The 115343-nt window shown below is 35.0% G+C and carries 98 protein-coding genes and 3 tRNA genes (2 of these 101 running past the window's edge); 54 read left to right on the forward strand and 47 right to left on the reverse strand.

The window, feature by feature from the left end; all coding sequences use genetic code 11:
- Both FFWV33_RS00805 and FFWV33_RS00810 read left to right on the forward strand, forming a co-directional pair.
- On the forward strand, window positions 1–1906 hold the 3' portion of the coding sequence (locus FFWV33_RS00805; protein ID WP_108739130.1) for a hypothetical protein. Its footprint begins 449 nt before the window's first position; the window shows 1906 of its 2355 coding nt (coding positions 450–2355); its start codon lies off the left edge, out of view; its stop codon occupies window positions 1904–1906.
- 190 nt (window positions 1907–2096) lie between these two features.
- Window positions 2097–3791, forward strand: a complete 1695-nt coding sequence (locus tag FFWV33_RS00810; RefSeq protein WP_108739131.1) for an alkaline phosphatase D family protein — start codon at window positions 2097–2099, stop codon at window positions 3789–3791.
- An 89-nt stretch (window positions 3792–3880) separates the two neighbouring features.
- Here the strand turns inward: FFWV33_RS00810 and FFWV33_RS00815 are convergent, their stop codons facing one another.
- From FFWV33_RS00815 to FFWV33_RS00825, 3 genes are all read right to left on the reverse strand, one after another.
- Window positions 3881–4561: a DedA family protein gene (locus FFWV33_RS00815; protein WP_108739132.1), complete on the reverse strand. Its 681-nt coding sequence runs from the start codon at window positions 4559–4561 to the stop codon at window positions 3881–3883.
- Window positions 4562–4687: 126 nt separating this feature from the next.
- Entirely contained in the window at window positions 4688–5557 is an 870-nt protein-coding gene (locus tag FFWV33_RS00820; protein ID WP_108739133.1) for a transglutaminase family protein, read from the reverse strand.
- Window positions 5547–8129: a circularly permuted type 2 ATP-grasp protein gene (locus tag FFWV33_RS00825; protein WP_108739134.1), complete on the reverse strand. Its 2583-nt coding sequence runs from the start codon at window positions 8127–8129 to the stop codon at window positions 5547–5549. The genes FFWV33_RS00820 and FFWV33_RS00825 overlap by 11 nt, the downstream gene beginning before the upstream one ends.
- An 84-nt stretch (window positions 8130–8213) precedes the next feature.
- On the opposite strand from FFWV33_RS00825, the gene FFWV33_RS00830 reads away from it, so the two are divergent.
- The gene (locus FFWV33_RS00830; protein WP_108739135.1) at window positions 8214–9056 is read left to right on the forward strand and encodes a transglutaminase-like domain-containing protein; all 843 of its coding nucleotides are present in this window, start codon (window positions 8214–8216) and stop codon (window positions 9054–9056) included.
- 146 nt (window positions 9057–9202) lie between these two features.
- Window positions 9203–12622 (forward strand): transglutaminase family protein, encoded by a 3420-nt coding sequence (locus FFWV33_RS00835; RefSeq protein ID WP_108739136.1) that lies wholly within the window; start codon window positions 9203–9205, stop codon window positions 12620–12622.
- A 239-nt stretch (window positions 12623–12861) separates the two neighbouring features.
- On the opposite strand, the gene FFWV33_RS00840 is transcribed toward FFWV33_RS00835, so the two are convergent.
- Both FFWV33_RS00840 and xrtF read right to left on the reverse strand, forming a co-directional pair.
- Window positions 12862–13308: an exosortase F system-associated membrane protein gene (locus FFWV33_RS00840; protein ID WP_108739137.1), complete on the reverse strand. Its 447-nt coding sequence runs from the start codon at window positions 13306–13308 to the stop codon at window positions 12862–12864.
- The gene (gene xrtF / locus FFWV33_RS00845) at window positions 13283–13834 is read right to left on the reverse strand and encodes an exosortase family protein XrtF (RefSeq protein ID WP_108739138.1); all 552 of its coding nucleotides are present in this window, start codon (window positions 13832–13834) and stop codon (window positions 13283–13285) included. The genes FFWV33_RS00840 and xrtF overlap by 26 nt, the downstream gene beginning before the upstream one ends.
- A 73-nt stretch (window positions 13835–13907) precedes the next feature.
- Between xrtF and FFWV33_RS00850 the strand changes: the two genes are divergently transcribed.
- The 9 genes from FFWV33_RS00850 to FFWV33_RS19270 all read left to right on the forward strand — a co-directional run bounded on the left by FFWV33_RS00850 (window position 13908) and on the right by FFWV33_RS19270 (window position 20537).
- Complete coding sequence (locus FFWV33_RS00850) at window positions 13908–14366, forward strand: GAF domain-containing protein (protein WP_108739139.1); 459 nt, start codon at window positions 13908–13910, stop codon at window positions 14364–14366.
- A gap of 23 nt (window positions 14367–14389) precedes the next feature.
- Complete coding sequence (locus FFWV33_RS00855) at window positions 14390–15325, forward strand: energy transducer TonB (RefSeq protein WP_108739140.1); 936 nt, start codon at window positions 14390–14392, stop codon at window positions 15323–15325.
- Between the two features lie 123 nt (window positions 15326–15448).
- Window positions 15449–15715 carry a 30S ribosomal protein S15 gene (rpsO, locus tag FFWV33_RS00860; RefSeq protein ID WP_108739141.1) on the forward strand — a complete coding sequence of 89 codons (267 nt, stop codon included), beginning with the start codon at window positions 15449–15451 and terminating at the stop codon, window positions 15713–15715.
- A gap of 186 nt (window positions 15716–15901) precedes the next feature.
- A complete protein-coding gene (locus FFWV33_RS00865) occupies window positions 15902–18043 on the forward strand; it encodes a polyribonucleotide nucleotidyltransferase (protein ID WP_108739142.1) in 2142 nt (713 codons plus the stop codon).
- Between the two features lie 473 nt (window positions 18044–18516).
- Complete coding sequence (locus tag FFWV33_RS00870; protein WP_108739143.1) at window positions 18517–18762, forward strand: type II toxin-antitoxin system ParD family antitoxin; 246 nt, start codon at window positions 18517–18519, stop codon at window positions 18760–18762.
- Window positions 18763–18933: 171 nt separating this feature from the next.
- Window positions 18934–19326, forward strand: a complete 393-nt coding sequence (locus FFWV33_RS00880) for a helix-turn-helix domain-containing protein (protein WP_108739144.1) — start codon at window positions 18934–18936, stop codon at window positions 19324–19326.
- Window positions 19327–19348: 22 nt separating this feature from the next.
- A complete protein-coding gene (locus FFWV33_RS00885; protein ID WP_159085952.1) occupies window positions 19349–19924 on the forward strand; it encodes an IS630 family transposase in 576 nt (191 codons plus the stop codon).
- A gap of 54 nt (window positions 19925–19978) precedes the next feature.
- Window positions 19979–20131 (forward strand): type II toxin-antitoxin system RelE/ParE family toxin, encoded by a 153-nt coding sequence (locus tag FFWV33_RS00890; protein ID WP_108739146.1) that lies wholly within the window; start codon window positions 19979–19981, stop codon window positions 20129–20131.
- Between the two features lie 235 nt (window positions 20132–20366).
- The gene (locus FFWV33_RS19270; RefSeq protein ID WP_159085953.1) at window positions 20367–20537 is read left to right on the forward strand and encodes a hypothetical protein; all 171 of its coding nucleotides are present in this window, start codon (window positions 20367–20369) and stop codon (window positions 20535–20537) included.
- Window positions 20538–21320: 783 nt separating this feature from the next.
- On the opposite strand, the gene FFWV33_RS00900 is transcribed toward FFWV33_RS19270, so the two are convergent.
- Genes FFWV33_RS00900 through FFWV33_RS00915 form a run of 4 tightly spaced genes read right to left on the reverse strand, consistent with a single transcriptional unit; the run spans window position 21321 to window position 23975 of the window.
- The gene (locus tag FFWV33_RS00900; RefSeq protein ID WP_108739148.1) at window positions 21321–22148 is read right to left on the reverse strand and encodes a mechanosensitive ion channel family protein; all 828 of its coding nucleotides are present in this window, start codon (window positions 22146–22148) and stop codon (window positions 21321–21323) included.
- Between the two features lie 4 nt (window positions 22149–22152).
- Window positions 22153–22353 (reverse strand): hypothetical protein, encoded by a 201-nt coding sequence (locus FFWV33_RS00905; RefSeq protein ID WP_108739149.1) that lies wholly within the window; start codon window positions 22351–22353, stop codon window positions 22153–22155.
- Complete coding sequence (locus FFWV33_RS00910; protein ID WP_108739150.1) at window positions 22353–22919, reverse strand: RNA polymerase sigma factor; 567 nt, start codon at window positions 22917–22919, stop codon at window positions 22353–22355. The genes FFWV33_RS00905 and FFWV33_RS00910 overlap by 1 nt, the downstream gene beginning before the upstream one ends.
- A 57-nt stretch (window positions 22920–22976) precedes the next feature.
- Window positions 22977–23975: an OmpA family protein gene (locus FFWV33_RS00915; RefSeq protein WP_159085954.1), complete on the reverse strand. Its 999-nt coding sequence runs from the start codon at window positions 23973–23975 to the stop codon at window positions 22977–22979.
- Between the two features lie 432 nt (window positions 23976–24407).
- On the opposite strand from FFWV33_RS00915, the gene FFWV33_RS00920 reads away from it, so the two are divergent.
- The 12 genes from FFWV33_RS00920 to FFWV33_RS00975 all read left to right on the forward strand — a co-directional run bounded on the left by FFWV33_RS00920 (window position 24408) and on the right by FFWV33_RS00975 (window position 38378).
- A complete protein-coding gene (locus tag FFWV33_RS00920; RefSeq protein WP_108739152.1) occupies window positions 24408–25331 on the forward strand; it encodes a hypothetical protein in 924 nt (307 codons plus the stop codon).
- A gap of 119 nt (window positions 25332–25450) precedes the next feature.
- On the forward strand, window positions 25451–25777 hold the full coding sequence (locus FFWV33_RS00925) for a hypothetical protein (protein WP_108739153.1): 327 nt from the start codon (window positions 25451–25453) through the stop codon (window positions 25775–25777).
- 68 nt (window positions 25778–25845) lie between these two features.
- Entirely contained in the window at window positions 25846–27732 is a 1887-nt protein-coding gene (locus tag FFWV33_RS00930) for a hypothetical protein (RefSeq protein WP_159085955.1), read from the forward strand.
- Window positions 27733–27824: 92 nt separating this feature from the next.
- Entirely contained in the window at window positions 27825–28478 is a 654-nt protein-coding gene (locus FFWV33_RS00935) for a hypothetical protein (protein WP_108739155.1), read from the forward strand.
- A 346-nt stretch (window positions 28479–28824) separates the two neighbouring features.
- Window positions 28825–29688, forward strand: a complete 864-nt coding sequence (locus tag FFWV33_RS00940) for a sigma-70 family RNA polymerase sigma factor (RefSeq protein WP_026707723.1) — start codon at window positions 28825–28827, stop codon at window positions 29686–29688.
- Between the two features lie 153 nt (window positions 29689–29841).
- The gene (locus tag FFWV33_RS00945; RefSeq protein WP_108739156.1) at window positions 29842–30459 is read left to right on the forward strand and encodes a hypothetical protein; all 618 of its coding nucleotides are present in this window, start codon (window positions 29842–29844) and stop codon (window positions 30457–30459) included.
- A 149-nt stretch (window positions 30460–30608) separates the two neighbouring features.
- On the forward strand, window positions 30609–31271 hold the full coding sequence (rpe, locus tag FFWV33_RS00950) for a ribulose-phosphate 3-epimerase (protein WP_108739157.1): 663 nt from the start codon (window positions 30609–30611) through the stop codon (window positions 31269–31271).
- A gap of 105 nt (window positions 31272–31376) precedes the next feature.
- The gene (locus tag FFWV33_RS00955; protein ID WP_159085956.1) at window positions 31377–31823 is read left to right on the forward strand and encodes a hypothetical protein; all 447 of its coding nucleotides are present in this window, start codon (window positions 31377–31379) and stop codon (window positions 31821–31823) included.
- A gap of 40 nt (window positions 31824–31863) precedes the next feature.
- A complete protein-coding gene (locus FFWV33_RS00960) occupies window positions 31864–34977 on the forward strand; it encodes a SusC/RagA family TonB-linked outer membrane protein (RefSeq protein WP_108739159.1) in 3114 nt (1037 codons plus the stop codon).
- Between the two features lie 29 nt (window positions 34978–35006).
- Window positions 35007–36476 carry a RagB/SusD family nutrient uptake outer membrane protein gene (locus tag FFWV33_RS00965; RefSeq protein WP_108739160.1) on the forward strand — a complete coding sequence of 490 codons (1470 nt, stop codon included), beginning with the start codon at window positions 35007–35009 and terminating at the stop codon, window positions 36474–36476.
- A gap of 16 nt (window positions 36477–36492) precedes the next feature.
- Window positions 36493–37452, forward strand: a complete 960-nt coding sequence (locus tag FFWV33_RS00970; RefSeq protein WP_159085957.1) for a PKD domain-containing protein — start codon at window positions 36493–36495, stop codon at window positions 37450–37452.
- Between the two features lie 5 nt (window positions 37453–37457).
- Window positions 37458–38378, forward strand: a complete 921-nt coding sequence (locus FFWV33_RS00975) for a polysaccharide lyase family 7 protein (protein ID WP_108739162.1) — start codon at window positions 37458–37460, stop codon at window positions 38376–38378.
- A 165-nt stretch (window positions 38379–38543) separates the two neighbouring features.
- Here FFWV33_RS00975 and FFWV33_RS00980 read toward each other — a convergent pair whose 3' ends face one another.
- Window positions 38544–38969 (reverse strand): CBS domain-containing protein, encoded by a 426-nt coding sequence (locus FFWV33_RS00980; RefSeq protein WP_108739163.1) that lies wholly within the window; start codon window positions 38967–38969, stop codon window positions 38544–38546.
- A gap of 217 nt (window positions 38970–39186) precedes the next feature.
- Between FFWV33_RS00980 and FFWV33_RS00985 the strand changes: the two genes are divergently transcribed.
- Complete coding sequence (locus FFWV33_RS00985) at window positions 39187–42501, forward strand: T9SS type A sorting domain-containing protein (RefSeq protein ID WP_108739164.1); 3315 nt, start codon at window positions 39187–39189, stop codon at window positions 42499–42501.
- Between the two features lie 404 nt (window positions 42502–42905).
- Here FFWV33_RS00985 and FFWV33_RS00990 read toward each other — a convergent pair whose 3' ends face one another.
- Entirely contained in the window at window positions 42906–43724 is an 819-nt protein-coding gene (locus FFWV33_RS00990) for an SDR family NAD(P)-dependent oxidoreductase (protein WP_108739165.1), read from the reverse strand.
- Between the two features lie 272 nt (window positions 43725–43996).
- Between FFWV33_RS00990 and FFWV33_RS00995 the strand changes: the two genes are divergently transcribed.
- The 8 genes from FFWV33_RS00995 to FFWV33_RS01030 all read left to right on the forward strand — a co-directional run bounded on the left by FFWV33_RS00995 (window position 43997) and on the right by FFWV33_RS01030 (window position 51602).
- Complete coding sequence (locus tag FFWV33_RS00995) at window positions 43997–44752, forward strand: alpha/beta fold hydrolase (protein ID WP_108739166.1); 756 nt, start codon at window positions 43997–43999, stop codon at window positions 44750–44752.
- A gap of 266 nt (window positions 44753–45018) precedes the next feature.
- Window positions 45019–46377, forward strand: a complete 1359-nt coding sequence (locus tag FFWV33_RS01000) for a tyrosine-type recombinase/integrase (protein WP_108739167.1) — start codon at window positions 45019–45021, stop codon at window positions 46375–46377.
- Window positions 46374–47117, forward strand: coding sequence for a hypothetical protein (locus FFWV33_RS01005; RefSeq protein ID WP_108739168.1), 744 nt, complete (start codon window positions 46374–46376; stop codon window positions 47115–47117). Before FFWV33_RS01000 ends, FFWV33_RS01005 begins: the two co-directional genes overlap by 4 nt.
- A gap of 56 nt (window positions 47118–47173) precedes the next feature.
- Window positions 47174–47443 (forward strand): helix-turn-helix domain-containing protein, encoded by a 270-nt coding sequence (locus FFWV33_RS01010; protein WP_108739169.1) that lies wholly within the window; start codon window positions 47174–47176, stop codon window positions 47441–47443.
- Between the two features lie 4 nt (window positions 47444–47447).
- Window positions 47448–47777 carry a hypothetical protein gene (locus tag FFWV33_RS01015; RefSeq protein WP_108739170.1) on the forward strand — a complete coding sequence of 110 codons (330 nt, stop codon included), beginning with the start codon at window positions 47448–47450 and terminating at the stop codon, window positions 47775–47777.
- 3 nt (window positions 47778–47780) lie between these two features.
- Entirely contained in the window at window positions 47781–50183 is a 2403-nt protein-coding gene (locus FFWV33_RS01020; RefSeq protein WP_108739171.1) for a hypothetical protein, read from the forward strand.
- Between the two features lie 80 nt (window positions 50184–50263).
- Window positions 50264–50830 carry a DUF4468 domain-containing protein gene (locus tag FFWV33_RS01025; protein ID WP_108739172.1) on the forward strand — a complete coding sequence of 189 codons (567 nt, stop codon included), beginning with the start codon at window positions 50264–50266 and terminating at the stop codon, window positions 50828–50830.
- A gap of 190 nt (window positions 50831–51020) precedes the next feature.
- Window positions 51021–51602 carry a hypothetical protein gene (locus FFWV33_RS01030; RefSeq protein ID WP_108739173.1) on the forward strand — a complete coding sequence of 194 codons (582 nt, stop codon included), beginning with the start codon at window positions 51021–51023 and terminating at the stop codon, window positions 51600–51602.
- Between the two features lie 731 nt (window positions 51603–52333).
- On the opposite strand, the gene FFWV33_RS01040 is transcribed toward FFWV33_RS01030, so the two are convergent.
- From FFWV33_RS01040 to mraZ, 15 genes are all read right to left on the reverse strand, one after another.
- Window positions 52334–52407 (reverse strand) — tRNA-Arg (locus FFWV33_RS01040).
- An 80-nt stretch (window positions 52408–52487) separates the two neighbouring features.
- Window positions 52488–52937, reverse strand: coding sequence for a GatB/YqeY domain-containing protein (locus tag FFWV33_RS01045; RefSeq protein WP_108739175.1), 450 nt, complete (start codon window positions 52935–52937; stop codon window positions 52488–52490).
- A gap of 288 nt (window positions 52938–53225) precedes the next feature.
- Complete coding sequence (gene ftsZ, locus FFWV33_RS01055) at window positions 53226–55184, reverse strand: cell division protein FtsZ (protein ID WP_108739177.1); 1959 nt, start codon at window positions 55182–55184, stop codon at window positions 53226–53228.
- A 58-nt stretch (window positions 55185–55242) separates the two neighbouring features.
- The gene (gene ftsA, locus FFWV33_RS01060) at window positions 55243–56637 is read right to left on the reverse strand and encodes a cell division protein FtsA (protein WP_108739178.1); all 1395 of its coding nucleotides are present in this window, start codon (window positions 56635–56637) and stop codon (window positions 55243–55245) included.
- A 7-nt stretch (window positions 56638–56644) separates the two neighbouring features.
- Entirely contained in the window at window positions 56645–57370 is a 726-nt protein-coding gene (locus FFWV33_RS01065) for a cell division protein FtsQ/DivIB (RefSeq protein WP_170111531.1), read from the reverse strand.
- Complete coding sequence (murC, locus tag FFWV33_RS01070; RefSeq protein ID WP_108739179.1) at window positions 57354–58706, reverse strand: UDP-N-acetylmuramate--L-alanine ligase; 1353 nt, start codon at window positions 58704–58706, stop codon at window positions 57354–57356. Before murC ends, FFWV33_RS01065 begins: the two co-directional genes overlap by 17 nt.
- Window positions 58707–58800: 94 nt before the next feature.
- A complete protein-coding gene (murG, locus tag FFWV33_RS01075) occupies window positions 58801–59889 on the reverse strand; it encodes an undecaprenyldiphospho-muramoylpentapeptide beta-N-acetylglucosaminyltransferase (RefSeq protein WP_108739180.1) in 1089 nt (362 codons plus the stop codon).
- A 17-nt stretch (window positions 59890–59906) separates the two neighbouring features.
- A complete protein-coding gene (locus FFWV33_RS01080; protein ID WP_108739181.1) occupies window positions 59907–61199 on the reverse strand; it encodes an FtsW/RodA/SpoVE family cell cycle protein in 1293 nt (430 codons plus the stop codon).
- 47 nt (window positions 61200–61246) lie between these two features.
- A complete protein-coding gene (murD, locus tag FFWV33_RS01085; protein WP_108739182.1) occupies window positions 61247–62578 on the reverse strand; it encodes a UDP-N-acetylmuramoyl-L-alanine--D-glutamate ligase in 1332 nt (443 codons plus the stop codon).
- 1 nt (window position 62579) lies between these two features.
- Window positions 62580–63809 carry a phospho-N-acetylmuramoyl-pentapeptide-transferase gene (mraY, locus tag FFWV33_RS01090; protein WP_108739183.1) on the reverse strand — a complete coding sequence of 410 codons (1230 nt, stop codon included), beginning with the start codon at window positions 63807–63809 and terminating at the stop codon, window positions 62580–62582.
- A gap of 33 nt (window positions 63810–63842) precedes the next feature.
- Window positions 63843–65309, reverse strand: a complete 1467-nt coding sequence (locus tag FFWV33_RS01095) for a UDP-N-acetylmuramoyl-L-alanyl-D-glutamate--2,6-diaminopimelate ligase (RefSeq protein WP_108739184.1) — start codon at window positions 65307–65309, stop codon at window positions 63843–63845.
- 42 nt (window positions 65310–65351) lie between these two features.
- Window positions 65352–67355: a penicillin-binding protein gene (locus FFWV33_RS01100; RefSeq protein ID WP_108739185.1), complete on the reverse strand. Its 2004-nt coding sequence runs from the start codon at window positions 67353–67355 to the stop codon at window positions 65352–65354.
- Window positions 67346–67693, reverse strand: a complete 348-nt coding sequence (locus tag FFWV33_RS01105) for an FtsL-like putative cell division protein (RefSeq protein ID WP_108739186.1) — start codon at window positions 67691–67693, stop codon at window positions 67346–67348. Before FFWV33_RS01105 ends, FFWV33_RS01100 begins: the two co-directional genes overlap by 10 nt.
- Window positions 67694–67701: 8 nt before the next feature.
- Window positions 67702–68610 (reverse strand): 16S rRNA (cytosine(1402)-N(4))-methyltransferase RsmH, encoded by a 909-nt coding sequence (rsmH, locus tag FFWV33_RS01110; protein WP_211316282.1) that lies wholly within the window; start codon window positions 68608–68610, stop codon window positions 67702–67704.
- Window positions 68585–69058 carry a division/cell wall cluster transcriptional repressor MraZ gene (gene mraZ / locus FFWV33_RS01115; RefSeq protein WP_108739188.1) on the reverse strand — a complete coding sequence of 158 codons (474 nt, stop codon included), beginning with the start codon at window positions 69056–69058 and terminating at the stop codon, window positions 68585–68587. The genes rsmH and mraZ overlap by 26 nt, the downstream gene beginning before the upstream one ends.
- Before the next feature lie 377 nt (window positions 69059–69435).
- Between mraZ and FFWV33_RS01120 the strand changes: the two genes are divergently transcribed.
- On the forward strand, window positions 69436–70200 hold the full coding sequence (locus FFWV33_RS01120) for an alpha/beta fold hydrolase (RefSeq protein ID WP_108739189.1): 765 nt from the start codon (window positions 69436–69438) through the stop codon (window positions 70198–70200).
- Between the two features lie 44 nt (window positions 70201–70244).
- Window positions 70245–70865, forward strand: coding sequence for a ribosome biogenesis GTP-binding protein YihA/YsxC (gene yihA, locus FFWV33_RS01125; RefSeq protein WP_108739190.1), 621 nt, complete (start codon window positions 70245–70247; stop codon window positions 70863–70865).
- A 79-nt stretch (window positions 70866–70944) separates the two neighbouring features.
- Here the strand turns inward: yihA and FFWV33_RS01130 are convergent, their stop codons facing one another.
- From FFWV33_RS01130 to gldB, 5 genes are all read right to left on the reverse strand, one after another.
- Complete coding sequence (locus FFWV33_RS01130) at window positions 70945–71313, reverse strand: hypothetical protein (RefSeq protein ID WP_108739191.1); 369 nt, start codon at window positions 71311–71313, stop codon at window positions 70945–70947.
- Between the two features lie 496 nt (window positions 71314–71809).
- Entirely contained in the window at window positions 71810–72487 is a 678-nt protein-coding gene (locus tag FFWV33_RS01135; protein ID WP_108739192.1) for a peptidoglycan DD-metalloendopeptidase family protein, read from the reverse strand.
- Window positions 72488–72648: 161 nt separating this feature from the next.
- Window positions 72649–72942, reverse strand: a complete 294-nt coding sequence (locus tag FFWV33_RS01140; RefSeq protein ID WP_108739193.1) for a putative quinol monooxygenase — start codon at window positions 72940–72942, stop codon at window positions 72649–72651.
- A 493-nt stretch (window positions 72943–73435) separates the two neighbouring features.
- Window positions 73436–73777 (reverse strand): gliding motility protein GldC, encoded by a 342-nt coding sequence (gene gldC, locus FFWV33_RS01145; RefSeq protein ID WP_108739194.1) that lies wholly within the window; start codon window positions 73775–73777, stop codon window positions 73436–73438.
- A complete protein-coding gene (gldB, locus tag FFWV33_RS01150; protein ID WP_108739195.1) occupies window positions 73777–74733 on the reverse strand; it encodes a gliding motility lipoprotein GldB in 957 nt (318 codons plus the stop codon). The genes gldC and gldB overlap by 1 nt, the downstream gene beginning before the upstream one ends.
- 100 nt (window positions 74734–74833) lie before the next feature.
- Here gldB and nadE point away from each other — a divergent pair, with 100 nt between their 5' ends.
- Both nadE and FFWV33_RS01160 read left to right on the forward strand, forming a co-directional pair.
- Window positions 74834–75634, forward strand: a complete 801-nt coding sequence (nadE, locus tag FFWV33_RS01155) for an NAD(+) synthase (protein WP_108739196.1) — start codon at window positions 74834–74836, stop codon at window positions 75632–75634.
- 122 nt (window positions 75635–75756) lie between these two features.
- Complete coding sequence (locus tag FFWV33_RS01160; RefSeq protein ID WP_108739197.1) at window positions 75757–76386, forward strand: response regulator transcription factor; 630 nt, start codon at window positions 75757–75759, stop codon at window positions 76384–76386.
- 1 nt (window position 76387) lies between these two features.
- On the opposite strand, the gene dnaG is transcribed toward FFWV33_RS01160, so the two are convergent.
- The 6 genes from dnaG to rlmN form a co-directional block, all read right to left on the reverse strand.
- The gene (gene dnaG, locus FFWV33_RS01165; RefSeq protein ID WP_108739198.1) at window positions 76388–78358 is read right to left on the reverse strand and encodes a DNA primase; all 1971 of its coding nucleotides are present in this window, start codon (window positions 78356–78358) and stop codon (window positions 76388–76390) included.
- Window positions 78359–78468: 110 nt separating this feature from the next.
- Window positions 78469–80058 carry a porin family protein gene (locus FFWV33_RS01170; RefSeq protein ID WP_245891610.1) on the reverse strand — a complete coding sequence of 530 codons (1590 nt, stop codon included), beginning with the start codon at window positions 80056–80058 and terminating at the stop codon, window positions 78469–78471.
- A 35-nt stretch (window positions 80059–80093) separates the two neighbouring features.
- On the reverse strand, window positions 80094–80801 hold the full coding sequence (locus FFWV33_RS01175) for a hypothetical protein (RefSeq protein WP_108739199.1): 708 nt from the start codon (window positions 80799–80801) through the stop codon (window positions 80094–80096).
- Window positions 80788–81348, reverse strand: coding sequence for an RNA polymerase sigma factor (locus FFWV33_RS01180; RefSeq protein WP_108739200.1), 561 nt, complete (start codon window positions 81346–81348; stop codon window positions 80788–80790). The genes FFWV33_RS01175 and FFWV33_RS01180 overlap by 14 nt, the downstream gene beginning before the upstream one ends.
- A gap of 126 nt (window positions 81349–81474) precedes the next feature.
- Window positions 81475–82452, reverse strand: coding sequence for a polyprenyl synthetase family protein (locus tag FFWV33_RS01185; RefSeq protein ID WP_108739201.1), 978 nt, complete (start codon window positions 82450–82452; stop codon window positions 81475–81477).
- A 178-nt stretch (window positions 82453–82630) separates the two neighbouring features.
- On the reverse strand, window positions 82631–83674 hold the full coding sequence (gene rlmN, locus FFWV33_RS01190; protein ID WP_108739202.1) for a dual-specificity RNA methyltransferase RlmN: 1044 nt from the start codon (window positions 83672–83674) through the stop codon (window positions 82631–82633).
- A 70-nt stretch (window positions 83675–83744) separates the two neighbouring features.
- Here rlmN and FFWV33_RS01195 point away from each other — a divergent pair, with 70 nt between their 5' ends.
- On the forward strand, window positions 83745–84386 hold the full coding sequence (locus tag FFWV33_RS01195) for an O-methyltransferase (protein ID WP_108739203.1): 642 nt from the start codon (window positions 83745–83747) through the stop codon (window positions 84384–84386).
- A 211-nt stretch (window positions 84387–84597) separates the two neighbouring features.
- On the opposite strand, the gene FFWV33_RS01200 is transcribed toward FFWV33_RS01195, so the two are convergent.
- The 6 genes from FFWV33_RS01200 to FFWV33_RS01225 all read right to left on the reverse strand — a co-directional run bounded on the left by FFWV33_RS01200 (window position 84598) and on the right by FFWV33_RS01225 (window position 89982).
- Window positions 84598–85164, reverse strand: a complete 567-nt coding sequence (locus FFWV33_RS01200) for a phosphatase PAP2 family protein (RefSeq protein WP_108739204.1) — start codon at window positions 85162–85164, stop codon at window positions 84598–84600.
- A complete protein-coding gene (locus FFWV33_RS01205) occupies window positions 85164–85490 on the reverse strand; it encodes a Sec-independent protein translocase subunit TatA/TatB (RefSeq protein WP_108739205.1) in 327 nt (108 codons plus the stop codon). The genes FFWV33_RS01200 and FFWV33_RS01205 overlap by 1 nt, the downstream gene beginning before the upstream one ends.
- Window positions 85491–85600: 110 nt before the next feature.
- A complete protein-coding gene (locus FFWV33_RS01210) occupies window positions 85601–87841 on the reverse strand; it encodes a M1 family metallopeptidase (RefSeq protein WP_108739206.1) in 2241 nt (746 codons plus the stop codon).
- A gap of 64 nt (window positions 87842–87905) precedes the next feature.
- The gene (locus FFWV33_RS01215) at window positions 87906–88409 is read right to left on the reverse strand and encodes a DUF6702 family protein (protein WP_108739207.1); all 504 of its coding nucleotides are present in this window, start codon (window positions 88407–88409) and stop codon (window positions 87906–87908) included.
- Window positions 88406–89164 carry a BamP family beta-barrel-assembly machinery protein gene (bamP, locus tag FFWV33_RS01220; protein ID WP_108739208.1) on the reverse strand — a complete coding sequence of 253 codons (759 nt, stop codon included), beginning with the start codon at window positions 89162–89164 and terminating at the stop codon, window positions 88406–88408. The genes FFWV33_RS01215 and bamP overlap by 4 nt, the downstream gene beginning before the upstream one ends.
- 74 nt (window positions 89165–89238) lie before the next feature.
- Window positions 89239–89982 carry a peptidase associated/transthyretin-like domain-containing protein gene (locus FFWV33_RS01225; RefSeq protein ID WP_108739209.1) on the reverse strand — a complete coding sequence of 248 codons (744 nt, stop codon included), beginning with the start codon at window positions 89980–89982 and terminating at the stop codon, window positions 89239–89241.
- Between the two features lie 136 nt (window positions 89983–90118).
- On the opposite strand from FFWV33_RS01225, the gene pepE reads away from it, so the two are divergent.
- Window positions 90119–90826, forward strand: a complete 708-nt coding sequence (gene pepE, locus FFWV33_RS01230) for a dipeptidase PepE (protein ID WP_108739210.1) — start codon at window positions 90119–90121, stop codon at window positions 90824–90826.
- Between the two features lie 35 nt (window positions 90827–90861).
- On the opposite strand, the gene FFWV33_RS01235 is transcribed toward pepE, so the two are convergent.
- From FFWV33_RS01235 to FFWV33_RS01245, 3 genes are all read right to left on the reverse strand, one after another.
- Window positions 90862–90934: transfer RNA gene (locus FFWV33_RS01235), tRNA-Gly, on the reverse strand.
- Window positions 90935–90975: 41 nt separating this feature from the next.
- Window positions 90976–91048: transfer RNA gene (locus tag FFWV33_RS01240), tRNA-Gly, on the reverse strand.
- Between the two features lie 201 nt (window positions 91049–91249).
- The gene (locus tag FFWV33_RS01245; RefSeq protein ID WP_245891612.1) at window positions 91250–91927 is read right to left on the reverse strand and encodes a murein L,D-transpeptidase catalytic domain family protein; all 678 of its coding nucleotides are present in this window, start codon (window positions 91925–91927) and stop codon (window positions 91250–91252) included.
- A 254-nt stretch (window positions 91928–92181) separates the two neighbouring features.
- Between FFWV33_RS01245 and FFWV33_RS01250 the strand changes: the two genes are divergently transcribed.
- The 11 genes from FFWV33_RS01250 to FFWV33_RS01300 all read left to right on the forward strand — a co-directional run bounded on the left by FFWV33_RS01250 (window position 92182) and on the right by FFWV33_RS01300 (window position 108756).
- On the forward strand, window positions 92182–94593 hold the full coding sequence (locus FFWV33_RS01250; RefSeq protein WP_108739212.1) for a DUF5916 domain-containing protein: 2412 nt from the start codon (window positions 92182–92184) through the stop codon (window positions 94591–94593).
- 184 nt (window positions 94594–94777) lie between these two features.
- On the forward strand, window positions 94778–96295 hold the full coding sequence (gpmI, locus tag FFWV33_RS01255) for a 2,3-bisphosphoglycerate-independent phosphoglycerate mutase (protein ID WP_108739213.1): 1518 nt from the start codon (window positions 94778–94780) through the stop codon (window positions 96293–96295).
- Between the two features lie 152 nt (window positions 96296–96447).
- Window positions 96448–97896 (forward strand): IS1182 family transposase, encoded by a 1449-nt coding sequence (locus FFWV33_RS01260; RefSeq protein WP_108739214.1) that lies wholly within the window; start codon window positions 96448–96450, stop codon window positions 97894–97896.
- A gap of 283 nt (window positions 97897–98179) precedes the next feature.
- Complete coding sequence (locus FFWV33_RS01265; protein ID WP_108739215.1) at window positions 98180–98857, forward strand: TetR/AcrR family transcriptional regulator; 678 nt, start codon at window positions 98180–98182, stop codon at window positions 98855–98857.
- Window positions 98858–98867: 10 nt separating this feature from the next.
- The gene (locus FFWV33_RS01270) at window positions 98868–100526 is read left to right on the forward strand and encodes a peptidase domain-containing ABC transporter (protein ID WP_108739216.1); all 1659 of its coding nucleotides are present in this window, start codon (window positions 98868–98870) and stop codon (window positions 100524–100526) included.
- A gap of 4 nt (window positions 100527–100530) precedes the next feature.
- Window positions 100531–101886, forward strand: a complete 1356-nt coding sequence (locus tag FFWV33_RS01275; protein ID WP_108739217.1) for an HlyD family secretion protein — start codon at window positions 100531–100533, stop codon at window positions 101884–101886.
- Window positions 101886–103292: a TolC family protein gene (locus FFWV33_RS01280; protein ID WP_108739218.1), complete on the forward strand. Its 1407-nt coding sequence runs from the start codon at window positions 101886–101888 to the stop codon at window positions 103290–103292. The genes FFWV33_RS01275 and FFWV33_RS01280 overlap by 1 nt, the downstream gene beginning before the upstream one ends.
- 42 nt (window positions 103293–103334) lie before the next feature.
- On the forward strand, window positions 103335–104153 hold the full coding sequence (gene map, locus FFWV33_RS01285; protein WP_108739219.1) for a type I methionyl aminopeptidase: 819 nt from the start codon (window positions 103335–103337) through the stop codon (window positions 104151–104153).
- 358 nt (window positions 104154–104511) lie between these two features.
- Complete coding sequence (locus FFWV33_RS01290) at window positions 104512–104886, forward strand: GxxExxY protein (protein WP_108739220.1); 375 nt, start codon at window positions 104512–104514, stop codon at window positions 104884–104886.
- A gap of 74 nt (window positions 104887–104960) precedes the next feature.
- Window positions 104961–105725, forward strand: coding sequence for a class I SAM-dependent methyltransferase (locus FFWV33_RS01295; protein ID WP_108739221.1), 765 nt, complete (start codon window positions 104961–104963; stop codon window positions 105723–105725).
- Window positions 105726–105849: 124 nt separating this feature from the next.
- Window positions 105850–108756 carry a DEAD/DEAH box helicase gene (locus FFWV33_RS01300; protein ID WP_108739222.1) on the forward strand — a complete coding sequence of 969 codons (2907 nt, stop codon included), beginning with the start codon at window positions 105850–105852 and terminating at the stop codon, window positions 108754–108756.
- A 166-nt stretch (window positions 108757–108922) separates the two neighbouring features.
- Here the strand turns inward: FFWV33_RS01300 and FFWV33_RS01305 are convergent, their stop codons facing one another.
- Window positions 108923–111736 (reverse strand): M16 family metallopeptidase, encoded by a 2814-nt coding sequence (locus tag FFWV33_RS01305; RefSeq protein WP_108739223.1) that lies wholly within the window; start codon window positions 111734–111736, stop codon window positions 108923–108925.
- A 170-nt stretch (window positions 111737–111906) separates the two neighbouring features.
- Here FFWV33_RS01305 and FFWV33_RS01310 point away from each other — a divergent pair, with 170 nt between their 5' ends.
- From FFWV33_RS01310 to pruA, 3 genes are all read left to right on the forward strand, one after another.
- Window positions 111907–113157 (forward strand): type IX secretion system plug protein, encoded by a 1251-nt coding sequence (locus FFWV33_RS01310; protein ID WP_108739224.1) that lies wholly within the window; start codon window positions 111907–111909, stop codon window positions 113155–113157.
- Window positions 113158–113238: 81 nt separating this feature from the next.
- Window positions 113239–113625 carry a Co2+/Mg2+ efflux protein ApaG gene (gene apaG / locus FFWV33_RS01315; protein ID WP_108739225.1) on the forward strand — a complete coding sequence of 129 codons (387 nt, stop codon included), beginning with the start codon at window positions 113239–113241 and terminating at the stop codon, window positions 113623–113625.
- 148 nt (window positions 113626–113773) lie between these two features.
- On the forward strand, window positions 113774–115343 hold the 5' portion of the coding sequence (gene pruA / locus FFWV33_RS01320; protein ID WP_108739226.1) for an L-glutamate gamma-semialdehyde dehydrogenase. 59 nt of this gene lie beyond the right edge of the window; 1570 of the gene's 1629 nt are visible here — the first part of the coding sequence; its start codon is at window positions 113774–113776; its stop codon lies beyond the right edge, outside the window.

Raw genomic sequence — 115343 nt, forward strand, 5'->3', positions numbered from 1 at the left:
ACAAAGTACCGATCCGAATTATAAAACTGCCCAGGTAACTTTTTTTCCTGAAAGTGGAATAATTCTAGACGACATCAATAATAGAGTCGGCGTACAACTAACCGACTGCAATAAAAAAGGTATTCAAACAGATGGTATACAAATTTTAGATTCTAAAGGGAATGAGATTACAACTTTCAATACCAACACAGTAGGAAACGGAAGCTTTTACTTTATACCTAGCATTGTGGAAACCTACACTTTAAAAATTAAAAACGACAAATTATCTGTTTCGCAACCCCTTCCAAAAATTACAGAAACGGGCTTAGCACTAAGTTATAATAATAATTTACCTAAAAATATTTTAGCTATAGCCTTAAAAACTAATTCAAAAGGACTAGAAATATACAAGGGAAAAAAATATACGATTTTGATCCACCAAGATGGAAATTCGATTCAGAAAGAGCTAACTTTCACAGGCGATGAAACTGAGCAAGTAGTATTATTTGACAAAAAGTTTATTTCGAATGGAGTGAACAGCATCCGTTTATTAGATGAAAATCTAAATGAAATTGCTGAAAGGTTACTGTATGAATACCGTACAGACAAAGCAGTGACAACCCTTGAAGCCAAAAACATTGCCAATGATAGTATATTACTTCTAGGGAAAACAGATACTAAAAATGCAAGTGTAAGCATCAGTATTTTACCCAAAGACAATGTACATTTTGAACAAAATAAATCTATTGCAGGAAGCTTCTTCCTCAATGCTTATCTGGAACATCCAGAAAACAACAACTACCTCTATTTCGATCAAAATAATCCAACCCAAAAGCAGGATATGGACGTATTGATGCTCAATCAACCTAGAAGCAAATTCCTATGGGAGAATATCAAAAATAATCCACCAAAGACAGGCTATACCTTCAACAAGGGGGTAACTATTAGCGGGGCGGTTGAGAAGAACACTACAGGAAACACAAATTATAGAATTTCTCTTATTTCTTTAAAAAACAGCGTCTTTGAAGAAACACCGATCGACAAGAATAGCAACTTCAAGTTTGAGCACTTTTTTGCTCAGGATTCAACCGTGTTTTTACTTCAAATGATAAATGAAAAAAGCGTGGTGAAATTCACCAAAATGGAAGCTCGAGTAACATCAGACGAGCAGAATTTCCACCTTCCTATCCCTTTCGAAAAAAATAATTGTCCTGTAGAAAAAAAGCCTGAAAATGCCTTTACATTTTCTAAATCTGCCTTTGATGATGGAGCGGTTGATTTGGCTGGAGTTACCGTTCAAAATAACTTTAAGAAAGAGATATTTGCTCACAAAGGCGATATGAGTTTGAATGCTACCGCGTTTAAAATGGATGAAACCGATTTTGGAAATGTTCTAGACTTTATAGGCAGAAATGGTTTTAGAACCGGAATCGACCCCGAAGAAAACACGGCATACATACGCAATACGCGCGATGCTTTTTCTGATAATCCGCCTGCAGTTTATATTGACAATGTGCAGCAAACCGATTTCAATTTACTCTACAGTTTAGACTTAACTGATGTGGACGAAATCTACATTGACAAGTCAGGTGCGTCGGATACAGCGGCAAGTGTTTCCGGAACTATAAAAATATTCCTCAAAGTAGGCGCTGACAAAAATGACTATTTTAGAGCCAAATACACTTCGTTACTTGTAACCACAGGGTTTGCAAAAAACATCAATTTTAAAAATGCCACTTTCGAATCACAAAAAGAATATTTTTACTTTGGAACATTAAATTGGACTCCTACAATCGAAATAAAAGATAACCCTAATTATGAACTTCGTTTCCCAAAAACGGGCCAAACAGAAATTAAGGTCCTTGTAGAAGGAATTGCAGAAGACGGTCAAGTAATCTCAGAGATACAAACTATTCCTGTAAAATAATCAGAATAAAAATTAAGTCCCGATGCAACCAAAGTTGTTATCGGGATTTTTTTTCATCTAATTACCCTACTTTCGAACAAGATAAAAAAGGGGAACATTACCATAAACCATTCGTTGATGTTATGGTAAAACTATAGTAACTTTCGGCTGTGCTTAATTATGCAATTTTGAAAAAAATCTAGACAGCAAAATGGAAACACCAAAAAATAGCAGAAGACAATTTCTCCAAAATACCTTTTGGGCAGCAGGAGCGCTTATTATTGCACCCAATTTTATAAGTTGCACAGACAACAATGAGAAGAAAGGAAGCTCAATTATAGCTACAGATTACACCCCTATAAATTTTGATCAAGGCGTAGCAAGTTTTGACCCTACAAAATCAAAAGTGATCATTTGGACGCGTTACAATAGCGCAAATAAATCAATCCTTTGGGAAGTATCCAAAAAAAGTACATTTGAAACCATTTTAAGAAGTGGGACCATAACTACCTCAGCAAGCAGAGACAATACTATTGCTATCGAATTAACAGATTTGGAAGCCAATCAAAAATTGTACTATCGTTTTAGTAACAAAGATGACAAAGCAATCTCGGTGATTGGTGAAACCATTACTTTTCCAGAAAACGCATCAACAGTAAAACTAGCCGTTTGCTCCTGCTCCAATTATCAAGCAGGACTGTTCAATGTTTACAACGCCATGGCAAAGTCAGAGGCCGATGTGATTATTCATCTTGGTGACTATTTTTATGAATATGGTGCTGGTGGTTATGGGGCAAATGCTGCAAATGCGTCTCTAAACCGAGCACATCAACCTGCGCATGAAATTATCACACTTGATGATTACAGAACAAGATACAAACAATATAGATCTGATAAAGACCTTCAGTTGGCACATCAAAAAAAGCCTTTTATTTGCGTTTGGGACGATCACGAAGTAGCCAACGACTCCTATAAAGATGGTGCTCAAAACCACACACCCGATGAAGGATCATATGAAACTAGAAAACAAAATGCTCTGCAAGCGTATAGTGAATTTCTACCTTTCTCTAGATTAGAACCAAATAACCAAACGCTAATCTACAGAAACTTCAACTTAGGAAACCTTGTGAACCTGACAATGCTAGACACCCGCATTATTGGTAGAGACAAACAATTGGAAATTGGTAATTACATCACAGCAACTGGTTTTGATGGCGCTAAGTACCAAAAAGACATCACTAATCCAGATCGAGCATTGCTTGGGACTACACAGCGCAATTGGCTTACTCAAATTGTAAATGCAAACACAGCCAAGTGGCAAGTATTGGGGCAGCAGGTTTTGATGGCTAGAATGTATGTTCCTGCCGAAATGCTTACTGCTTTTGGTTCTCCAAATTTCAATAAAACCTTAGCTGAACTGGTAACATTAAAGGTTCGATATAAGCAAAACGACCCTACTTTGACGGCACAAGAAAAAGCGAGAGTCACCACTGTCCTACCTTATAATCTAGATGCTTGGGATGGCTATCCTATAGATCGCGAAGCAATGTACACTGCCTTTGGTAACAAAAAAATTATTACACTCGCAGGTGACACACACAATGCATGGAGTAGCAAACTGACCAAACAAGATAAAACTGAAATCGGAATCGAATTGGCTACATCAGGCATTAGCTCTCCTGGATTTGAAGAATACTTGGGTAATCCGTCCAAAGAGACTTTAACTGCTTTTGAAGGTGCTTTGACTACCTTGATTGATGACCTGAACTATTTTGATGCTTCGAGAAAAGGTTATATTCTAACTACCTTTACTAGCAGCACAGTCAAAGCAGAATGGATTTTTGTTGATACACTTTTGTCAAGTACCTACACTACAACAATAGGCCATACGGTAGTGTATTCATAACAAAAACTATACATAACAAAAAAGGAAAGCCAAATAGCTTTCCTTTTTTTATTATTATCTGAATCTAAAAATATTTTAGATTTAATGTATTATTCTACTGTTGGTGATTTTTTGGCAAACTTGATCAAAACTGGAGATAATGTTACCACAACCAATCCTATAATAATCATTTCGATGTGATTTTTTAAATCAATTTGATAGTTATCAAGCAAGAAACCATACAAATAATGCCCTGCAAAAATCAAAGCAAACGACCATAAAAAAGAACTTACGACATTAAAATACATAAATTTCTTTTTTTCCATCGAAACAATTCCTGCTACGATAGGTGCAAAAGTTCTGAAAATTGGTAAAAATCGAGCAAAAATAATCGCTCTACCACCATGTTTCTCAAAGAAATCTTTAGACTGAATCAAGTATTTCTTTTTGAACCAAAAACTATCTTCTTTGTTATATAAGTAGTAACCGCTTTTGGATCCAAACCAATATCCAATTATATTACCCAAAATTCCGGCAATGGCTACGAAAGTTGACAATAAAAAAACATTCAAAAAATCGCTCTCAATTAGTAAGATATTCTCAATCAATTCTCGATTATAGATTCCAGCCAAAAAAAGCAAACTATCACCCGGCAGAAAGAAACCAGCAAACAATCCAGTCTCAGCAAAAATGATAAAGAGCACAATAAACAAGCCTACTTTTATCCCACTAACTTCAAAATGTATGTAAAAAAGTGGGTCAATTAAATTTTTCCAATCAAAGCTACTCATAATCTATTATTTGTTTGCATCTATATATGCCGTGAAAGTAGGTATAAAATACTTTATCAACAATTTATTCTTAATTTTTAGAACTTTATTAACTTAAAATATCCCTTATTTTATCGTTAATAAAACTTAGGCTATTGGTATCACATCAACCTCAACTTTGACTTTGTGTTGACCAGAACTAAATATGATTCCTTTCAATGGTGAAATATCAGCATAATCACGACCATAAGCCGTAACAATATGGCGTTCTCCAGGAATAATATTGTTGGTAGGATCAAACTCGCACCAGCCCATATCAGGCACATATACAGACACCCATGCATGTGAGGCGTCTGAACCTTGTAATTTTACTTTACCCTTAGGAGGTAAGGTTTCCAAATAACCACTTACATAGCGCGCAGCAAAGCCTAAACTCCTCAAACTAGCAATCATCAAATGGGTAAAATCTTGGCATACTCCCTTGCGTTCTTTCAAGACCGTTTTCAAAGGCGTATTCAAATTGGTAGCTCCTGATTTGAATTCGAAATCAGTGAAAATTTTTGCTGACAATTTGGTTACAGCTTCATAGAACGGCTCTTTGGATACAAAACAAGTTTCGGCAAATGCTTTAATATCATCATCCCAAAAAATAAATGGACTCGGTAGTTGGTATTGCAACAATTCGTTTTTAAAATTTAATTTTGTTCGAAATAATTGCAGCACTTCATCACAAGTAAGCGCACTTACAAACAATAATTCGGAAGGAAGCACTTCTACGATACTTGTGGATATAACTTGCAAAACCTTATGCGGATTAAGAATCGAAAAATAATATTTGGTATTCCCAAAATAGTCCTTTCTAGGATATAAATTTTGGGGTTTGGGCTCAATCGTTAGTTTATAATCTTCACATATTTGCGAAGCTGAATTCACCGGATGCAAACATAAGATACACTGGTAATTGTGCACTGCATTTACATAGGTATAGGTTGTTTTATGTACTAATTTATACTTCATCAGAGTCAATTTTTTCTGTGTCTAAAAATGAAATTTGCATCACAGAATGGTTAAAATACAAACTAGAAAGTCCGCTTGTTACAGACGAGATCAAAGTAGAGACCTTTTTGATTGTCTCATCCAATGCCTCTCTGTAATTGGATTCATCAGCTTGAACAAGCTCTTCGGGATCAATCAATTTAATAATTGTACTTGCTTCAAGCACATTTTTTTCTGCAACAGATAATTGATTCAATTCAGATTTCTTTGGCAATTGCGCAATATTATAGGATAAGGTATCCAATATAAAGGCCAAAGTATAAGGTGATTTTTTTTCTAAAAACAACATATTAATCACTGTTACCAAATTAATTTGGGATTTATACATGCTTCTGTACTGCGCCAACAAATTATGATTCTCTAATACTGACTCTAGTAAAAGCTGTTCTACCTCTTCGCTACGTTTAAAGCAAAACAAGGTTTGAATCACCGAAATGAGGGACAAAAATCGCTCTATATTTTTACCTGATTCGAAAAGGAAAAACCCATTCTCTCTAGGAAATGTTTCGTACGTATTTCCGTAAAAAGCCATTAATCGTATGTACAATTTTTGCAAATTGTGTGTTGTTCGATTAATATTTTTGGCATCTACTGCTTTTAAGCTCGTTAAACTATCTTCTATCAAACTAATAATTCGTTTGGTATCGTAGTTCCATTTTTCGCTAATATGATTTACAGAATACAATAATGACTGCACATTATAAGTAACTGACCCTTCCTTCTTGACATCTTTAATTAGGGATAACAATTCTGCCAACGGTTTTTCGAACACCGTTTCATCTTCTTCACCATCTTCGCCCACAAAACCGGGATACGATTGTGTCAAATGCGTCAGTGCTTTTAACAATACAATCAAAAATTCAGGTTGTTTTTTTCCACGCGCACTTACGTTTTCATTTAAACGGCTAAAAATTATTTTTAAGAAACCAGTCAATACCATTGTTCTTTCAGACAAACGTCCTACCCAAAACAAATTTTCAGCATTACGACTTGTTAACGCTATATTTCTAGAAACATGACTCGCCTTTTTGACTTCAATTACTTGGTCTTGCAACTCAACAACTTCTTGTACTTCTTTGACTTCATCACTAATGATCCATGTATCCTTTGAAATTCCACCAAATTGATTTGAAATTTGAAACTTATCTTCAATCACAGACCCACGCGTCAAACCACCTTGCATGACTGTATATTCTTTTCCGTCAGAGACCAAAAAAGCTCTAATTACAGCCAGTCTAGGTACAATTTCGCCATCTACAAAAGAAGGTGTTGTAGACAAGCTCACCTCTTCTTGCGCCACATATTCTTTTGGATTCTTGATGATGGTCGCTTTAAGGGCTGCTAATTCTTTTTCGTTTAACTTTCGACCATATATAGATTTTACTCCTAGGTTTCGGTTTGTTTTTTTGATAATTAATTTTGGTAAATTATTCAAAACATAATTTAGTTCTTTCGTTTGTCCACACCACCAAGTAGCGGTAGAGTTCATAATCAATGGTTCCTTCAACAAAAATTTAGAGGCATTTTGTATAAAAGCCATCAAACCATGATTTTCTAGAACAGCAAGTCCTGGAGGATTAATAACCGTCACATTACCCAAACGCATCACCTGCAACAATCCCGGAATTCCGAGTAACGAGTTGCTATTAAGTTCTAATGGATCACACCACACATCATCAACTCGTTTAATGATGACATCAACACGTTCCAATTGATCAATCGTTTTCAACCACACATAGCCTTCACGCACAAGCAAGTCACTACCTTCTACAAGTGTATAACCCAAATAGGACGACAAATAAACGTGCTCAAAATAGGTTTCATTCCCTTCTCCAGGAGATAAAAACACAACGTTTGGATTTTCAGAATTACTACCAAATTTACCAACTGTTTTTTGCAACTCATTAAAAAAGGGTGCTAGTTTACTGCGGTGGATATTTTTATTTAGCTTAGGAAAAATGTTTGCCATCACTATTCTATTCTCCAAAGCGTATCCTGTACCCGATGGCGATTGTACCCTATTGTCTAGCAACCACATTTTCCCGTCGGGACCACGTGCAATGTCACAAGCTAAAATAGTAAGTTGATGAAAATCTTTTTGACTGATATCAAAACAAGGCCTAAGAAAACCCGTGTTATCAAATACTAGGTCGGCAGGAATGATATTATTTTTAATCAATAACTGCTCTCCGTAGATATCTTTGTAAATTAAATCGAGTAATTTTGCGCGCTGAATTAGTCCTTTTTCAATTGTTTTCCATTCAGATTGGTGCAATACAAACGGAATAGGGTCTAATTTCCAAGGACGTACCAATCCATTTTCAGAATCGTATACATTATAGGTAACTCCATTTTCCTTTAACTTATCTACAATTTCTTTTTTTCGAATGGTTAACTCCTCCATCCCTACCTCTTCCAAGGTTTTGAAAAGTGTTTCCCAATAAGGTCTTACTTGTCCGGCTTTGTCAATAACTTCATCATAGGACTTTATTGTTTTTTTGTAGGAATCTAAAAAAGATGGTGCTGTGCTCATTCTGGGAATTTAAAATAGCAACAAATCTACATTTTTTTTATAGAAAACAGGCCCGATTATCCTCAATATTAGTACTTTTACTTTATGGAATTCACACTTAAATCAACAATTCATTACGATGTATATAGCCCCACGACCTTCATATTTAATATTCAAGTATTAAATGAAAGTCAAAACCAATCCATACTTTCAGAATCGTTGCAAATAACACCTGCTCTACCCTACAAAGAATTTAGTTTAAAGGGGTCGAAAACGCGTTTTATCAAATTACAAGCCAACGCTTTCCAACCTTTCAAAATCGAATATCAAGCCCATGTTGCAATGCAGCACACTCTTATTCCCAAGAAAAAAGTATCCAAAAACACCTCAATATTTACTTTAAAAAACGAAATAATTCCGTTTCTAACTCCTACTCGTAATTGTCCGTCGGATAAATTAATGGAATTTGCTTTTCATCTTTTCGGCGATCTTACTACCGATTTAGAAAAAGTGACTGCAATAAACGAATGGATTTATAACAGCATTGAATATGTTGGTGGTTCTTCCAATGCCAATACAACTGCTTATGACACCTTGAACCGCAAGCAAGGTGTTTGCAAAGATTTTGCGCATTTGGGCATTGCGCTTTGCCGTGCTTTGAACATACCTGCTCGCTATTTCACCTGTTATGCTAGTAATTTATTTCCGCCTGACATACATGCTTGTTTCGAGGCATATTTGGGCAAAACATGGATTGTCTTTGACCCTACCAAACTCGCAGAATTGAACCAATTGGTCAAAATAGCAGATGGAAAAGATGGCTCAGAAATTGCTGTAGCTACCCTGTTTGGTAATGCATATTGCACCAACATGACCATCGAATGTCATCAAATAGATACACATAAAGAAATTATTGGATTGGGAACAGATTTTTTCATATCGTATTGAAGCCGAAACAAATTTATATTATAAACAACTTTGAGTACAATAAATTATCATTTTGATATTTATTATTTTCATAACTGTTTTTTCTTTGTCTTACAACATTAAAACCGTATTTTTAATAAAATTTAGAAACCAAAAACACTTTATTTATGGCTGTTAAAATTGCTATTTCACATAAAACAACCTATACATTTGACCGTAGTGTCAAATTATTTCCACATGTTTTTCGGCTTCGACCAGCTGCACATTCAAGAACACAAATAGAAGGTTACACCTTTAAAATAAGTCCCGAAAACCACTTTATCAATTGGCAACAAGATCCTTTTGGAAACTACCAAGCGAGAGTTGTTTTTCCAGATCCTGTGCAAGAATTAAAGGTAGAGGTTGAAGTCATCGCAAAATTGCAAGTCATCAATCCGTTTGATTTTTTTGTTGAAGAATATGCCGAGCAGTTTCCGTTTACTTATGACAAAACATTAGAACAAGAACTTACTGCATACAGACAATTGTCTGAGGAGAGTCCGATATTCTTGAAGTTCATGGAAGAATTGAAGACCAACAAATCAATGCCAACCAACGACTTTTTGGTTGCAATAAACCAAGCCGTATACAAAGAGCTTACTTATAATTTACGAATGGAAGTTGGAGTGCAAACTCCCGAAGAAACACTACGTAAAAAGAGTGGATCCTGTCGTGACTTTGCATGGTTACTTATACATGTGTTACGCCATTTTGGCCTTGCCGCACGTTTTGTATCTGGTTATATAGTTCAACTAGCACCCGACCAAAAATCACTTGACGGCCCATCTGGTCCCGAAACTGATTTTACCGATTTACATGCTTGGGTAGAAGTTTACTTACCTGGAGCCGGATGGATTGGACTAGATCCTACCTCTGGACTTTTTGCCAGTGAAGGTCATATTCCGTTGTGTTGCACACCTCATTATGAGAGCGCAGCGCCAGTAACAGGTGCGACCGGAAAATGCGAAGTAACGTTTGATTTTGAAAATAAAGTTACGCGCATACACGAAGATCCTAGAGTTACAAAACCATATTCTGACAGTCAATGGAATGACATCATGGAAGTCGGAAACGTTGTAGAAAAAGACTTAATCGAAGGCGATGTTCGACTAACAATGGGAGGCGAACCTACCTTTGTATCTATTGATGATTACGAAGCTGATGAGTGGAATACTGCCGCTGACGGCCCATTAAAAAGAAAGTTAGCTTATGATTTGGCACTACGTCTAAAACATCGTTTTGCCTTTGGTGGCTTACTCCATTTTGGACAAGGAAAATGGTATCCAGGAGAACTTTTTCCACGTTGGCAATACGGATTGTACTGGAGAAAAGACGGATTACCTTTATGGAACAATGATGCTTTGGTTGCCAAAGAAGGTGAATCTAATCACACTTTTCACGATGCCGAAAAATTCGCTACTGAACTAACAAAATACTTAGGAATTGACCCTCAAAACATCACTCCTACTTATGAAGATCCAATTTACTGGGCGCTTGAAGAAGGTAAATTACCAATCAACTTGGACCCGTTAAAAGTTGATCTAAAAGATTCAATTCAACGACACAATCTAGCTAAAACTCTTGAAAAAGGCTTAAATAATCCTTCTGGATTTGTATTGCCTTTGCGTAAAGATCATGTTGCAGATAACTGGGAAAGTTGTGCATGGGAATTCAGACGTGGGAATTGCTTTTTGATTCCCGGAAACTCACCAATTGGTTTACGACTACCCTTAGACTCCTTACCTCAAACATCCAAAAATGTTAGAGAAGCAGTAGTTGACAGAAGTCCGTTTGAAGATTTAGCGCCATTAGGTGACTACAATGAAAAAGTTAAAAAAAGGTACGGAACTATCATTAAGATGTTTCAAAATGCTAAATTAATTTTAACTAAAAAAGAAACCAAAGAGAAAGAAAAAGAAAAAAGTCCTCCTGCAATTGAGGTAAACACTTTTATCACTGCGATTTGTATCGAAGAGCGTGACGGAATTATTTACATCTTCCTTCCGCCAACAGACTACCTAGAAGATTATGTAGATTTAATCACGTCGATTGAAAATACAGCAGAAAAATTACAGATGCCTGTTCGAATAGAAGGGTACCAACCAAAATCAGATTACCGCATGGAAAAAATGATGGTAACTCCAGATCCTGGTGTAATTGAAGTCAACGTGCACCCTGCAAAAACATGGCAAGAAATTGTAGACAATACAACAGCTTTGTATGAAGAAGCCTTTTTGTCTCGTTTGGGTACCGACAAATTCATGGTAGACGGTCGCCATACCGGTACTGGTGGAGGAAACCACGTGACCTTGGGTGCAGAAAGACCCGAAGACAGTCCGCTATTGCGTAGACCTGATTTGCTACGAAGTTTAATCACCTACTGGCAGCACCATCCTGTATTGAGTTATTTATTTGCTGGACCTTTTATTGGGCCAACAAGTCAAGCGCCTCGTATTGATGAAGGCCGTGATGAGAAATTGTACGAAATGGAAATCGCATTCGAACAAATTCCGAAAGGACAAGATGTTCCTTATTGGATGGTAGATCGAATATTCCGAAACTTACTAACTGATATAACAGGAAACACACACAGAACTGAGTTTTGTATAGACAAATTATATTCGCCAGATTCCTCTACAGGACGATTGGGGATTTTGGAGCTTCGTGCCTTTGACATGCCACCGCACAAGCACATGAATTTGGTACAAAATTTATTAGTCCGTGCCTTGGTAGCTAAATTTTGGAAACAACCTTACGAGAAAAAACTAATACGTTGGGGAACTGAATTGCATGACAAATTCTTATTACCGCATTTTGCGTACTTGGATATGATTGATGTGGTTAACGACCTAAAAGATTCTGGATATAATTTTGACATTTCGTGGTTTGATCCATTTTTCGAATTCAGATACCCGCACCATGGAACCGTAACTATTGACAATATTCAATTGGAAATACGCCTCGGAATCGAACCTTGGCATGTATTAGGAGAAGAACTATCAAGTTCTGGAACCTCCCGTTTTGTAGATTCATCATTGGAAAGGCTGCAAGTAAAAGTATCAGGTATTGTACCCGAACGACATATTTTGTTATGTAAAGGATGTAGAATTCCGTTGAGAAGTACGGGGACAAAAGGAGAATATGTTGCCGGAATACGTTATAAATCATGGAATCCGCCATCTGCTTTACATCCAAATATAGGCATCGACGTTCCACTGGTTTTTGACCTTGTTGACACTTGGAATAATAAAGTGATTGGTGGTTGTACCTATTTTGTAACACATCCTGGTGGTCGTAGTTTTGACACTTTGCCTGTAAACAGTTTTGAAGCAGAGTCTAGAAAAATGAGTCGTTTTTGGGATTTTGGACACACACCTCCAGCATCTATGCAAGACAAAGATTTTGAAACGCCTGCCAACAGCACTGCAACTTCAAGATTTTTGGTCGAATCAAAATCAGACTTAAAACATGATACTCCAATTGAGTTAATTAATCCTGAGTATCCTTATACTTTAGATTTAAGACATTTTTGGACGGCAAAAAACTAATTATACGCTGGGCCGTTTTGCGTGAGGGATAGTCCCGAAGCGTCGGGAGAAAAGCCCACAAACAAGTGTAGCGATAGCGGAACTTGTTGAGGACTTGCAACGTCCCGAAGCGTCGGGAGCCCGACCCGCTTTTTTCTGCGGGTCACGCCCAAATAATAAAAGAATTGGTTTTCTTTTTAAAACTGAGATACTATTTGAAATCACTTTTCGATGAGAAGTTGTTTTAAATAGTATCTTTTTTATTTTACAGAAAGTCGCTGGTAGTAAAATGCGGGGATAAACAGCAAAACAAAAATGGGCTGTATTAAAAATCTACGAATGTAAAAAAGTGTAAAATTATCATCCGTTTCATAAAAATGTAAAACTGCACTCATACTAATCATGAGAACTAGAAAAAAAACAGCGTACAATACTAATGCAAATTTGATCATAGTGCACTCCTTAAAAACGATATAGATAAGCAGTAAAGAAAAAACACTATTGAGCACGTACCTAAACGTGAGACTAAGGAACAACGAAAAAGAATCGTAAGTTGGTAATGGAATCCTATTGAACTCCAACTCAAAATAGTGTAGAAAGGGATCATAAAACAAAACCCTCTCAAAGACACGAATCAAGATTAGCGCAAAAACAGCTAGACCACCCAAAAGGATTCTATATTTATACTGGCGTATTTTTTTTAGCATATTTTGAAAAATTAGAAATCCACAGTATCCATAGTAGAAACACAAACCCGTATATAAAAAGCGGAAAAAAAATGCGATGTAAAAAGGCTTCTTGCTCCGGGAAATAAAACAGCAACACACAGAGTACCGCAATACGTACTGCATTTAGAATATAAATAAGTGCAACACCGCCAAAGAGAAATAAAAGCGTTGCTTTTAATGTACCCGAAAATGACACTACAAAAGAAACGAAAAGAATAAGAACACTCACACTATTGCAACCTTCAATAATTCGGGCCACATATTTTCCATCATAAAACAGCCTCAAATAGGATTCGTTTTCATTTTTATCGAATGAAAAAGGAGCTCCAAAAAGATCCAGAAGTTGCTTTGTGTTGCGCCCAACAGCCTGCGTAATGCCATCAATTTTATCAAACCCAAAACTATTTAAATAGCCTTGATACAAGAAGGTTAAAATTCCGTAGGTCAAAAAAAACTTCAATAAGAACAATAGGAAGGGCTTATATTGTAGGAGATAATATTTCAAAGCTGATTTTTTAACAAATTTATGTAATTTATAATATGGAGTTTAAATACTTTTGTATAAAAAACATAAAAATATGACATTTCAGGAATTAGAACCTAAAGTAATCGCTATTACGACAGATGCTACACATACAAGAGACGAAAAACTTTTGGCTATTTGCACACTTTTAAATGAGAATATTGATTACTACAACTGGGTTGGGTTTTATTTTGCAAATCACGAGACCAAAACTTTGCACCTAGGCCCGTATATAGGAGCAGAAACAGATCATACGGTTATTCCGTTTGGAAAAGGGATTTGCGGACAGGTAGCAGAATCAAATGCAAACTTCGTTGTTCCAGACGTCGCAGCTCAAGACAATTACATCGCTTGCAGTTTTACAGTAAAGTCAGAAATTGTAGTTCCATTATTTGTAGACGGAAAAAACATAGGACAAATTGATATTGACAGCCACGTAATTGATCCTTTTACCGCTGATGATGAACGTTTTTTGGAATTTGTAAACGTACAGGTAGCCCAACTTTTCGCTTAAAACCCCACCTATATTCCTTCTATATGAAAAAATTATTACTTGCACTTCTGTTTATTCCTACGCTCTTTTTTGCCCAAGATAAATTTGAAAACAAAATCTACTTGGACTCACTTTGGCATGAATCTACCGAAAGCAATTATAAATACTATAGAATTGTAGCAGATTATGATGCTTCAACGGAATTATACCTTATCAAAGACTATTACAAATCTGGCGTTTTACAGATGGAAGGACATTCGAAAACTAAAAATAATGGTAGCAAAGAAGGCGAATTCACCTTTTACTATGAAAACGGTCAAAAAAAAACCGTTAATAACTTCCTTAAATCTAGAAAAACAGGAAAAGAAATCCAATGGCATGAGAATGGTCAAAAAAAATCAGAAGGAGAATATGCTGATTCTAAAAAAGGTTTCAGTAATCAATTTCGAATGAACCAATATTGGGACGTAGATGGTAATCACCTAATAATTGACGGAACGGGACTATACGAAAACAAAGGAGAGAACTTTTTTGACAAAGGCTGGTACAAAAACGGAATGAAGGATGGAGAATGGACCGGTCAATATAACAAAGATAAAACGTATACGGAAACATACAAAAAAGGCGAATTAGTATCCGGTGTTAGTAAGGACAAAAATGGGACAGCGTATCATTATACCGAACTCGAAAGTAGACCATTACCCCTGAGAGGAATAAACGACTTTTACAAACACATTGGAAAAAACTTCCATATTACAAAAGAATACGAATCATTAAACGGAAAAATATTCACCACCTTTATTGTAGATAAGGACGGCCAAATTGTAGAACCAAAAACTATAAAATCATTAAATGAAACATTGGATGCAGAAGCTATTCGGGTAATTAGTAGTTATGAGCGATGGATTCCGGCCAAACAAAGGGGGCAATATGTGCGAGTCTTATACTCAATACCCATTACATTAATGGGAAGAAAGTAAAAAACAGCAAACCCATAAAATAAATTGTATTTTTTACTTCAAATTATAAAATTATTATTTACTTTTGCACCCGTCTTACAATACATGTAACGGCATACATAATAATCATTAAATAATATTGGAATGTATTTAACTAAAGAAGTAAAAGAAGAAATCTTCGCACAACACGGAGGAAAAACAAACACTGGAAAAGCAGAAGCACAAATCGCTTTGTTTACTTTCAGAATCTCTCACTTAACTGAGCACTTGAAAAAAAATCGTCATGATTATAACACAGAGCGTTCATTAGTATTACTAGTAGGTAAAAGAAGATCTTTACTAGATTACTTGAAAAAGAAAGAGATCAACAGATATCGTGAGATTATCAAAGTATTGGGTATCAGAAAATAATCAATATAAAAAAGAGGTGCGCAAGTACCTCTTTTTGTTTTTTTGGTCCGTACCGACGTACGATACCAACGTATAGTAGAATAAAAAAAGTTTTGGTTTTTCATTGGATTTTACGCATTAACTACGCGCAGCAACTACAACACAACTAGTTATCCATTTTTTTAATAACCAAAGAAAAAAAAATTTATGATTCCACAATTATTTGTAGAAAACATCGATTTAGGTGATGGAAGAAACATCACAATCGAGACAGGTCGATTGGCTAAACAAGCTGACGGATCTGTAGTAATTAGAATTGGTAAAACTGTAATCTTAGGAACAGTAGTATCATCAAGAAAAGCAAGTCCTGGTATTGACTTTTTACCATTAACGGTAGATTACCGCGAAAAATTTGCTGCCGCTGGACGTTTCCCTGGAGGTTTCTTCAAGAGAGAAGCTAGACCAAGCGACAACGAAGTATTAACAATGAGACTAGTTGACCGTGTATTGCGTCCACTTTTCCCATCAGATTACCATGCAGAAGTTCAAGTTATGATTCAGTTAATGTCTTATGACGAAGATGTTATGCCAGATGCACTTGCAGGTCTTGCAGCATCAGCAGCATTAGCTTTATCTGACATTCCTTTTGAAACACTAATCTCTGAAGCTAGAGTTGGTCGTATCGACGGACAATTCATCATCAACCCAAGCCGTGCACAATTAGAATTATCAGACATCGATATGATGATTGGTGCTTCTATGGATTCTATCGCAATGGTAGAAGGAGAGATGAAAGAAATCTCAGAAGCTGAAATGGTTGAAGCAATTAAATTTGCTCACGGACATATCAAAAATCAAATTTCTGCTCAACTACGTTTACAAGCTGCTTTTGGTAAAAAAGAAGTTCGTACGTACGAGGGAGAAAGAGAAGATGAAGCAATTTACGCAAAAGTAAAAGCAGCATCTTACGATAAAATCTATGCAATTGCAAGCAAAGGTTCTTCTAAACAAGAACGTACAGCAGCATTTGACGAGGTAAAAGAAGAAGTTAAAGCTTTGTTTACAGAAGAAGAATTGGCTGTAGACGGAGAATTAGTATCTAAATACTTCAAGAAAACAAACAAAGAAGCAGTTCGTAACGTAACCCTAGATTTAGGAACACGTTTGGACGGTAGAAAAACTAACGAAATCAGACCAATCTGGTGTGAAGTAGATTATTTACCATCTGTACACGGATCTGCATTGTTTACACGTGGAGAAACTCAAGCTTTGGCAACTGCAACTTTAGGAACTTCTAGAGAAGCAAACCAAATCGATTCTCCATCACAACAAGGTGAAGAGAAATTCTACTTGCACTATAACTTCCCTCCTTTCTCTACAGGTGAAGCTCGTCCGTTGAGAGGAACTTCAAGAAGAGAAGTTGGTCACGGAAACTTAGCGCAAAGAGCATTAAAAAATATGATTCCTAGCGACTGTCCTTATACAATTCGTGTGGTTTCTGAAGTATTAGAATCGAATGGTTCTTCTTCTATGGCAACTGTTTGTGCTGGAACGCTATCTTTAATGGACGCTGGTATCCAAATGATTCGTCCAGTTTCTGGAATCGCTATGGGATTAATCACTGATGGTGACCGTTACGCTGTATTGTCTGATATTCTTGGTGATGAAGATCACTTAGGAGACATGGACTTTAAAGTTACTGGAACATCTGTAGGTATTACAGCTTGTCAAATGGACATCAAAATTGACGGTTTGAAATACGAGATTATGGAAGCAGCTTTGGCTCAAGCTAGAGACGGACGTTTACATATCCTTGGAAAACTAATCGAAACTTTGGCAACTCCAAAAGAAGATGTTAAAGCTTACGCTCCAAAAATTATTACAAGAAGAATTCCTAATGCCTTTATTGGTGCATTGATCGGACCTGGTGGAAAAGTGATTCAAGAATTACAAAAAGCTACTGGAACTACAATTGTAATCAACGAAGACCCTACTACAGAAGAAGGAGTTATCGAAATTCTAGGAACAGACCCTGCTGGAATTGAAGCAGTATTGGCTAAAATTAAGTCAATCACTTTCAAACCACAAATGAACGAGTCATACGAAGTGAAAGTAATCAAAATGCTAGATTTTGGTGCAGTTGTAGAATATACATCAGCTCCAGGAAACGAAGTTTTATTACACGTATCTGAATTGGCTTGGGAACGCACAGAAAATGTTTCTGATGTTGTGAACATGGGTGACGTTTTTGAAGTGAAATACTTAGGTATGGATCCAAAAACTAGAAAAGAAAAAGTGTCAAGAAAAGCACTTTTACCAAGACCTCCACGTGAGGAAAGAAAAGAGTAATCACATCTTAGTTTACTACAGGTTTAATTATATAAAATCCCGTTTCATTAATTTGAAACGGGATTTTTGCATTATTAGGGTATGCCGCCACCAAAGTACAAGGGGCTCACTTTCATAAGCGCTACAAGCCCTTTATCCTTGCTGCCGTCGGGCTTTGATATTTCGAGCGCACTACTTCAGTAGTTAGCTCCAAACGCAGTTTACTGAACACCTATAAAAAATAAAAGCTAGACGAAGTAATCCCTCATGTGGACATGAGACAACCCAAAAACCACACAAAACCACTAACCACAAAGTTTGTAATACTAATTTATCTCAGAATTAATACTGGCCGCTACAACGATTGACTCTACTCTTGAGAATGAGAGAAAAGATCTTGACTTTCCGAAACCATTCTGTTAGCAGTAACCGTGTACAAAAAACCAAAAAGTTGATTTAAATACCAATTTTTGGTATCTTTGATAAAAAAAATTATGGCACGAAATACATCCATATTGTTAGGCGATTATTTTGAAAATTTTATCAATGATCAAATTGCTACGGGAAAATATAGCTCCGTAAGTGAAGTTGTTAGAACTGCTTTACGAATGTTCGAGCAGGAAGAATCTAAAACTAAATCTCTAATCAATGAATTAAAAATTGGTGAAAAGAGTCCTAAAATCAGAAACATTGATCGAAATAAAAATCTAGAAATGTTAAAAGCCAATATTCAAAAATAATGTCAGAGTATATTATTAACGAAAAGGCATTAGAAGACATTAATAACATTTGGATTTATACAGCAGAAAATTGGTCCATTGAACAAGCAGATAGGTATTATAAGTAATAAGAATAAAATAATGTCGTATTTTGTTGTTAATATATGAAAAATTTACTATATTTATCTCATTATGAGATATGTAACACTAAAAGAAGAAGAGGTTTTGGTACTAGAGCACCTTTACCAAAATAGCCCTAATAATACTGTTAGGAAACGTAGTCAATGCCTTGTTTTATCACATCAAAGACACAAGATTAAAGACTTGGCTTCTATTTTTAAAGTCAGTCGCAGAACGATTGAACGTTGGTTTGATAGTTGGGCTAGTATTGGGGTTGATTCTCTTGCTATATCAGAAGGAAGAGGAGCAAAAACTCTTTTAAAAGACTATACGGAAGAAGTTTCCAAGCAATTAGAACTTCACAATAGAAATTTAAAAAATGTATTAATTTACTTTGAGGAGCAACACAATATTGTCATCTGCAAAAAGACTTTGCAGAATTTTTTAAAAGTTACTGGGCTATAAGTGGAAAAGAGCTAGACTCTCTTTGAAAGGCAAACGCAACGAAGAACAATTTAGATTTAAACAAGAGCAGATAGAAACATTAAAGAGTTTGGAAGATAGCGGTTATATTGATTTATATTTTGGAGACCAAAGTCATTTTGGACTCTCTCCTAATGTGCCTTATGCTTGGCAAACAAAGGATAATCCAATTTTGTTACCCGCTGCTAAAGGTAAATATCAGAATGTAGTTGGATTAATGACCCGTAAAAATAAACTCTATTTCGAAACACTTGAAACAACCTTTAATTCAGATAGAATCATCAGTTTTATGAATCGATTTGTGGAACAAACCATTAAAAAAACCATTGTAATTCTTGACAATTCTCCCATACACAAATCAAAGAAGTTTATGGCTAAAATAGAACAATGGAAAGAAAAAGATGTTTTAATTTACTTTTTGCCACCTTATTCTCCAGAGTTAAACCTGATTGAAATTCTATGGCGGAGAATAAAATATCAATGGTTAGATTTTGATGCTTATAAATCATTCGAAAACCTCAAAGAAAAATTAAATTTTGTCCTGACTAATTTTGGAATAAAATACGACATTAAATTTTAACCATTACTTAACTTAATTTATGACGAAATTGAATATATCGTTAGAAATTTTGAAATGGCTCATGATTTTGGAAAAATTCGAAAATCATATAGATACTCAAAAGTAAAATCACATCTAATATTCTTCAAAAAAGATAAAAATAACGAAATTGAAGTTGTTAGAGTTTTACACGAAAGAATGGATATTGAAAACAGATTAGCTGAATAAATAAAAAAGCTACTACTACAAGACATTTGCATTTTAGACTGAATTCAAAGATTATTTTGTACTTGGAAAACTTGTGCATCATAGAAAAATCTCGCCTCTTTAACCGCAAACATGTTGTACCGTCAAGACGCTCAAAAAAATCAGGCAAAAGCTACCGTTCCCTATTCCCCACTAACATACAGTTATATATTGGTAAAAATTAACCTATATTTGGCATTTATAAAAATGTAAAATAATGGCTATACTTATATTTCTGATCATTGTCGTTGTTCTTTATTTATTCTTAGAATTAAATGGTTTAAAGAATGAGGCTAGAGAAACAAACTCTTTAGTACAAGACATTCAAATTGAAAATAGCAAACTCAAAAAAGACCTAATAATCAAGGCATACCGCCAGCAAACATAAGGGTTTCACTTTTATGAGCGCTATGACGCCCTTATCTTTGCTGCCGTTGAAGCCTAACGCTTCCGGGCGCACTACTCCGGTAGCTAGCTCCAAACGCAGGGCACTGAATACTTATAAAAAATAAAAGCTAGGTAAAGTAATCACTCATACGAGCTCGTAGTTCCTAAAACGCATTCTAATTCTCACCATAGCTTGTCATGCTGAAAGCATCTCACACAAGCCAAGAACTTTCTATTTGCTACTCTTAAAGGTGCCAACACTATTTTTAAAAGAATCCAAATGGTTAATTCGAGCGGAGTCGGGAACCACTATTGCTCCTCTACCGCGCTCGAGGCGACAAAAATTAGGTTACATTTCCAACTTTACTACAGATAAAATAATCACTTCTGGAGTAACTCTAAAAGACCCCAAGATGGCTGTGCAAATTTACTGAGATGCTTTCAGCGTAACAAACTGTTTCGAGTATTAGTCGCCAAAAACCATGGCTAACAAAATAGGTTAGAAACAAAAAACCCAGAGCAAAGTCTGGGTTCATGTATTTTTTAGTTCAAAACTAAAAATCAAATATCGTTTTCTAAATCAATTTTTAATCCTTTGATTAATTTGGAGTTTTCCATTTTTGACTGCAGATGCAATTTTTAATCTCAAAACCGCATTAGGGATAGAAGCGGTATCCTTTGATGAAATGAAATGGAATCAAAGATATAGCGGATAGCCCGACCGTAGGGAATGCCCAAATCATACAACTTCAAAATTCGGCAAGCCTCAACTAAAATGATCTACTTATTCTATAACCTCAACCGTGCTTTCTACGATTTGCAAGATCGGAATAATGACTTTTCCTGTTGCAGTTTTCAAGCTGAGGCTAATGTTGTCAATTGCAACTATTTCGCCTTCTTGACCATTGACCTTAATGTATTCACCAACGGTATAGTTTTTTCTAGCATAAAATGTAAGGAGCAAATTGGTGATTACATCTTTTGATCCTAGTCCAAAAGCCAAGACAAAAGTGAGTAAAAAAGCACCCAAAATAATAGTCACATTATTAGTTATGATGGTCGTGTCAACGCCTGCTTGATTGAGCGCAGTGATGGTCACCAAAATTGCAATACCATAAAAAGCCATGCTACTGATCACTTTTCCTCCGCTCATGCTGAGTGAAGTAAACAAGCCAGAAATTGCTTTTCGAACAAAATTGGCAATATAAACGCCGATCATAAACAAGGCCAACGCACTAAATAATTTTGGTAAGTAACGCAATAGATTACTGATTTCGACAGAGATTATTGTCCATTGCATGACATCGGCAGCGATAATCATGAACACCAAAATTAAAATCCAGCGCACAAAACCAATAATTATTTCGGAAATATTGATCTTATACTCTGATTTTCCGAACAAATCAGATTCGTTTATTTTTTCGCCTACTTTATCAATACTCGATACATCAAGGGCTTTTCTTAGAATAAAAATTACTCCTTTTGAAATTGCCCAACCTATTACCAATACAAGAATGGCATAAATAAAGCTAATCAATCCCTCGCCAATTTTAAAGAAGAGCGTATTAATTGTGTTTAACGTATCGGATTGTAATTGATCTAAAACCTCCATATTCTTATTGTTTGGTATCGTTGTTAATTTTTGATTTTGTTTTAAACATACTCTCAATGGTTGAAGCGTAGTTTGACGAAAACAAGCTAGTAACTTCTAAAATGAATTTAACGGTATTTACGTCGTCCATCACTTTTTTCTTCAAGTCCTCCGGTACTTCTTGCTGCGGAAGGCCAATTTTTTTGAAAGGATTTTCGTTTTCCATTATACATCTATTTTATTATACAATTCGGCTATTTTTGTTTTGGCTCTCGAGAGGCGCATTTTCACGGCGCTTTCTGATAGTTCCAACACCTCTTGAAGTTCTTTGATCGAAGCTTCGTCTTGGTATTTCATTTGCAATATCATCCGGTCCTCGGGCGCAATTAATGTCAATGCTTTTTCAAGTTTATCCACTTGCATTTGCGACAGGCTGTAATCACTAACTTCGATAGCGAGATCATATTGCTCTTCTATTTGGTTCGAATGAGAGGCCATTTGTCGTTCTTTATCGCGACTCAAATAATTGACACAAAAATTATAGGTAACAGAATACAACCAAGTAGAAAATTTAGAATTCCCTTTGAAGGTGCCAATTTTGACAAAGACATGCAAAAACACATCTTGAGTCAAATCTTTGGCTTCATCAACAGATCGCACAAAGCCATAACATTTATTATATACCAAATGTTCGTATCGATCGTACAGCACTCCAAATAGTACGGTATCATTTGTTCTTCCTATTTTTGAAGCTAATTCTTCATCAAGAATGCCATCGTAATTTTTGACCATACACCTTCTTTACATCTTTTAACCAAAAAAGCACTTTTACCATACTAAATAAAGGTTTTAGTCTCGTACGTCAAAGCTCACTTCTACTCTACGTGCTGCTGCAGCGTCAAGGCTTGTAGCATCTACACCGTGATATTCAGACGAAATTCTATTTGCAGGAACTCCTTCTTGTATCAAATATTGTTTGACAGCATCGTTTCGTAACATAGATAATTTGGTATTGTAGGCTACATTACCCGATTTACTAGCATAACCATCAAGAAAAACTTGTAAACTTGGGTTCAAAGTCAAATCATCTAATAGTTGGTGCAAGCGAAGTGCATCTGTACCACTAATTTTGGCAGAATTATTATCGAAATAAACTCTGGCTTGTATTTTGGCAAATTTTTCTTTTAGCAATTGCGCAGCGGTAACAGTTGTGATTTCTGGTGTAATAACTATGCTTGTTGTTGGTGCTGCCGGTGTATCAGTAAGGACAACCAAACTTTCTACAGGCGCTACAGTGACAACCTCTTTTGGTTGCGCTTTTGGTTGTGCCACAACAGCTACAGCAGCAGGAACCGCAACTGTATTAACTGTTTGCAAAGTCAACAGTCGCTCTTGATTGCGTAAAATAGCATCGTATTTGGAATTTAAGTCACTTAACTGACGTTCATAATTACGACTATCTTCGCTTACCACAGTTGGTTTTTGGTACGCGCTGTTAGCATTATAGACCGTGTCTCGGGTTACCACTGTTTTTAATGTAGACAAATATACTGTATCACGCACTACAGCACGTTTTGAGACGGTATCTATTTTTGACCTCAAAGATTCTAATTCATTTTCTAGCACACGCATACGTTGCATCACGCTATCGTTGGCAACTGTTTTTAATGCCAACAAAACTTGTGACGTTACTGCTTGTTTATCAAGTGTACTACTGTCTTGTTTTTTGAATTTTTGTAAAATCGAAATCAAATGTGCTTTTGATATTACGATTTCGCCTTCTTGTTGTGTTTGTCCATAAAAAGTAGAACAAACTAGAAATAAGATAAAAGATATTTTTGTTTTCATAGATAGTAATTTTAAAATTTTAATCGAAAGTGACTCGTCCTTAAGCAACATTCTTTTCGAATAACCAACGTATTGTGTAAGTCCGGAATTATTAGTCAAAGTAACAAAAGTAAAACGTATGACTTACATTATAAGGTATGTATTTTTTATCAAAACGCAGTTCTATTTACAGTACTTATCATTGAGACACATCAAAAAGCAAAAAGTCACCAACTTTTTTTTGAATAGCCGTTCTTTTGTAATTAAAAACACATTGGAGCATATTATTAGGTAGACGTAAATCAGAAATTCTTATTTTCTATACACCTATATAGTCTATCCAATCATGACACGAATAGATCCATTAATGGTTTGTATTAAACTATTTTAAAAATAAATGTGACCTATCTGTTTTTTCTGTGTCTTAACTATAGAACAGTTACTTTTTAGATTATGAAAAAAATTCTCGTATTAACCTTTTCGATCTTAGTTATGATTTCTTGTGATAAAAAGCAAGAAGCAAAACAAGCTGTTGTTCCTGAAAAAATAACTGAAGTTGATTCGACCCTGATACGCCAACAACAACAAATGGCTCAGGCTAAAAAGCAAGTTGATAGTTTGGTGCAAAAGAAAGATTCCTTGTTGCAGGTGGTTACAGGCACGCAACAAACACTTGCCCGATTAAACGATTCAAAAAACGAACAAGGAATTGCTAGTGAGACGTTAAAATTAAATCAACTATCGGGACAAAAATCTAATTATGAAGAAGAAATAAACTTTAGAAAAAAAGAAATTGAACTTACTGACAAAAAGTTGGAGCTTTACAATCAAGAAAAAGCAATGTATCAAGATCATAAAAAAGCAATGTATGCCAAAGGAGCAAAACCGCAAGCATTGGCAAAGATTGATACTTTACTCACAAGTGTAAACACCAAAATTTCTAGATTAAATACAGTTTCAGAAGAAGCCAACAAAGCACTTGCGCAGGCAAAAGACGATGCTACTACTATTGACGATCAGCAGGATGCAATGAGTAAAAAAATTAGTACTGCTTATCTTTCTAAAGTTGTTTTTGAAGATTTTGCTAAACAAGAAAAAATTGCCGTTGATGCTCAAATACAAGAACTTGATTCTATAATCGACATCCGTAAGATTGCTATTAGCACTATGGCAGCGCCGTCTCCAATCGAGAAAGATAGCTTAACAATGGGACTACTAGCACCAGAAAAAAGTAAAAACACGATCGCAACTCAAAAAGAAACCAAAAACAGATTGTACTATGCCTTTGGCGCTGTTGGTATTGTTATCGTTGTTTTTGGCTTATTTAACTTTATCGGAAAAAAGAAAAAAACATCCGGAACAGACTACTTTAATTAAAACCATTCTAGATAAAAAACGACTGTGTAGACCATGTTAATGAGTACCTTTATCCACCAATTAACAGTTATAAACAAGTTGTTATTCTAACTTTTACAAACAAAAAGAAATAAAATAACATGAGAAATAGCTACTTACTCGGATATCTAATCATAATTGTTTTTCTGGGCACTTTAAATTTTGAACTTATTCTGACTGAATTCCCGTTTGAATTTGGATTTGGTACGTATCAAACCTACCCTTTCTTACTACTGGCAACGATCGGATTTGTATTTTGCTTTTTATTCTTTCTATCCGATAAAAATAAACAGTATAAAAATGAAGCAATTATCGCAAAACTGCATAACGAAATTACCATTCAGCAAAAAGATTTAGAAATAGCACAGCTACAAGCGAGTGAAAGCCAAAAGACTCCGCCCATGTTTAATACAGATGCGAAAGTATAAAAGCTTTTTTCTCTTTCGAAAATAATAAAACGAACCGCTAGTCGGAAATAAAAATAAAACAAACAAAAATGAAAAAAACAATACACATACTATTATTATCACTTTCTACCTTAGGGTTTGCACAAGTGAAAGACATCAGTTTTACAGCCTCACCATTTGTTGATTATACATTTTATGACAGTCAATCAGGATTGGAAAACGCTACCTCTGTAGGAGGAAAAATCGGATTTGGTTTTGGCGAATATGTTGAGATCCGTGCTGTTTATTTGCAATCATTAGGATTGAAAACAAAATTTTCAAACTTTGGACTAGCAGGATATAACGACGCTCTTTTTCAATCACAAGACATTAACCTAACTCGTTGGGGAGGTGAATTTAAAACCAACTTGGGTAGAGGACGTTTTATTCCGTATTTAACTTTGGGTTCAGGTGTTCAAAATATCGAAATCAAAGACGGAGCAGATTTTGACCAAATATATACTAGTGTAGGTTTGGGTTTCAAAACTAAATTGACCGACCGAATTGTATTTACTGTTGAAGGAAAATACAATCGTTACAACTTTAATGCGGGAGCAAATTTATTGACAGACCAAAACAAAATTGATTTTGGCGTAACAGATAGTGATTTTGAATCAAAAGGTTTAAATAACTTTTCGGCTCAAGCCTCGTTACAATTTTACTTGGGAGGAAGAAAACCAGGGACTTTGAGCGCACTAGACAAAGCGTATTACAGCAAGTTTAGTAATGGTTTCAAAGGAATTCAGTGGATTGTAGAACCAAGTATTAACTACATTAAATTTGATGATAAGTCATTATTTAAAGATACTTACTTGGCTGGATTGTATGCTGGATTTGATTTCAATCAATACACAGGAATCCGTGCTTTTTACTTGCAAGGAATGGAAAACGAACAAATTTCGACTTCGTTTGACAAATTGTCTATGTACGGTTTAGAATTTAGAGCTCGTTTGAATGATGGTAACGGTGTTACACCTTACTTGATTTTGGGTGGTGGTTACTTAAACACACAAGACAATTACCTAGGAAAGACAAATACAGCAGTAGAAAGCGAAAAATTTGCAACAGCAGGTTTGGGATTAAACATTCCGTTGAGCAAACATATATTGATTACCGGTGGAGCAAGAGGAATGATTACCTCTGCAGCTGATGTTGCTGATTTGACAAGTCCAGACAATTTACAAACGCACATTATGTACAATGTGGGAGTAAAACTGAGTTTTGGAGGAAAAAAAGCAGATCCTAATGCGGTGTACGATGCACAATTGAACGAACAATTGGACATTAAAGACAAAGAAACACAAGTGTATATTAATGAGAAAATTGCGCAAAACAACGCAGACAACTCGGATAAAATTGCCAATTTAAAACAAGAATACCAAGATAAACTTAATGGACTTGAAGCCGATCTAGAAAAAGCGAAAGCAAATAATGATATCGACAAAGCGGTAGTAATATTAGAACAAAAGAAAAATGCACAAAATGCACTTGAAGAAGTCGCTCTAATCGAAAAGAAAGCAGTTAAAAATCAAGAAGCACAGCAAATTAAAGCAATTGCAATAAATAAAGAAGTGGCAAAACCAATTGCAAAGGATAGTATTGTGATTGTTCCTGTAGCTAAAGTTGTTACCGACAGCGTGGTTACGACAAAAGTAGTTGCTCCTGCAGCTGCTCCTACTGTTGTAGTTGTAAATGATACTACTGCTGCAAAAGTGGTTGCTCAAAAAACTGCCGTAGCAAAAACTACAACTAATACTGAAGTGGTAGAATACATTAAACTATCGCCAGCAGAATTGGAGAGTTTGATTGACAAAGTAATGGAAACGAACAAAACCAATTATAACAATGCTCTTGAAAACGAAAAACTTAAAAAGAGAGTTGAAACGATAGAAAAAGCATTACTGGAGAAATCCAAACCAGCGGTTATAAAAAAATAACATTCAAATCCTTTACGCATAAGAATAAAATGGAGTATGATTTTTTTAAATTATACTCCATTTTTTAGTTAACTTTATAAAAAACAAACAACATGAAATATAAAGTTACGATCGACAACATTCAAACAATTGATGAATCGAATACCTATTGGTCTGTTGAAGATTATGTAAACCTTTTGGGTTTATACGGTTTTCCGGATGCAAAAAGCAAGGACATAGCAGAATTGCGCGAATTGCTGTTTATGGCGATTAGTGACTACGAGCCAAATGAAGCTGCTGTGATTATCTTGACCTACAAATTATCGGATGAATTGACTGAAGGACAAATTGACCAAATATCAAATGATATGCTATTGGACAAGGTTTGCGAGGAATATCCTGTGATCAAACTACATGCTCGTTTGTTTCATTGCAACCAAATGTTGCACCATGCTTTCAACGGGAAATTTCCGAATGCGAAAGCTCTTGTGGTAAAATGTAAAATCACCGGCCAAGAAAAAGAAGTCTTAACCAAAGAACAATTCTTGAAAATCATGAACAATGGTTTGGCTGAAGCCACACTTATTAAACGTCTTTTTGACGAACCAATGACTACCGAGGCTCCGTTTCCTGATGCGGAAGGAATTGTATGGGAATTAAACACGGTAGACAATGAAAATTACGAAATGATGACCTCTGAATATTGGATGGAGCGCAATGACATTATCGCTGGAGAGTTTGAAGGTGAAGTGCTAGAAGAAGCATAATATCGTTTTAAAGTTCCATTTTGGACTTTTACATTTCAGCCACAGTTTGCTAACGTTTTCACTAAATTGTGAAAATGATTGTAAACTGTGGCTGTTTTTTTTTGCTAACTATCCTTTTTAAATATAAATATTCTGGTCGAACGGGTTTTGCATTAGGGATAGCAGCGGTATCCTTTGATGAAATGAAATGGAATCAAAGATATAGCGGATAGCCCGACCGTAGGGAATGCCCACATTTGATTTAGCTTCGAATAAACTAAAATAAATTATTTTCATATTTTTTGTAACATTAAATGTACTTCGTACGTATAACTATATGTACACTTAAAATTGAGGAGACAACACCATGAGACAACTTAAAATTACCAAGCAGGTAACGAATCGTGAAACTGCATCGTTAGACAAATATTTACAAGAAATAGGTAAAGTTGACCTTATTACTGCTGATGAAGAAGTAGAATTGGCACAAAAGATCAAGGCGGGAGACCAACGTGCTCTTGAGAAATTGACAAAAGCAAATTTACGTTTTGTGGTTTCGGTTGCAAAACAATATCAAAATCAAGGTTTAACGCTTCCCGATTTAATTAATGAAGGAAACTTAGGTTTGATCAAAGCAGCACAACGTTTTGATGAAACGCGTGGTTTTAAATTTATCTCTTATGCTGTATGGTGGATTCGTCAATCGATTTTGCAAGCACTTGCTGAACAATCTCGTATTGTACGTTTGCCATTGAACAAAATTGGTTCTATCAACAAAATCAACAAGATGTACGCTTTGCTAGAGCAATCTAATGAGCGTCCGCCATCTGCTGAAGAAATTGCAAAAGAACTTGATATGACGGTAAATGATGTAAAAGAGTCTATGAAAAACTCTGGTCGTCACTTATCAATGGATGCACCTCTTGTTGAAGGAGAAGATTCTAACCTATATGACGTATTACGTTCTGGTGAGTCTCCTAACCCAGATAGAGAATTGATCCACGAATCTTTGCGTACTGAAATTGAGCGTTCTCTTGAAACATTGACGCCTCGTGAGGCTGATGTAGTTCGTTTGTATTTTGGTCTTGGTGACCAACACCCAATGACTCTTGAAGAAATTGGAGAAACTTTTGACTTAACTCGTGAGCGTGTTCGTCAAATTAAAGAAAAAGCAATCCGCAGATTGAAACATACTTCAAGAAGTAAAATCTTGAAAACATATTTAGGATAATCTCCGTATTCATCCTCTTAAAACTCCAGTCTTGTACTGGAGTTTTTTTTTTGGATTAAAATGTTCAGTAATTATCGGTAAAGATAATTTAACATAAAAAACTGACAACAATAATATTATTTTCTATCTTTATTGCTACTAAAACCAAAAAACATGAAAAAGATTGTCGTAGCCCTATCGTTACTAGCCGTATTTGCTTGCAAAAACAAAGAAGAACAGAACGACGAGCCTGGTATTATGGATGCTGTTGAAAGTGTAAAAAGCATGAATAAAGGAGCTGACGCTATAAAAGATTACGAAAAAATTACTGAAGATTTAAAAAAACTCACGCCAGTTAAGAATGATGTTTATAAGGCCGTATTGGTAGAAACTTTGGGTGATCTTCCTCGTACTAAATTTAGCGCTGGAAATAATGCGGCGGCGGCAGGACTTAGTACTGCGGAAGCAACCTATAGTAATGCTGAAGGAAAAGCAGTAAAAGTAACTATATTTGATGGTGCAGGTGAAACAGGAAGTGCCTTAATTACGATACTACATATGACTATCGCTATGGGAATGGAATCAATTGAGGGAACAAAAACTATGCAAACTGAAGAAATTGACGGGAACATGTGTTCTACCCAAAACGATACAAATCCAGATAGCTACAACAACTCTTCAATTAACTTCATTTATAACGATAGATTTCAAATTACCCTCGAAGGAACTAAAATTCAGTTGGAGGAACTAAAAAGTTATCTGGCAAAACTAGATTTATCCCACTTGAAATAAGATACATTTTTCAATAAAACAGAAAAGGTATTCCGTAAAACGAATACCTTTTTCCTTTTTACAGAAAACGGTAAATTCTTTATTAAAAAGGCAAGTCCGTTTTTGTTTTAAAAACTATCTTTGCAAAAACTACACACAACTCAACTATAATGAAAAACACGCTTATTGCCCCATCGGTCCTAGCAGCTGACTTTGCTAATCTAGAACGCGACATTAAAATGATCAACTCAAGTGCAGCCGATTGGTTTCACATTGATATTATGGACGGTGTATTTGTTCCCAATATTTCTTTTGGAATGCCCGTATTAGAGGCGATAAAAAGACATGCAACTAAAACGATCGACGTACACTTAATGATAGTTGATCCAGACCGCTACATTTCGACTTTCAAAAAATTGGGTGCAGATGTGCTTACTGTACATTATGAAGCATGCACGCACTTACACAGAACCCTACAAGCGATCAAAGCTGAAGGAATGCAAGCAGGTGTTGCACTTAACCCACACACAAGCGTAGATTTGCTGGAAGATGTAATCAACGACATTGACTTGGTTTGTATTATGAGTGTCAATCCTGGTTTTGGCGGACAATCTTTTATCGAAAATACCTATGCTAAAGTAGCAAAACTAAAAGCATTGATTGAGAAAAAAGGCGCTTCGACTATTATCGAAATCGATGGTGGTGTCACGAATAAAAATGCGAAGCAACTAGTAGAAGCAGGTGCCGATGTGCTTGTTGCCGGTAGTTATGTTTTTGGAGCACAAGACCCAATTGCAACTTTAGCAGGTCTTAAGGAAATGACCTGTTTTTAATATAAAAACCAAAACACTTAAAAAAGCTGTCACGATACCTATCGTGACAGCTTTTTTGGTTTATAACACTTTTAAAGTTAACCATACTGATTAACTGATTACATATTGCTTTGCCTATTCGCACTTTCAGGCTCTGGTCACTATAGCCCAACTACATTGGTCTCTTATCCTATTAGACCGACGGACTTTGAATTGAATATAGATTCATTTGTCATGTCGCAAAAACATTACAAAACAATACTACTTTGTAGCGCATTTTATTTTATTTGTTTGTCTTCTACTCTCCTATTTAGCATACAATTAAAAAATTACTCCCATGAAATTGAAAATTTTTTAATTTTTGTAAAAGCACCCTCTTTTATCCATTTTAAAGGTGCCGTTTACACCCTCACCTTACTACCCATAGGAGCTAAGGACGAATATGATAAAATATCATTTTATCAAAAAATCACACTAAAACCACTCGAAAAAGCCTTGAAATTAACTTTTCATTTTGAATTACTTAAAAAAGTCTGTATATTGCAAACCCTTATTGGTAAACCAATTTGGTAATCCACAATAACTAACAACTATTTTAACTAAAAAAACCATTATGAATTTAAAAATTACATTATCATTACTGGTCATTTTATTATTTAATTTGGCGGCCGTCGCCCAAGATAGATATAAATTGACAGGAACAGTATTAGCAGCCTCGGACAACTTGCCTATTCCGGGTGTTAATGTCAATATCGCAAAATCAAAAAAAGGAGTTTCAACAGACTTTGATGGTAAGTATACTATTGATGTAAAAAAAGGAGACATTCTTCGATTTTCATATTTAGGTTTTACTAGTCAAGTACAAATAATAAACAATCAACAAAACATAAATATTGTACTTAAAGAAAATGCAAACCTGTTGGATGACGTTGTAGTCATTGGATATGGTACACAAAAAAAATCACATTTAACGGGAGCTATATCCAAAGTAACCAATGATGACTTGGATCAAATTGCTGTATCAAGAGTTGATGATGCATTGGTAGGACAAGTATCTGGTGTAAACATACAAGCCACAGATGGTGAAGCTGGAGCTGCACCAACCATTACCATTAGAGGTGTTGGTTCTATGGCTGGGGATTCTACACCACTGATTGTTGTAGATGGAATCATTGTTGATTCTAGTTTTCTTGGTTCTTTGAACATGAATAATGTGGAATCTTTTGAAATATTAAAAGATGCCGCATCCTCTTCTATATATGGATCTAAAGGTTCAAATGGTATTATTATGATTACCATGAAATCTGGTGTAGCAGGAAAAACTAAAATCAACTACAGTACTTATACCGGAATAAAAACAGCTCGAAAAAGTGAGGCTTATGGCTACACCACTGCGGATTGGGCAAAAAAACAAACAGATGCAGGATTAACTCTTTCACCTTACACCGTTGCCCAATTGCAAATTGGAACCGATCGCTCTTGGCAAGATGTTTTTTTTGAAACAGGGGTAATTACCAATCATTCTATCTCTTTGAGAGGAGGTAATGACAAAACTAAGTTTGCTACTAGTTTAAACTACACAAATGATGAAGGTGTTTTATTATTAGATAATTATAAAAAATATGGTGCTAGACTAAAAGTAGATAGTAAAATAAGTGATAAAATTACTATTGGCGCAAATTTGAGTCCATCCTTTACTACTAGAAGAAGATTCTCTGAAAACATTCACAACGTAGCGAGACACCAACCATGGTTACCTATTTATCATACCGAAGAAACATTACGTTTTATTGATCCAAACGGTGTGTATGCAGGATTAGTTCCTGGAGATTATGCTAGAATGGTTCATTTTGAAATGTTTGATTTAGATGGAGATGGCCAAATTAACGACAAACTACAAAATATAGGTAATAGTAACAATCAGAATCCTTATGCTAGAGTTGCAGAACGTAACAGAACAGACAAGAAATTCCAGTTGTACGGGAGTTTTTATGGGCAATATAACATTTTAAAAGATTTGACTTTTAAATCTACATTGGCAGGTTCTTATGACGATACAAAAAGAACAGACTATTTAGGAACTTTAGGAAAAGAAAGTCCAACAGATGCTTATATGACAGAGATTGCTCAAAAAGAAAACTATATAATTTTTGACAACTTTTTCAATTACAACAAATCAATAGGAAAACATGACATTGGTGTTACTGCTGGTGTATCTCTAGAAAGCAGAAATTATTTTTTCTCGACCGTTACAGGAACCGGATACACAAATGATGTTGTACAACAGATTACCAATGCAACTACTATATCTGATGCAGATGCATTTGAATGGCAAAAAAGAGGAATCTCTTATGTATCGAGAGTTAACTATGCTTACAACGACAAGTACTTAGCATCTATAAGTATGCGACGTGACGGAAGTTCTATTTTTGGATCAAAATACAAATATGGTAATTTCCCTGCAGCATCTATTGGATGGAATATTGGAAAAGAAGAATTTTTAATAGATAATAATTTTATTAAAAACTTAAAATTCAGAGCTAGTTTCGGGGTTACCGGAAATGACAGATTGAACACTGGAGCAGTAGATCCAGATGCTCAAGGGAGTACATCTACCCTAAGCACCGGAAACATACTTGTAGATTATTATCCGCATTTAGCTTTACTTACCGCAGACGGATCTAGTTACAGTGTAGATGGTGGTGTGCAAGCAGGTTTGTCACCTGCAAATATTGCTAACCCTGAATTGCGTTGGGAACGACTTATTGAGTTTAACCCAGGAATAGATTTTGGTATTTGGAACAATAGAATCACAGGATCTGTTGATTGGTATCAACGAACAAGTGACCAATTATTATTACCAAATCCAATATCTGCTACTACAGGTTTTTCAAACGCCTTGGTAAATTTAGGAAAAGTTAAAAATACAGGTTGGGAATTTGAGTTGAGAACAAAAAATATCAGTACACGAGATTTTAAATGGAGTACTACATTAATAGCTACAACAAACAACAATACTTTAATTGATTTTGCTGACTCGAACGGACAAATTACAAGTCTAGACCCTAGCCGTCCTGCTGAATGGATTAATCTTGAAGGACAACCTATTTCTTTGTTTTACGGTTATGTTGTAGACAAAGAATTAGCATTTGAAGACAGAGACAGACCCTACAGACACGTTGGTGCACAAGCAGGTTTGGTTTATGTAAAAGATTTAAATGGGGATGGAGTTTTGGATAGCGAAGATAAAACGGTTTTAGGTAACCCTTACCCGGAACTTATTTGGAGTATGACAAATGAATTTAGTATCGGTAATGTTGATGTTTCATTCATGTTCCAAGGTTCACATGGTGCCGAAGTGAGAAACATTGCGGATCACTATTTATTTAGCAACAATAACAATAGAACCTACTTGGATACTGCTGAAAACACAGAGTTTTTAGTTGATAAATTTTTCACAAATAGTATAGTGCAAGATGCGTCTTACATCGCATTAAGAAACGTAAGCATTGGATATAACTTTCCAAAAGATGTATTGAAGAAAATTGGAGTTTCTGGATTAAAAGTATACGCTACAGGACAAAATTTAATGTACAAAACGGCTTCAAATTACACCGGATGGAACCCAGAAGCTGTAGACAAAACAAGTCCTACACAATATGGATACCAAAGAGGAGGATCCCCGATCTATAGTACAGTGTCTCTTGGTCTGAATCTAGACTTTTAATAATTTCTCTAAACGATAAAAAAAATATTATGAAATATATAAAATATATAACCGTCATATTAACAATAGGTGTATTTACATCTTGTAGCGATTTCTTATCTCCCGCTCCAAGTTCTAGTATAACATCTGGAAATTACTACACTACGGCAGAAGAACTAGAAACAGGTTTGATAGGCGCTTATGCTGCTGTTAAGGGAATTAATGATTATGACAAGGATAATAATCACGGCGTACAATATGAGTTTTATGTTACTGAAATGCGTAGTGATAACACGAGCACAAAAAGTCCAGACTCTGAAGATGCCTCAGATGCAGGTCAACTAGAAAGCTTTAGTGTACTACCTACCAATAGTTTTGTTTTAAATTACTACTCCAGCTATTTTCAAATAATTTACAGAGCAAATGTTATTTTAGAAAATCTTGGTGTAGTAACCGATACCAAAAAGGCTGCAGCGCTTGAAGGTGAAGCAAAATTTTTACGAGCATATGCGTATTTTAACCTTGTTAGACTTTTTGGAGATTTACCGTTGATTGATCGTGTGATATCACCTGCTGAAACGGGCATTCAATACACAAGAGTTAGCACAAACGCTATATACGATCTCATTGTTGCCGATTTAGACAATGCTGTTACGGGTTTAGATCCTGAAATTACAGGGATTTCAAGTTATAAAACAAGAGCTTCAAAAGCAGCAGCACAAGCCCTGTTAGCAAAAGTACACTTGACAATAGGAACTCCAGAGTCTTACACCAAAGCGCAACTATTATGCGAAAGCATTATCAACAGTCAAAAGTATACGCTTAAAAATGATTTTCATGATGTTTTTTATAGTGAGCTAAATTCTGAAATTATATTTGCAATAGGGTATGAAGGTGGTATTCAAAATAACAGCCAATTATTTTCATCAGAATGGATGAATGCTGTAGGTAGAACAAGTGGTGTTAATTATGCTACTTCAGATGTTATCACTGCTATAGATGCAAATGGAGGAAACAGAGTTGCCGATTCTTATAGAGAAGATCCTATTTCAACTGGAACAATTAGATACCAAGTAGCGAAGTTCTTCCCTAACGGCGAAAACGGAGGTAGTGACGGAAAAACTTTTACTGGCCTACCTAGATTAGCGGGTAACGACTGGATCATTTTACGCTATGCTGATGTTTTATTAATGCATACAGAGGCAATTATGGCTGGAGCAATTGAAACCTCTGCTTCCACAGCAGTCGCTTCCTTCAAATTAGTAAGAGATAGAGCTGGGTTAAATACTCCAAGCACAATTAAGAAATCAGATTTACTACTAGAAAGACGTGTCGAATTTGCTTTCGAAAACCAAAGATTTTTTGATTTAATACGATTTGGTGAAGCAGAATCAATACTACGAGCTTTTTCATTAGCAAATGATTTCACTTTTGATTCAACTGATTTGTTACTTCCTATTCCGCAAAACGAAATCAATTTGAGTAAAGGTACTATGAAACAAAATGCAGGTTATAACTAAGATAAAACATATAATTATGAAAACGAATACTAGCATAATAAAACGAATCGCAAAATTCAGCAATAGTGCTCTAGCGATTATGACTTGCTTTTTAATTGCATCTTGTAATCCCACGATTGATTCACTTGCCTTTGAACTACCCGAAGCAAATTCTAAAGCCGATTTGAATCCTCCAATAGCTAAGTTTGCAGCAACAGAAACTGCTGATTACCTAACGTATACTTTCTCTAACACTTCTACTAGTGCTACCAATTATACTTGGGATTACGGGGATGGTAAAACAAGTATAACCAAAGATGGAGAGAATACATTCCCTGCCGAAGGTACCTATACTGTAACCTTAACAGCTAAGGACAAACTTGATAAAACAAGTGTTTTTTCAACTACAGTAACGGTAGTAAAACCAATTGTTCCGCCATCTATAATTCCGGATATTCTAAACGGAGACTTTAATGATGGACAAGACAATTGGAAATTTAGTAGCTTCTCTGGAGGGACCACGAGTCCATACAATACAAGTGGTGATGGTTCTTGGTTGAATTATGATGAATCTGATAATGGTTCAAAAACTGCAGGTGCAAAATGGACCAAGTCCACGTCTGCAGGTGTATATGTAAGTAGTAAAACACAATATGCCTATCAGGCAATCGATATTACTCCTAATACAAACTATATATTAGAATTTGAATATGCTATTAAAACAGAGGCAGAACAAGATGGTGTTGCTCCAGGCGGTAATCGAATTATAGGAGAAATTCTTAACGGACAATTTTCTGACGGAGCCGATGCAATTGCGAGCTCTACTGCAGGACCATTAGCACAACACAATGGTACTATTGTTTTAGGAAAAACAACTTTCACAAAAGTGACAAAAGTTTTTACCTCAAATGCAACAGGAAAAGTTTCTATCTTGATTTACGGTGTGACGGATGTGGACGCTTATGTAGACAATGTAAAAGTATATCCTGCAAAATAATCTAAATGAGGAAAACACTAAAAATCACACTCTCAATTCTCTTAATGGTATTTATATCTGTTACTGCTACTTGTCAAGAAAAGGCAAGTAGCAATGCAGATAATATGATGAAAACAGAAAAAAGAGCAAAGAAAAAAAAGAGAAGAAAAAGGATCAGACTGCCTAATATCGATTTAAGCCATTGGAGTGTAACCATACCCGAGTTAAATCAAAAAGGGAGCGCGCTGAGTGTACAACCACCAGAGATCTTAAATTATGCAAAAGACAAAAGACTTATTCCTTATATGTATAATGATTCTATACGTGGTACGCTAGTATTCTACTCCTTCCCTAGTGCTGCAACTACTGCAAACACCAAATATACCCGTTGTGAACTAAGAGAACAAATGGTGCCTGGTGACAACAAAACCAATTGGACATTTGCTCAAGGCGCAAAAATGAAAGGTGATCTTGCCATGGGAGAAGTTTCCAAAGACAGTGACGGTAAATATCACCGAGTAATTATTATGCAAATTCACGGCATATTGACCGATGAGCAACGTGATTTAATAGGTCAAAAAGATAATAATGCACCACCAATATTAAAAATTTATTGGCAAGATGGTAAAATTAGAGTTAAAACCAAAATCTTGAAAAACCTCAACGCTACCGGACCTGATCTATTGCACGAAGAGGCCTGGGACGATGACGATGGTTTTAATTTTGAACAAGAAGTTGGATTTGGTCGATTTACACTCGAAGTAAAAGTATCTGACGGCGAAATGGTAATAATCTTGAATAACAGCGAGTACAAAGTTTACGACGGTATTCACATGAGGAAATGGGGAATATTCGAAAATTATTTTAAAGCCGGAAATTATTTTCAATCCAGAGATGAAGGCGCTTATGCAAGGGTTAAATATTACAAGCTAGAAGTAAGCCATTAAAAATCTGATTATACCAAAATTAAGCACAAATAGTAAAGGAGAGATTGTTCATAACAAACAGTCTCTCCTTTTTTTTTTATAATTGACAGTAATTGTCCTTACTCAAATATTCTTCCTTAACCAACATCAAAACAAAAAACATCTCAAAACGATGGCCAAAAAGACCTAATCTTCGTATTGACGCAACAAATACTTAATCAAATCGGTACTGGTAACGATACCCATCAAGGTATCGCCTTCACATATAGGTAAGGCATGAAAATCATTTTTAACCAAAATCTCAGCGGCTTCCTTAATTGTAGTATAGGGTTTGATAGCAACAACATTCTTAGTCATCACTTGTTGAATCGTGAACATATTATACACCACCGAAGACAAATCGACATCATCCTCGTCATCCACTTCTGTACAGCAAACCCGTAACATATCGTTTAGACTCAGCATTCCCACAATTTTATTGTTGCTCAAAACAGGAATGTGTTTGATTCCGTTTTCTCTAAACAAAGCCTCGGCCTTGGTTAATTCATCAGTCAAATTTAGCTTCACTATGTTTTGTGTCATAATAGACGACACTGGCACTTGTTGTTTCATGATTAATCTCTTATTAATTAGAAAATAGTAACTCAAAATAATGATTCAAGTAAATTTACGATTATAAAACAACATAAAAAAAGAAAAACCACAGAAGTCTAAATACTTAAAAATCATATGTTTTATCATTTAAGACATATAAAACAAAATAACAGTTGTAAACAGATAACTTAGCTTAATAATTAAAAAAACCTTTTACCTTTTATAATTATTAACTATGAAACACCTCTACCCTTTTTTATTTTTCCTATTCTTATCTTTTTCCAGTTGGAGCCAAACCATCCTTTTTAAAAGTGGATTTGAAGGCAATCTTGCGACTGAATGGGGAGCCAATACAAATATTGGAACCATGCCAAAATTTGAAGTAAATTCTATCTCTAAGCGAATAGGGAATAATGGCTTTGAAATGGAGTTTAATTCAGTTTCACAAAAGGGAAATCTAGAAACTCCCAGAAATATAAGTTGGGAAAACGGGATAAGTTATCGCATTACATTCTATTATAAAGCAGTAACGACAATTGAAAACACCGATAGTAATATCAAAATTTTTGCCAATAATGGCGCAACAAAACTATTTCAAATAAATTTCCCTCTCACTTCAACGAGCTGGACAAAATACACCAGCGATTTTACCGCTACTGTCAATGACAACACTGGCTCTGTATTTTTCTCCATTAGACCTAACACAACAAATACTGGAAAGATCTATTTTGACGACATTCAAATCGAAAAAATCCCTCCTATTTCCACCTTTTTTACAGATATAAAAACCAAAGATATCGTCTCTGATTCTTCCATCAAATGGATTCAATTTGGACCTGGAATGAGTGGAAACAACACCTCCTTTTATACACATCCTACAGATAGCAATACGCATTTTACTTCGCCCAATATGGGGAATTCTTATCGTTCAATAGACAGAGGTTTCACCTACGAAACCATCATGAACGAAGACGCTGCGGCATGGGATAGCGGTACGAGAGGACCTGTTGAAACTTATTCCATTGATTTTTCGCGTTCCAACGAAAATTTTGGATTTTCGACAGGAAAACGTTTAGGCGATTTATTCCAAACATCAGATAAAGGAAAATCATGGACACGAGTACTTTCTGTCCAAGGACAAGCCGGAAACGCTTATCTTGCTTGTGTAGCAGTTGACCCTCAGAATGAAAACATCTGGTACTTAGGTGCTGGACGTATGCGTGATTACGGCAGAGTAGATTTTCCTCTTTCGCAGCCCAACGGATCGTATATCCATAGTAACAGTCAAGGAAAAATATGGAAAACCACAGATAAAGGCGCTAATTGGACTTTGGTTAATTCAGGTTTACACCCAAATGCAGAAATTGAAACCATATATACAGACCCTACAGACTCAAATGTAATTTATGCGGGTACCAATTACGGCTTTTACAAAAGTATCAACGGAGGAACAACCTGGGCATTAAAATCAAATGGAATTACTAATAATGTAATTCGTTCCCTTAGGATGTATTACAACCCTAGCTTAAGTGGCACTCAAGTTACTCTTTATGCATTGAGTAACATTATGTGGAAAGCAGACGGAAGCACACTAACTGATGACACTGGAGGGATTTACAAAAGCACTGACAAAGGAGAATCATGGACAAACATTAGCGGCAATCTAGCCTTAGACATGACACAATTCAGTAGCAATACAGGGGTGGTAAAATCATATTATAACACTGTTGCATTTTATTATGGAATACCATACGACGAAGCTGTATCTCTATACCCAAATATGCCTTCCAAAATTACCCAACGTTTCAATCAAATTATAGTAGACCCAAAAAATCCTGACAATATTTACTTGGTCAACAACTACTCCAATGCCTCTGGAAATAATTTCAAGCCTGGACAGTTATGGAGAACAACAAATGGAGGTTCCAAATGGTTTGTAACGCTTAGAAATGGTAAAAATTGGAACTCAGGAAGCCCAGATTTAACTTATTGGACAAATCGAGAAAACCCTTTAAACACAAATATTCAGATCAAATACAAACATGATTGGGTAAATCGTGATGATTACGAGCAGAAATCATGTAATTTCATTCAGTTTAATGCTGATGGAACCGTATTATATACTCAAATGGCAAAAATTGGTTTTGTTTCCTATGACAATGGTGATAGTTGGCAAGATATAGATGACATTGAAACCTCACCCAATAGCGAAAGCTATGTTGGAGCAGGAAATAGCAATGTACCAGGTCATGGTTTTTACCAAAGTGAAAATGCCCCAAATAAAGTTCTTTGTCCATCGGGTGAAAACAGTTTATGGATCACCAATTCCGAAGGTTCACTGGTTCGTCCCAATGCTCAAGGTGCTTCAGTACGCAACTTAACATCAGGTGAACACTCTGTAAGCTCTGTAGCAATAGACCCTACGAATCCAAATATTTGGTTTGCGACTTTCTTCCGTCAAGACAGAAGAGGACAATTACTAAAATCTATAGACAATGGTATCACATGGGCAACCGTAGGTACACCTGTACCTTTGCCTTGGCCTGTTAACACTGCAGGAGGTGATCAATCTGTACACCAAATGTGTTTATTAATAGATAAAAGCAACACCAACAACATGTATTTTTGTGTTCCAAGGTCATCGCTCAAATTAGAGTGGGTTGGCGACTCTGTAACAGGCTGGGGAATACACAAATCTTCAGATGCTGGTGTAACTTGGTCAGACAGCAATAACGGCCTGCCTTCTTCTCTAGACGTAGCCCGAATAGCTTTGGATCCGAATGACAACAACATTCTATATGCTGCAGTGATTGGCACAGGTGGAGGTTTATACAAATCTATTGATAATGCAAATAATTGGACAAAAGTAAGCTCCACCACAGATATTTCTGGAACTTCTGGCATCAATGATATTCATTTTGACAAAGATGGAAAATCATATATTACCGCTGGTTTTGACAATGTAGCAGCAAATGGTGGTGGTTTATGGGTAAGCGATGACAACATGCAAAATTGGACAAAACTTTTTGATTACCCATGGACCAATCGTGTGGAAGTAGCAAAATATGACACCCGAACAATATTGGTCTCTACTTTACCAAACAATACCATTGGAATGATTAATGGAGGTACCTACATTTCTAAAGACTCTGGAGAAACCTGGGTAAAATTTAACAAAGGAAATGGACAATCCGACAGAATAAACGATATCGCAATTGACTACAATACACCCGGCAAATATTATGCTTCTACTAGAGGAAGTGGGTGGTATGCAGCTGTCGATTCAAGTCCAAACTTAAAAATAAAACCGAATAAAGTATCCACTGTAAGTGCTATAGTATATCCAAATCCTGCAAGAGATCATATAAAAATTGTTGCAACACTTGATTTTCAAGAAATAAAAATTTACGCATTGAATGGTTCACTTGTTAAACAATATGACAAAAAAGAATCCAATGAATATTCTATTTCAAATTTACCCGCAGGTACATATCTCTATATCATCAAGAATGAAACAGAGGTATATAAAGGAAAATTTATCAAACTATAATTCAAAACCTAGCAAGGCTAACTCTCAAGGTTAGCCTTTTTGATTCGGTTTATTCAGGAGCTATTTCCAGCTATCATTCCAAACGAAGTTCACTGAACGCCAAAAAAAATGAGTATATGGTGAAGTAATCTTTTTCGGGCTGAAAAAAGCCCAAAAAAGGATTTTCCCTTCTATCTGGGCTATCTCATTTGTTCCTATTAAGAATTAGATTTTTTTTTATAAAATTAATACACTTAACCTATAGTTTACGTCTTAGTTATTCAACTCTTACTTAATCTCTTCACTTACACGAATGATCCCATGCATATAACTATGATCAAGACCACACGAACCTATTATCAAATCAAAATTCAGCTGCTTTATTAATGAATTCAATTTTAATATAGAATAATATCCGTTCACTTCTATCCGAAAGCAGATTCTACCGCTCCACCATCTATTCTAATATTACTTCCGTTGATGTAGCTCGCTTGTTCTGAACATAAAAAAGCAACTACCGAAGCTACTTCTTCTGGTTTCCCTCGTCTTTGCATAGCAATATGTGGACGTTCATTTTTTACAAACCATTTAACCGCATCTTCCACACTACAATCTCTCTCCTTTGCTAGTTCTTCCATCATTGCATCTGTCATAGGAGTTTCAATATAAGCCGGAGACACACAATTAAATAAGATGTTTTCTTTTGAATACGATCTTGACAAACACTTAGAAAGATTTATAATCGCCGCTTTACAAGCATTGTACGGGCTTTCTTCAACATAGGGCTGAAAAGCATTTTCAGATGAAACTAAGATCATTCTCCCCCATTTTAATTTTTGCATTTGTGGAATAAAAGCTCTTGCAATTCTCACAGATCCTAACAAATCAATATCAATTGTTTTCATCCAATCGTCATCTGTTAAACTTAAAAAATCACCCGCTGCGCCTCTAGCACCCGCAGAATGAAAGATAATGTGTGCTCCACCATAGTCCTTATCAATTTTAGCTGCTAAAGCTAGTACTTCATTATTATCTGATAAATCAGCAGCTATTCCTACTACTGTAGCGCCATCTTTTGCTTCTTTTTCAACTTCTGTTACAGCATCGGATAAATCTTTACCTTCTTTCCTATCTGATAAAATTATATTTACTCCTTCTCTCGCCAAAAATTTTGCTGTTTCTCTTCCTATACCCGAATCTCCTCCAGTTATTAAGGCTGTTTTTCCTTTAATATTTAAATCCATTTTTTTTATCTTTTAATTATGCAGTCGTAAATTGTAAGGCCACTAGAACTGAAAATTCCAACTCATGCAACTCACTAAAGTACCCTTACTTTATCCTGCTTATATCGTTCAAATGTAAATCTACAGCTATTAAAAAGTGATTTAGAACGCAATACATTTTTATTTTAACTCAAATGACTTTTGTTTATTTATTTTTTTGAGTTAATTTTTTATTTCTTAGGAGTACTACCCTTCAGATAATTAACGTTATTTTGGTTTAAAAATTAATTACTATGAATGCATTAAACAACTATAGCTATACAGATGTTGGACAAGGAGATGCTACGATAGTTTTTGTCCATTATTTTGGAGGAGACGCAGGTAGTTGGTCTTGGCTAATCGATTATTTAAAAAGCGACTACCGTTGTGTAGCACTAGATTTGCCTGGCTTTGGCAATTCAGAATCTTTAGAGCATCCATCTATATCCTCATACAGTATTTACATCGCTAACTTTATTGAAGCTTTGGAATTAGAAAACTATTATCTATGCGGCCATTCTATGGGTGGCAAATTGGTGTTGTATGTAAACACTCTTCTAAAAAAGAACCTGCCAAAAAAAATCATTTTGATTGCTCCCTCTCCTCCTACTATTGAAAACATGTCTCAAAAAGAAAAAGAACGCATGCTTGATCATCCTAATAGGGTTGAAGCTATAACTACAGTAAACAACGCCATCAAAAAAGAGCTCGCCCATGACAGATTTGAATATGCGGTAGAATCACAATTAAAAATTGAAGAAGGCGCATGGAAATGGTGGATTAACGACGGAATGAATGAATCTATAACCGATATAATTATCGAGAACTCCACTCCCGTATTACTAATTTATTCAACTGACGATCCTATTATTAAGGAGCATGACATAAACAAAGAAGTACTTCCTTATTTAAAGAAGGTAGAAACTGTCGCTTTATCCGGCATAGGACATTTAATTCCGATGGAGTCTCCAGAAGAACTAGCAGCACTATTAAGAGATAAGTTAAAATAATTGAGGTATGAATTGTAGATATAAAAAAAACGTAAATCATTATATAAATGATTTACGTTTTTTTTGTGTGGCCGCGACAGGGACAAAACCCCCAAATCCGAACGAAACTATAATTTAAAAAAAAACCAATAAAACCAATACTTAAGATGGTTTAAAGATTTAAAGTAGTTCGTAACAATTCGAACGAAAACACTAAAAGTGTAGCAAAGGTGTAGCAAGAGTGTAACAAAAGAATTATCTTTGATTTGTTCAAACACTTTATCACTATGGCAACACTAAAATTAAAACTACGTAATGAACTAGATAACTCAAATATTTACGTTTACTACTCTATCAGTAAAGACATAAGGCTTTGGAGAAAAACAGGCTTTATTGTAAATTATAAAGATTGGAATGCTAAGAAAGAACAAAGCAAATTATTAGATGAAGATTCTAAAAAAATAAATATTCGTCTTTCTGAATTAAAAACGCATTTAGAGAAACAACACAATATTGCAATAAGTACAGGGATTGAATTTACAGGCGATTGGTTACAAAAGCAAATTGACGTATTCAACAATAAAACACCTGTAGTGGAATTGGACATTCTTACTAACTATATTCAAAAGTATATTGATGATGCACCCTACAAACAAAATCAAAAAAAAGAACTTGGTTTAAGTGCTGGCCGTGTAGCTAATATAAAGTTATTCAAAAAAACTATTTCAAAATATGAAACCGAAGCACTCAAAGGCAAAAGCATTATAATTAAAGACATTAATTTACAGTTTGTCGAAAAGTATAAAAGCTGGTTATTTAGTAAAAATTACTCTATTAATTACGTAGGTAAAAATATTGCAAACATAAAAACTATTTGTAATGATGCTTATAAAAATGACATTCAAGTTTCTAACCAATTAAAAAATATTAAAGGAGTTTCCGAACGCAAAGAACCTGAGGAAATAGTCTATTTGTCCGAAGAAGAACAGCAACACATAAAAACTGTCCCCTTATTACGTGAAGCTCTTGAAAACGCTCGAAAATGGCTTTTGTTAGGGTGCTTAATAGGCCAGCGTGCTGGAGATTTATTGAGCATTACTGAAAATAATATTAAGAACTTAAACGGCATGATGTTAATTGAGATTAAGCAACAAAAAACAGGCAAACAAGTTGCAGTCCCACTACTACCCGATGCACTCGAAATAATAAAAAACGGTCTACCTTATAAAATATCTTTACCACGATTTAACGAATACATAAAAGATATTTGTAAAATAGCTGGATTAACTCAAATGATTAAGGGCAAAAAACCTACCAGCGTAAAAACAGGGAATAAAATAACATCTCTAAAGACTGGTAAAAAGATTGATGAAAAAGTCAAATTAAATATTGCTGGAACGTACCAAAAATATGAATTAGTAACTTCACATATTTGTCGCAGAAGCTTCGCTACAAATTTCTACGGACGTATTCCAACACCTGTTTTGATGAATATAACTGCTCACGGAACGGAAAGAATGTTTTTGTTCTATATCGGCAAAACTACGTATGACAATGCCTACCAAATGCTAGAATATTTCAGTAAATTAGCACCTAAAGAAAAAATACCTCAATTGGAGGTAATACATAACACAGGCACTAAATGAAAAACTTATTTAAAAGTCCAACAGTTTACAGTTTATCAGAATATGAAAGTCAATATGACAATTTATTAATAGAACATTTTACAATTAATTCTGATTATGATTTAAAACACTTTTTAATGACTGAAATAGGTCTTTACAGAGAACGAATTGAATGTATAAATAACTTTGGAACTATTCCAGAGGATTTTTCTGAGGAGGATTCCAAATTAATGAGAAATGTGACCTATACATTAGAAGACAATACAACTGTACAGTTGCAAAACATTTATGTAAGCGATAAAGAGTACTATTGTCAAGTGATTGATTTTGATAAAGAAATAATAAAAAAATTAGCTTACCTAGACCACGAAGATACATGGCTGTTTTTGTACAACACTAAATTTTCATTTATTAGAATCATTGAATATTTAAAACTCAAAAAGAAAGAGATTAATATAAAAACAATTCCAACATTAGCCTTTGACTTAAGCGATTGCACTGCAACCGAAAAAATAATTTATTTACAAAAATTAGGTATAATCGATTTTCTAAGAAAAAACAATCATGTTTCAATTAACGGTTTAGCTTCTGCTTTAAGTGCTATTACTGGAGAAAAACCAACAACGATACAATCTGCTATAAATCCAATAATCAGCAGGGATGCTGGACAAAAAAACAATCCATTTAACAGTGAAAATACTGTTCAAAAAGTTGAAAAACAGCTTATAAAAATTGGTTTCAACATAGATGAAACGATTTAGGGAATCCCTAAAAATACCCTAAGATTTATTTGTACTTCACTTTAACAGTAAGTACAATGACTTCACAAATTTTAATTCAAGGCTACACAATAGAGCAACTAGCCGAAGCTCTAAAACCATTGTTTGAAACCCAAACACCATTAAAACAACAGCAACTCGAAAATCCCTTACTTACAAGGGATGAAGTTTGCAAATTACTGTCTTTCAATAAAACTTCACTTTGGAAGCACACTAAAAGCGGTAAGCTAAAAAGCTACGGCATAGGAAACAAAGTATATTACAAGCGTTCTGAAGTATTGGAAGCCGTGAAACCTATTAATCATTAGCATTATGAAAAATAGAAATACACAGGCACAACAGTACATCGATTATGTAAGAACCAGCGTTTTGAAATTTTACATTAGTGATTATTTGGTTTTTAAAAATCTTCCTGAAACGGTTATTTTCTACAAAGCACTAAAAGTGCAACCAGTCACAAAGAAAGCAATTTGCACCGCCTTTGATTTAAACATTGAGGCAATGTGTAGGTACAAACGCCAACTCGAGAAAGAAGGTTTGCTAGAGCAGTCAGATAAAAAGGAAATTTGTAAATACACAGGACACCTTGCACATTTATTGACCACCAATACATTTTTATTCAAAGTAAATAAAAGAGAATAGGAAATGGACACGGCAACTACACCAGCCGTGCCAAAAACCTATATTGCTGAATGGATTAAGTTAGATTTTTTCAATAATTCTAATTTAAAAACCGATATACAAAATCGTATTTCGAATAATATCGAAGTTGAATTTATTACCTCTTTACAGGATATGAAAGGCGATAATAAAGACAACTTTGGTATTCCATTTTCAGACATTACACTTTTGGCAATGGCTTACTTTTATTCTGAGATATTCACGGATAAAATAAAAGATGAATATTACACGCTAGAAATGGTGAAAGGTTTTTTTGATGCAAATAACTTTACACCATACACCGCAATTCACGAAATAGATGTAGTTTTTGTTTCAATGAAAGACGCACCTTATTTTAAACATTGCTGGTTAATTATACAAAGTGCATGGTTCTTTAATTCGTCGTATTTTGGACACCACCAGCATATTGACTACGTGAACCACTACATAAGCACAGGCGAAAAGCTACTAATTGAGAACTATAATTTTGATCGAAATTATTTAGAAAAAAAATATGGTGACATTGACAGCAGAAAAAGCAAACGCATTCCAATAAATGGATTCACACTAGTAAACCAATGGTATTATGGAATATTATTTTTAATATGTAGTGAACTAAAGCTTTCAACAAAACATTTTGTTATATCAACAAAACATGATAGAATTTACAATCCTTTAGTTAAAACTTCCCGACAATTGAGAATGTTAGCACCATTTAAAATTATCGAATGTGATATTAAAAGCGCCTTCCCTACTTTCTTAGACATAGAAGCTGGAGCAACCTTAAAAGACCATGTTTATAACAATCTTATGAAAGCTAAAAAAATAACGAGAGGAGAAGCAAAAATTTTATTTAACAGCGTTTGTAATAGTGGAAAATACAAAAGCATAAAAGAAACAACCGCTTTTTTTATGGATTGCGGTTATACACCTGAACAATGTAAAATACTTATATCATTGACACATGACAGTAACAGAAAATTTATTTTTGCTATGACAGAATACGAATCATTGGCAATTAACAATTTTGCAACAATGAATGATTTAAAACATGGTGCAAGGCTTCACGATGCGATTATATTTATAGATGATAAAAACAGACCTCAAATATTACAAGTTCCACCAAATTGTGACTTTGGAATTAAAGAACTAAACCGCCCAATTCTAAAAGAATATTTTAAAGTAAGTAATAAAAGATTAAATTTTGCTTACATCAATTCTATTCCTAGAGGTTTAAATTTGATTAGCAAACTTGATTTTGCAAAACCTGAAGTAAAAGGAATTTCTAACGGTTTTAAGTTCTACAAATCAAAGTTTGAATACATAAGCGCAAGCTTTAATTTAAATGAATATAATATTGATTACTACCAATTTATAGGCAAGTGTACTATTATGTTTAATACTTTGCTAGCTCTCAATAATAGCAGTTACTTAAACCCTGTTCATAGATTTTTGATACTACGCCATATTAGACAACATTCAAATTATATTTTTAATGTCCGTGCCTTACAATCAAAATTTAAAGCCATAAATCCTTCTTTGATAATATCAAAAAGTAGAGATTATGATATAACTGAAAACATGACTTTTAAAAAGAAAATTGACTTTCTCAATGCTATGAATGAAGCAAAAAAGCTAGTAACAATTAATTGCAATTATTTAGAATTATTTGATTTGATGCTAGAGCGATTAACCAACAATGATTTTTCATACATTGATAATACAGTATTTACAGGGCATAAAAAAAACAATTTATTGAGCTATGCAATAGTAAGAACATTTAATATTTTATGCACAGGAAGAAGCAGAACCAAACGAAAAACAGTTAAGAGTGAACCTCTTTATTTAGCACCTATAAAGAGACTCACTCTAAAGTCAATATCGTTAAAAAAACAACAGCAAAACGCTTTTATAAAGAAAGGAATTGCAAAATATGAAAAAGAGTTAATAGCCTTGAATAAGTTAGTTTGTAACCGAGAGAAAGCAAAACATTTATTTATAATTCTTTGCGATGTTGCTGGACAAAATACTGATTTAAATATCAAAAAGGATGCACAAATAATCACAGAATTAAAAATTGATTTATTGCGGTTAATTGACAAAACAGAATATTTGGATTGTAGCGCTGGAGAAATCGAATTTGATTCAAGATACAAATTCATTAAACCGAAAGAAATTCCAGTAATTTCAGATATAGAAAATATATTTGAAACTGATTTAAGCAACAGTATTTTTAATCAAATAGACATAGAAGAAGCAAACGATAGAGGGGAAACGTTCTTTAATGAATATTTAAAATTTCACGGATTAGAGAAGGTTTGTAAGACAGCTATATTAAGCGAAAAGCCAATAGAAAAATATAAACTTCCTGAAATTAATTTTGATTAATTTACCCATAAGTACGGAAAGCCGTAAAATAGATTTAAAAGGTTTACTTACATTTGAAAAAAATTTAAAACTAAAAAATTATGAAAAAAGTATTAATGCTATTCCTTTTATTGATTACTGGATTAATAACTGCACAGGAAACAGAATTTAAATTTACAAAAGATGGATTTACAGATTATGTTGTAGGGACTATTCCAAATAAAACTGCAAATGAATTGTATAAAAAAGCACTAGATTGGGTTTCTGTAACTTATAACAATCCTAAAGAAGTAATTAAAGCACAAATTGAAAATGACTACATAAGGATTGAAGGTAGTGAATCAAATATGCTTTGTATTAAAACACTTGGAATGATGAACTGCAGTAATGGAAGATACCAAATTGAAATATCATTTAAAGACGGTAAATATAAGTTTGATGTAATAAAACTTGAACAGTATCTTAAACCATCACAATATTCAGTTATAAGTGGCTGGACTGAAGTAGGAATAGGACTTACCAACCCCTATTATAAAGAAAACGGTGACTTAAGAAGTATTTATAAATTATACCCTGAGGCAATTGAAACTAAATTTAATAATTTAAACACATCATTAAATGAATTTTTAAAAAGTGATAATATTCCAAGTAAAAAAAGTGAATGGTAAAATTCAATCAAAATAAACAAGAAAGGCGCACCATAACGGAGCGCCTTTTTTGTTTGTTCAATAGTTCACACAGGCATTGCATAAAACCAAAACAAATATAACTAAAAACAATTGATTTTTAATAATTAATAGTTTATTTTTATAGTTCAGTATTCCTTAATAATTTAGGTTTCACAGAAAAGACAATACTATGCCAAGACCAGCAAATTACAATAAAAAAGTTGATGATTGTTTGACAATAAGCACGACCAAATTAAAAGAATGGGAATATTTAAAAAGAGGCTCTAAGGCGGGCATTATTAGCTGGAGCAGAAACGGAGATACACATTCTAAAATAAATATCGAAGTTAATTTCTTAGAATTTGAAAAACACATTATCTTAAATTATAATGTAAATGGAGAACCCAAAAACTACAAAATAAAAATTATCGAAGTTCCTTCAAATTTAGGTAAAGGATATTTATACTATTTTAAATGCCCAATAACACATAAACTTTGCAGAAAGCTATATTTAGATAGTGGAATGTTTTTGCACCGTACAGCGTTTAATATGATATACGCAAAGCAAACGGAATCTAAGAAGTGGAGAAGCTTAACAGCCGTATTTGATAAAGCCTTTGTTCCTGATGCAGTCTACCAACAACGATACAAAAAATACTTTAAAACACATTATAACGGAATACCAACCAAAAGGTATTTAAAATTAGAACAACGGATAAGAACGGCAGATAATTACCCAGCAGGAACAATTGAAAGATTAATGATGATGTAATAAAGGCTTCATTTAACTATCAAAGCTTAATCCTATTGAGATACTTATCTAATAATTCACCTTGTTTAAAATGTTTTTTATAAAGTATTTTATTTGTTTTAGTATCGTAATAAACCTCTACAAAAAATTCATTAACAGCAAATAGATTTGCAACTGTAAATTCATTAAAATACTGGTCAACTAATATTCCAAACGGTATCGTATTGTTGAATTTCTGTAAACTGACAAAATTCGTAAAGTTTCATTTATACAGATGTATTTTTTTTTTATATTTTTTCGTGCCTCTTTCCAACTATCATTATGATATTTATCACTGGGATGGCTTTGGAATTTATCCCAAACCAATTTTGCTACTAAAGCAAATACAACTACACTAATAAATGTATCAAATATCCCCATATTTTACAAGAGTTAAAAAGTTGCATGTATAAATCAAATGTAAGAAATTATAAAAAAGGCCATAACTTGATTAATCAATTTTTTTCAAGAAATATTAAAACCTAATCGAGTGTATCAACTAATTTAAAAAATTAAAACAATACGCGCACGCGCGAGGCGTAAAACTTAATGAAATAAAAAAAACGGTAGCCTGCACAACTACCGTTTTAACTATTGTATAAAAATTGATTTAGAAAACACATAAAAACTATACTACATAAGGCATTTTTCAATCTATGTGTAGCAAATGCGTAGCAAAATCTACGTTAAGCCTATTAAATAGGCACTTTTTGTGGCCGCGACAGGGTTCGAACCTGCAACCCTCAGAGTCGAAATCTGATATTCTATCCAGTTGAACTACACAGCCTTTACCATTGCAAATTTTAGATCAACGATTTTAGATTAAAAAATCTTAGCACCCTTACTCTAATTTAAGCAATTTATATTTTAAACCAAAAGCTTCTTCACAATGGAAGAGATCGTCTTTCCTTCAGCAGTTCCTCCTAGTTGTGCAGATGCTAATCCCATTACTTTTCCCATAGAAGCGATTCCTGATGCTCCAGAGTCTGCGATGATTTTTGCGATGATTGTTTCAACTTCTTCTTCACTCAATTGTGCTGGTAAGAATTTTTCAATTACAGCTACTTGCGCCAATTCTGGTTCAGCAAGGTCTGGACGGTTTTGTTCTGTATAGATTCTTGCGCTTTCTTTTCTTGTTTTTACCAAACGTTGTAGCAATTTCACCTCTTCGTCTTCTGAAATTTCTTCTTTGGTACCTGTAGCGGTTTGCGCTAACAGTAATTCAGATTTGATGGCTCTTAATGCTTCTAATGCTACTGTATCTTTGGCTTTCATGGCAGTTTTGATATTGTCCATGATGTTTGCTGCTAAACTCATAATTATGATTTTTTATATTTTTTATATTGACTATTATGTACTGAATATTTATTATGCCCCAGATGGTAGTGAAAAGCATTTTGAGAGAAAATGGATTTTCTATAGGGTTTAAAAAGCGACCGAAGGAAGCTCTTTTAAAGACTAATAAAAAACCATTTTGCGATAAAATCTTGAAACGAACAGTTGGATTAGGCCCAAATAAACAGTACCAAACTGGCAACGAAGATAAAAAAAATAACCCGAAAATTAACTAAAATTTTCGGGTTAGCTTTTAATAAACGTTACGTTTTAATCTACGTTATCGTGTAAAAACGAATTGTTTGATCGTAACTGTAAATCGTTGTTGCTGTCTCTCCCCACAGAGGTACGAGAGTTGGCATTATTGATTTGCTGATTCGAAATATCTATCCCTAATCTTTTGTAAGCAGGCTCTTTTTCAAACTCTTCTACTTTTGAAACATTGTTATGAAACTTATAGTTGAATTCTTTTAATTTCTTACGTCTTTCGTCTGCTCTCATTCTCAAAGTTTCTTCGATTGTCATCTCCATTGGAGAAATATCTTCGAATCTAACTTCTTCTTTTTGAGACAAATCTACTTGCTTCATCGTGATATTTAGTTCAGCTGGAATTTCTTCTACTGCAACTTTAGCCACTGGTTTTGAAGCCATCAATTCATTTTCGGCATCCATGTATTCTTCTAAAGAATATTTGATGATCCCGTTTTCAGCCACCTCAGTAACGGGTACAAATTGTACTGGTTCGTTTACTTTGATTTCGCGTGTTTCTTGAGTCAATTCGAAAACTACATTTTCATCTGCCTCTTTAACCACATCTTTTACTACAGCTTTTGGTTTTTCTAATGGCAAGTCAAAAGTAAAAACAGCCTGTTCTTGTCTTTCAGTTGCTCTTGGTTGTACCGGTGCTGCAGCTCTTGGTTGTGTGAACGTGAATTCGATATCCTTTATTGGCGAAACGATTTCAAAAGTAACATCTAGATTTTTAATAAAATCTGACATTTCAACTAAATCATTATTTTCAGCAACTGGAGTTGGCACAGGTGCAACAAGTACCGGAGCTGGTTTTACTTCGTCATCAATTAAATCAAAAACGATTCTTTTATCTTCTTCTTTAGTAACAGGAACATCTGTGTTTAAATCAAAACTTGTCAATGTATTTTGAGACAAGTTGTACACACTTTTTTGTTCGTCTTCAAGTGTGTGAATGATCTTTTTTGGCTCCGTATTTACGATTCCATTTTGTTGTTCGATATCAAAACCAGTTGCGATGATAGTTACAGCAATGGCATCACCTAGCGTGTCGTCTTCACCAACACCCATTATAATATTGGCATTGTGACCTGCTTCAGTTTGAATATGGTCATTGATTTCACCAATTTCGTCTAATGTGATTTCATTTGAGCCAGAAACGATGAGCAACAAAACGTTTTTGGCACCTGTAATTTTATTATCATTCAATAACGGAGAATCCAAAGCTGAAACGATTGCTTCTTTCGCTCTGTTTTCACCTTCAGAAATAGCAGATCCCATGATTGCTGTTCCACTGTTTGACAAAACAGTTTTAGCATCACGTAAATCGATATTTTGCGTGTAGTGATGTGTAATTACTTCGGCAATTCCTCTAGAGGCCGTTGCCAACACTTCGTCTGCTTTGGAGAATCCAGCTTTGAAACCAAGATTACCATATACTTCTCTTAATTTGTTATTGTTGATAACGATAAGAGAATCGACTTGTTTACGTAATTTTTCGATACCTAATAAGGCTTGCTCCAAACGCACTTTACCTTCAAAAGTAAATGGCAATGTCACAATTCCCACAGTCAAGATTTCTCTCTCTTTTGCCAATTGTGCAATTACTGGCGCAGCACCTGTACCGGTACCACCCCCCATACCTGCGGTAATGAAAACCATTTTGGTATTGCGATCCAACATCTTCTCGATGTCTGCAATACTTTCAATAGCTGATTGTTGTCCTACATCTGGATTTGCTCCAGCTCCCAAACCTTCGGTAAGGTTTACCCCTAACTGAATTTTGTTTGGCACTGAACTGTTTTGTAATGCCTGTGAATCGGTATTACAAACGATAAAATCCACTCCCTTAATTCCTTGTTGGAACATGTGATTGATAGCGTTGCTACCTCCACCACCTACACCAATTACTTTTATGACATTTGATTGATTTTTTGGTAAATCAAATGAAATACTTCCAAATTCTGAGTTGCTCATCATTTTATTTGGTTTTTGATATTTATAACTATTATTGCTTTATTCTATTTTGGGCAAAGCCCTATTCTGCGTTGTCCAAAAAGTCTTTGATTTTGTCAACATATTTATCAAAAAATGATCTTTTGATTTTATCTCCTGTTGACTCGTCAGCTTTAGCTTTTGGAGCTACTCGTTGTTCTACTACTTCTTCTGGTCTTTCATATTCCTGAACAGCTACCGGAGCTACTTGTTCACGAAAAAAGGTTGGTCTTGCTGGAGGCGCCACTAACTCTTCCATGCGAACCGCACTTTGCGTTTTGTTCTCAATGCTATTCATCACCAATCCTACTGCGGTTGCATATAAAGGACTAGAAAACTCTTCGTCTGAATCACCTGCCAAATGCTCGTTTGGATATCCAATTCTAGTATCCATTCCGGTGATGTATTCTACCAACTGTTTGATGTGTTTGAGTTGTGCTCCTCCACCAGTAAGTACAATTCCGGCAATTAACTTTTTGCGAGGATCCTCATGACCGTATGCTTTCACTTCATTAAAAACCTGCTCTATAATCTCCACTACTCTTGCATGGATAATTTTCGAAAGATTTTTCAACGAAATCTCTTTTGGTTCTCTACCTCTTAAACCTGGAATAGAAACGATTTCGTTATCTCTATTTTCACCTGGCCAAGCCGATCCAAATTTTACTTTCAGTAATTCTGCTTGTTTTTCGATAATCGAACAACCCTCTTTAATATCATCTGAAATCACATTACCTCCAAACGGAATTACTGCTGTATGACGAATGATTCCATCTTTAAAAATGGCTAAATCTGTTGTTCCACCACCGATATCGATAAGTGCTACACCTGCTTCTTTTTCTTCTTGACTTAAAACCGCATCTGACGACGCCAATGGCTCTAAGGTTAATCCAGACAACTCGATACCCGAACTTTGAATACAACGCCCTACGTTACGTATAGACGATGCTTGCCCAACTACCACGTGAAAACTAGATTCTAGTCTCCCACCATACATCCCGATTGGTTCTTTTATTTCCGATTGACCATCAATTTTAAATTCTTGAGGCAATACGTGAATAATTTCTTCACCAGGCAACATGGCTAATTTATTGACTTGATCAATCAACATTTGTATATCGTCATTACCAATCACTTCTTCAGGATTGTTTCTGCTGATATAATCCGTATGCTGAATGCTTCGTATGTGTTGTCCGGCAATACCAACAACTACATCTTTTATTTTATACCCTGAATTGGTTTCAGCTTCTAGTACTGCTTGTTGAATAGATTGTATCGTTTGTGTAATATTATTTACTACACCACGAGCTACACCTAAACTTTTAGATTTCCCTACTCCTAAAATCTCGAGTTTTCCATACTCGTTCTTTTTACCAATCATGGCAACAATCTTGGTCGTCCCAATATCAAGACCTACTGCAATGTTCTCTTTTTCCATTAATCTATTATTTAGTACAAACTACTTGTTGTGTAAACCTAAGGTCAATTTTCTTATAATTATACAATGAACTATCTAAAACAGCCTTTTGAAAAAAAGCTTTGTAATTTCTGAATTTTCGCTCAACATTTACCACACTTCCAAAATCTATCAGATAATTAAAATCTCTATTCAGCATTTTTAGGCTACCATTGGGCATAATTTCAATTGCAATGATGTTCTTTTTCAAAAAATCATCGTCATAAATCACACGAAATAAATCGGCTAATTTTTTCTTATTTTGGTCGGTAATTCGTCCAGAAACAAGAGGAACTCTAGCAGTAAAATTGTCAGACAAAGGCATCTTAGTACCCTCATAATCAAGATAAAAAGAACGATTTCCATCGTAAACCCTTGCAACAGGAGTCTTTTGTTTTACCACCGCTTTTAGAACACCATCAACACTTACAAACACATCAGATTCTTCAATCATCTCGTTTGCATTCAAGATATTTTCTAACTTGTTCAAAGCTAAATCTTCTTTTTGAATACTTGAAGCATTATTCTTATTTTCTATTAACAATTTATTAACCGATTCTTTATCGATAAAAAGTGTATTTTCACCGATAAAAACTACCGACGATTTGATTAAATTTCGACTACCGTTGCGATTTGCAGTAAACGAATATAAAAAAATCACTACGATACTCATCACAATTAATCTTAAATTATCCCAATTAATTTTCCTTTTCATTTAATGCTTTTTTGATCGTTCCCACCATTTCTCCAATATCACCTGCACCAATTGTTACGATTATTGCGGCATCACTTTCTACAATAGCTGCTATTAAATTCTCCTTGGCAACCAGTTTTTTATTTCCTGACTCCATCTTTTCCATCAACCAGGTAGATGTAACTCCTTCCATCGGTAATTCTCTCGCGGGATATATTTCTAACAAAATAGTCTCATCAAATGCAGATAAACTTTTTGCAAAATCATCTGCAAAGTCATTTGTTCTACTAAATAAATGCGGCTGAAAAATCGCCAAAACCTTTTTACCAGGATACAATTCTCTTACCGCTTGATGCACGGCATTAATTTCTGTTGGATGATGTGCGTAATCGTCAATATAAACTAAATCATCCGTTTTGATTTGATATGAAAAACGTCTTCTAATTCCTTTAAAAGAAGCCAATGCAGACGCAATCGCAGCTGTAGATGTTCCGTATATATCTGCCATAGCGATAGCCATCAACGCATTCATCAAATTGTGTCGTCCTGGCAATGCAAAATGAAAATCTTTCAAAGTCCCTTTTGGCGTAACAACATCAAATACATAGGCACTATTTTCAATTCGAACATTGACGGCACTATAAGTAGCCGTTTCGTTTACCGCGACTGTAATTCCTTCAAGAGGTAAATCTTTGGTAACAATCAAATTGCGACTATCAGCTATTTTATCAGCAAACTCCACAAATGATTTTTCGATCTCATCACTTGTACCGTATATATCCAAATGATCTGCATCCATAGACGTCACGCATGCAATGTTGGGATGCAGGTGTAAAAACGAACGATCAAATTCATCTGCTTCAACCACAGTAACCGTTTTTCCGCTTCCGATCAAATTAGAATTGTAATTTTCAACAATTCCTCCAATGAAAGCTGTAACATCTGCACCACTTTCGAATAAAATATGTCCCAAAATGCTCGAAGTTGTGGTCTTGCCATGTGTACCCGCAACTGCAAAGCAGAAGGTATCTTTTGTAATCAACCCTAATACTTCGGCACGTTTAAGTACTTTGTAATTACGTTCCAAGAAATAGTTCCATTGCGAATGTGCCTTGGGAACTGCTGGTGTAATAATTACCAATGTATTCTCAGCATAGAAATTAGAAGGGATTAATGCGATACTGTCTTCAAAATGAATATCGATTCCGTTTTCGATTAATTCAGATGTCAAAATCGTTGGCGTTTTATCGTAACCCGAAACATTTTTGCCAATATTTTTAAAATATCGCGCTAATGCACTCATACCGATTCCTCCGATTCCAACAAAAAAGACATTATGTATTTGATTTAAGTTCATATCCTATTTCAATTTCAAAGTTCAAAAGTAAATTCAAGTTCAAACTTCAATTGTGATTTGCTTTTGAAATTTGCTTTTTGATTTTTTAAATCCGTTATTTTAATAATTTTTCAATTCTATCTACAATCATTTTTGTAGCGTTTGGCAATGCCAATAGTTTTATATTTTGACTAAGCTGCTTTTGCTTCTCGGTATCCTTTAGTAAATTTTCGAAAGAAACTTCAAACAATTCATCAAGCTCATATTCCTTCAACAACAGAGCACCATTTTTGTCTACAATTGCTTTTGCATTTTTAGTTTGGTGATCTTCGGCTACGTTTGGTGACGGAATAAAAATCACTGGTTTCCCAACAATGCACAATTCTGAAACCGATGAAGCTCCTGCACGTGATATGATCACATCTGCAGCTGCGTATACAAGATCCATTCGCTCTACAAAAGCCAATACTTGAACATAGGCCGAATTGTATTTTTTATATTCTTCGAAATATAATTTTCCGCATTGCCAGATAATTTGAATACCCTGCTCCAAGAAAAATTCTAATTCTTTCTCAATTAATTGATTTACTCGTCTAGCACCAAGACTACCACCAAGCACCAAAAGCGTTTTTTTATTTTTATCTAATTTAAAATGTGCGATACCTTCTTCTCTTTTATCATCAATCGAAATCAAATCTTGACGAACAGGATTGCCTGTCAAAATCATTTTTTCAGATGGAAAAAAGCGTTCTAGATTTTCATACGCCACACATATTGCGCTAGCTTTTTTACTCAACAGCTTGTTGGTTATACCCGGAAACGAGTTCTGCTCTTGAATCACAGTTGGTATCCCCATTGAATTGGCCATTTGCAATAAAGGACCACTAGCAAAACCACCAGTACCAATGGCTACATCGGGTTTGAATTCTTTGATAATCTTTCTGGATTTGATAAGACTATCTACAATTTTAATCGGAAACATCATGTTTTGCAACGTTATCTTACGCTGCAATCCAGCAATCCATAACCCCTTGATTGCATATCCTGCTTGGGGTACTTTTTGCATTTCCATTTTATCTTGAGCCCCAACAAAAAGGAATTCCGCATTAGGAAAACGCAATTTTAATTCATTTGCAATCGCAACCGCAGGATAAATATGTCCTCCAGTTCCTCCGCCACTTAATATGAATTTATAGGGTTTCATTATCTATTATTTTTTTATTATTTATTTGCTACTGCTGCCATCGGGTTTGCTGTTGTATCTTCTATCGAATAGGTTTCAGGTGCTACAGCTTCTTCGTCTTCCAAATGCTTATCGATCATTCTTTGCAAAGCTTCGTCTCTTTTGGCTGATGCTTTTTGTTCTTCTTCAATCTCTTCCTCTTTTTTGGTGACACCAATTATAATACCCAAGGCAATACAAGTCATCCAAATTGAGGTTCCCCCACTACTTATCAACGGTAGCGTTTGACCTGTTACTGGCAATAATTCTACTGCTACTGCCATATTAATCATGGCCTGAAATATCATCGGAAAACCCAAACCAATTACCACCAACTTTCCAAATAACGTATTGGCTTTGTGTGCCGCGACTACAAATCGGAATAAGAGTAACAAATACAAAATCAGAACTCCAAAACCACCAACTAAGCCATATTCTTCAACTATAATCGCATAGATAAAATCGGAGGATGATTGTGGTAAAAAATTCTTTTGAACACTTTTACCTGGTCCTAACCCATAAATCTTACCAGAGGCAATAGCAATCTTAGCTTTTTCGATTTGGTAGTCATCTTCATCTGGCTTGTCTGTGGTAAAGTTTTCTATCCTGCTTTCCCATGTACTAACACGGCTAAAGAATTTGGACTCCGGAAAAGCTTTCGCTAATAAAACAAAGAAGGCCAAAAAAACGATTCCTGAACCGATGATATACATTAAATATTTCAACGGATATTTACCAATAAATACCAAGATTGAAATCATGGCAAAAATTAAAGCTGTTGTCGAAAAATTGGATGGCAATATAAACACCAATGTAAACCCAACGGGCAACCACAACTCCTTTAACGACTCCTTAAAATCAATAGGAACTTCTCGCTTTTTTGATAAATACCGCGCCACAAAAACATACAAAACCAGGGCAGCAAAAGCTGACGGTTGAAATGATATACCAACAAATGGAATTTGCAACCAACGACTTGCATTAGCTCCACCAATAACTGTTCCTTTTATCATGGTAATACCCAAAATCACCCATACTACGGGCAATAAAACTTTGGATATGGATCTAAAATATAAATAAGGCACTCTGTGGACAAAAAATATAATGGTGAATCCACACATAATATGACCAAAATGCTTGAGTAAATAACCTAATGTATTTCCGGTACCATGACCTAAATACGCCAAATTACTACTGGCACTAAAAACAGGCATAAACGAAAACAACGCCAATAAAGCTACAAAGGACCAAATCCCCTTATCACCCTTTAAATAGTTTAAATATTGTTTCATTTTTTTACTCTAATTATTTTTAGTCTTTATTACTGCTATGCTTTCAATTATAAATTTTGTACTGCACGTTTGAATTGATTCCCTCTGTCTTCATAACTTTCGAACAAATCAAAACTAGCGCAAGCAGGCGATAATAAAACGGTATCTCCTCTTTCTGTTAAGCGCTGTGACATGATAACTGCATCACGCATTGTTGTTACCTCAACCATCATATCAACCACGTTACCAAAGGCGTCAATAATTTTTTTATTATCAACTCCCAAACACACGATTGCTTTTACTTTTTCGCGTACAAGTGGCATTAGTTCATTATAATCGTTTCCTTTATCAACACCACCTACTATCCAAACCGTTGGAGTAGTCATACTATCTAATGCAAAGAAAACTGCATTTACATTGGTAGCTTTTGAATCATTGATATATTGTACGTTTTGAATCTTTAATACTTTCTCCAAACGGTGTTCTACCCCTTGAAAATTTGACATACTTTCACGAATTGTTGATTTTCGTATGTTCAAAATATTTGCAGCAGAACTTGATGCCATTGCATTTTTCGTATTATGTTTTCCCTCAAGCGCTATTTCTCTAGTTTCCATTTTAAACTCGTCTTGATTGATTCTTACTTCCATATTATTATTTAGTATAAAGGCTCCTTGTTCAAATGTTTGTGACAGTGAGAAAGGAATTAATTTTGCTTTTGTTTTATTATTCTGTAACCAGTTTGCTATTGCTTCATCATCTGCGTCATAAATCAAATAATCATCCTCAGTTTGATTCATTGTTATTCGAAACTTGGCAGCAATGTAATTTTCGTATTTGTAATCGTACCGATCTAAATGATCTGGACTAATATTGGTAATCACAGCAATGTGAGGTTTGTAATCTACGATTCCGTCTAGCTGAAAACTACTTAATTCCAACACATAAAAATCATACTCTTCATCGGCCACTTGCCAAGCAAAACTTTTACCAATATTCCCACCCAATCCTACATTCAATCCTGCCGACTTTAGCAGATGATAAGTAAGCATTGTTGTGGTCGTTTTTCCGTTACTACCGGTAATCCCAATGGTAACTGCTTTGGTAAAAGGAGCCGCAAATTCAATTTCAGAAATTACTGAAATTCCTTTTTCGTGTAGCTTCTTAATTATTGGCGCTTTGTCCGGAATCCCAGGACTCTTCATAACTACATCGGCATTGAGAACTAAATCTTCTGTATGCTTTTCGTCTTCCCAAAGAATTTCATTATCTATTAGAACTTGTTTGTACTTCTCTTTTATTTTTCCGAAATCAGAAACGAAAACATCGTATCCTTTTTTCTTTCCTAAGATGGCTGTACCAACACCGCTTTCTCCTCCGCCTAAAACTACTAGCCTCATATTATCTTAGTTTTAATGTCACAATTGATAAAATAGCGAGTAGAATAGCAACAATCCAAAAACGAGTTACGATCTTACTTTCATGATATCCCTTTTTTTGGTAATGGTGATGTAAGGGTGACATCAAAAATATTCGCCTTCCTTCACCAAATCGTTTCTTGGTATATTTAAAGTAACTCACTTGCAGTACTACTGAAAAATTTTCGACCAAGAATATTCCGCACAATAACGGAATCAACATTTCCTTTCGAACTGCAATTGCTAGAACTGCAATAATTCCACCAATGGTTAAACTCCCAGTATCCCCCATAAAAACCGATGCCGGATACGAGTTGTACCATAAAAATCCAACTAATGCACCTACAAAAGCCGCAATAAACACGGTCATCTCACCCGAGTTGGGTATATACATAATGTTTAGGTAGTTCGAAAAAATAATATTACCAGACAAAAAGGTAAAAATACCAAGTGCCAAGACCGATATCGCAGAGGTACCGGCAGCGAGGCCATCAATACCATCAGTAAGATTTGCTCCATTGGAAACCGCCGTGATAATAAAAATAACTACTGGAATAAATACCAACCACGCCCATTTTTCATATCCTTCACCTGTCCATGCAAGTACCTCAGCATAATCAAATTCGTTATTTTTAAAAAACGGAATTGTTGTAGCTGTTGATTTCTCTTCAACTGGAGCAGGATAAATTACGTTTTCGGTACCTTGTGCAAAAACATCTCTTGTACCTGTATCTGTACGTACCACTACATCTGGGCTGAAGTACAATACATATCCAACAATCACTCCTAATCCTACTTGTCCAAAAACTTTAAAAATTCCTTTTAAACCTTCTTTATCTTTTTTGAAGATCTTAATATAATCATCTACAAAGCCAATAGTCCCCATCCATAAGGTGGTTACAATTAGTAATACGATGTAGATATTTTGCAACTTTGCAAACAAAAAAACAGGAATCAAAGTAGCAAATATGATAATTAAACCACCCATAGTTGGTGTACCGGCTTTTTCATTTTGACCTGCCAAACCCAACTCTCTTACCGTTTCACCTACTTGTTGTCTTTGTAAGAAAAGAATAATTCTTTTTCCGTAAATAGTAGACAATAGCAAAGACAAAATAAAGGCCAAAGCAGATCGAAAGGTGATGTACTGAAAAACTCCTGTTCCAGAAACATCTAAGGTTTTGTTTAAGTATTCAAATAAATAATATAGCATAGTCTATCGGTTGAATGTTGGTTTGATTCGCAATTATTTACCTAATTGCTCTAAAATTTCTTTAACTGTTTTCATATCATCAAAGTCGTGACGCACGCCGTTAACTTCTTGATAGGTTTCGTGTCCTTTGCCGGCAATCAATATAATATCGTTTGCTTGTGCCAGTTGGCAGGCTGTTTTAATAGCTTGCTTGCGATCTGTGATCGTTAATAATTTTTTATAATTGTGTGCCGCAACTCCTTTTTCCATTTCGACAATAATCGCTTCTGGATCTTCATTACGTGGGTTATCTGCTGTAAAAATAGCTTTGTCACTAAATTCTGTTGCAATACCGCCCATGATTGGTCGCTTTGTAACATCTCTATTTCCACCACAACCTACAACTGTAATTAGCTGTTCGTTTTTGGTACGAATGTCATTGATTGTTTTCAAAACATTATCAAGTGCATCTGGTGTGTGAGCATAATCTACAATGGCAGTAATATTATCTTTCGAAACAATAAATTCAAAACGCCCTGAAACACTTTCTAAATCTGACAACAATCGCAGGGCTTCCAAGCTATCCATCCCTAACTCAATGGCAGCAGCATAAATAGCCAACAAATTGTAAGCGTTGAAAGTCCCAATTAATTTTACCCAAACTTCATTTTCATTGATTTTCAACAATAAACCTGATAATTGGTTTTCTAAAATTTGAGCTCTATAGTTTGCATACGATTTTAACGCATACGTACATTTTTTTGAAACCGTATTTTGCAACATTACCGCTCCATTTTTATCATCTAAATTGGTGATCGAAAAGGCTGTTGAAGGTAAATTATCAAAGAATGATTTTTTTACATCTCTATATTCTGCAAACGTTGCATGATAGTCAAGGTGATCGTGTGAAAGATTTGTGAATATTCCACCCGTAAAATGTAAAGCCTCTGTTCTTTTTTGATGAATCCCATGAGAACTCACCTCCATAAAACAATGCGTTACTCCCGCTGCTATCATTTCGGTCAAATAATGATTGATTGTGATAGAATCTGGAGTAGTATGTGTGGCTTTGTATTCTACTTGATCGACAACTATTTTTACAGTCGAAATCAAACCTACTTTATATCCTGCTTTTTGAAATAATTGAAACAATAAAGATGCTATGGTAGTCTTACCATTTGTACCAGTAATACCTACAAGCTTTAAATCTTTTGAAGGATCTTCAAAGTAATTTGCTGCCATAAAAGCCAATGCCGTATTGGTGTCTTTTACTTGTACATACGTTATTCCCGCGGTCATAACTGTTGGCAAAGTATCACATACAACTACAGTAGCACCAAGATCAATTGCTTTTTGTATAAAATCGTGACCGTTTGAAACAGCACCACGAATAGCAACAAAAACATCATGAGCTTCCAATTTTCTTGAATCGAATTCCAATTTATTGATCGCAACATCCGTTGAACCTGAAATAGATTCGATGGCTACCTTATATAATATGTCTTTTAATACTTTCTTCATTTTTGTTTCTGTTACTTCTCAATTCTCAATAAATGATACTTGCTATAATAATTCGAGCGCTATCGTTGCATTTTTCACAACCTCTTGACCCGCTAGTATGGATTGATTTTTTACTTTACCAATACCCTTTGCTCTCACTCGTAAACCTAAATTTTCTAATAATGCAACTGCATCCATACCCGGCATCCCTTTGACGTTGGGTACTTTTTCATTCTTTTTTTGTGCGCTAGTGTAGTATGCACCATAACTTGATTCTTGTTTTGGAATCTTTTTGTTAATGTTCTTGATCTCATTTGTGGACGGAACATCGGTGAATATTTTTTGAGCAATACGTTTAAAAACTGGCCCTGCAACATCGGCACCATAATAATTATTATTTTTTGTACTTGGCTTATGTACCACTACGATACACGAATATTTTGCATGGTCAGCAGGAAAGAATCCAACAAACGATGATGCGTAATATTTACCAGACCCACCGTCTCTACCATAATTAACCTGCGCCGTCCCAGTTTTTCCAGCCATCGAGAACTCTTTCGAATACAACTTAGACCCTGTTCCTTTTTTGACTACATTTTTCAAAACTGCTTTCAGTTTCAAAATAGTTTCTGGCGAACATATTCTTGGATTAATCACTTCCGTTTCTATTTTTTTGATGGTTTTATTCCATTCTTTAATTTCAGAAACGAAATACGGTTTTACCATCACTCCATTATTTGCAACAGCATTATAAAAAGCCAAAGTTTGCATCGGCGTCACCGAAACACCATATCCAAAGGCCATCCATGGCAAGGAGATATTGGACCAACTTTTATTTGATGGTTGCGGAATATAAGGACGTCCTTCACCTTTAAAATCCATATTCAATTTTTTGTTTAATCCGTATGAATTCACATGATTAACAAAACGAGATGGTTCATCTTTGTAGGCATTATAAACAGCTTGTACCATAACCGTGTTTGAAGACAATTCAAATCCACGAGCCAAAGAAATTTTTCCGTAACCACCTTCATGTGAATCACGTACCGATTTACCCGAATATTTAATTACACCACCTTTACTGTCATATACCGTACTAGTATCAGCCACTTTATCATCTAGCAAAGCCATCATATCTACTAGTTTAAAAGTAGAACCTGGCTCGTGCGACTCAGCAACAGCATAATTTGTAGTTTCATAATAACTACCATCTTTTGCTCTTCCTAAATTAGAAATTGCTCTAACAGCTCCCGTCTCTGTTTCCATAACCACCACACAACCGTGATCGGCCTCAAATTCTTCCAACTGCTTCAATAAAGCATGGTGTGCGATATCTTGAATATATACATCTATTGTTGAGATCACATCGTATCCATCTTGAGGATCTACTTCATTCAAATCACGAATAGGTTTCCATTGCCCTTTTGCGATTTTTTGTTTTAAAATATTTCCGTCTTTACCATTCAAGTAATCGCGGTAGGCCCATTCGATCCCTTTACCTTCAAAAGAAGTTTCCCCCGTTTGACGTTCGTAACCAATCGTACGTTCTGCAATTTTACCAATTGGATGTTCTCTAACTGTTTTTTGTTCTACGATAATTCCGCCTTTGTAAGCACCTAACTTAAACAATGGAAAACCTTTTATTTTGATATAATCCGTATAACTCAAATCGCGAGAAATCAAATAATAACGGTTATTATTGGCTCTTGCACGACGCAATTCATTTTGATAATAACTACTTGGCTTGCCTAACATCAAGGCCAGAGAATCTGCTAGTGATCCAACATTTTTTTCGAAAGTTTCTGCTTTTGGTGCAACTGCATCAAAACGAATGGCATAATTCGGAATCGATGTTGCTAATAAACTCCCGTCAGACGAATAAATATTTCCTTTGTTGGCTGGGATTACAAAATTACGAACCGTTCTTTCTTTGGCTAATTTTCGATAATAATCACCCTCTACCCATTGAATATTAGTCAATTTCACAGCAATAGCAATCGCCATCAAAAAGATGCCAAATGCTACTAGGTACATTCTATATGATATGTTTTTGTCCTCTACTGCCATAATTTTTTCAAAAATCCTTTTTCTGCTTCTTTTTTAACTTTTATTTTTACTGGTGGTACCGTAGAAGGAAAAATTTCTTTGGCAACCATTTTTGCTGAAACCGTCGATTCCATTCGTAACTTCATCAATTGCGAACGTCTATCTACAAACTCAGATCGCAACTCTTTTACCTCGCTAGTAAGAGCGGCTATTTTAAAAACCTTTTGTTCGAATCGTTGTGTATTCGCAATCATAAAAATTGCTAGAATGATAATAAAAACGATAAAGCGCCAATTTTTCATCGAATCATCATCGATAAGAAACTTAGCTTTTAAGAGACTATAAACTCCTTTTTTCATTTTTATTCTTATTTTTTTTCTGCAATTCTAAGCTTTGCTGATCGCGCTCTATTATTTATTTTGATTTCGGCATCATTTGGAATGATCAACTTACCCACCGTTTTGAAAGGCACTGAAAAGTTTCCAAAAAAATCTTTTTCAGGTTCCCCTTCAAACATTCCGTTTTTCATAAAACGTTTCACCAAACGATCTTCTAGGGAGTGATACGAAATAATACTCAATCGCCCTTCGGGTTTTAAAATCTCAAGTGATTGTTCCAAAAACTCCTTTAAAACATCCATCTCTTGATTCACTTCAATTCGAATGGCTTGATAAATCTGAGCTAATACTTTGTTTCGAACACGCTCAGGCAAATATTTTGCTAAAATCTCTTTTAAATCATCGGTTGTCTTGATCGGTTGTTGTTCTCTAGCTTCGATAATGGTACGAGACAAAGCTGGTGCATTTTTCAACTCTCCATAGTCATAAAAAACCCTTCTTAGATTGGCGTCGTCATATTCATTTACCACTTTGTAAGCGCTCAACTCATTTTTCTGACTCATTCTCATATCTAGGTCAGCATCAAATCGAGTAGAGAAACCTCTTTCCGGAACATCAAATTGGTGCGATGAAACACCTAGATCACCCAAAATCCCATCTACTTCTTTTGCCCCATAAAAACGCAAAAACCGTTTTATAAAACGGAAATTCTCATTTATCAAAACAAATCGACTATCGTCTATAGCATTTGCCAATGCATCTTCATCTTGATCAAAGGCAAACAGTTTTCCGTTTGGCCCTAGCCTATTCAAAATTTCTCTTGAGTGACCTCCACCTCCAAAAGTTACATCTACATAAACCCCATCTGGCTTTATATCCAAACCATCAATTGATTGGTGTAGTAAAACTGGATTATGATATTCCATTGTCGTCGTCATTTAAATTTCCCATTACCTCTTCTGCCAAATCTGCAAAATCAATATCTTCTCCATTTATCGATTGCTCGTATAAATCTTTGTCCCAAATTTCTACAATATTCACCGCTGATGAAAAAACAACATCTTTGGCAATATTCGCAAAACCCACTAAATCTTTGGGAACTAATAATCGCCCCAAAGAATCAATCTCAACAATCTTTACACCAGCGGTAAAACGTCTGATGAAGTCATTATTCTTCTTTACGAAGCGATTTAATTTGTTGATTTTTGCCATCATCAAATTCCATTCTTCCATGGGATAAAGCTCTAAACAAGATTGAAACACAGAACGCTTCAAAACAAAACCGTCTTGAAGTGAGGTAGTTAACTGCTTTTTTAAAGGTGCAGGTAACATTACCCTCCCTTTAGCGTCAACTTTGCACTCATATGTTCCTACAATTGTATTCAATCTTTTCTGTTTAACTATTGATCTAAGCAAAAATATAAAAAATTATACCACATTATACCACTATCTACCACTTTGTTGATAAGTTTAACCACAATACTCCCGCAACCCCTAATTTATATACGATCAACACATTAGCCTAAAAAATGGTCCGTGGTAAGAATATTCACAGACCATAAAAGCACATTTAAATAATCCTTATCATTTTAACATTTTTAATCTTTTTTTGCTATTTATACTGGTGTTTCATGTGTAGATAAAATGCAGTATTTTTACCACTATTCCTTTCGAAAAAGATTCTATTTAAAAAAGATATTCAAAAATTCGTTTTTACTTTATAAATCCTATATTTGTGAAAATTGAAATTCGCATTAAACAAAATGGAAAAATACTACAAGAAAGAAGGTAGATACAGCTACTACGAAGCTGGAGAGGGAACGCCTATCGTAATTTTGCATGGCCTCATGGGAGGATTGAGCAATTTTGATGGTGTTGCGAGCTACTTTTCTGAGAAAGGATATAAAATTGTCATTCCAGACTTGCCTATATATACCCAAAGCATACTTAAGACTAATGTGAAGAGTTTTGCCAAATACGTAAAAGATTTTATCACCTTCAAAGGATTTGATAGAGTAATTTTGTTAGGGAATTCTCTTGGCGGACATATTGCATTGTACCATACCAAAATGTATCCAGAAAAAGTGGCTGGATTGGTAATCACAGGAAGCTCGGGTTTGTACGAGAGTGCCATGGGCGACAGCTACCCAAAAAGAGGTGATTACGAATATATCAAGAAAAAAGCTGAAGATGTATTTTATGACCCAAAAATTGCAACGCCAGAATTGATTGACGAAGTATACGCTACTGTAAACGACCGTATCAAATTGATCAAAACGTTGACCATCGCCAAAAGTGCTATTCGTCACAATATGGCAAAAGATTTACCAAAAATGCACGTGCAAACATGTATTATTTGGGGTAAAAACGACAAAGTTACACCTCCAGAGGTGGGAACAGAGTTTAATAAATTACTACCCAACTCTACCTTATACTGGATTGATCATTGCGGACATGCTGCCATGATGGAGCATCCAGATGAGTTTAACAGGGTACTTGAAGAATGGTTGATCAAAACCAATATGTAACTAAATACAAGTGAGGATAGCACCTTACATAAATACCATAGCGTATGAAAATTAATACTGCCGAATTTATAATCAGTAACTCTGATGCTGCCAAATGTCCAAAAGACTTTTTGCCAGAGTATGCATTTATAGGTAGATCAAATGTTGGAAAATCATCGTTAATTAACATGATAACCAACCAAAAAAAGCTTGCAAAAACCTCAGGAAGACCTGGGAAAACACAATTAATCAACCACTTTTTAATCAACAAAAACTGGTTTTTGGTCGATTTACCTGGTTACGGTTATGCCAAAGTTTCAAAAAAAACAAAATCTGTATTCCAACAGTTTATTACCGACTATTTTGAAAACAGAGAACAATTAGTTTGCGCCTTTGTATTGATTGACATTCGTCATGAAGCACAAGCGATTGATGTTGAATTCATGTCGTATATGGGAGAAAGCGAGATTCCGTTTTGCATCATCTTTACCAAAGCAGATAAGATTAGTAAAACAAAGATAGACTCGCACATTGCCGCTTACAAAAAGAATATGTTTGCTAATAACTGGGCCGAGATGCCCCAATATTTTGTAACCTCAGCAACCGAAAGTATCGGTAAAGAGGAGTTACTAGGTTATATTGACGAAGTAAACCAAGAGATGTTTAAAAACGGAGACCAGTTTTAAACACCTAATTATACTCATACAAAAACCCCAAAAACAAGCTTTGTTTTTGGGGTTTTTTATGTTGTTGAAGCAGATTTTGCTATTTATTCGAAAAGACAAATTTTATATCATCATTTTCCAAAACTAGTTGATCCTCGTCTATAGTACTTGTAAATGTAAACGGTGTTCCTGTCTCATCTTTTATAGTCACCGTTTTTCCTTTGTCTTTCAAATGATACACGCCATCAATAAAATCACGTTCCAAATGCCCATTCACAATCCCTTTATCAGCAAAAGTCAAATTTCCTTTTTCAAGAATATCCTTCTTTATTGAGTCTGACAGTGGCACTTTATCTACAACTTCGGTAACTTTCCAAGATTGTTCCAATTTGTTTCTTTTTTTATTACAAGAGGTCAGCATCAAAGAGAACAGTGCAAGTCCGAATAAAAGTAATTTTACGTTTTTCATGTTTTTATGGTATTAGTTTATATACTAGTAAGTTACAAAAAATTTATAAAAAAACCAAACAAAACATCTTACCAAAACACCATCCTCTACAATCCTAACCGTCACCACAACCTGTCATGGATACAAATGAAAAGCAGTGACAATAAAAATATGTTATAATTATTTTTTCTAGGAGCAGAATATTTAGCAGTATCAGGCATTATTGTTCCCGCTTTTCGTTTCAATCTTTTGGGGGCATCCCGAAAAATCGGGAGCTACCCCCAAAAGGATTTCCCCTACAATCGGGGCTAAAGAGAAAGATTTGATTTCCTATTTACAAATTCATCATAAAATAAAAAAGCACAACACAAGCTGTACTTTTTGGAACAAATGACACTATTTTCATTGCTATGCAAAAGAGATTTGTGCTGAAAAGAATTGCAAGATGGCATGATCAAAACATTAGAATTTTTAGAAAAAAAAAAGAATACTGATCAAGAGGATAAATTTTTTCTTTTTAAAGTTTAATTTTAAGTAATAAATTTGGATCAGGACAGTTTTTCAAATAAAACTGTTGATTTGTTGCGCTACAAACACCAGGATAATCGCCACTGTAATCACCAATATCTGCTATAATTTGAAAGTGTAAATGTGGAGCATAATCCCCGTTTACACTAGCACCACCAAGCCTAGCTATTTTGTCGCCTTTTTTAAATTCTTGACCAACTTTAATATCCTCAATACTGTCTAGGGACAAATGACCATACAAAGTGTAAAAGGTGCAATTATCTATACGATGTTTCAGGATAATGGTGGGACCATAATTCCCTAAGCTATCATTATTTTCAAAACTATGAACCTTTCCATCTAGTGCTGCTAAAACAGTTGTTCCTTTTTCTACCCAAAGATCTAGCCCAATATGAATATTGCGTTCTTCGGTTTGATCGTCCTTAAAATCAGTACTTCGCTTGTACAAATTACGTTTTTCATTGTACCCGCCGTAGGCAACACTACCCTTGTTTGCCGCTAAATACGAATTGATGTAAGACTCAAATTCATCCGCATTAGTCAACGAAACCGTATCCAAATTAGCATTTGTAACAGATAAATCTAAAGGATAATAAGAGTTGTAATCAAATTTTAAATCAATAACTTTTACGTTTTCTTGATTTTTTAAAATTGTTTCTAAAGTCATTTTGTACTTTATTTAGCGCATAAGGTTAGAAAATAAATTAAAAAACCAACATAAAATTTTCATGTTGGTTTTCTAACTTCTAATGTAGGCATTTTTAACTTATAAATAGTAAAAACAACTCTGGTTTAGATTAATGAATATAATTTGCTTGATGACAAATGTTATTTCACCGCAAGCAAATTCAAAAATTCAATTACAGGATCTTGAGATAATAAATCACCCGCATGTTTTGTTAATTCTGCTGCAATTTGACCAGCAAGGTGTGCCTGTCTTCCTTCTTCACTTTCAAATGTATCGAAAATTCCAAAAGTCGATGGTCCAATTTGCCATCCGTACCATTTTACAGTTTCTTGTTCTCCAATTGCAATGGGTAGTGCATTTTTTATAAAAGCAGCTACTTCATTTTCTTTACCTGGCTTAGCCTCTAAACGACCTAATAGCGCATATTTTTCCATACTTTTTGAATTATTTAATTGTTGTGATAAATTTGAAAGTACATCTTTCTCCTTACCATTTCTTCAAGCCAAATTACTTCATTAAAGTTTTCTGCTGTGTTAAACTAATCAAAAAAAATCTGGCATTATTAAAATTTTAATAGTTGTTTAAGTCATAAAAATCAATATGCAGTTACAAATCAGTACTTTACAAACACCATACTTCAACATACCTTTCAAACAATCAGATACATCAAACATACTTACGATATTAATCAAAACTCTAGCGCTACATAACCGTTCATATACCGATCCAACTAACAAAGTTTACCTTTAAATGTACAAATATTATAAAACGCAAAAAAGCACAACTCTCGTTGTGCTTGTTGATATATACTGGGATGACTCTATTTTATTGAAACCACACAAAAGCTTTCCAATGCTATGCATGCCTATGCAACGGCAATTGCAACATATTTTGCATGTTGTATTTCTACCTATATAGTAATAGAAACTATTCTTCTGCTTTTAATTCTAATTTTTCAGCAAAGTACTCACAGAAATCTTTCATGGTAGCGGTCATTTTCTCATCACCTGTGGCTCTGTGAAAAGTATCAGCCATCGCAACCAATGTTTGGTGAAAGAAGATTTTCATTTCGTCTACTGGCATATCTTTTGTCCACAAATCTATACGCATACTCTCTTTGACCTTACTGTCCCAAATGGAAAGCATAATCGCTTTCGTTTCTTCTAACTGAACCCCACCGTCTTTGGCAGACCACATTAATTTTTCGGGTACACGATTATCGTCTAATTCAACAAGGAAATTTATTTCTGATCTATTTTTATTTGACATTATTTCTTAGGTTTATATTTCGATTTTTCAAATATTTCTTTGGCATTTAAATCAAAAAGAGTCGCCAAGTTACTCTCATTGTTATCCATATAGGCACGTACAATTTGCCATCCTAACCAAGCCCCTACTCTTCCTGGGCTCTCATTGTCTATTTCTAGGTAAAATTTAGAAAACGGAGCTGGATTTACAAATCGACCGGCCAATTTTACATCATCATTATATAGGAGTTGTTTTTCTATAAAATATTCCCACATATATTGTTCGTTATCCTCACACCATTTCAATTGTTCTGGACTGTACCCCATTTTATCAGCATCAGTAGCATTCGGAATTAATTTGTCTTTCAAATACAATTCTTTTCCTGCATATATCATTTTTGACAGCAAACTCTTTTCGGTATTAGGCTTCACTTTCGATCTAAAAAAACTTGAGACTGCATCGGGCATGATTTGAGATGGTTCAAAATTTTGCTTGATATATTTTGGAAACTCATAAAAACGATGTTCTTTACCTAAATACAATTCTAGTGCTACCACGACCAAACTATCAGCATAGATGACTTTGTTATTGTAATCCATCTCTCCTATAACGGTAATCACCTTTGGCGTTTTTGTCTCTGGAAAATAAAATTTGAGATGTTGAAATAATTGTTTAAATTCTTCCTGCTGCACATCAAAGTTAGCATACTTTTTTTCGACCTCTACAAACAGCTCTTTCCATAAAGGATTTTGCAACTTTTCAATCCAAACTGCATCCTCATTTCCTTCTGGAAAAAACAAAGGATACTGCTTTTTTAACTTTTCAAGATCATTTGGAGTAGACTCAAAGAACGCTTTATCAAAACGTTCGACTTTTACATTGACAGAAATTTCATCAATTTCTCCTTCAATCTTGCTTTTTTTGTCGCAAGAAAGGAAAAAGAAACAGATAAGAATTGGAATACAATATAATTTCATATTTTTTTATTTAAATTTGTCACGAATAAACTACTATTTGTACCTAATTAGCAATTGTTTGCAAATATACATATTCCTGCTTTTTAAAACTGAAACAATTATGACTAAAAACAATGCCACTATAGTTGAAAAAGTAAATACACACATTGTCAACTGGTTAAAGAATTATGCAACTGCAGCGAGAGTAAACGGATTTGTAATCGGGATTTCAGGAGGAGTTGACTCCGCCTTGACTTCTACTTTGTGTGCTCAAACAGGACTACAAGTTTTGTGCGTAGAAATGCCAATACACCAACATAAAGACCACGTAAGCCGCGGTCGTGAACATATAACGCAGTTAAAGAATCGTTTCCCAAACGTTTCTAGTGTTGAAACCGATTTAACACCCGTATTTGAATCTTTTAAAAGTCAAGTACCTGCTGATTTTGATGATGCAAAATTACAACTTACATTAGCGAATACCCGTGCCCGTTTGCGCATGACAACCTTATACTACCATGCAGGAGTACATGGATTACTTGTTGCCGGAACTGGAAATAAAGTCGAAGATTTTGGTGTAGGATTCTATACTAAATACGGAGATGGTGGTGTAGACATCAGTCCAATTGCCGATTTAATGAAATCGGAAGTTTTTGAATTGGCCTCTTTCCTTGCTGTTCCCGACTCTATTTTAAAAGCACAACCCTCTGACGGACTATTTGGTGACGAAAAAACAGATGAACAACAATTGGGCGCAAGCTATGACGAGCTAGAATGGGCTATGTTAGCCGCAGAAAACAACGAATCTCCGGCTAATTACAGCGATAGAGAAAAAGAAGTTTATGCTATCTACCAAAGACTTAATAAAGCTAACCAACACAAAATGAACCCAATACCTGTGTGTTCCGTGAAAAATTTATAATTTTTTGTCCGAAAAATTTGCATAACAAATTTTTTTAATTAACTTTATAAATATAATCAACCATCTCATTGATAAACAATTACAAAATTAATATAAATTAAATACCACAAAAATTAAATACCATGATAAAAGTTTGTTTAGCTGATAGCTTACCCGTAGTGCATTTTGGAGTAAAATCGTATTTCAAAGACAATGCAGAAATTTCAATTACTGCCAATGTAGGTAGCTTTTTGATGATTAGAGATATTCTTCTTACAAAAGAGATAGATATCTTAATTCTTGACCTCGAATTGGAAGGTCTTGCAAGTATTTTTGAGATTAAATCAATCTTGAAAAACTTCCCAAAAACAAAAATTATGATTTTCAGTAATCTTTCTGAGCAAATCTACGCACCAAATGCTATTAAAGCTGGTGTATCTGGATATGTACACAAGAAAGAAAAATTGGAAACTCTTGGACAATCTATTATTAAAGTAAGCCAAGGAAAAGTAATTATGAACGAAACCGTTAAGAAAAACTTGGCTCTTATTGCTAAGCAAAGTAAAAGCGAACGTTTGTACAGAAAACTTTCTAACCGTGAGGTTGAAGTATTGCGTTACTTAAGTGGAGGTAAAAAGAACCACGAAATCGCTACAATCTTAGGATTGAACGAAAAAACAATTAGTACTTACAAATTGAGATTATTGACAAAATTAAATGTTACCAATCTAGTTGATTTAGTTGAAAAAGCTAAAAAATTAGAGATCGTTTAGTCTAACTAAAACGAGACATTACCCTACCTAGTTTTTTTGAAAAAGCAGTTGTTAGGGTATTATAATCCATAATCATTGAAATAGACTCCGTATTATCTGTATCAGGTAATATGGAGTTTTTTAATTCCTCTATAATGCTACCGACCAAGTACCAACGCATGGTCAAAATAGTTTCGGTTACATTTTGAGCTATTGTATCATTCTTTGATTTCGGGAAGATGTTTTGGCCTTCCCAGTCGTGCATCACCAATTTTTCGTCTTCCATCAAGATATCTGTAACCTCTTGTGCATAATTTGACGGAAGGTGCATCAAATATTGCTCCAGACTAAAGGTTTCATTTTGCAAATAATGATTGATTAAATCATTATACACAGCCCTAAATAATGGGTTTGCCAACTCTACTTCATCTTCTTGCAAACTTAGATATATTCGATAAAAGACTTTTAATTTCTTTTTTTCAACAACATTTACGACATCACCTTCTTCATTGGTTTTAAAAAAAGTATCTTCAAATTCCTCTTCTTTATTACCATACAAAAGTAAAATTTCGATAATCTTGCGCTCTAAGCGGTACAAAATGTCTACTTTTTCTAAAGCTTCAGGGTGATCATTTTTGACTACCTCAAAAGACTTTTGTTCCTTTTTATACTTCTTCTCTACTTCTGCGACTTCTTTTTGGTTTAATTGCGCCAAAGTACTGACCAAAACTTGCTCCGAAATATCCATGATGCGTGAACACTCTTGGATGTAAACCTCACGTTGAATACGATCTGGAATTTTGGAGATACTAGTTACCATATCTCGAATCAAATCGGCTTTCTTGATTGGATCATTTTTGGCTTCGTCCATCAAAAGCGAGGCTTTGAACTGGATAAAATCTTTGGCGTTTGTCTCCAAATAGGCTACCAAATCATCATAAGATGTTTTTCTGGCAAAACTATCCGGATCTTCTCCATCAGGAAACGTGCAGACTTTAACATTCATTCCTTCCTCCAGAATCAAATCGATTCCACGTACAGAAGCACGTAAACCCGCAGCATCTCCATCAAAAAGTACTGTGATGTTTTTTGTTAGTCTGTTTACCAATCGAATTTGATCTGGTGTTAAAGCAGTACCTGATGATGCCACTACATTTTCTATCCCAGATTGATTGAATTGAATCACATCTGTATATCCTTCAACCAAATAGCAATTGTTTTGCTTGGCAATGGCTTGTTTGGCTTGATAAATACCATACAAAACTTTACTCTTGTGGTACAGGTCACTCTCTGGTGAATTGAGATATTTAGCCGCTTTTTTGTCATTGGTTAAAATTCGACCACCAAACCCTAAAGTACGACCAGACATAGACTGAATAGGAAACATCACACGACCTTTGAATCGGTCAAATGGTCTATCCTCTCTAGGAATGGTCAAACCTGTACTTTCTAAAAACTCTAATTTATACCCTTTCCCTAATGCTTCTTTGGTTAATGCATCCCAGGTTTCAGGAGAATATCCTAAACTAAATTTCTCTATAGTTTCGCTTGTAAAACCTCGTTCCTTGAAATAGGATAAGCCGATGGCTTTACCTTCTTCAGACTTCAATAAAGTATTGTGAAAATAACTTTTGGCAAACTCAGATACTAGATACATACTCTCACGAGCATCCATATTGGCTTTCTCTTCGTTCGTTTGTTCGGTTTCTTCGATTTCGATATTGTACTTTTTGGCCAAATATCGAATAGCTTCCGGATACGTAAAATGTTCGTGCTCCATGATAAAAGCAATAGCATTCCCCCCTTTTCCAGAACTAAAATCCTTCCAAATTCCTTTTGCAGGAGAAACCATAAAGGATGGCGAGCGCTCATCTGAGAACGGACTCAACCCTTTGAAGTTACTACCCGCACGCTTCAAATGAACAAAATCACCAATAACCTCCTCTACACGAGCAGTTTCATAAACGGTATCAACAGTAGCTTTTGAAATCAATTTTTTTTGGAATAAAAGTTATAAAAAGTCAAAGTTACAAAGTTTTTAAATAGCAAAACCCTTTCGAGATTTAATATCTGAAAGGGCTTGCCAACTAAACAAAAAATATTCTAATTAAAATCAAAACGCACACCAAGGGACAGGTTATTTTGCTTTACAATGTTATCCTTGAATAAAGGATTTAGATCATATTTCAGGTATAAACTTGTAGCTTTGTAACCTATGTACGTGCTTAGACCGTATACAAAATTGTTTACATTGAAATCTCCTTTCACCCTTTCCCTAGCTTTATATCCGTCATCATCGTAGGTCGTTATTTGTTTTGATTTCACATTGGCTCCAAAATATCCTCCGATACCTAAACGAAAACTATCGTGAGTTTTAAAATACTGTTTCCCATCTATTTCTTTCGCTTTAGAGAAATCAAATTCAAGATGCAAAGGAACAACCAATGAAACAGTTCTAAACCTAGAGTCCTCATAACTCACCGGATTGACTTCTAATTTGGTTTGATTCCCATCAACAGCAAACGCTCTATTATCTGTAGCTCTCAAATTGTTATACATTAAGGACAAACCGTATTTTGCATGTAGAACATTAGCCTCTTTAAAAATCCTTGAATTAAATGTTAAGCCCCATTCATAGAAATGAGAACCCAAATACTTAAAATCAGCATTTTGAACACGTTGATCAGTAACTAAATTATTTAATCCCATTGCAAGCACCATTTGCGAAGTGGTTCTTTTATAACGACGATCCAGTTTATCTTCTTGGTTATTATAAACTTTAAATGAGGTTAAATTAATTTCGGTCCTATCCTCGTCTATTGATAAGTTACTATCTCCAGTGGTTAGTATTATGCCTGAGGATTTTTTTTCTTTCTCTACTTTCCCTTCAACTTGATCTTTGACCAACTGATTTAATTTAGCTTCTTCAATCGCTACTTTTTTATCAATAGTATTTGCATGCTCCGTTGCTTTCGTAAGTTTCACTTCCTTTGCCACAGCAGCTGTCATGTGGCCGTTTTCAACTTCTTTATCTAGTGAATCAACAGCTGTTTTTAGTGCTAATTTTTCCTTATCAGTAATTTTTTTAATTTCACTTCCAATTGCCCTTGCTCTCTTTTCGAAGGATATTTTCTTGATGACTTTCCCTTTAATTGATCCTGTTTCTACGGCAGTTTCCGCTATAATCTCGAGCGTCACATCCTTGAACATAATTTGACCAGTGCTGTCAAGTAAAAGACCGTATGAGATAGATGTAGCTTCATTGGGAACAAATAAAATTACTTCATACTTTGTCCAGTCCGTTGTTTTTCTAATAGGTCGATCACGCATATTGTCAAAAGCGAGAACAGCTTCTTTGTAATAATCGACACGCATCCACAAACCTGCCCAAGATTTTACATTAGTACTCTTTACATACGCCGACATCTTAACCATTTTACCCAAATACGTATTGGCTTTAACTGTTTTCATCATCGTTCCAAATCCCTCTATTTTATTATCAATAGATTTTATTTGTAAAACATTTGAAACGGTCGATGTAGCATTAGCAACTGATCCCATTTCATAACTAGTTGGTTTAGATCCCGCATGAAACCATTCAACCTTTTCTTTTATCGTATCCGACTCTTGAGCACTTAATTGCACTACAAAACTCAGCATTAAAATCGCTATAATTAAAACATTCTTTTTCATAAAATTAATTTATTAAATGGTGATGAATTATGTACTTATTCTTGATAATTTCTATTTACAAAAGCTGTTCGAACCACATTTATCTTCTTATTTACTTTCTGTAGAGTAGATTCTTTAAATGATTGATTTAGTTCCACTTCAACAGTAGATAGCAGCGTATTGGGATCTGTAGTTATTCCAGTTTTACCAATTTCATAAGGCTTCTCTACGTTATAATCATTTGAATTTAAATCAAGAACCTCCGCTAAGAGCTTTTCGCCGCTAATGTAGCTTTTGCGACTACTTGCAGTACTTGGTTTTGTATCTAGAGCAATAACCTTCGGCACACTTTCTATAATCGCATTAGCAACTATATCATTTTTCTTTATCTGAGATTGGCTTGAGCGTTTGTCGATTTTAATCAAGTTGTTTGTACTTGCAACAGTCGTATGCTGTTTTTTCACCATCTCCGTTTCATCCTTAGGATCACTTACAACATCTGTAACATGATATACCACATCTTGTTCTACTACTATCGAATCACCTACAGCAACCTCAATTGGTGCTATTTGATTGAAAAATACAGAACTAACCAACGCCACACCCACAAAACTAGCGGCAACATACCACCATGTTAATCTGCGTTTTGGTTTTTGAGCAACTGGTAACATCGCTTCTAATTTCTCCCAAGCATCCGTAGAAGGCACAATCATTCTTGCCTCTATTCTTTCTTTGATATTCTTATCGAATTTATTTACTTCCATAATCGTACTTTTTAGTTGCCTTAATTTGCTGTTGCAAAATCTTTCTCGCATGTGACAATTGTGACTTTGACGTTCCCTCATTTATCCCCAGCATCACCGCAATTTCTTTGTGTTTGAATCCCTCAATCGCATAGAGATTGAAAATCAATTTGTAACCGTCAGGTAAATTATCAATCAATAACTGAAGATCGTCCACTGCTAACTCACACTCATTATCAACTGTATTTTCTTCTGTAACAAAAGTATCTTCTAAGAAATGTACCTTTTTGTGTACCCGTAAAAAAGAAATACATTCGTTTACCATAATGCGCCTAATCCATCCTTCAAAGCTTCCGTTGTGTTGAAAATTTTTCAAACTTGAGAAGACCTTCATAAAAGATGTAATCATAACATCTTCGGCTTGTTGTATATCTTTGACATACAAACGACAGATGCTTAACATTTTTGGAGAAAATCGTGTATAGATTTTTTGCTGTGCATGACGATTGTGATCGACAGCTAGCTGAATCATTTCTTTTTCCTCCTGATTTAAGTTGATTACTTTCAAAGTTATTGTAAAAGGGTTCTATAACTATAGACGAATGTCAATGCAAAAAGGTTGCATGATGGTGCAATTAAATATAAAAAATTTTAATAATTGGAATCCGATTGATGTAAAAAGCCAAAAAAAGGACTACTTCTTTCTTTCGATAACATAATTAACCATCAAAATAAGTGCGTCTTTAAATTCAGACTTGGGATAATTATCAAGGATATGTAAAGCTTCTTGTTGGAAAGAAACCATTTTTTCTTCGGCATAAAGTAAGCCGCGGTTATTTTTGACAAAAGCAATTACTTCTTTCACACGCTTCTTGTCTTTGTTGTGATTTTTTATCGAATTGATTAACCATGACTTTTCTTTGACTGTACATGTATTAAGAACATGAATCAAAGGCAATGTCATTTTTTGTTCTTTGATATCGATTCCGGTTGGTTTACCGATGGCTTCTTCAGAGTAATCAAACAAATCGTCTTTGATTTGAAATGCCATACCAATTAGCTCACCAAATTTTCGAATATTCTCTACCTGAACTTCATCATCAATCACAGATTTCGCACCAAGAGCACAACAAGCAGCTATAAGTGTTGCTGTTTTTTTTCGAATAATTTCATAATAGATATCTTCGGTAATATCAAGACGTCTTGCTTTTTCGATTTGAAGCAATTCTCCCTCACTCATTTCCCGTACTGCAACTGATATAATTTTGAGTAAATCAAAATCCTCATTATCTATAGACAACAGCAGCCCTTTCGATAATAAATAATCACCGACTAATACGGCAATTTTATTTTTCCAAAGTGCGTTTATGGAGAAAAAACCTCGGCGTCGATTGCTATCATCCACTACATCATCATGTACAAGTGTGGCCGTATGTATTAATTCAATCACAGAAGCGCCACGGTAGGTGCGCTCATTTACTTGACCGTCTGCCACCATTTTGGCACACAAAAAAACAAACATTGGTCGCATTTGTTTCCCCTTTCTATTAACAATATAATAGGTGATACGATTTAGCAAGGCTACTTGCGAAGTCATAGCATCACGAAACTTTTTTTCAAAAAGTTCCATTTCGTCAAAGATGGGTTGTTTTATTTGTGAGGTAACATTCATTTCGGTGTCAAAGTTACATTATTTAGGAAAAACAATTAGCCTTAAAACCGCTTTTAGTACTTCATAACAGAAAATAATTGCTAGGTAAGAATTAGAATACTTGAAAGTGAAGAAAAGGTAGCATAAAATCAAAAGGGTTTGACACAATTGTCAAACCCTTTTGATTTTTTAAATAAACTTAAGCTTCTTTATTAGCTAATTGTCCACAAGCTGCATCGATATCTTTACCTCTACTCCTACGCACTTTAACTACAATTCCGCTTGCTTCCAAGGCTTTTATGTATGCATTAGTAGCTTCTTCAGAGGCTTGTTGAAACTCGCCATCATCAATTGGGTTGTATTCGATCAAATTAACTTTGCATGGAACGTATTTACAAAATTTAACCAAGGCGTCGACTGCTTCTTTATTGTCGTTTATACCTTTCCAAACTACATACTCGTATGATATTTTTGACTTGGTTTTTCTATACCAATATTCTAATGACTCTCTTAAATCGGCTAAAGGAAAATTAGCACTAAAAGGCATGATTCGAGCACGAACTTCATCAATGGCAGAGTGCAATGAAACTGCTAGTTTGAATTTCACATCATCATCGGCTAATTTCTTAATCATCTTAGGAACTCCAGAAGTGGACACCATAATACGTTTCGGCGACATACCTAAACCCTCTTCAGACGTAATCATTTCGATTGCCTTCATCACATTATTGTAGTTCATCAATGGCTCACCCATACCCATGAAAACAATATTAGAAAGCGGATGGTTGTAATACAATTTACTTTCTTTATCAATAGCAATAACCTGGTCATAAATTTCACCTGGTTCCAAATTACGCATTCTCTTCAAACGTGCAGTCGCACAAAAGTTACAATCCAAACTACAACCTACTTGGCTGGACACACATGCCGTAGTACGTGTTTGTGTAGGAATCAAAACGGACTCTACCACAAGACCATCATGCAAACGTACTGCGTTTTTCACTGTACCATCCTCAGATCTTTGCATTGTATCTACTTTGATATGATTAATCACAAAATGAGTTTCCAGCATCGTTCTGGCCTCCTTTGCGAGGTTGGTCATATCATCAAAGCTGTGTGCACCTTTACTCCACAACCATTCATATACTTGATTACCACGAAAAGACTTGTCGCCATTGGCTACAAAAAAATCTCTTAATTGGTCTTTACTTAATGCTCGTATGTCTTTTTTCTCTAATTGCATGCTGCAAATTTAAGGACTATTAATTGATTTGTTGTTTTGATAATTTAATAACTTTACAAAAAATTAAAAAATGCACTTCCTTTCACAAGATTTAGAAGACTACATCGAGCAACATTCTGAAAAAGAACCTGCCCTACTTGCGGCTTTGAACAAAGAAACTTATCAAAAAATATTATTGCCTAGAATGCTAAGCGGACACTTTCAAGGTAGGGTTTTGAGTATGTTGTCAAAATTGATTCGCCCAATGACTATTTTGGAGATTGGTACATATACGGGCTACTCGGCCTTGTGCTTGTGTGAGGGTATGCAAGAAAACGGAAGCCTACACACAATTGATATTAAGGAAGAATTGGTTGATTTTCAGCGTAAACATTTTGACTTATCGCCTTGGGGATCACAAATAACGCAGCATCTTGGTGAAGCAACGACTATTATCCCTAATTTGGAGGCGAAATTTGATTTGGTTTTTATTGATGCGGATAAAGAAAATTACATCAATTATTTTGAAATGATTGTTCCAAAGATGAATAAAGGCGGCATCATCCTGTCTGACAATGTTTTGTGGAGTGGTAAAGTGGTTGAAGAAGTACACCCCAATGATGTTAGCACAAAAATATTGATCGAATACAACAAATTATTGCGAGATGACCCAAGGGTAGAAACGGTCTTACTACCTATACGAGATGGACTCACGGTAAGTCGTGTGCTCTAACATTTGCACCACTAAACTATAAGAATTAAGATTCTAATTATTTTTATCGAAATAGAAGGCATAGCCCAGATCGAAATGAAAATCCTTGCACGCCAAAATGGATTTTTTTCTTGCTAGAAAAGAGCGACCAACGGAAGCTCCTTTTGTAGCTTAGAAAAAACCATTTTGGCGTGTAAGATTGTAATGTAGTGCTGGAAATAGCTTCTAATAATTATGAAACCGGAAAATATTTGGCTTGTGCTAGTTTGTATCCACTGAACACAAAATAGCCTGAGGTTATGCCGAATAGGTAACCGCAGCATATATCAAGTGGATAATGCAACCCTAAATAAATACGGCTGTAAGCAAATATTAATGGCCATAGAAATAGTAAATTCAAATGCTTGTAATAGGGCTTTAACAACTGATAAATAAAAACACAAACAGCCATACTGTTCGCCGCGTGCCCTGAGAAAAAACTAAAAGAGGCACTTGATTTTACTACTCGAATGATGGTATTGATTTCGGGATTACTGCAAGGACGCAAACGCTCAAAGGTATATTTAAACGCATTGGTAGCTTGGTCTGTAATAGCAATAAGTATCGCCACAAAAAGTAAAACAAATAGTGTTTGCTTCCCTCCTATTTTTTTGTAAATAAAATAGAGTAGCACCAAAAAAAAGGGCGTCCAATTGGTTTGTTTGGTGATTGCAAGCCATAATGCGTCAAATGTAGATGATCCTAACCCGTTGAGATATATGAGCAATTGTGTGTCTAGCGACAGTACTTTTTCGATCATTACATGTTACGTTTTACTGGCCCTGAGATTTCTTCGATATCTTCTTTTATCTTGTTGGCGTGGGTCACGGTATCGCCTAGGAGATCCTCGGCTGTTTTATTGATTTTATTACTTAAGCCGCCAGACATATCGGTTAGTGATTTGGCATCCAATCCGTTTTCTTCGATACCTTTATGTATTTCACTCTTAATATCGTTGGTAGCATTTTTTACTTGCGCGATGGTCTTACCCAAAGTACGTGCAATCTCTGGCACTTTGTCGGCACCAAATAGCATTAAAACAATAAACATTATAAAAACCAACTCGCCTCCTCCTATACCAAACATAATTTTGTTTTTTTTGTTGCTGCAAAGATATTAAATTTTAAAACCTCGTCTTTTAAATTAATCATAAAAAAAAAGACTCTTATCGAGTCTTTCTTTTCTTTTTAATCTTTCTAATCAAACTTAGAGGTAGCGGCTTCTTTGGGCCATGCATTATTGGTTACATCAATATCTGCTGTTTCTAACTTGGGATCAATTTGTATTTTTTTAATAGCCTTTTCGGTAGCGTATACTTTTCTGGCTGTTTCATTATTCTTTCTCCAAATTTGAGCTGGATACTTAAAGTCCTCAACCGATCCATCTTCGAAGGTAAGTTGAACAAGTATTGGCATAATCATACCTCCTGGCTTATTGAACTCTACTTCGTAAAAATATTTAGGAGATTTCAAACTTCCTTTTTCTTCAGCAGTAAGGGTACTTACATAATCTGACAGTAATTTAACCTCTTCGATTTGCAATGCTTTTTTATCTTTGGCACCTAGCTCTGCATTATCTCCTTCTACTAAATAAACAAAAGGTCCTGGATCCAATCCAAAACGTCCTTTTCTAACTTTAGCATTTTTCAAAGCTGCCGTAGGAGTTTCGGTTACATAATATTGTTTGACTTTGCTAATCCCGATATCTACAAAATCTGTAGAATAAAACCATCCTCTAAAAAACCAATCCAAATCTACTGCCGAAGCGTCTTCCATGGTTCTGAAGAAATCTTCAGGCGTTGGATGTTTAAATTTCCAACGGTTGGCATACACTTTGAAAGCATAATCAAACAGCTCACGACCCATGATAGTTTCTCTCAAAATATTAAGACCCGTAGCCGGTTTTCCGTAAGCATTGTTTCCAAATTGTATGATCGATTCTGAATTAGACATAATTGGTTCCAAATATTTTTGATCACCACTCATATAAGGTACGATATTTTTGGCAGGACCTCTTCTTGACGGAAAGTTTGTTCCTAGCTCCTCTTCGGCCATGAACTCCATGAACGAATTCAAACCTTCATCCATCCAAGTCCATTGACGCTCATCTGAATTGACAATCATTGGAAAAAAGTTGTGTCCCACTTCGTGAATTACTACTCCTATCATTCCGTTTTTAACTTGTTCACTAGTTACTCCATTTTCGTCAGGACGACCGAAGTTCCAGCAAATCATAGGATACTCCATTCCTTGGTCTGCAGCCGAAACTGAAACCGCTTTTGGATATGGATAATCAAAAGTGTGTGATGAATAACTTTTTAGCGTATGGGCAACCATCATAGTTGATGTTTCTCCCCATAACGGGTTTGCCTCTTTTGGGTATACAGAAGCTGCCATGACCACTTTGTCATTTAGCTTAACCGCCATTGCATCGTATATAAATTTTCTAGAAGTTGAGATTCCGAAATCCCTAACATTTTTGGCACTGAATTTCCAAGTTTTTTTCTTGTTCGAAAAACCCTTTTCTGCTTCCTCAGCTTCTGCTTGTGTTACAATAACGACAGGCTTATCAAATGTTTTTTGAGCCAGCTCATATCTTTTCACTTGTGCAGGCGTGAAGACCTCACTCCTGTTGGTTAGTTCTCCAGTAGCTTCCATAACATGGTCTGCTGGAACGGTGATATTCACGTCAAAATTACCAAAAGGCAATGCAAACTCACCACTACCCCAAAATTGCATATTCTGCCATCCTTCAACGTCATTGTAAACGGCCATTCTTGGATAAAACTGTGCTATAACATATAACCTGTTTCCTTCTTTTTCGAATAACTCATAACCTGAACGACCACCTTCTAACTGATAGTTATTGATGTTATACCACCATTTAATCGAGAAAGACATCGTAGCTCCAGGCTTCATAGGCGAAGCCAAATTGATACGCATCATGGTATGATTGATTGTATAAGACAAAGGCGCACCTTTTGTGTCCTTTACATATTCAATATTAAAACCACGTTCTAAATCCTTCTTTAAAAATTTATTGGTAAATGTACTAGCTGGAAAAGTTTGATCTATACCATCATTTTCAGCTAAAGGAGTTTCAGACGTTTTAGCTGCTTGATTTTGGTCTAATTGAATCCACAAATATTCTAATGTATCGGGAGAATTATTGGTGTAAGTAATCGTCTCAGAACCCATAAGTTTTGCATTCTTATCATCCAACTCTACATCGATTTTATAATCAGCTTGTTGTTGGTAATAAGCTGGTCCTGGCGTACCAGAGGCCGTACGAAACATATTTGGCGTAGCCAACAAATCATACATCTGTCTGAACTTGTTGGTATCATATTTCCCTACTTGCTTGGGAGCTACGGTAGCCGCTTTTTCTTGTGCCATAAGTAACACCGGAAAAAGAAATAAGAGTGTAATTTTCTTCATCATTCGAATTCAAGTTATTTGAATGCGTGAAAATAATACATTTCGGCAAAAGAGCCGCTACCAATTAGAACTTTAACACATGATTCGTTACGGATTCTGTAAAGAGAAAGCTTTGTTTGGCTCCAAAACCTGTGAAATGTGCAATGTTTTGTTGTTCAGCGTCCCAATCGGTCAATACAGCATTGTATGTTTCTAAAGTTTTTATTTTCGAAATACCCTTAATATTTAAGTAGCAAATCAACACATCGCTTTCCATCTCTTTGCTTAAGTACTGCATTGGCATGAATTTGCCATTTATCTTAAGTCTAAATTTTTCGGACAGGTACTTTTGCATTAAAGCAAGGTCTTCTTGCGTTTCTTTGGTGGTACCTATATGTGTTACTTTTTTATATTTATTTTCTAAAGCTTTATTCAAATCATCTACAAAAATCCTAGTAGTGATTTGAAGCATCTTTTTTTCTGGAGCATAGTTAATTTGATAAATTCCCATATAGAATTTATGCAAACCAAAACTTGACATAGCAATAATTAGTATCGAAAATAAAAGAGATAGTTTTAATTTTCTCATTTACCACTTGAACTAATGTTCTTAAACTCTTTATTCTTGGTAGTTAAAAAATCAAGCAATTGAAACTCTGAAGAAGGATTCATGAACGTTCTTGATTTTGAATCATTTTCACAATAGACCAAAAACAGTTTTATTTGATCGTCATGCAAGGCCAAAGTATTCGATAAAAAACTATAATTTACATGCGAAATTACGTAATCTGCAAAGGTTGTGTCTTTGTAAAAATCTTTTTTACCAGGAACATCTTTACGCATGGTTTTGACTACATCTTTGTAAATCCTAACAAAATCCATCCCTTTATCGATGGTTTGATCTGACGGCATAGAAGTATTTTTTGGCGATGAAAGTGGATCATCAAAAAACCTCATATCGACATATTTTTGTGTGCTACTCGAAACCGGATTCACTTCTTTTTTAGCCAAAATAACAATCTCAGCCAACTCATTGGTAAAGATCTCTAATGGCACAACAATTTTTGACCCAATAAAATCTTCCTCTTTCAAAATCATTCTTTTGGACTTAAAAACAAGACTAGAAAATACCAAAGTATCATTTACTGAAGCTAGTATCTCAAACGATCCGTAAGCATTTACAGCCGCACCTGTATGATGTTTGGTATTAAAGACAATTACATCTTCTACGGGAATTAATTGATTTCTTACCTGACCTTTTATTAACTTATCCGTCGGACTTTGAGCAAACAAAAAGTGACCACATAAAAGTGCGAGAGATAGGATTGTAATTTTAAATTTCATCTATATATTTTTTTAATTAGTCATTAACAAATAGTTCTCAGAACAAGAACAAAAGAAAATAGGGATAAATCAAATTATTTCCCATCTACTGTGATACCTTCTTTATACATTTCTGCAAGCTCAGAAAGAAGAAATTCAATACTTACTTTGTTTTTGGTTTCAAGAACACGCGTAAATTTAGGGTTTTCTACAGCATAATACATAAAACCTCTAACATAAATTGACGGAATTTTTAATTTATTGGTAAAGTGATCTTCGTCAAACATATACTCTAACTGTAGCATGAATTTTTCTTTTTTCTCTACCACGAGTTCCTTTTTGAGCATCGCCGTTCGACCAGAAAACATATTAAGCAACGGATCCAATCCCACTGATGCTCCACCAGACCCACTAAAACTTCCAGCCTGCTTCAACTTGCGCTCAGCTGCTGTATACGAGCGTTGCCCTTCAGGAATTATACCTAAATTAACCGCATTTATATGGCTGTACTTCCCGATTATAACCTCGTCAAGATAATTCATAAGCGGAAACATATTCACAACCATTTTCAAGCCTTCAATATTCTCTGCCTTTACCCCAATAGTTAATCTCGTGTACTGAAACATCGAAAAAACAAGACTGTCTCCCTTGACTGCAGCAATAGTAAAATCACCCTTACTGTCTGTTTGAACCATTTTTTCGGTCTTTAGATTGATAACATAAACACTTTCTAAATTATCCATAGTACTACTCACCTTTCCGCTCACAAAAGTAGCAGGCAACTGTTGACCAAAAGAAACTGAAAAAACGAAAAAGAAAATAAAAGAAACAACCTTCATATATGGGGGATATGGGGTAAAAGTATCTAATAGGCTTCACAAGATTTCACAACAGCTTGGTAAAAATATGTTAATAATAATGACATAGCCCTCCCTAAACATCCATCTGTTTTAGTATCTTTAGGCTAAAAACAGCATGAAAAACTTACTTATTGCCAGCACCTCAACTGTGCATGGAGAATCATATCTCGATTATTTATTACCAGCGTTACGCCTACATTTCGAAAAATGTAAAACAATCCTTTTTATCCCGTATGCACGTCCAGGCGGGATTTCGCACCAAGAATATACCGACTACGTTGCTAAATCATTCAAAAAAATAGATAAAGAAATCAAAGGTCTTCATGAATTTGACAACCCTATTGAAGCAATAAAAAATGCGGAAGGTATTTTTACGGGGGGAGGCAACACTTTTTTATTAGTTTCACAATTATACAGTCATACAATTATGACAACTTTGACTGAAGTTTTAAAATCGGGCACCCCTTATCTTGGCACGAGCGCAGGCAGTAACATTTGCGGTTTAAGCATGCAAAACACCAATGACATGCCTATTGTTTACCCGCCAAGTTTTAAAACCTTAGGTGTGATTCCGTTTAACATTAATGCGCATTATCTTGATCCCGATCCAAGCTCGAAGCACATGGGGGAAACTAGAGAAACTAGAATAAATGAATTTCATGAATTTAACAGCATCCCAGTTTTAGGATTACGTGAAGGAAGTTGGCTAGAAGTTCGCAATTACAAAACTACTTTAAGAGGTGCTTTATCGGCACGTCTATTTAAAAAAGGAGAAAAACCAAAAGAACTAGCAACAGGAACAGACCTAACTGACCTAAAATAAAAAAACCGAAACAAAATTGTTTCGGTTTTTTGAAGAGCGAAAGACGAGGCTCGAACTCGCGACAACCAGCTTGGAAGGCTGGAGCTCTACCAACTGAGCTACTTTCGCATTAAACATATTTTAAAAGCAATTAATGAATTTGCTTTGAGAGCGAAAGACGAGGCTCGAACTCGCGACAACCAGCTTGGAAGGCTGGAGCTCTACCAACTGAGCTACTTTCGCATTGGTGGTGCAAATATAGAGATAAAGTTCTGTTTGAAACAAATTTTTTGGAAACTTTTTATCAAAAAAAATAACAATTTCTTATAACCTTTTTAAAACTAAAAAGTTAGCAGAAAACTTTTTTTTACTTATCTCAAGAAGCCTGGCAAAAATCAACACAAAACAGTTATTATCTCGTTACCTCAACTTAAAAAAGAAGCATTACGATACCAAATGAGACATAATCTCATCACTGTTACTAGGATGATATATAAAAAGACATGATTTATCTTTGATCATTTGAATAATCTTATTGCACAAAGCAACAGGAATAGCAGGACATCCTAAGCTTCTTCCTAATCGTCGATTGTTTTTAATGAAATTATTCGAAACATAATCAGCTCCATGAATAACTACGGCGCGTTCTCTAGCGTTATCATTTAGTCCTTTCTCAAGGCCATCCAATCGCAATGACATTCCGTGTTTACCATTATAAATTTCGGCAGTAGAATAAAAACCTAAACTACTCATGAAAGATTCTGGTCTATTTGAAAATTCTGCAGCATACTCATCACCGGAATTTCGACCATGTGCAACCAAAGAATTAAACATAATAGTGTTTGTATCCAAATCGATTACCCAAAGGCGCTCTTTGTTGGACGAAAGACTAAAATCAATTAAGGTTAGGATGTTTTTCTGAATCTTACCCTTCTCTTTCAAAAGGTAAAACCCCTTTAAAGCTTGAGTAAAAATTTTGAAATTAGGAAGTTCAAAATCGTTAGAATTCAAGTTTTCATACACTCTCTCTTCTTCCGTTTGTGGAACTACCGCCGCAACCGGCTTAAAAACAACTTGCTTTTGAACTTTAACTTCTTTTGATTTTGTGTAGGACAAATTCATAAAGAGGGAACAACAAAGAACAAGCAACAGACTAGTAAAAATTTTATAACGCATTGAATTTGATTAAATTAGACTATAGATTTGGGATTACAAATATAAAATTACTTAATAACTAAACAAACATTTTTAACATAAATATCACATTAACACCATAATAAGGATACAATAAGAAAATAAAAACTACAAAAAACATTATTTTCTACTTGCGGGAATTGTTAAAATTATGTTATTTTGGCATAATTATAAAGTACAGCATGACAAAATACCCCTACCTACTATTATTTTTTTACCTACTCATCCCTACCGAAACCTATAGTCAAAAAAAGACTTTGCTTTCGCAGAAAAAAGACAGCAAAACAATATATGATAGTGATACCACATCAATAGAACGCTATAAAAACCCATATATTGCAACTGATTTTGTAATGTTTGAGCCCGATAACGGGAAAGCGATTCCAAATGAAAAAAGGACAGAGGTAAAAGTTGACCATGATAATGTTGCGCTGTACATCACAGCTAAAATATATGACAATGAGCCAACTAAAATTTTAAAGGAAATTACCACCAGAGATATTTTTGGTGCCTCTGATCATTTTGCGGTATACATTAACGGTTTTAACGATGGACAGCAAGATTATCGCTTTTACGTGAGTGCTGCAGGTGTACAAATGGACTGTATTGCCACAAAAGACGAAGAAGATTTTACTTGGGACGCCATTTGGCACAGCAAAGTCAAAATGACCGATTACGGCTGGAGTGTTGAAATGAAAATACCTTATGCTGCTATTCGGTTTTCTAACGTAAAAAACAAAACGTGGGGATTGAACTTCATGCGAGAAATAAAACGAAATGTACAAAAGTACACTTGGAACTATATTGATACAAAAATAGAAAACCCCATTACACAAAACGGTCTTCTTGAAGGCATTAACGAAATCACACCTCCTACCCGTTTGTTCTTTATTCCGTATACTTCTGCCTACTATCAAGAGGACCGCATTGCTTCTGACAGAACCTTTAAGGCAGGTTTGGATATAAAGTACGGTATCAATGATGCTTTTACTTTGGATGCTATCCTAGTGCCTGATTTTGGTCAGACAAAATTTGATAATGCCATCTTAAACCTTACGCCATTCGAACAAACTCTTACCGAAAACAGACCCTTTTTTACAGAAGGAACAAATCTTTTCTCTAACGGAAATTTATTTTATTCCCGAAGAATTGGCGGAAGTCCGATTACAGATTACTATACCCTAGAAGAGCAAATTGGTGCTACCGAAGAAATTAGCAATTACCCAACCACCGTAAACTTAATTAACGCAGTTAAGGTTTCTGGTCGAACAAAAAGCGGATTAGGAATTGGTGTTTTGAACGCTATCACCAAAAAGACAGATGCAACAATACATGACGTTGCAACAGACAGTTACCGAGAAGAAATGGTACAGCCTTTGACAAATTACAACATTATCTCTCTAGACCAACGTTTTAGACAAAACTCCTCCATCTCTTTAATCAATACTAATACGATACGTAACGGAAATTATAGAGATGCCAACGTCTCTAGTTTATTATTCGATTTAAACACAAAATCGAACTCCTATAACTTATTCGGAAATTACAACTTCAGTACCGTAAAAGATGTAGAAGATTACAATGGTTATCAATCAGCCTTGGGATTTGCCAAAACATCTGGCCGCTATAGATATAAGATATCGGGAGACTATTATTCGAAAAACTACGACACTAACGACCTTTCGCAACTTTTTTATAGCAACTACACCTCCCTTAACTTGCAAGGAAGTTATCGAATAGTAAATCCAACGAAAATATTTAATTCATTTAAAGCTTATCAATATGTGAACTATGAATTCGAAAATACGACTCACAAAAAGCAATTATCTATCTATACGACATTGTTAAAAGCATCCACTTTACAAAATGATGCTTTTGAATTTTATTTTCAGGTAAGCCCAGAGACTACATACGATTTTTATGAACCACGAGTAGCTGGAAGATATGTTGCAGTACCAGGATATGTAAATACAGTTTTCAATTTTACCTCCAACCCAAACAGACCTTTTTCATACGTTATTCAGCCGTCCATCACCAATTTTTCTGAAACTGATCGTTTAGTGTACGACCTTTACCTTTCGGCGAAATACATTATCAATCCAAAATTGTCCTTTTCGCTTATATCAGAAATACAAACAAAGAAAAATGACAAAGGTTTTGCCACCATCGATAATGATGATATCCTTTTTGGAAAAAGATCTAGAACCTTTTTGCAAAACGATTTAGCTGGAAAGTATGCAATTACCAATAGAATGTCACTTAATTTGACCGCACGTTATTATTGGTCTTTCTCAGATATTCATCAGTTTCAAACCTTACAAAGTGACGGAAGTTTAATTGACAATACTACGTACACAACCAACAAAAACAGAAACTTTAATTCTTGGAATTTTGACCTTGCCTATTCTTGGTGGTTTGCTCCTGGAAGTGAAATATCCGTTTTGTACCGCAATTATGTGCAGCTAAGCAATAATGGAGTCGAAGTGGAAAAGAAATTAAACAAAAACTTCACCAATGTATTTGATGGTAATTTAACGAATATCATATCCATACGATTACGTTATTTTATAGATTATAATTCATTAGTCAAATAAGTTAAATATCAGCCATTTTATTACTTTCGAAAAAGAACAAACTCTTTCAAAGCTTTACAGAAGGCTCGAAAGAGTTTTTTTTTATAACTAATTCTATCGTTCCTAAGTTATAAATAATCACAGAACTCCCCTACTACCATTTTAAAATTTTTATCTTTGTGTAAAACTTGACAAACTAGAAAAAATGAACAAAAAAGTAATCTTAATGATCTTAGACGGTTGGGGAAAATCACCTGATCCAAAAGTTTCTGCAATTGACAATGCTAATGTGCCTTACATTAATAATTTGTACAAAAACTACCCAAGCGCTCAATTGAGAACCGACGGCTTACATGTTGGATTACCTGAAGGACAAATGGGAAACAGCGAAGTAGGACATATGAACCTTGGAGCTGGTAGAATTGTTTACCAAGATTTAGCCAAAATCAATTTGGCGGTTGCCAATAAAACATTAGCAAAGGAACAAGTATTGAAAGATGCTTTTCAATATGCGAAAGACAACAATAAAAAAGTACACTTTTTAGGACTAGTATCTGATGGTGGTGTTCACTCTCATACGTCACATTTACGCGGATTGATTGACGCGACACAAGACTACGGACTTGAAAAAGTTTTCATACATGCCTTTACAGATGGTCGTGATGTTGACCCAAAATCGGGTGTAAAATACATTCAGGATTTGCAAAACTACATTGCTCCAACGACAGTTAAAATTGCGTCTATCATCGGTAGATATTATGCAATGGACAGAGATAAACGTTGGGAAAGAGTAAAATTAGCATACGATTTGGTAGTGAACGGTTTTGGCGCAAAAGCTGCGAACCCAGTAACAGCTGTAGAAGTTAGCTATCAAAATGACATTACAGATGAGTTTATAGCTCCTGTTGTTATGGTTGATGCTAACAACCAACCATTAGCAAAAATCGAAGAAGATGATGTGGTTATCTTTTTCAACTTTAGAACTGATAGAGGTCGCGAATTGACTGAAGCACTTTCGCAAAAAGACTTTCACGAGCAAAACATGCACAAGTTGAACTTGTACTATGTTACGTTGACCAATTATGATGAAACGTACCAGAACGTAAAAGTAGTTTACAACAAAGACAACATCACAGAAACATTGGGTGAAGTTTTGGAGAAAGCAGGCAAGAAACAAATTAGAATTGCTGAAACTGAAAAATATCCACACGTAACTTTCTTCTTTTCTGGAGGTCGCGAAGAGCCTTTTATTGGCGAAAGCAGAATCTTAAAAAATTCACCAAAAGTAGCAACCTACGATTTGCAACCAGAAATGAGTGCAAATGAATTAACAGATGCTTTGGTTCCTGAAATTGAAAAAGGAGACGTAGATTTTGTATGTCTAAACTTTGCCAATGGAGACATGGTAGGACATACTGGAATTATGGCTGCTGCAATTCAAGCTTGTGAAGCAGTTGACAATTGTGTCGAAAGAGTAATCAATGCTGCTATTGCAAACGATTATACAGTACTTGTAATTGCCGATCACGGAAATTGTGAAACAATGATCAACCCTGACGGTAGTCCAAACACCGCTCACACTACAAATCCTGTCCCTTTTATCTTGGTTGATAAAGAAATCAAAAAAGTACATGATGGTGTCCTTGGTGATATTGCTCCAACAATACTTGACTTAATGGGAGTTGAAAAACCGGCAGTAATGACGCAACATTCACTTTTATAATCCATTATAAAATCAATAAAAAAGTAAAGCTACCTTAATCGGAGGGCACTGAAAAAGTCTTTCTAATAAATTGACACATAAAAAGGAGTAGATATCTATGGATTTCTACTCCTTTTTTCTTATATTTAAATCTAATTATAAGTGTTTTTTAGATGTTAGTACAACAACAAACAATACAATTCAGCGAGTATTCTTCGTTGTATGATTTAATAGTTCCAAAAGAAAATCTATTAAGAAAAATTAATGATTTGATTGATTTTTCATTCATTTACGATGAGTTGTTAAATAAGTACTGTCCCAATAATGGGCGAATGGCAGAAAGTCCCGTTCGTATGTTTAAGTATTTACTACTTAAAACAATCTATACTGTTTCCGATATTGATGTCGTGGAGCGTTCTCAATACGATATGTCCTTCAAATATTTTTTGGATATGAATCCAGAAGACGATGTTATCAATCCGAGTTCGTTAACAAAATTTAGAAAACTACGTCTAAAGGATACCGACCTATTAAATCTGTTGATAAACAAAACAGTCACCATTGCTATCGAAAAAGGTATTATTCGTTCGAAGTCTATCATCGTTGATGCCACACATACTTTATCAAGATCCAATCCATTTTTAGCCATCGATGTATTGAGAGAACGTTCCAAGCTACTGCGAAAAACAGTATACAGCTTTGAGCAGGAATTCAAAGAACATATGCCTGAAAAAAATACAGACAATGACTTAGAGAAGGAACTTGCTTATTGTAAAGAGTTGGAAAAACGCATTGAAAATGAGCCGTCAATAAGTTCGATTCCAGCTGTGAAAGAGAAATTAAATCTACTCAAAGAAACTGTAGAAGACACTCAAGAAAATTTTACCTTATCAAAAGATGCAGATGCTAAAACGGGTCATAAATCTGCTGATAGTTCTTTCTTTGGATATAAGACTCACTTAGCTATGACCGAGGAGCGCATCATTACAGCGGCTGTAGTCACATCAGGTGAAAAAGGGGATGGACCAGAATTACCTAGACTTTTAGCGATTAGTCAAAAAAACGGAATTGATGTTGATACTATTATTGGGGATGGAGCTTATACAGGAAAAGAAAATCTCAAACTCACAAGGGAGCAAAATATTAAAGTGGTAGCCAGACTAAATGTTACAATAGCACAAGGAGCTAGAAAAGACGAAGATAAATTTGACTATAATAAAGATGCCGATAGATTTGTTTGCACTGCTGGTCATATGGCCATACGAAAGGCTCGCCAAGGTAAAAAAAATGTTGGAACCAATCAAATACAAACCTACTATTTTGATGTGGAAAAATGTAAGACCTGCTCTTTAAAAGAGGGTTGTTATAAAGAAGGATCCAAGACAAAAACATATTCGGTGTCGATAAAATCGGACTTACACCAAGAACAAATCAGCTTTCAAGAAACTGACTATTACAAAGAAAAAGCAAAACATCGATATAAAATAGAAGCGAAAAATAGTGAGTTGAAAAATGTACATGGTTATGATAGAGCAATATCATATGGCATTACCAATATGCAAATGCAAGGTGCAATAGCAATTTTCGCAGTCAACTTAAAAAGAATACTCAAATTAATGTAGAAAAATGAAAGCTACTGCTGCATTACTCAAAATGACTCTAGCTAAACTCAAAATAGCCTTATTGAACCAACATTAAAAATCAAGATTAAAAAGGAAAACGCTTGCAACGGATTATATAACTCCTGTTACAAGCGTTTTTTTATTGTCTAAAAAACGATGATAATCAAAATATGCGATGTTTTTCAGTGCCCTCCTTAATCGGGTAGCTTTTTTTATTTAAAAAAAGGTTAAAATTTTCAAAATCGATAGTATTACTATTATATTTGTGCAAACAACTTTCAACATGCACTCAATAGTATCCAATATTTCGATTAAGGTAAACGAAAAAATCTACGTCAAAGATCCTGAAACCTCAGCACTAGGAAAAAAAATTCTGCAAGAAAGCATCTTTCTTATTGACGAAATTGGCTTCGATGCTTTTACATTTAAAAAATTAGGTGAAAAGATAGGGTCAAATGAAAGTTCGATTTACCGTTATTTCGAAAACAAACATAAGCTATTGGTTTACTTGTGCTCTTGGTATTGGAGTTGGATCGAATATCGTATGGTTTTTAATATGATCAATATTGATGATCCCTATGAACGATTAAAAAGGGCCATTACCGTAGTTACTGAGCGATCAGAAGAAGACCTGTCGATACCACACATAAATGAAGCCGTACTGAACAAAATCATCATTTCTGAATTCACAAAAACATTACACACAAAGGAAATTGATGACGAAAATAGAGAAGGCTTTTTCTTGATTTATAAAAGTGTAATCAATCATATTGTTCAATTAATTATCGAAATCAATCCTGACTATCCTTACCCAAAAAGTTTAGCATCATCAGTTATAGAAGGGGCATTGCATCAATATTTTTTACAAGATCATTTAAAAACCATTACCAATTGTAATGAAAACATATCCCCTACCGACTTTTACCTAAATCTTATTACCTTAACTCTGCAAAAACAATAAAAAGCTACTTATGAAACCATTAGAACGTTTTTACAACTTACTCGAATTAGACAAGAAAGATGTCTATCAATTGTTTTTTTATGGTATCCTATCTGGAGTAATTAGTTTATCACTACCTCTAGGAATCCAAGCTATTACTAACTTCATTCAATCTGGTCGCGCTAGTGCTTCTTGGATTGTGCTGATCATCATGGTCGTTTTTGGAGTTGCGTTGGTCGGTATATTGTCTTTCATGCAATTGCGTATCATGGAGAATCTACAACAAAAAATATTTATCCGTTCATCGTTTGAATTTTCGGTTCGTTTACCTAAAATAAAATTTGAAGAATATTATAACAGTTACGCACCAGAACTTGCTAATCGTTTTTTTGATACTCTAACAATACAAAAAGGAACTGCAAAGCTACTTATCGGATTTTCAGCGGCCATATTGCAAATTATTTTCGGAATTATACTATTGTCGTTGTACCACAATTATTTCATTATTTTCGGAATCATGTTAATGATTTTGCTGTACTTTATATTTAAATTCTCCTATAATTCCGGCTTAGATACAAGTATGAAGGAGTCAAAATACAAGTACAAGGTAGCTGGATGGCTGCAAGAATTGGCACGAAACAATTACACTTTTCGCAATCAAATGCATCATGATTTTGCTTTATCAAAAAATGATGCATTAGTATCTGAATATTTACTTTATCGAGAGAAACATTTCTCTGTAATCAAAACTCAATTTACACAGCTAGTACTTTTCAAAATTATCATAACAGCTAGCTTATTGTCCATTGGAGGTTACTTAGTACTTTCGCAAGAAATGAATATTGGTCAGTTTGTAGCTGCAGAAATCATTATATTATTAGTAATTACTTCGGTAGAAAAAATAGTTCTAGGACTAGAAACATTTTACGACGTATTAACAGCTGTGGAAAAAATTGGACAAGTTACTGATCTAGCATTAGAAGAAGAGTTTCCGGTTGATTATAACAATTGCTACACCTCCATCGCACTAGACGTGGAAAAATTAAGTTTCAAATTCCCTGACTCCAAAACAAAGATTCTTGATACTATATCGTTAAAAATAGAACAAGGAGAACGCATTTTTATTGATGGAGAAAATGGATCAGGAAAAACAACATTAATTCGTATTCTATCAGGCTTAATGCAGCCTACACATGGTGCTATTTATATAAATGATGACAGTTTTACCAAAATAAATCTTAATCAATACCGATCACAAATTGAAAGTATAATTTATAACGAAACCCCTTTTGAAGGTACAGTTATCGAAAACATTACGTTCAAAAGCCAACATATCAAAGAGGAGAACTTAAAATGGGCTATTGAGGGCACAAAACTATCTGATTTTGTAAAATCGTTACCACAAGGACTTCTTACTCCGATTTTTCCTGAGGGAAAACAACTATCGTCTTCAAATGCTCAAAAATTACTTTTAGCACGAAGTATTATAAGCAAACCAAAGATATTATTTTATGAAGACCCAACTGATACTATGGATGACAAAGTAGCCAATGAAATCATCGATTTTATAACTGCAAAAGAAAACAACTGGACAATCATAGTTTCTTCTAAAAACCCCTACTGGAAAACCAAATGCAATCGAGAAATCACCATGCAAAACGGAAAAATTCTTTTAGACCAAAAAAAATAACAGCATGCTAAACATCTCCGACAATAACAAACATGCCATGGCGCATCTTGACCGCTACAAAACAATAACAGGTCTAAAAACAAGACCGCATTACAAAATATTAAATCGAATAATTACTGTTGTTTCGCTTATAGCGTTAGTGACTTTATTCCTTCCGTGGACACAAAACATTTCAGGAAAAGGAGCCGTGACTACATTGAAGCCCAACCAAAGACCTCAATCGATTCAAAGTGTTATTTCGGGTCGAATAGAAAAATGGTATGTACAAGAGGGTGACTTTGTAAAAAAGGGAGACACCATCTTGTTTATATCTGAAATCAAAGAAGATTACATGGATCCAAATTTGGTCGAAAACACCAAAAATCAATTGGATGCAAAAAGCCATGCTTTGGATTCCTACAATTCCAAATATGGGGCTTTGGCCAATCAAATTGTTTCTATTCAGACTGAGAAAGGATTAAAACTAGTTCAAGCGAAAAATAAATTGAAGCAAGCGCAATTCAAAATTAAAAGTGATTCGATTGACTTGGTAGCCGTAAAAACACAACTTAAAATCGCCAACACACAGTTTAATAGAGCCGTTCAATTAAACAGCGAAGGTCTAAAAGCACTTACCGATGTTGAGGAAAAGCGTTTAAAACAACAAGAAGTTGAAGCGAAAATAATCACGCAGGAGAATAAACTTTTGACCACCAAAAATGAATATATCAATGCGCAGGTAGAACTTAACCGTATTGAAGCTGAGTATAGCGAAAAAGTTGCCAAAGCAGAAAGTGATCAGTTTACCGCTAGAAGCAATCAATTTGACACTGAAGCTCAGGTAAACAAATTAAAAAATCAATATGCAAATTATAGCATTCGTAACGGAATGTACTATATCAAAGCGGCCCAAAACGGCTACATTAATCGTGCTTTGCAAGCCGGAATTGGTGAAACTATCAAAGAAGGCACACCTATCGCTACCATCATGCCATCTGACTATGATGTAGCTGTGGAAACTTTTGTAAATCCTCTAGATTTACCGTTGATTAGCACAGGTGATAAAGTAAGAATCTGGTTTGACGGATGGCCAACAATTGTTTTCTCGGGATGGCCAGACATGTCATACGGAACCTTTGGAGGAAAAATTGTTGCTGTAGAAAAATTCATTAGCGACAACGGAAAATTCAGAGTTTTGATTGCACCAGATGTAGACGAAGACCCATGGCCAAAACAATTGAGTATGGGATCGGGTGCGCAAACTATTGCGTTGCTAAACACCGTTCCTGTATGGTTTGAACTTTGGAGAACTATGAACGGTTTCCCTCCAGATTATTATGAAGCACCCACTAAATCATCAAAATCTAAAGAGAAAAAATAATGAAATACGCCATTCTTTTTTTACTCCTTTGTGTCTGGAATACCCAAGCACAAACACCAGCCGACGAGACAGCAGAAGCCCAAATGGAATTCACTTTCAATGAATATTTGGGTTATGTAAAAAAGTTTCATCCTTTGGTGAAAACTGCAAATTTGGAAATCAACAAAGCACAAGCCAATTTGATGGCTGCTCGTGGCGCTTTCGATCCAAAACTAGGTGTCGATTTTGACAAAAAACAATACAAAGGCACCGAATATTATTCAGTTCTAAACAGCAGTTTCAAAATTCCGACTTGGTACGGAATCGAAATCAAAGCTGGTTTTGATCAAAACGACGGTTATTATTTAAACCCACAAAACACCGTGCCTACTACGGGACTAGCTTCACTTGGAATATCAGTACCTATTGGTCAAGGTTTGTTCATAAATCAAAGAATGGCCGATTTGCGAAAAGCTAAAATGCAAATCAAATTGAGCCAAGCTGAAAGAAAATTACAAGCAGTTGCTGTACTTTATGATGCCTCAGTAGCCTACTTTAATTGGAAAAAAAACTATGAAGAGTTTCAAATGTACACGCAATACAACACCAATGCAACTACACGATACAAAGCCGTTCAAAGCTTAATCGTGCAAGGGGACAAACGTGCGATTGACAGCATAGAAGCTGGAATAAGTCTAAAAAGCAGAAGGTTGAGTTTAGAAAATTCGAGATTAAAACTATTGAAATCCAAATTGGAATTGTCCAACTATATGTGGTTAGACAATTCAATTCCAATGGAACTGACCGATGCGCTTTTCCCTGAACAAGGAATCGAGAACACAATTCAGGAAACACTAAAAACCAATGATTTATTGGCACAGGAATTCACAATTGATAACCACCCAAAAATCAATGCATTAGAAAGCAAAATCGATATGCTAGAAGTAGACAGAAAGTTAAAAGCAAATATGCTATTACCAAAAATCGATTTGTCCTACTCCTACTTATCAGAACCACAATATATTGATAGCTACAAATTTGAAAACTACAAAGTAGGGGTCAATTTTGCTTATCCAATATTTTTACGAAAAGAAAGAGGAGGCTTGAAATTGGCAGAATTCAAAATTCAAGAAACGACCAACAGCCTAAACTTGGAACGATTACAACTTTCGAATAAGATAAAAGCTCAGAAAGAAGTCATTTACTCTTTGAACAAACAACATTTCATGGCTAATGATTTGGTTAACAATTACAAAACGATGCTAACCTCAGAGGAGCGCTTGTTTACATTTGGCGAAAGTTCACTTTTTTTGATCAACAGTCGTGAGAGTAGTTTGATTACTGCACAATTGAACGCAATCGCTTTGCGAAACGAGTATTGCATCTCTAACTCTGAACTATATAAAATCTTGGCAAATCCTGATTAAATCAATAAAAATTGTACTTTTGCCAATTCAAAAATTAGAACTATGATTATCGTAAAATCACGTGAAGAAATAGAATTAATGCGCGAAAGTGCTCTTATTGTTTCCAAAACTTTAGGAATGTTGGCTGCTGAGGTAAAAGAAGGCGTAACTACTTTGCACCTTGACAAACTAGCCGAAACCTTCATTCGTGATCATGGAGCAGAACCAAGTTTTCTTGGACTATACGGTTTCCCGAATTCGTTATGCATGAGCCCAAACGCTCAGGTAGTACACGGAATCCCAAATAATACCCCGTTGGTTAGTGGTGATATTATCTCAATCGATTGTGGTGCTTTCAAAAATGGCTACCATGGTGACCACGCTTACACGTTTGAAGTGGGAGAAGTAGCTCCAGAAACTAAAAAATTATTACAAGTTACCAAAGAGTCATTATATGTAGGTATCCGTGAATTCAAAGCCGGAAACCGCGTGGAAGATGTGGGTAACGCTATCCAAAAATATACTGAAAGTTTCGGTTACGGCGTAGTTCGTGAGTTGGTAGGACACGGTTTAGGGCAAAAAATGCACGAAGATCCAGAAATGCCAAACTACGGAAAACGTGGTCGCGGAAAATTGTTTGTCGAAGGAATGGTAATCGCTCTAGAGCCAATGATCAACCAAGGAACACGTAACATCAAACAACTAAAAGACGGTTGGACAATCCTTACTGCAGACGGAAAACCATCAGCTCATTTCGAACACGATATCGCCCTTGTAGACGGAAAACCAGAGTTACTTTCTACATTTGCCTATGTGTACCAAGCTTTGGGGATCGTGAGTAACGAGGAAGATGAGTTTAGAGAAGTACCATTGGTTCTTTAGACACGAATTGCACTAATTAACACAAATTCTATACGGTAAAAATTGCACGAACTAGAAGATAGTGATTTTAATTTTGACACGAATTGCACAGATTAGCACAAATTCTATACGGTGAAAATTGCACGAACTAAAAGATAATGATTGTTATTTTGACACGAATTACACAGATTAGCACAAATTCTATACGGTGAAAATTGCACGAACTAGAAGATAGTGATTTTAATTTTGACACGAATTGCACAGATTAGCACAAATTCTAAACTGTAAAAAATTGCGCAAAATAGAAAACCGTGATTGTCATTTAGACATGAACTTGCACTAAGATTTAAGGTAAAAATTTCACTAATATCCTTTAAATATGGAAGCTATTTATTTAAAAGAAGAGTCCTATAAAATAGTTGGAATTTGCATGGAAGTTCATCGAATTCTAGGTAAAGGTCATAGTGAAGTCGTTTACAAAGATGCTTTAGAATATGAATTTAAACTAAATGCTATCCCATTTGAAAGAGAAAAAGCATTTGAAATTGAATACAAAGAAATTATTTTACCTAGAAAATACGTCGCCGATTTTGTTGTTTACAATGAAATAATATTTGAAGTTAAAGCAATTTCTCAATTAACAAATAGCGATACTAGACAAACATTAAATTATCTAGCTTCATCCAAAAACAAATTAGGCCTTCTAGTCAATTTTGGAGAAGATAGCCTGAAATACAAACGAATTATTTTATAAACTAAAATTAGTGAAATTCCTTTAGCCCAATCAATTAGTGCTAATTCGTGAACTTCGTGTCAAAATAGTAACCCATGAAATCTGTGTTTAAACTTATACTTAATACCATTCCTCGCCCCTTACTTATTCGTTTGAGTTATGTGGCGCGCCCTATAATTGCTTTTACTTTGAAGGGAGATAAATTTACTGATCCTATTGATGGGAAAAGTTTCAAATCGATGTTGCCTTATGGGTACGAGACGCAGCGCAATAATGTGCTTTCGCCAAGTACTTTGTCATTGGAGAGACACCGATTGTTATGGTTGTATTTAAATGATCAGACCGAGTTTTTTACAGCACCACTCAAAGTATTGCATTTTGCTCCAGAGCAAGCTTTTTATAAGATGTTTCGAAATCAAAAAAATTTAGAGTATACCACAACTGATTTATTTTCGCCATTGGCAGATGTGAAGGCGGATATCTGTGATTTGCCATTTGAGAACAATCAGTATGATGTTATTTTGTGTAATCACGTTTTGGAACACATTCCGGACGATACCAAAGCCATGCAGGAACTTTACCGTGTATTAAAACCGGGTGGAATGGCGATTTTACAAATTCCGCAAGATTTGAAACGTGCCGTAACTTTTGCAGACGATACCATTACCGATCAAAAAGAACGCGCAAAAATATTTGGTCAATACGATCATGTGCGTATTTATGGTCGTGACTATTTTGACAAATTGCGTTCGATTGGATTTACAGTTATCGAAGAAGATTACACCAATAAAATAGCACCCGAATTGGTTGAGAAATATTGTTTAGCCAAAGGCGAAATTATTCCTGTGTGCTTTAAATAAGTAAAACAAAAACTATAAAATTTCCATTTAAGGGATTAAGATAATTGAGTCGCATGCTTAATTTCCTTAATCCCTTACTAGTGAAAAACGGTTACCTCTAATCGTTAAAAACCAAATTATAATTGTGACAACAGTAGCAAAACACCCTTTTTGTTTTGATTTGAGTTGGGATGTAAAAAGTAATTTTTACGTTCCGACAGTTTATGTCGTTTCCGAAGGTCTACCGATTGGCTATTTGGACAAAAAAGCCAGTCCTGAAGTTTTAAAAAGTTACGGAATCGAAATAAACTCCTTATCGAAAGAGGCACAAAGAGCACTTTCTATTTGTGAAAAATTAACTAGTGAAGCAGTAGCTAAAAAATTCAATACCGGAAAAACCAAAAAAAGCATTGAAGACCTTCGAAAGGATACAAAACTTGCGACGGGAATTCAGTTGTATCAAGAAATACAATTAGCCGAATTTTTAAAACTAGTGAACACTCACTCTTTTCCGATCTGTTTTGCGTTAAACAAGGACAAAGATTTTCAAAAAAGTGCTATTTCGACCCAAAATAAAGCATTAGAAGCTAAAATTCATTTTCTAAAAACAGAAAAAGGCATTACCTACACCCTTCAATTGGCAGAAGAAGAACAGGTTTTTTATCCTTCTGAAAAGAAAATAGACATTATTCTGAATGAGCCAGCTTGGTTGGTGCTTGACGATAAATTGGTAACGCTAAATGCCATTGACGCTAAAAAGATAAAACCGTTTTTGACAAAAAAAACAATAGATATTCCTGCTCGAACGGTGACCGAATATTTTCAAAAATTCATCAAAGATATTGTCAAAAAAGTAGATGTTACTGCTGATGGTTTTGAAATATTACAACGCAATGTTATACACAGCTGTCAACTAGAAACGGTACACGATTTCTTTAAAAAATGCTATTATCTGAATCTAAAATTCGACTACAATGGCTATTTGTTTGATGGTTCGAAAAGCAAAAATAGCCATTCTGAAATTGATTTAGACGATCCAGAACAAATCAAAGTCATTCAATACAAACGTAATACTGAAAGCGAAGGCACTTTCGAACAAAAACTACTCCATTTAGGTTTTAATAAAACAGATAATGGCTTTTTCACCCTTTCGCTACAAACAGAAAATAGTACACCACACGACGCAATACAGTGGGTTATAGAAAACAAAGAACAATTGCAATCTTTGGGCTTTGCGTTGAACACTTTTTCATTGGAAGGAAAAAAAATTCAAACTAACAAACCTGAAATAACTTTTTCGAATGCGATTCAGAACGATTGGTTTGACATTAAAATCACGATTCGTTGCGGTGCATTTAGTTTTAATTTTAGCGAAATTATTCCGAATCTAAAACAGCAAAATCAAGTATACATTTTACCCGATGGCAGTTGTTTTTTAATTCCGAAAGAATGGATGATGCACTACGCACCTTTGGCCAAACTTGCCAAGGTAATTGACAATACGTTACAATTACCCAAAAGTAATTTTGCGATTTTGAATACCATTCCCGAATTGCAATTGGACACAAAACCAATACTAACAGCGGAATTTGTGATTTCGCCATTGGTCAAAGCAACTTTGAGACCCTACCAAACGGAAGGCGTAAAATGGTTGTTGGAACATTATCAAAACGGTATGGGCGCCTGTTTGGCCGATGACATGGGATTGGGGAAAACACTCCAAACCTTAACTACATTGGTATCGGTACAAGAGCAACTCGAAAACCAACAAAGGGAAGCCGAGCAATTGGATTTATTTGGTAATGTGATTCCGCAAGCTAAAGAATATTTGAAGGTTTTGGTAGTTCTTCCTTCCTCATTGGTATTCAATTGGTATAACGAGGCACGAAAATTCACCCCGCACTTGCGTCGCATACAATATGTAGGTAATGAACGGAAGTTGATTGCCAAGAAACTAGCGCGTTACGATTTGGTTTTTACTAGTTACGCAATTGCTTCTCGAGATGTTGCTATTTTAGAAAAGTATCAATTTCGTTTTTTAATTTTAGACGAAAGTCAATATATTAAAAACAAAAACTCTAAAATTTTTAAGGCGATTAACCAAATCAAAGCTGATAATAGGATCTCACTAAGCGGTACTCCTATCGAAAATTCGTTGGATGATTTATGGTCTCAAATGGAGTTCATCAACCCTGCTATTTTGGGCAGTCATACCTTTTTTGTTCAAAATTATAAAATCCCGATTGAGAAGAATCAAGACGAAACCGTTCTGGCAGAACTTAAAACCTTGATTAGTCCGTTCATTTTAAGGCGAACTAAAGAACAAGTTTTGGATGACCTACCCGAATTGACTGAACAGATTTACTACTGCGACATGGAAAAAGAGCAGGAGAAATTATACGAAGAAGAAAAATCTAAGGCACGCAACGCACTTCTACGCACAGACGGGACTAAGGCTGACAAAATTAATATCATCAACACCTTGATGCGATTGCGACAGTTGAGCAACCATCCTAAAATGATTGACGCCAAATCAGATCTGGATTCTGGTAAATTTAATGCCGTAACCGATTATTTGACGACTTTAATTCAGTCCAAACAGAAGACGATTGTGTTTAGCTCGTTTGTTTCGAATTTAGGATTTTATAAAGAGTGGTGCATCGCCAACAAAATTAAATTTTGCGAGCTAACGGGTGCTACCGATCAAAAAGATCGTGAAATTGCTGTAAACCGCTTCCAGGAGCAAGAGGATATTTTGGTCTTTTTCATTTCGCTTAAAGCAGGTGGCGTTGGCCTGAATATCACCAAAGCATCCTATGTTTTATTTCTAGATCCTTGGTGGAATCCTTTTGCTGAAAAGCAGGGAATTGGTCGTGCACATCGCATTGGTCAATTGAACAAAGTGAACGTCATTCGATTTATATCCAAAAATACGGTTGAGGAGAAAATCATTCGATTACAAGAAACCAAAAAACTACTTTCTGATTCATTGTTAGATGATAATAGTATGAGTCCGGATATTGAGGCCAATTTGAGTTATATTTTAGAATAAATTTATCGCTAAGACGCAAAGTCATTAAGCTTTGTTTTACGCAATACTTTTGTTCTAAAGGCATACTGCCTGTACATTTTTACAGTCAGACGACATTACTAAATAGCAAAAAAAATGCCCGCTAAAAATAGTTTAGCGGGCATCTTTGTTTTAAATTGTAATCTAATTATTTTTGTACCTCAGGCATTAACATCGCAATTACTTTATCTTTTGTTAGATATTTTTTAGCAACAGCTTGAATATCCTTAGCAGTAACTTTATTAAGCGCTTCTTCTACTTGAAAAATCTTATTTGGACTTTTTCCGTCAATATACGATTGTGTAAAATTGCTTAACCAAAAGTTATTATCTTTAATATCCTTTTTGTATTCCAATAATTCGGCTTGCTTGAATTTGGCCACATCTTTTTCGTCTGGACCATTATCAATGATTTTTTGTAATTCTTTCAATGCAGAAGCTGTTAACTTCTCAGCATTTTCAGGACCACAAGGGAAATTAATACTAAAATTGAAAGAACCATTAGGAACTTTATTCATGCTACCTCTTGCTCCAATACCATAAACACCACTTTCGTTTTCTCTTAATTCTTCAATTAATTTAATCGTTAAAACTTCGGCTAACGCGTTTATTGTCAAAGCTTCTTTATCAGAATAAATAGCATCTCCGTAAAACATAATTGAAACAGTGCTTTTAGGATCTGTTCCTTTATTGATTACTTTTTTCAGATCACCTTTTAGCGATCTATATCCAAGATCTTTTACAACATCTTTTTTATCCGTAGACGGCAATGATGCAATGTACTTAGCAGCATATTCCTCCATAACTTTATCATCTACATTACCTACAAAAAAGAATTCAAAATCTCCCGCATTGGCAAAACGCTCTTTGTACTTTTTATAAGCTAAAGCATAATCTGTTTGTGCCCATGTTTTATCTGTTGGAACAATTCCGATAAATCTAGGATCTTCTTTCTTTAAAAATGCGTAGAGTTCTTGTTGGAAATAAAACGAAGGTCGTGAAGCCATATTTTTGTAAAAAGCAGATTGCTTTTGTTTGAAACCTTCAAAAGCTTCTTGATCCATATTTAAATCGGTGAAATAAGCATAGGTACTTTGGAATAAATATTCTAAATCCTTTGGAGTAGCACTACCCTTGAGTCCTTCGGTAATAGTACCAATATAAGGAGTAACCGAAGCTATTTTACCCGACATGAATTTATTAATATCATTCAATTTCAAACCTGAAAAACCTGCTTCAGCCAAAGCACCATTTGCAAATTGGGTTTTGATAATTTCTTCGTTAGAATAGGTATTAGTACCTCCGAAACTAACCGCATCCATCAAAATTTCGTCATTCTTGAAGTCAGTTTTTTTATACTTCACTTTTGCACCATTCGAAAGAAACAAAGTCGTTAATCCTAAGCTTGTATCTGTTTCTTTCTTCACGATCGTGCCCGGTTTCACTTCTGTACGAAGTAAGCTAGCAACTGCTTTTGAATCGGTATAAGGTGTGATTTCATCAGCACTAATTTTCAATGCATCTAACACTTCTTTTTCTGTCACTTTTACCAATCCTTCTTTTTCTGGACCAGTTATAATAACCACTCTATTGTCTTCTTTTACTAAGTCCTTCATGAATGTAGCAACATCAGCCAACGTAACAGAAGGCAATAATTGTTTTGTAGTTATATATTCCCATTCGATTCCTGGCGAAGGCTCCTGCTCTAAAAACTGAGCTTGATATTGACTTACAAATTTTTCCGATTCTGTTTTATCACGATCATTATATTGCTTCTCGTATTGAGCAAGAACTTCAGATTTGGCTCTTTCTAATTCTCCTTCGGTAAATCCAAACTTTTTAGCACGTTCATTTTCAATTGCCAAAACTTTGATCGCCGCTAACTGATTCTCCTCTGAAACAACCGCGAAAGATTGATACGCTTCTTTGGTTCGTGCATACGTTCCTCCATGAAAAGAGTAACCATAAGTAAAAGGTGGCGTAGCCGAATTAATTAATTCTTGTATTCTATTGTTTATCATAGTAGCAAATAAACTTTCGGTTAAATTCTCTCTATAATCACCAATAGTTACCATTTTTTTTGGCGTTCCGTAATCTTTATACATTAATTGAACCATAGTATAAGGTGATTCTTTATCACTTTCTACTGCTACTAATGTTTCTTTATGATTGGGTACGTCAAATATTTTTCTTTCCTTCTCATTTGCTGGATTTTTATACTTAGAGAAATGATCTTTCACTTTTTTCTCCATCGCATCGACATCGATATCACCTACCACAATTACACTAATCAAATCTGGGCGGTACCAATCTTTGTAAAAGTTTACAATTTTATCGTATTTGAATGTTTCTAAAATCTCTTTTTCTCCAATTGGTAAACGATCTGCATAATGACTTTTGTACATCATTTTAGGCAAGTAACGGCCCATCATTCTTTTATCGGCACCAAGACCCAATCTATATTCTTCTAACACTACTCCTCTTTCCTTTTCGATTTCTGCTGGAGTCAAATCGGCATTAAAAGCCCAATCTTCAATGATATTAAATCCGTTTTCTAATTTTTCTGGACTGTCAGATGGGATAGGTAAAAAATAAACCGTTTCGTCAAAACTTGTGTAGGCATTCAAATGCTGTCCAAATTTCACTCCAATACTTTGGAGGTAATCCACTAATTTATTTTTAGGAAAGCGCTTTGTTCCATTAAAGTTCATGTGTTCCATGAAATGCGCTAAACCTTTTTGATCATCATTTTCAAGAATAGATCCTGCATTCACCACAAGTCGCAAGTCTACTTTGTTTTCTGGTTTGGCATTTTTCTTGATGTAATAGGTTAATCCATTGGACAAAACACCAGTTTTGAAAGATGGATCAGTAGGGATTTTTTTAGAAAGATCCATATCTTGCGCAAAGACTGCTGAAGAACACAATATAAGTCCGAGAGTAACTCTAGAAAATTGTTTCATAAATGTTATTTTAGTTTCAATAAAGGTATTGATTAAAATCAAAAAAAATAATTTTTGTAAGACTATTTTAACACATTTCTTACATTTAGTAATTATTCAATACTACTGTACGTATTCAAACACCAATTATAAATTAGTATATTTAGCTTTTTTTTAAAAACAATGTTTCCATGAAAAGAATAACTACTTTTTTCCTATTATTTACCATCCAATTCTTATTCTCTCAAGTAGAGTCGGAAATTACGCCGCCATACAACATCAAAACGGTTTCGTTTGTTCAAAACAGTACCAACATGGTTCCGATTTTTGAATTAGGGTCAGGGTTTCAATTTCAATTTGATGACCTGTACGGCAACAGTGCTGATTATTTTTATGAAATTGTACATTGCGATTATAATTGGAATCCGTCTCCTATTCCGAAAATTGAATATTTGGGTGGCATTGACAATCAGCGCATTCAAACAGTCACTAACTCCTTCAATACATTACAAATCTACTCGCATTTTGCTTTGTCGATTCCAAATCAATATACAACCCAAATTAAGTTAAGCGGAAACTATATTTTGAGGATCATGAATGAAAGTAGGGAACTTCTCTTTAGCAGACGTTTTATCTTGTATGAAGATTTAGCTACCATTCCAATGCAGGTTAAACGTGCCCGTACGATAAAAAACCTGACCTTCAAACACAACATGGATTTCTCCATTTCGTCAAACACCATCACGTTTCAAAACCCAATTAAAAACGTGAGAGTTTCAATTTTTCAAAATGGTAACTTTAATATGGCCATCAAAAATATCGTTCCACAATATACGATGGGTAACAATTTGATTTATAAGTACGATACCGAGACACAGTTTTGGGCTGGCAATGAATTTTTATATTTCGAAAATAAAAACATTCGTTTTCCTGCCAATTTTATTGCAAAAGTGGACAGCAGTACCGACATCTATAGCACCTATTTATTTCCTCATCAAGCGAGAGCAAATGCTCCTTATACATTTTACCAAGATGTCAATGGGAATTTTGTGGTTTTGAATGCCAATGCTGAGAATAACGAAATCGAAGCTGATTATTCTTGGATATACTTTACACTTTCTGCACCATCTTTCTACCAGAAAAAAAACGTTTATGTTGTTGGAATGTTTAACAATTACAACCTTGGAGCCGAGTCCAAAATGGATTATAACGAGAAGAAGGGTGTCTATGAAAAAGCAATGTTAATCAAGCAAGGCTTTACAAATTACAAATATGTCGTAGCCGATAGCGAAGGTGTAATTGACAATGAAAACAGCATTGATGGTAATTTCTACCAAACTGAAAATGAATATACTATCCTTGCCTATTATCGAGACAATACTGGACGATACGATCGTGTAATCGGGAAAGGATCGGCCGTATCTACAAATGTGGTTAATTAAAAAATAACAATTTAAAGACGGCTTAGTAAATCCTTTTTTTGTATTTTTGTTTAGTATAACACAACTACTTATTAGTTTATCATGGTTACTCAAATTACAAGAGGTATAAAAATTTCAGTTTTGACTAGTTTTGAAGGCACGTACTTCAAAAACTACAAGATTCATTTTGCCTTTAGTTACGAGGTTATGATAGAAAATCATAGTAAAGATTCAGTACAACTTACATCACGTCACTGGGAAATTTTTGATTCACTAAAGGAATTAGAAATAGTTGACGGAGAAGGAGTCGTTGGCAAAAAACCCGTTTTAAAACCGGGCGAGCAACACACTTACAGCTCAGGATGTTTACTTGCCTCTCCTTATGGCGCCATGAAAGGTCATTTTAATATGATCAACTTCAGTAATGCAAAAAATTTCAAAGTATACATTCCGACATTCCGATTGTGTGCTCCTTTTGCATTAAATTAAGTAAAATCCCCTTTTTACCCGTTATTCTTTAGCCAAATCTAGTTTAGATGTAAAAATATCTATGTATTTTTGTGTGTGATTTTTACTTTTTTGTTATAAAATGAGTAAAAATACTTTCTAATTCTAAATACAAATAAACAATAACACCATGCTAAAAGGATTTTTCAAGACACCAAAAGCTGTTAACGAACCCGTAAAAACGTATGCTCCAAATTCACCAGAAAAAAAAGCAGTACTAGAAGCTTATTCGAAAATGTGGAATACTAAAATTGACGTTCCGTTGTACATCGGAAGCGAAGAGATTAGAACTGGGAACACCAAAAACATGACCGCTCCGCACGATCACAAGCATGTTGTAGGTACGTACCACCTTGCTGAGAAATCTCATGTAGAGAAAGCTATTGCAAACGCATTAGCATCTAGAACAGCATGGGCAAATATGGCATGGGAACAAAGAGCAGCTATATTTTTGAAAGCAGCTGAATTAATTGCAGGCCCCTACAGAGCAAGAATCAATGCAGCGACAATGATCGCACAATCAAAAAATATTCACCAAGCAGAAATTGATGCTTCCTGCGAGTTAATTGACTTTTTACGTTTTAACGTAGAGTTCATGACTCAAATATATGCTGACCAACCTTCGTCTTCATCTGATATGTGGAACCGCTTGGAATACCGTCCTCTTGAAGGATTTGTATATGCGATCACTCCTTTTAACTTTACAGCAATTGCTGCCAACTTGCCAGCGAGTGCTGCTATGATGGGTAACGTTGTGGTATGGAAACCAAGTGATAGCCAAGTATTCTCGGCTCAAATCATTATCGAAGTTTTCAAAGAAGCTGGAGTTCCTGATGGCGTTATCAACGTAGTTTTTGGAGACGCTTTAATGGTAACTGATACCGTTTTGGCAAGCCGTGACTTCGCAGGATTACACTTTACAGGATCAACTCATGTATTTAAGGATATCTGGGCAAAAATAGGAACTAACATTCACCACTATAAAACATACCCAAGAATCGTAGGAGAAACTGGAGGAAAAGATTTTATCATCGCACACTCAAGCGCTAACCCAAAACAAGTTTCTACAGGAATTGTACGTGGAGCATTCGAATTTCAAGGTCAAAAGTGTTCAGCAGCTTCAAGAGCTTACGTACCACAAAGTATGTGGCCAGCGGTAAAAGAGCAAATCATCACTGATGTAAAATCAATGAAAATGGGATCTCCCGAAGATTTTAGCAATTTTATTACTGCAGTAATTCACGAAGGTTCTTTTGACAAACTAGCGAGCTTTATTGACCAAGCCAAAAAAGATACTGACGCTGAAATCATCGTTGGAGGGAACTATGACAAATCAGTTGGATACTTTATCGAGCCAACGGTTATTGTTACTACAAACCCGCATTACTCAACAATGGAAACCGAATTATTCGGACCTGTGATGACTATTTTCGTTTATGAAGATGCAAAATGGGAAGAGACGCTTGAATTAGTAGATTCAACTTCTGAGTATGCATTAACAGGAGCTGTTTTCAGTACCGATCGTTACGCAATTGAAGTAGCTACTGTAAAATTACAAAACGCTGCAGGTAACTTCTATATCAATGATAAACCAACAGGTGCCGTAGTAGGACAACAACCCTTTGGTGGAGCAAGAGCTTCAGGAACAAATGACAAAGCAGGTTCACCTTTGAACTTATTGCGTTGGGCATCACCTAGAA

The sequence above is a fragment of the Flavobacterium faecale genome (assembly GCF_003076455.1).
Classification (GTDB): Bacteria; Bacteroidota; Bacteroidia; order Flavobacteriales; family Flavobacteriaceae; genus Flavobacterium; species Flavobacterium faecale.

What these genes read in the sequence shown, in the direction of transcription:
- FFWV33_RS00810 (WP_108739131.1), top strand. Translation starts at nt 2,097, where the DNA reads ATGGAAACACCAAAAAATAGCAGAAGACAATTTCTCCAAAATACCTTT.
- FFWV33_RS00815 (WP_108739132.1), bottom strand. Translation starts at nt 4,561, where the DNA reads ATGAGTAGCTTTGATTGGAAAAATTTAATTGACCCACTTTTTTACATA.
- FFWV33_RS00820 (WP_108739133.1), bottom strand. Translation starts at nt 5,557, where the DNA reads ATGAAGTATAAATTAGTACATAAAACAACCTATACCTATGTAAATGCA.
- FFWV33_RS00825 (WP_108739134.1), bottom strand. Translation starts at nt 8,129, where the DNA reads ATGAGCACAGCACCATCTTTTTTAGATTCCTACAAAAAAACAATAAAG.
- FFWV33_RS00830 (WP_108739135.1), top strand. Translation starts at nt 8,214, where the DNA reads ATGGAATTCACACTTAAATCAACAATTCATTACGATGTATATAGCCCC.
- FFWV33_RS00835 (WP_108739136.1), top strand. Translation starts at nt 9,203, where the DNA reads ATGGCTGTTAAAATTGCTATTTCACATAAAACAACCTATACATTTGAC.
- FFWV33_RS00840 (WP_108739137.1), bottom strand. Translation starts at nt 13,308, where the DNA reads ATGCTAAAAAAAATACGCCAGTATAAATATAGAATCCTTTTGGGTGGT.
- FFWV33_RS00850 (WP_108739139.1), top strand. Translation starts at nt 13,908, where the DNA reads ATGACATTTCAGGAATTAGAACCTAAAGTAATCGCTATTACGACAGAT.
- FFWV33_RS00855 (WP_108739140.1), top strand. Translation starts at nt 14,390, where the DNA reads ATGAAAAAATTATTACTTGCACTTCTGTTTATTCCTACGCTCTTTTTT.
- rpsO (WP_108739141.1), top strand. Translation starts at nt 15,449, where the DNA reads ATGTATTTAACTAAAGAAGTAAAAGAAGAAATCTTCGCACAACACGGA.
- FFWV33_RS00865 (WP_108739142.1), top strand. Translation starts at nt 15,902, where the DNA reads ATGATTCCACAATTATTTGTAGAAAACATCGATTTAGGTGATGGAAGA.
- FFWV33_RS00870 (WP_108739143.1), top strand. Translation starts at nt 18,517, where the DNA reads ATGGCACGAAATACATCCATATTGTTAGGCGATTATTTTGAAAATTTT.
- FFWV33_RS00880 (WP_108739144.1), top strand. Translation starts at nt 18,934, where the DNA reads ATGAGATATGTAACACTAAAAGAAGAAGAGGTTTTGGTACTAGAGCAC.
- FFWV33_RS00890 (WP_108739146.1), top strand. Translation starts at nt 19,979, where the DNA reads ATGGCTCATGATTTTGGAAAAATTCGAAAATCATATAGATACTCAAAA.
- FFWV33_RS19270 (WP_159085953.1), top strand. Translation starts at nt 20,367, where the DNA reads ATGGCTATACTTATATTTCTGATCATTGTCGTTGTTCTTTATTTATTC.
- FFWV33_RS00900 (WP_108739148.1), bottom strand. Translation starts at nt 22,148, where the DNA reads ATGGAGGTTTTAGATCAATTACAATCCGATACGTTAAACACAATTAAT.
- FFWV33_RS00905 (WP_108739149.1), bottom strand. Translation starts at nt 22,353, where the DNA reads ATGGAAAACGAAAATCCTTTCAAAAAAATTGGCCTTCCGCAGCAAGAA.
- FFWV33_RS00910 (WP_108739150.1), bottom strand. Translation starts at nt 22,919, where the DNA reads ATGGTCAAAAATTACGATGGCATTCTTGATGAAGAATTAGCTTCAAAA.
- FFWV33_RS00915 (WP_159085954.1), bottom strand. Translation starts at nt 23,975, where the DNA reads ATGAAAACAAAAATATCTTTTATCTTATTTCTAGTTTGTTCTACTTTT.
- FFWV33_RS00920 (WP_108739152.1), top strand. Translation starts at nt 24,408, where the DNA reads ATGAAAAAAATTCTCGTATTAACCTTTTCGATCTTAGTTATGATTTCT.
- FFWV33_RS00925 (WP_108739153.1), top strand. Translation starts at nt 25,451, where the DNA reads ATGAGAAATAGCTACTTACTCGGATATCTAATCATAATTGTTTTTCTG.
- FFWV33_RS00930 (WP_159085955.1), top strand. Translation starts at nt 25,846, where the DNA reads ATGAAAAAAACAATACACATACTATTATTATCACTTTCTACCTTAGGG.
- FFWV33_RS00935 (WP_108739155.1), top strand. Translation starts at nt 27,825, where the DNA reads ATGAAATATAAAGTTACGATCGACAACATTCAAACAATTGATGAATCG.
- FFWV33_RS00940 (WP_026707723.1), top strand. Translation starts at nt 28,825, where the DNA reads ATGAGACAACTTAAAATTACCAAGCAGGTAACGAATCGTGAAACTGCA.
- FFWV33_RS00945 (WP_108739156.1), top strand. Translation starts at nt 29,842, where the DNA reads ATGAAAAAGATTGTCGTAGCCCTATCGTTACTAGCCGTATTTGCTTGC.
- rpe (WP_108739157.1), top strand. Translation starts at nt 30,609, where the DNA reads ATGAAAAACACGCTTATTGCCCCATCGGTCCTAGCAGCTGACTTTGCT.
- FFWV33_RS00960 (WP_108739159.1), top strand. Translation starts at nt 31,864, where the DNA reads ATGAATTTAAAAATTACATTATCATTACTGGTCATTTTATTATTTAAT.
- FFWV33_RS00965 (WP_108739160.1), top strand. Translation starts at nt 35,007, where the DNA reads ATGAAATATATAAAATATATAACCGTCATATTAACAATAGGTGTATTT.
- FFWV33_RS00970 (WP_159085957.1), top strand. Translation starts at nt 36,493, where the DNA reads ATGAAAACGAATACTAGCATAATAAAACGAATCGCAAAATTCAGCAAT.
- FFWV33_RS00975 (WP_108739162.1), top strand. Translation starts at nt 37,458, where the DNA reads ATGAGGAAAACACTAAAAATCACACTCTCAATTCTCTTAATGGTATTT.
- FFWV33_RS00980 (WP_108739163.1), bottom strand. Translation starts at nt 38,969, where the DNA reads ATGAAACAACAAGTGCCAGTGTCGTCTATTATGACACAAAACATAGTG.
- FFWV33_RS00985 (WP_108739164.1), top strand. Translation starts at nt 39,187, where the DNA reads ATGAAACACCTCTACCCTTTTTTATTTTTCCTATTCTTATCTTTTTCC.
- FFWV33_RS00990 (WP_108739165.1), bottom strand. Translation starts at nt 43,724, where the DNA reads ATGGATTTAAATATTAAAGGAAAAACAGCCTTAATAACTGGAGGAGAT.
- FFWV33_RS00995 (WP_108739166.1), top strand. Translation starts at nt 43,997, where the DNA reads ATGAATGCATTAAACAACTATAGCTATACAGATGTTGGACAAGGAGAT.
- FFWV33_RS01000 (WP_108739167.1), top strand. Translation starts at nt 45,019, where the DNA reads ATGGCAACACTAAAATTAAAACTACGTAATGAACTAGATAACTCAAAT.
- FFWV33_RS01005 (WP_108739168.1), top strand. Translation starts at nt 46,374, where the DNA reads ATGAAAAACTTATTTAAAAGTCCAACAGTTTACAGTTTATCAGAATAT.
- FFWV33_RS01010 (WP_108739169.1), top strand. Translation starts at nt 47,174, where the DNA reads ATGACTTCACAAATTTTAATTCAAGGCTACACAATAGAGCAACTAGCC.
- FFWV33_RS01015 (WP_108739170.1), top strand. Translation starts at nt 47,448, where the DNA reads ATGAAAAATAGAAATACACAGGCACAACAGTACATCGATTATGTAAGA.
- FFWV33_RS01020 (WP_108739171.1), top strand. Translation starts at nt 47,781, where the DNA reads ATGGACACGGCAACTACACCAGCCGTGCCAAAAACCTATATTGCTGAA.
- FFWV33_RS01025 (WP_108739172.1), top strand. Translation starts at nt 50,264, where the DNA reads ATGAAAAAAGTATTAATGCTATTCCTTTTATTGATTACTGGATTAATA.
- FFWV33_RS01030 (WP_108739173.1), top strand. Translation starts at nt 51,021, where the DNA reads ATGCCAAGACCAGCAAATTACAATAAAAAAGTTGATGATTGTTTGACA.
- FFWV33_RS01045 (WP_108739175.1), bottom strand. Translation starts at nt 52,937, where the DNA reads ATGAGTTTAGCAGCAAACATCATGGACAATATCAAAACTGCCATGAAA.
- ftsZ (WP_108739177.1), bottom strand. Translation starts at nt 55,184, where the DNA reads ATGATGAGCAACTCAGAATTTGGAAGTATTTCATTTGATTTACCAAAA.
- ftsA (WP_108739178.1), bottom strand. Translation starts at nt 56,637, where the DNA reads ATGGAAAAAGAGAACATTGCAGTAGGTCTTGATATTGGGACGACCAAG.
- FFWV33_RS01065 (WP_170111531.1), bottom strand. Translation starts at nt 57,370, where the DNA reads ATGAAAAGGAAAATTAATTGGGATAATTTAAGATTAATTGTGATGAGT.
- murC (WP_108739179.1), bottom strand. Translation starts at nt 58,706, where the DNA reads ATGAACTTAAATCAAATACATAATGTCTTTTTTGTTGGAATCGGAGGA.
- murG (WP_108739180.1), bottom strand. Translation starts at nt 59,889, where the DNA reads ATGAAACCCTATAAATTCATATTAAGTGGCGGAGGAACTGGAGGACAT.
- FFWV33_RS01080 (WP_108739181.1), bottom strand. Translation starts at nt 61,199, where the DNA reads ATGAAACAATATTTAAACTATTTAAAGGGTGATAAGGGGATTTGGTCC.
- murD (WP_108739182.1), bottom strand. Translation starts at nt 62,578, where the DNA reads ATGAGGCTAGTAGTTTTAGGCGGAGGAGAAAGCGGTGTTGGTACAGCC.
- mraY (WP_108739183.1), bottom strand. Translation starts at nt 63,809, where the DNA reads ATGCTATATTATTTATTTGAATACTTAAACAAAACCTTAGATGTTTCT.
- FFWV33_RS01095 (WP_108739184.1), bottom strand. Translation starts at nt 65,309, where the DNA reads ATGAAGAAAGTATTAAAAGACATATTATATAAGGTAGCCATCGAATCT.
- FFWV33_RS01100 (WP_108739185.1), bottom strand. Translation starts at nt 67,355, where the DNA reads ATGGCAGTAGAGGACAAAAACATATCATATAGAATGTACCTAGTAGCA.
- FFWV33_RS01105 (WP_108739186.1), bottom strand. Translation starts at nt 67,693, where the DNA reads ATGAAAAAAGGAGTTTATAGTCTCTTAAAAGCTAAGTTTCTTATCGAT.
- rsmH (WP_211316282.1), bottom strand. Translation starts at nt 68,610, where the DNA reads ATGACGACGACAATGGAATATCATAATCCAGTTTTACTACACCAATCA.
- FFWV33_RS01120 (WP_108739189.1), top strand. Translation starts at nt 69,436, where the DNA reads ATGGAAAAATACTACAAGAAAGAAGGTAGATACAGCTACTACGAAGCT.
- yihA (WP_108739190.1), top strand. Translation starts at nt 70,245, where the DNA reads ATGAAAATTAATACTGCCGAATTTATAATCAGTAACTCTGATGCTGCC.
- FFWV33_RS01130 (WP_108739191.1), bottom strand. Translation starts at nt 71,313, where the DNA reads ATGAAAAACGTAAAATTACTTTTATTCGGACTTGCACTGTTCTCTTTG.
- FFWV33_RS01135 (WP_108739192.1), bottom strand. Translation starts at nt 72,487, where the DNA reads ATGACTTTAGAAACAATTTTAAAAAATCAAGAAAACGTAAAAGTTATT.
- FFWV33_RS01140 (WP_108739193.1), bottom strand. Translation starts at nt 72,942, where the DNA reads ATGGAAAAATATGCGCTATTAGGTCGTTTAGAGGCTAAGCCAGGTAAA.
- gldC (WP_108739194.1), bottom strand. Translation starts at nt 73,777, where the DNA reads ATGTCAAATAAAAATAGATCAGAAATAAATTTCCTTGTTGAATTAGAC.
- gldB (WP_108739195.1), bottom strand. Translation starts at nt 74,733, where the DNA reads ATGAAATTATATTGTATTCCAATTCTTATCTGTTTCTTTTTCCTTTCT.
- nadE (WP_108739196.1), top strand. Translation starts at nt 74,834, where the DNA reads ATGACTAAAAACAATGCCACTATAGTTGAAAAAGTAAATACACACATT.
- FFWV33_RS01160 (WP_108739197.1), top strand. Translation starts at nt 75,757, where the DNA reads ATGATAAAAGTTTGTTTAGCTGATAGCTTACCCGTAGTGCATTTTGGA.
- FFWV33_RS01170 (WP_245891610.1), bottom strand. Translation starts at nt 80,058, where the DNA reads ATGAAAAAGAATGTTTTAATTATAGCGATTTTAATGCTGAGTTTTGTA.
- FFWV33_RS01175 (WP_108739199.1), bottom strand. Translation starts at nt 80,801, where the DNA reads ATGGAAGTAAATAAATTCGATAAGAATATCAAAGAAAGAATAGAGGCA.
- FFWV33_RS01185 (WP_108739201.1), bottom strand. Translation starts at nt 82,452, where the DNA reads ATGAATGTTACCTCACAAATAAAACAACCCATCTTTGACGAAATGGAA.
- rlmN (WP_108739202.1), bottom strand. Translation starts at nt 83,674, where the DNA reads ATGCAATTAGAGAAAAAAGACATACGAGCATTAAGTAAAGACCAATTA.
- FFWV33_RS01195 (WP_108739203.1), top strand. Translation starts at nt 83,745, where the DNA reads ATGCACTTCCTTTCACAAGATTTAGAAGACTACATCGAGCAACATTCT.
- FFWV33_RS01200 (WP_108739204.1), bottom strand. Translation starts at nt 85,164, where the DNA reads ATGATCGAAAAAGTACTGTCGCTAGACACACAATTGCTCATATATCTC.
- FFWV33_RS01205 (WP_108739205.1), bottom strand. Translation starts at nt 85,490, where the DNA reads ATGTTTGGTATAGGAGGAGGCGAGTTGGTTTTTATAATGTTTATTGTT.
- FFWV33_RS01210 (WP_108739206.1), bottom strand. Translation starts at nt 87,841, where the DNA reads ATGAAGAAAATTACACTCTTATTTCTTTTTCCGGTGTTACTTATGGCA.
- FFWV33_RS01215 (WP_108739207.1), bottom strand. Translation starts at nt 88,409, where the DNA reads ATGAGAAAATTAAAACTATCTCTTTTATTTTCGATACTAATTATTGCT.
- bamP (WP_108739208.1), bottom strand. Translation starts at nt 89,164, where the DNA reads ATGAAATTTAAAATTACAATCCTATCTCTCGCACTTTTATGTGGTCAC.
- FFWV33_RS01225 (WP_108739209.1), bottom strand. Translation starts at nt 89,982, where the DNA reads ATGAAGGTTGTTTCTTTTATTTTCTTTTTCGTTTTTTCAGTTTCTTTT.
- pepE (WP_108739210.1), top strand. Translation starts at nt 90,119, where the DNA reads ATGAAAAACTTACTTATTGCCAGCACCTCAACTGTGCATGGAGAATCA.
- FFWV33_RS01245 (WP_245891612.1), bottom strand. Translation starts at nt 91,927, where the DNA reads ATGAATTTGTCCTACACAAAATCAAAAGAAGTTAAAGTTCAAAAGCAA.
- FFWV33_RS01250 (WP_108739212.1), top strand. Translation starts at nt 92,182, where the DNA reads ATGACAAAATACCCCTACCTACTATTATTTTTTTACCTACTCATCCCT.
- gpmI (WP_108739213.1), top strand. Translation starts at nt 94,778, where the DNA reads ATGAACAAAAAAGTAATCTTAATGATCTTAGACGGTTGGGGAAAATCA.
- FFWV33_RS01260 (WP_108739214.1), top strand. Translation starts at nt 96,448, where the DNA reads ATGTTAGTACAACAACAAACAATACAATTCAGCGAGTATTCTTCGTTG.
- FFWV33_RS01265 (WP_108739215.1), top strand. Translation starts at nt 98,180, where the DNA reads ATGCACTCAATAGTATCCAATATTTCGATTAAGGTAAACGAAAAAATC.
- FFWV33_RS01270 (WP_108739216.1), top strand. Translation starts at nt 98,868, where the DNA reads ATGAAACCATTAGAACGTTTTTACAACTTACTCGAATTAGACAAGAAA.
- FFWV33_RS01275 (WP_108739217.1), top strand. Translation starts at nt 100,531, where the DNA reads ATGCTAAACATCTCCGACAATAACAAACATGCCATGGCGCATCTTGAC.
- FFWV33_RS01280 (WP_108739218.1), top strand. Translation starts at nt 101,886, where the DNA reads ATGAAATACGCCATTCTTTTTTTACTCCTTTGTGTCTGGAATACCCAA.
- map (WP_108739219.1), top strand. Translation starts at nt 103,335, where the DNA reads ATGATTATCGTAAAATCACGTGAAGAAATAGAATTAATGCGCGAAAGT.
- FFWV33_RS01290 (WP_108739220.1), top strand. Translation starts at nt 104,512, where the DNA reads ATGGAAGCTATTTATTTAAAAGAAGAGTCCTATAAAATAGTTGGAATT.
- FFWV33_RS01295 (WP_108739221.1), top strand. Translation starts at nt 104,961, where the DNA reads ATGAAATCTGTGTTTAAACTTATACTTAATACCATTCCTCGCCCCTTA.
- FFWV33_RS01305 (WP_108739223.1), bottom strand. Translation starts at nt 111,736, where the DNA reads ATGAAACAATTTTCTAGAGTTACTCTCGGACTTATATTGTGTTCTTCA.
- FFWV33_RS01310 (WP_108739224.1), top strand. Translation starts at nt 111,907, where the DNA reads ATGAAAAGAATAACTACTTTTTTCCTATTATTTACCATCCAATTCTTA.
- apaG (WP_108739225.1), top strand. Translation starts at nt 113,239, where the DNA reads ATGGTTACTCAAATTACAAGAGGTATAAAAATTTCAGTTTTGACTAGT.